Source organism: Paenibacillus sp. 276b, assembly GCF_900107875.1.
GTDB classification, from domain to species: Bacteria; Bacillota; Bacilli; order Paenibacillales; family Paenibacillaceae; genus Paenibacillus; species Paenibacillus marchantiae.
Window position 1 is genome coordinate 864,744 of sequence record NZ_FNRR01000002.1, and the last position, 115,343, is coordinate 980,086.

Consider the following 115,343-nt stretch of genomic DNA (forward strand, 5'->3'; position numbering starts at 1 on the left):
AATGTATGGGAGTGGTGCGCAGACAACTACGTTACGGATCACGAGAAGGCTGCGGATGCTGCCACGGAATTATCTCCTCATGAAGACCGCAAGGTGTTAAAAGGCGGTTCCTACCTATGCCACCGTTCCTACTGCAATCGCTATAGAGTGGCGGCCAGAATCCCCAACACGCCTGATACATCTACTGGGCATATTGGTTTCAGATGCGCAGCGGATGTATAGTCTGTTGGTTTGCTTGTTTGTAGGATAAGGCTATGGCTATTTCACCCGAATAAGTAATCCGAATAGACCCAGCACAGCAAAGGCCAGAAATGCTGTCGTGTTGGAGAACATCTCAATGGTGTACCCCGCTATCGATGAACCTATGAACTGCCCCGCACCGAGCGCGAGAAAAGCAAGGCTGATTCCGATGGACGTATTTGGACGAAATAACCTGGTCGCCCACACGATGAATACACTGGTCAGAAATATATAGGTACTGCCAAACATAACAGCTGAGACCAGGCTGGCGGCCATCGATGGAAGAAGGATAACGCCAAGTGAAACAGACAAGAGTAGAAGGCCTATCCGATAGGACCATCCAATTCCGATGCGTTCAATAATCCGTCCAGCACACCCACCGAGAATCCCCATAATCCCCATCACAATCCAGAACAGTACGGCTTCCGAATCGGAGGCCCCTTTTTCGTCCGTGAGGAAGTTTCGGGCAAAGGTCCAATAGATCGCAGAACTGATACCTGTCAGAAGGGAAGCCATGAGCAGAGCCACACCGGGTCTGGTCGGCTTCATGCATGCCCAGAGGGACTTGGTACAAGGCTCTGTTTTGCGTGGGGAAAGAACACGTCTATTCCATAACACTACTACAACACCCAGAACAGCAAAGAAGATGTAGGTAAAACGCCAATACTCGGTGAACAGCCAGTAGATCGGACCGGATACGATAATGCCAAAGCTGGTACCTGTGTTAATCCAGCTATTCCCCCTGGCTTGCTGCTCAGGTGCAAGCTCAGCGTAGACGGTGTTACCCAATGCAGGAGAGGCCAAGCCTGTACTTAATCCGGCAAGAAATACACCTAGTGTGAGAACAAACGCGTTTGGAGACAAGGCTATGCCCAATAAACCGAGCACAGCACTAACGCCCGCTATTTGAATGACATGATAGTGCCCAATGCGATTAATTAACAGTGGGGCACTAAGTAGAGACAGACAGTACGCAATGTAGGTTGCGGAATTGATTGCTCCGGATTGGGCATCGTCCAGTTGGAGTGCTTCCGAGATTTCCGGCATAAACAGCCCATAGCTGAATCTCCCGAATGCATAACATACAGCGATAAGGGCAATCCCTGGGAAAATAATTTTTTTCATCAAATCCACCGCCTTTTAGATAGAACGATCATTATATTTTCTTTGAAATAAAAAAGTGAGTTGAACTACTAACTCACCCGGTGTGGGACTACTTGAAACTATTCTGCGTCATGTCAATGAGTTCCCGGCAGACGCTATTTACATTTTCTGTCTCAGCGAGTGCAGTAGAACCCTCCAGCAACAGGTTAAATTGCAACACTGCACGGTCACTTGCGGCAGGATCAAGATTTTTAATCAAGGTCATCACATGTTTTTTATGTGCGTTGACAGTTTGTACAATGACGTTGTCTGGATCTCCGCCAAATTCCTCCTTGGCACGCAAAAACAAGCATCCTCTCGACTCATGCTCCATCAACCAGCGTGCATGTCCTTCCGCCAGATTGAGGAATACGGGTTGCGCTTTGTTGTCGGCATACTGCCGCAACTGTTCCAGATAGCGCTGTTCGCGCCGCCGAAGTACTTCAACAATGAGATCATCCTTGGAGTTGAAGTGATTATATAACGTCATGATGGCAATCCCGGCATCTGTGATGATTCGCTTCAAGCCGATAGAATGAAAGCCGTGCAGGTAGAATAATTCCTCAGCCACGTTCAACAGCATTTCCTTTTTGCTGCTCATAAGAAGTGATACGCTCCTTTCAGAATAAGATAGAACGATCATTATACTTCTAAAATATAGAAAATGGCTCACATTGTCAAATGCTGTGAACCATTTCGATTTCCATTTGGTGAAGAGCATCTATCCATTCTGTGGGACATCCAGAATCTGTGATCACCATGGATATTTGATTTATAGGTGCAATCTGGGCGAAGGTTGAACGTCCAAACTTGGTATGATCTGCTACCAAAATGGCTTCCTCCGCACGCTCCATCATTTTGCGGGAGATGAGTGCCTCTTCCAGCACATAATCTGTGATCCCATCCGTTAATGACACGCCACCTGCTGAGATGAATGCCTTATTGACTTTGAATTGACTGAGCAATTCATGAGCAATGGGTCCAGTAGAGGCTTGTACGACCGGGGTGACTTCTCCTCCAGCGAAAATGATTTTGCCTGCAAACTCCTCTAGCGCACAGGTAAGAATGGGGACGGAGTTGGTTATGACGGTCACCTGAGACCGATGTCGCAGCTGCCGCATAATCTCCAGCGTTGTTGTACCATTGTCCAGCATTATGGTCTCTCCATCCTCAATCAGAGAGGCGGCTGCCACGCCAATGGCCTGCTTTTCGTTCAGTTGAAGCTGCGCACGCTTTTGAAAAGGGGCTTCGATCATGCCTGAGCGTACACGTACAGCGCCTCCGTATACTTTGCGCAATTCGCCTTTCTTTTCAAGTCGGTCCAGATCCCGCCGAATCGTCTCCGTAGACACCTGAAACAGATCCGCCAGAAGCTGTACCTGAACCTTGCCCTGGGTAGCTAGCTGGTTAAGAATGGTGTGTCTGCGTTCTTCATACGTTAAAGACATGTTTGTGCCTCCTGAAGTTTCGATCTAAGTTCTACTTATTTTAGAGTTGTGAGATAGTGTGGATTGTTGTTGTTTTAATAGTTTAAGTTGGAGAGAAGACCTTGTCAATTTTGAAATGTAATGAGGAGTATAATGAGAAGTAAATTCTGTTCTTAATATGTATTGACAGCAATATGATGTGACGATAAGATCATATAAAACAACGTAAAACCACAATAAACAACATTGAAAACTTTAATCCATAGTACATGGATTATCAGGGAGGAAAAAGGGTGAAACGTCAGCTTGCTTTTCAAGCAAATGGAGCATTCAAAATCGTGCAGTTTACAGATCTACACTGGAAAGATGGGCGACCTGAAGATCTTCGGACCAGGCAATTAATGAAAACGGTCATTGAAGCGGAACAGCCCGATCTGGTTGTCTTTACAGGCGATGTCATCTACACGGGACCAGTCGATCCTGGCAATAAGGAATGTGAACACCCGGAGCAGGCATTGCGTGATGCTGTGTCTGTAGTGGAAGAGCGTGGTATTCCGTGGGCTTTTGTGTATGGCAACCATGATACAGAGAATCGGATTACCCCCGATGCATTAATGGATGTGATTCAGGAGCATGCGCATACCGTGACAGAACCTGGACCGCGTGAGATTGCGGGACTAGGCAATTACACATTGGAGATTGCCGGAGCGGATGGCTGTCCGGCAGCAGTGTTGTATTTACTCGATTCGGGGAACTATTCCCAGTTCGAGTCCATTCCCGGTTATGGCTGGATTCAGCCTAATCAGATCCAGTGGCTGATGTCTGAATCCACACGCGTTAATCCCGGCCGCAGCCGCGGGGAGAAGCTCCCAGCCTTGGCGTTTTTCCATATCCCGATTCCTGAATATCAGTCCATGTGGGACACACAGATCTGTTACGGCAGCAAATACGAACCTGTCTGCTCTGCCCAAGTGAACTCGGGTCTGTTCTCTGCACTGCTGGAGATGGGCGATGTGATGGGGACCTTTTGCGGACATGATCATGTGAATGATTTTCAGGGGACTTACCACGGCATTCGTCTCTGCTACGGGCGTTCGAGTGGACACAGTACATATGGAAGGGAAGGCATGCTGCGCGGAGGACGGGTCATTCAATTGCAGGCGGGACAACGCAGCTTTGATACCTGGATTCGTCTGGAAGACGGATCGGTCGTGAAGGAACAGCCAGAACATCAACCTGAGAGCACTTTGGCACATTAGAGAATATAGAAGAGCAAGGCATTAGAGAGGAACGTTTTGATTATGATTTTACCTATAGTTCTGGTGCTCGCTTCCGGGATGGCTCACGCTGTCTGGAGTATGTTCACCAAACGCAGTTTAAACAAAAGTGTGTTTTTATGGTCTATCATGATGATTCCAACCGTAATACTGCTGCCTGTGCTTATTGTGGAATTGGTACGGGAACCTTTATCCATGCCAGCCTATGCACTACTCGTGTTATCAATGGCGCTGCAAGCCTTGTATTCCTGGCTGCTATCGCAGACGTATGAATTGGGCGATTTGTCGCAGATTTATCCGATTATGCGGGGAACGAGCACCTTGTTAGTGCCATTGATCGGTGTTGCTTTTCTGGGGGAAACGTTGTCCATGTTCGGCTGGGTCGGTATTGCCTGCATGATTGTAGGATTTACGGTGCTGAGTGGTGTGGGAAGCAGAGTTGGCAAATCTGGCTCAAGTGTAACAGGATCAAAGCCGGTTCTGATGGCCTTATGTGTCGGGTTATGTACAACGAGTTATGTGTTCGTGGACAAATTAAATCTAGAGCATATTTCACCCCTGTCGTTACTTGAAGTGACGAACATTGGCTTTGTTGCCGGCTTGACTCCGGCGCTGCTCGCTTCCCGCCAACTGCGTCAGGAGTGGAAGAAGAACCGATCAACCATTATGCTGGGAGCGCTGCTGAATCCGGGCTCGTACTTGTTGTTTCTGTTTGCATTGCAGCAGGCGCCAATGGCTAGACTGGGCCCGCTTCGGGAAGTAGGAACGGTATTTGCGGCCTTCCTCGGTATTTTGTTATTGAAAGAACAGCAGGGGAAGAAGCGCATTCTCTGTTCCATCGTTATTTTTGGCGGCATATTGCTGATTGGTATGTGGGGTTAATGGAATTCCAGTATTTGGAGATATGGTGTATACTCATGGTTAATGAACCGCTCTCATGAGGAGGATGAACCATTGAACGTGCACCGTTTGGAAGATATTCATTTTCGTGATCCCTACATATTGGCTATACCATCGCGCAAGAAATATTATTTATATGGCTCTATCGGGCAAAATGTGTGGAACGGCCCAGCCATCGGTTTTGATGTCTATGAGAGTGAAGACCTGATCCATTGGAGTGGTCCTTCCCCATGCTTCCGTGCACCAGCGAACTTCTGGTCCGATCACCACTATTGGGCCCCGGAAGTCTATGAATGGGAAGGTCGCTTTTATATGTTTGCCAGCTTCAAGGCGGAAGGTGTTCCGCGGGTAACAGGTGTGTTGGTGGCTGATCAGCCAGAAGGGCCTTTTGAATTGTGGTGTCGCTCCCTGACGCCACCAGATTGGGAATGCCTGGACGGTACATTGTATGTGGACGATCAGGGTGATCCGTGGATGATCTTTTGCAAGGAATGGGTGCAGGTGGAGGATGGGGAGATGTACGCGGTACGTCTGAAACCGGATCTGAAAGGAACGATAGGCAAACCTGATCTGTTATTCAAAGCTTCCGAAGCGCCATGGTCTGTCGGAGGTGGAGAACAGCGAAACCGTTATGTCACGGACGGTCCGTTTCTGTATCGTATGCAAAATGATGAACTCGTCATGATGTGGTCCACATCCGGTCAAGACGGTTATACACTGGGGCTGGCCCGCTCGGTGTCCGGTAAACCGCAAGGTCCATGGAAGCAGGATGACAAGCCGTTGTTCGCCAATAATGGAGGACATGGGATGCTGTTTCGAACGTTCGAAGGACAACTGTGTCTCACCATTCATGCTCCGAACAATCATCCGAAGGAACGACCCGTTATTTTCCGCATGCAGGAGAAGCAAGGACAACTGACGCTATTGGATAATCCAACGTAAAATGTAGAAAATGCAGATCACGTATTCGGAAAAGCCACTGGCCTAATCGCTTTTTCAATCTTCTTCAATTCATCCCCTCAGGGTAAATGATCTTAAGGAACATCTGTTCAGATGAGCCTAGGATGACTGCCTGAGGGGATTTGTTTATTTTATCGCAGGTACTCAAACATGATATATTGGAAGGAGCAGCGTGTCGGTAATGTAAAAGCGAGCAATGATAGCTCTATAATGAAATGGACAGAGTGACGGGGAGAGACGTTATATGTTGCTTAAGGAAAAGTTGATCCAGGCGATTACGGAGCATGAACAGTTAATGCACGACCTGCGGCGGATTCGCAGTCTGGATCTGCCTCAGTGTTACATAGGTGCGGGGTATATTCGCAATTATATCTGGGATGTGCTTCATGGCTATCCTCTTCGCGAACTTCACAGCGATATTGATGTTATTTACTACGATACGGAAGATATGCGTGAGGAGCGGGACCTGATGCTGGAACAAGGGCTTCGCGAGCAGACAGGCAATTCCAAATGGTCGGTGAAAAATCAGGCGAGGATGCATCTGCGCAATGGAAACAAGCCCTATCAATCCACAGAAGATGCCCTTCGGTATTGGCCAGAAATCGTCACAGCCATAGGTGTGCGGTTAGATGAACAAGGTCAGGTGCGTATCTGTGCCCCGCATGGGCTGGAGGATCTGTATGCGTTAATCGTACGCCAAAGTCCGTTTTTCACCGATGCAGACTACTATAATCATCGTGTAGAGAAGAAATGCTGGCAACAACAGTGGCCCAAGCTCACGATCATAAAATCCTGAATCAAGGGCATATGACGGAAGTGAAGGCCCGAGAAGGAGTGTTACTGGATTTATGAAAAAGTTTATACGAGAAAAAGGCCTAATCCTTGATCTTATTTTCATTGCATGTTTTGTGTTCTTCCTTGTTTTCTGGGGCTGGAACTTCGCGGTGAAGTTTTTTGGCATGATCACTATAGCTTTTATCGTGTTGAGGCGGATTGATTATCAAAAGTATATCCTGCTAAAACGCATTCTGCTTACTGGCTTCGGGATCGCTGCGGTTTCATTTGTAATTATCGAAGCACTTGTGTTTACTCAGCTTAACGCGAATGATCCGGAAGAAGCGGACTATGTCATTATTCTCGGCTCGGGCATCAAGGGAACTGAATTGTCATTGACCTTGAAACAAAGGCTGGATGCCAGTCTGGACTATATCCGCAGTCATCCTCAGACACCAGTGATTGTATCCGGCGGGCAGGGGCCGGGAGAATCGATTCCGGAAGCACTCGCCATGAAAAACTACCTTGTTGATCAGGGGATCAGCCCCACACAAGTCATTATGGAAGATCGATCGACGAGCACCCAGGAGAATATGGCTTTTTCCAAAAAAATCATTGATGCATCTGGGCTGGAGCATCCCAAGATCATGATTGTCACAAGTGATTACCATATGTTCAGATCCAAGTATTTGGCCGCCAAGAACGGTTACGCTGCCGAATACGGCATTTCCGCTCCTTCACCGGGTTATCTGAAACCGATCAATATGATCCGGGAGTATTTTGCAGCGGTTAAAGCGTTTATCTAATGGATAATGCGCGAATTCAGAAATGGATTACAATCTTCAAGATATCACATCCAAAAAAGGCAACGATCAACTCTTAATCGAGTGAACGTTGCCTTTTTGTTATTTCTTATCATACGTTTTGAAAATTTCAGTGATCACATTGAGAGCCATAGCTATTTCATGTGGTTCATGGGTTCTCAGGATGGTAATTAGTTTCTGAATGTTATTATCTTCATAGGAGAGTGCCTCGTTTTCATTCACATATGTAAATAATTGATTAACGCCGACATCAAGAGCATCCGCGATTCTATCCAAATTTTTCAAAGAGATGTTACGCTCCGCGCGTTCAATGAATCCGATATAGCTTGTATTAAATCCTGCCTTTTCAGCTAAAGCCTCTTGAGATAGATCCTTGGATTTCCGAAGATCTCTTATTCTTGCACCAACTAACTCCAAAAGTTCTGACATGGGTACACCTCTCTTTAATTAGAAGTGTAGAGAAAGAATAGAGGTTGATTAACCAATACTTAATAAGTAATTTGATTAAAAAACTACTATATAGTAATATTTTATCTATATCTTGCCCAAAACTTAAAAAATACACACCAGTTTTTTGTACAGAGAGTAAAACGGATAAAGGGGTTGTTGGACTTGAATGAAATGCACTCCTTCATGAATCGGCAGATCGATAAACCTTTATTGTACTTAACTGATGAGATTTCCAATGTGAAAAGAGATGTGTTCGATTATCAAAAACTTGCTGGATATCATATGAAATTGGCTTTTATGATGCATAAGCATAGCCAAAGGAAAGTTTGCCTGATTCTCTGTGACTGGGCTTTGACTGCCATGATCAAGGCTTTGTACATTCATGAGCACCAAACAACGATCTTACCTGACAAATGGACGATGAACGAAATTCTTTCTTTTGTGCATACAGATAAGAATCCCGGATTGGATATTGTCTTATTCATCAGCACGATACAATATATATCTTCAATAGAAAACGGCCCAGACTCTTTTCTTGCAGAGCCAACCAACATTGACAAACTGCTTGAACGAACAGAACAAGTGTTGAGTGAACTATCCGCCCGAATTCTTAGTGAACCAAACACTCCACTTTTTTAATTGCTGAAAATATATAAAAAGTTTTGTTTGACTGCGACAGCTTCCGTATTCCAAATCGGCCTACACGGGGCTGTTTTTTTGTTGGAACACGCCATCAATCGAAAGAATTTTGTACAATGAGGTAGTTGGAAAATTGAAACATAAATAGGGGATAAACATGAGAGGATGCATTAGTTATCAAGATCATTTTATGTGAAATAGAAGAGCAGGATTAAAAGCATTTTATCCAGCTGCGGGATTCAAATGATGCTCACAACTTAATTTTTGAGAATGGCCCATGATCATCTGATCAAAAATAATCATCAGTATGCTTTAAAAATGTTTGCAGACTAATATGTATCGAGGGTAGAAGGACAAAAAGAAGGGGGCAGCTGATTTGAAAACATACATATTATTATTTGAAGGATACGTATCATTTGAGATTATGTTAGCCAGCTATTTTATGAAAACCCAAGGAGACATCATAACGGTAGCGTTGGAAAAAGGACCTTTACAGTCATATGAGGGATTTTCGGTTAATCCCTCTGTTCTACTAAATGAGATTGATCCGTCAGAAGTGGAACTTTTGATAATTCCCGGAGGAGATGTTACGGCAATGCTGCAACGTCCGGACTTGATGTACTTCATCAAAGCACTTAATGCGCGCAAGACGCCCATTGCAGCCATCTGTGCAGGAATATTATTGTTCGGTCAAGCGCAAATATTGGAGAGCAGATCATTTACGACTAATGCTGAATCCGAGATGAGAGCTATCACAGCCCAAGGGAAATATGTAAATGAAGGTGTTGTTGTTGATGGACATATCATTACAGCCAAGGCGAGTGCTTATGTGGATTTTGGAATCGAAATCGGTAAAGTTATGAATATCTATTCAGGTCCTGAAGATCTGGAAGAAACGATTCAAGTGTTCAAATATTTCAACGCCAAATCATGATATAATATACGTCATTAATAGAAGAACGATGTAGGAGTGAAGGATCATTACAGCATATATGTTACCTGCTCTCTATGAGCAAAAGAAAGTTTCAGCGCATGACATGGAAGAGATTGTGCGTTTGTTGGCACACGCACCATTACTATATGATGACGGGCTGTCAATTCAAGTTCAGGACTTCATGGAAGGGTTGGAAATCGAGCTTGAGCATGAGGTGCGGCGCGCAGTAATCGAGTTGTATGAATTGGCTGTGCAAGCTTGTCGTCCCTTCTCCGAGCTATCTGCTTATGAGCAGTTTCAGGATGCACTTGGATTACAGGCCGAACTATGGCAGGTAGAAGTGCTGACGCTTGTCGAATGGATGGAATGGTTGAAGCAGATCGGTAAAGGACAAAGAAAACTGCCTGAATACAATTTTACAGCCATGCTGGGGAATTTGCCTGAAGGGTTCATGATTCATGATTTCCATGATGAGCTTATGTATCAGTTGGAGCAAAACTCAGCGAACGCATGGGCGATTGAAGAACGCAATCGTTTATACGCAGCCTTGGGCATAAATTAAAATCAAACAAAACCGTCGCAGACAGTGTTAGTCCATATATAGCGTAGTTGCTTTACCCAGTATGGGGAAATGAGGGGATACCGTGAAAAAGGTTGTGTTGGCGGGTGGAACAGGGTTTGTTGGTCAGGATTTTGCCCAAAGATTCAAGGAGCTTGGTTATGAGGTGCTCATCATCTCACGTCAGCCCGGTCATATTGCCTGGGAGAACCAGGCTGGAATCATAGAGGCACTTGAAGGTGCAGAATTGCTGATTAACCTGGCCGGAAAATCCGTAAACTGCCGTTACACGGACGAGAACCGCAAAGTCATTTTGGAATCCAGAACACGCACAACCCGCATTTTGGGCGAGTCTGTTCTGGCTTGTAGCAACCCTCCTGAATTATGGATTAATTCGAGCACGGCCACCATATACAGACATGCAGAAGATCGTCCCATGACGGAGAAAGAGGGCGAGATTGGCTCCGGATTCTCGGTGGATGTCGCCAAGGCGTGGGAAAAGGCTTTTTTTGAATTCAGTCTGCCGTCTACACGTCAGATTGCATTACGGATTGCCATTGTGCTGGGAGAAGGCGGCGTCATGGAGCCACTCACCAATCTGGTCCGCTTTGGGCTGGGTGGATCACAAGGATCTGGAACCCAGCAGTTTAGCTGGATTCATTTAGAAGATTTGTTCCGCATGGTGATCTATGTTCAGCAGCATCCGCAATTGGAGGGTGTATTTAATGCATCCTCTCCCCATCCTGTCACGAACCGCCAGCTTATGGAGAGTCTGCGGCGGCAGATGGGAGTTCGTATTGGACTTCCTTCACCTCGCTGGATGCTGGAACTGGGGGCACGATTCATCCGGACCGAAACAGAGCTGGTTCTCAAAAGTCGCTGGGTTATTCCCGAGAGGCTGGAAAGAGAAGGATTTACATTCAAGTATGATACGCTCGATCTTGCACTGGCCGAGATTTTGAAGTAAGGAAATGAATCAACATGACTGAATAAAAAAATAACACAACGGGAGGGGCAGAGATATCTGCCCTTCTGCTGTATTTTCTGCACTTCGTCATGGCGTTTAGCCAGGCGGGGTGAAGTGTAATTTTCATTTAGATATGTTCGACTAAACATTTACACGATAACTGCGATAACAAGGTTGTTCTGTCATTGGAGTGTTAGTGTACATATTTATTAGTTGAACTTATATCGATCAGTCAGAAGAAGAGAAAGAGGTAGGTCATATGCAGCTTAGAAGAGTGAGAATTGTTGGAACAGGCAAGTATTTGCCTGAACAGGAAGTAACCGACGAGGAGTTGGATCGCCGTTTGCAGGTGCCTGCGGGCTGGGTCAGCAAAGCAACAGGTGTAGGTGTGCGTCATTACGTTTCTGGTGCAGAGACCTCTTCCTTCATGGGAGCGAGGGCTGCCGAAGCCGCACTTGTTGATGCGGGATTGACGTTCGCAGATATAGACTGTCTGGTGTGTACGAGCGGTACGAAGGAACAACCTTTACCCAGTACGGCGGTATTCATTCAGCAGGCGATGGGACAGCAGGATTCAGGTGTACCGGCTTTTGACATGGATGCGACCTGTTTAAGTTTCCTAAACGGGTTGGATGTTATCTCCTATATGGTGGATGCCGGGCGTTATAAAAGGGTGCTGCTTGTAGCTACGGAGATCGCCTCAAAGGGGTTAAATTGGTCGAACAAGGAGAGTGCTGCCCTGTTCGGTGATGGAGCTGCTGCTGTCATTATTGAACGCTCTGCTGAAGGAGAGTCTTCGCAGATTGTGCATGCCTCGCTGAAAACGTACAGCCGCGGCGCGCGGTTTTCGGAAATTGCCGGTGGGGGTACTCGTCTGCATGCCTCGAATTATGTGGCAGAGCAGCCGGACCCCTATCTTTTTCATATGGATGGACAGGCCATCTTCCGTATGGCTTCCAGGTTGCTGCCAGCATTTATTGACGATATGTTGCAAGCAACCGGTAATCAGATGAAGGATTTCCAATTGGTAATTCCGCATCAGGGAAGTGCCATGGCGATGAGGCTGATCCGCAAGAAGCTAGGAATCGAAGAGGACCGTTTTATGGACATTACACGAAATCACGGCAATACCATTGCCGCTTCCATTCCGATGGGGTTGCATGAAGCGATCAAGCAGCAGCGCATTCAGAGGGGAGATCGGGTGCTAATGATCGGAACAGCCGCCGGATTATCACTGGGAGGACTTATTTTTGACTACTAGATTCACGAAGAATGGACATCAAACATCAGAATCCTTAAATGTGCTGCTCACAGGCGGGCGGGCTCCGGTAACGCTCGATCTGGCGCGTATGCTTCATCGTGCGGGTCACCGGGTTTACGTCGCGGAGAGCGTGGTGCGTCATTTGTGCAGATTGTCCAGTGCGGTGGAGCAGTGCTTCATGGTTCCATCTCCACGTCATGAAACAGAGAATTACTTGTTAGAGATGGAGAGTCTGGTTCAAGCCTGGCAGATCGACTTGTTGATTCCGATGTGTGAAGAAGTTTTCTATATTGCTCAAGGGGCAGAGCGTCTGTGTGATCACTGCCGTGTACTTGTTTCGCCTATAGAGCAGTTGCATGAATTGCATCATAAATATCGCTTTATTCAGCTTGCAGAGTCGTTTGGCCTTTCGGTGCCGGATACCCGTCTGATCAACAGTCGGCAGGAATGGATGGAAGCGCAGGCTGATCTGGAAATAGAGGGGGAATGGGTATGGAAGCCCGTATACTCCCGTTTTGCTGCCAGAGTTCGTATGCCGCCGATATCCTCCACAACAGACTTTGATAGAGGCGCACCTGATCAGAAGATATACGAAGGTAAAATGAAGCAGCACCGTTTACAGAATGATCCTCCTGGTGACACGGAAATATCCTCGGCTTCCCCTTGGGTTGCACAGGCTTATGTTGCCGGGCAAATGTTATGTACATACAGCGTAGCTTATGAAGGGAAAATCGTTGCATATACAACCTACGACAGTCGCTATCGAACGGGCAGCGTAGGGGCGAGTGTTTTTTTTGAACATGTGGAGCATGAAGGAATTTACGAGTGGGTAAGGCAATTTGTACAGGCGACAGGGTTTAGCGGGCAGATTGGGTTTGATTTTATCGAAACAGAGGACGGACAAGTGTATGCCATTGAGTGTAATCCGAGGGCGACCAGTGGCATCCATTTGTTTCACCCTGGTGATGGCTTGGTACGTGCTTTAATTGCACCTGAAGAGCTGGTGAAAGCAGCAAAGGTGATCATCCCCAAGCAAGGAAGCAAAGCGATGTTGATGCTTCCGATGTTGGGAAGTGGATTGCAGCAACTCTGGGGGAAGGGCGGCCTGCGGACATGGATGACAGCCTGGCGGGGAACGAGGGATGTGGTGTATCTGAGATACGATATGAAACCTTTGTTTGAGCAATTTGCAATTGTACTCTCCGCCTGGCGGCTTGCAAGGAAACATAAGTTCTCGCTGACTGAAGCTTTGACTCACGACATAGAATGGAACGGTGAACAACGATGAATAGAGCATTGGTTACAGGAGCAACCGGATGTCTGGGCAGGCATCTGGCGATACGGCTTGCAGAGCAAGGCTGGGAAGTTACGGGTATGGGACGCCAGCCAAAGCACGGTGCACAGCTTGAGGCAGCAGGCATTCGATTTTATAACGGAGATATACGGGATCAGGCGGCGGTGAATGAGGTCTGTTCGGGTCAGGATGTTGTGTTTCACTGTGCGGCGTTATCGTCGCCATGGGGCAAATACCGGGATTTTTACAGCATCAATGTGGAGGGGACACAGCATTTGGTGGACCGTTGTATGAAAGTTGGCATAAAGCGCTTCATTCATGTATCAACGCCGAGCCTATATTTTAACTACAGTCCGCGATATGACATACATGAGAATGACCCCTTGCCATCCAAGCCAGCTAATCATTATGCAGCCACCAAGCGGCTCGCTGAGCAGGTGGTTTTGCAGGCTCATGCTAAGGGACTTCCATCGATCATGATTCGTCCGAGAGCTATTTTTGGTCCATATGACCAGACCCTTTTTCCCAGAATCGTTGCAGCAAATGCCAAATCGGGTGTACCTATGATCGGAGGCGGACAGGCACTCATTGACCTGACTTGTGTGGATAACGTGGTGGATGCACTGTTGTTATGTAGGGATGCCAAGACAGAAGTGCTGGGTCGTGCCTACAATATTTCCAATGGAGATCCGAGACCGTTCCGGGATTTGGTGAGCACGTTGTTTGGCATGCTGGAAATGCCTTTACGCCGTCGAAATATTCCCTACCGAGCAGCATACGGAGCAGCCGCAGTGCTGGAACGTGTACACCGCTTGATTCCTGCGTCAGGTGAACCTCAATTGACGCGGTATACGGTTGGTTCATTATCTATCCCGCAGACGCTGGATATTACGGATGCCCGTGAGAAGCTGGGATATGTGCCTCGGTTGTCCATTGATGAGGGGTTACAACAATTTGCAGACTGGTGGAGGGCTGAATCATGCTGACAACAACTTCGGTAAAGCTTCATCTTGGAGCAGCGGGTTATTGCACACATCCGGAGTTTCTGACGCTGCGTGGTGGAAGTTTGCGTCCGGTGGCCTTCCCGGCAGGCTTTGCGTGCATCATTCATCCTGTACATGGTCCGATTCTGCTGGACACGGGATATAGCTCCCGTTTTTTCAAGGAAACCGCTCATTTGCCAAATGCGTTGTACCGTCATATTACACCTGTGGTCTATCGTGAAGAAGACAGTGCGGTACACTTTCTGGCTCGTTTAGGGCTGAAAGCTTCGGATATTCGGTACATCATCCTCTCGCACTTTCATGGGGATCATATTGCAGGTGTGCGGGATTTCCCACAGGCGCAATTGATCTATCTGCCAAGAGCCTATGACGCGGTGCGTTCACTTGGCCCCATTGCGGCTGTAAAGGCAGGCTTTCTGTCCGGCCTGCTGCCAGAGGACTTTAATGCCCGATCAATGCTTGTTACGAAGCAGCCGGAGAGATGGGTGAGAGCGGGTGAGGATTTTCCTTTTCCCGAGGTATACGATATTTTCGGTGATGGCAGTCTGCTGGGTGTTGACGTATCGGGTCATGCGGAAGGCATGATGGGCATTTTGCTCAGTACGGAGTCACATGATTATTTTCTGTGCGCGGACGCGGTGTGGTCGAGTCGTGCTTTTCAGGAGCAACTCAGACCTCACGCACTCGCTGGAATCATTATGTCGGATCGTCAGGCGTATCGAAGGAATTTTGACAGACTCGTTCAGTTGCATCAGCAGTTTCCAGCGATTCGGATTGTGCCCAGTCATTGCCATGAAGCGCTGAATGCTTGGGGTACAGAGGGTGAGCACATATGAGCAGTACACTGCGTATTGTCTACCATTATGCACTTGCACGGGGATTGAGAAAATGGAAAACACGAGCGCATCTTGAACGCTGGCAGGAACGCCAGATCATTCGGCAAGTGGAACGGGTTCGTAAAAAGTCCGCTTTTTACCGGGAGTGGTGGGGTGATGTTGATGCATCCAACTGGAGAAGCTTTCCGCTGATTGACAAAACGATCATGATGCAGCATTTCGATCGGCTCAACACGGTGGGCATTTCCAAGGGCGAAGCGATGGCTCTCGCCGGGGAAAGTGAGGAAACGCGTGATTTCAAGCCATCCGTTCAGGGCGTGACGGTAGGCTTGTCCTCAGGCACATCGGGCAACCGGGGGTTGTTTCTGGTGAGTGATCGTGAGCAGGATGCGTGGACAGGGACTGTGTTGGCCAAGCTCCTGCCTGGCGGACTGTGGAAGCCTGCCAAGATCGCCTTTTTCCTCCGGGCCAACAGTAATCTGTATGAATCGGTGCAGCGGGGTAAGCTGCAATTTCAATATTTTGATCTGCTGGAGCGTGTCGATACCTTGGTTGAACGTATGGAAACATACCGACCCACCGTATGGGTAGCGCCGCCCTCCATGCTGAGAATGTTGGCTGAGGCTTATACGTCAGGCACATTGACCACTGTACCGGACAAAATCATTTCGGTTGCTGAAGTGCTGGACCCCCTGGATCGCAAGGTGCTGGAGAGTGTTTTTGGGCAAACCATTCATCAGGTTTACCAGTGTACTGAAGGATTTCTGGGCGCAACCTGTGGCTTCGGTACTTTGCATTTGAATGAAGATATCGTTCATATTGAAAAAGAGTTCATTGACCCCACGACCCGGAGGTTCGTGCCTGTAATCACGGATTTCTCCAGAACCTCACAGCCGATTATCCGGTATCGACTGAACGACATTTTGACCGAGGCAGCGGTTCCTTGTGCCTGTGGGTCTCCATTCACTGCCATTGAGCGGATCGAAGGCCGCTGTGATGACACGCTTTATTTTCCACATCGACAAACGGGCGAAGCCGTACCTGTATTCCCGGATTTTGTTACGCGTGCGGTGATTGCAGCCTCTCCAGTTATTGAGCATTATCGCGTCGTACAGCGAGGTAGCGGGATGTTGGAAGTATCGCTTCGGCTCGGAGGAGGAGAAGGGATGCAGCAGGTGGAATTTTGTGTGAAGCGGGAGCTGACGAAGCTGGGAGAGCGGCTGGAATGCACTATACCCGAGATCATATTCGTTCCTTATACGTTTGAACCGGGAATAACGAAGCTGCGCCGAGTGGAGAGACAGCACACTTGTAGTGAAGCGTTTGGATGATAAGGTAACGTGATAAATCGACTAAATCCATCGAGGGAAGAGGTGAAGCAGATGACAGAACAGAAGATACAGACAGAGGATGATCATATAAAGGGCGAAACAGGTTTAACCGTGGGGAAATCGAAAGAGTTCAACCCAAACGCCCCTGTGGCGTTAATCACGGGTACATCGAGTGGGTTCGGTATGCTTACGGCGGTTACGCTGGCTAAACAAGGATATCGTGTTGTGGCAACGATGCGAGATTTGAGTCGGAATGCGGAATTGCCAAGGTTGGCGGAGCAGGCGGGTATTTCGGATCGGTTACAGGTTATTCGCCTGGATGTAACGGATGGTGATTCGGTACAGGAGGCTGTTCAGACGGTACTTCAAAACAATGGGCGGATCGATATGCTGGTGAACAATGCAGGATTTGCGCTTGGCGGATTTATTGAAGAAGTATCCATGGATGATTGGCGTCGGCAAATGGAAACGAATCTGTTTGGCTTGATTGCCGTTACACGTGCGGTCCTGCCTGTCATGCGTGAGCAAAAGCAGGGATTGATCATCAACTTGTCCAGCGTCAGTGGATTGTCCGGTTTTCCAGGTTATGCGCCGTATGCTGCATCCAAATTCGCAGTGGAAGGTTTCACGGAAAGTTTGCGTCATGAGATGTCCTCGTTCGGCATCCGGGTTGTGCTGGTAGAGCCGGGTGCTTATCGTACACCCATATGGAGTAAAGGCTTGGGCGAAATTCACAGGAGCGACCATTCTCCCTATAAAGATAAGCTGGACGCGGTTCTTCGTTATTCCCAGAATGCTGGAGAGACTGCACCTGATCCGCAGGAAGTGGCCGATCTGATTGCTCGCATTGCACGGATGCGTGCACCAAGGCTTCGTTATGCGCTGGGCAAAGGCTCGCGTTTGCTTATCATCGGCAAGCTGCTGCTTCCCTGGAAATGGCTGGAGTGGATTATTGCGCGTGGATTGAAATAGAATCAGCTACGAAACTCAATCACGAAATAAAAAACACTGGAGGGCTTTCATATGAAAATCGCTTTTGTTTTGTTTGATGGTTTGACTTTCCTTGATTTTGCAGGATTCTATGATGTGATCAATCGGTTGAATTTCTTTGAACAAACCAAAGGCACAACGTGGGAAACATGTGCGATGACAGATCAGGTTAGAGACGAATCGGGTTTAACGTTGAAGGTGGACCGGGTGAAGCCTGATTTGGCGGAATATGATCTCGTTTTTGTGCCTGGTGGTATGGGAACACGCAAGCTTCGATTCGATGAGGCTTTTGTGGGCTGGCTGAGACAGGCAGAGAATGTTCCACTGAAGGTATCTGTGTGCACAGGCTCTCTGCTGATGGGGGCGGCGGGGTTTTTAACGGGTAAAAAAGCAACAACGCATCCCAATGTTTATGAACTGCTTGAGCCATATGTTGCTGAGGTGATTCAAACCCGGATTGTGAAAGACGGAAATGTGATTACGGCCGGAGGGGTAGCGACGTCCATTGATCTTGGGGTCTATGTTGTAGGTTTGCTTGCAGGCCATGAAGCCGCAGCGAATGTAAAGCTACAAATCGATTATCCTTATGACATGCAGGGAGTGGTTGAAGCATGAATGAAGGTCAGAAGGAGAACGTGTTCATCCTTCGCAATATACGCAGAGATGAGGCAGAGAAATATTGGCCTTTGCGGCTGGAAGCACTGAAAAATCATCCGGAAGCCTTCGGGGCTTCATTTGAAATGTCCATTCAGCTTCCCATGAGTGAAGTGCAGGAACGTATACATACCGAACCCGATAATTACATTCTGGGTGCATATACAGAAGAAGGCATCCTCACAGGGACAATGGGGTTCAAAAGAGAACAGGGACTAAAGCTGAGGCACAAAGGATACATCTGGGGAGTTTATGTCTCACCGTCTTATCGTGGATGTGGACTTGCTTCCCGATTGCTCCGCGAAGTGTTGGATCGGGGCAGGGAATTGGAAGGCATAGAGCAAATCAATCTCAGTGTGGTTACCACAAACGGGTCAGCAAGGCGATTGTATGAGCAGCATGGATTCGAAACCTATGGCATTGAGCGCAATGCACTGGTCGTTCAGGGAAAGGGTTACGATGAAGCGCATATGACGTACTTTTATGCTGAGCGTTTGAATGTGAGCGATGAGCATGTTGAAGAAGGTGGTGACTTATGACGGACACGGTTCAGCTTGAACTTGACGGCATTTCTTTTGAGTTAAAAGAACCTCATTCATTCGAATGGATCGCGCGCCTGGGTACTGTATTCCGTGTGTTTGATCAGCAGGATTCCGGCAATTTGTCCTTTGGTATTCTGGGTCTAGACGGAAAGCGGATATTCGTGAAATATGCTGGAGCATGCACGATACATGCGAACAGTATAAGTGCACCTGCCGAAGCGATTCATTATTTGAAATCATCCGTTTCCATATACGAAGATTTGGCACATGACACATTGATTCATTTAAAAGACCATTTTGCAATAGAACATGGCTACGCCTGTGTATTCGATTGGGTGGAAGGAGAATGTCTGCATTCCCATTGGGATTTTCCACCACCAGCTAAATATGAGGACCCTCGTTCCCCCTATTATCGATTCAGACAGCTTCCGGTAAAGACGCGTATTCAGGCGATGGAGCGTATTTTGGATTTTCACATCGAAGTGCAACGGAGAGGGTATGTGGCTGTTGATTTTTACGATGGCAGTCTGATCTATGATTTTGACAAACAAACGATGAAAATATGTGATATTGATTTGTATCGAAAGGGCTCTTTCACGAATACGATGGGACGGATGTGGGGATCATCCCGGTTTATGTCTCCTGAGGAATTTGAATTGGGTGCACCAATGGATGGAATTACGAATGTGTTCAACTTAGGAGCGATGGCTTTTTCCCTGCTGGGTGGAGAGTTGGATCGTTCATATGCCAGATGGGATGCGGGAGAAGCGTTGTACCAGGTGGTTATTCGAGCAGTAGACCCTGAGCGGGCAAGTCGTTATGCATCGGTTGCTGAATTGGGTGAAGCATGGAAAAAAGCCGTGCTGCAGGATCAATAAACGATATTGAATCACTGTCTAGATCTTAAAATTCTCTAATATATTACTCATACGCAATTGTGCACATTTGATTCGTATCTGCACGTGATATACCGTATAATGGAAATTAATGAGGGGGTATAGCCAATGTGCAAATATACGATATCAGGATTAATAACTGATTTTCTGAAGCAGCATGACGCTGGAAAAAGAAGTGTAGGCGAACCATTATTGCAGAGGTTCATTCCGTAATTATGAATCCCATTTCAAACCGTTCACCCATGGATATGATGAAAATTCAGGCAGATACATTGTATACGATGGACAATCAGAAGCGTCTGTTAAGTATTAACGAACCGGATGGTGGGCAGGCTCCAGCCTTATTTATTGGAATAACTTCTGTCGGGCAATGTTCCTACTATCATGAGCAGTTGCCGTTCACTCTGATTGAAGAGCTAGGCTGTGATGCTGAGCTTCCGCTCGATATTGCGAAGCTGATTCGGAGAGTGGAGACGTTTAAGCCAGTGAAGAGTGCATGGATGGGCCCGGCTTATACATTTCCCGAGAAGTGCGGCGAATGGCATCCAAATGTTCAGCTTATAGAGAGTCATCGTACTTTTCTGCTGGAAAAGCATTTTTCTGATTTAATAGAGCGTCTGCATGAAAAAATGCCCGTTATTGCTTATGTTATGGAGGATTCGGCTGTCGCTGTATGTTGTTCGGCCCGTGTATCCCAACAGGGTGCTGAGGCTAGTCTGTATACGGCGCCTAATTTCAGAGGACAGGGTTATGCAGCGGAGGCGGTAAAGTGCTGGCAGTATCATATTAAAGAGAGCGGGCGCATTCCAATCTATAGTACATCATGGGATAATATAGCTTCGCAAACTGTTGCCCGGAAGCTGGGACTAATCCAGTTTGGTGTGGATTTCAGCATCACGACCTCGTCATAAAAGATGCAATCATTTGTGTTAAATGAAGGGCATCAATCCGCTGGGTTGAAACTCTGGATCAAAAGTTGTTGTTGCAGCAATGATTAGGAATTTTGTACAAAAGAACCTGCAATAAGTCATTGTAGCGCATATCCGTATCTATCGGGATGAGTATAATTATGATCATAGCTTTGTCGAGTTTATTGAGAGTGCCGTTCATAAGTTTGAGCAGGGACAGGAGTGATTCCATGATTCGCAAACGTATTGCAAGCGGCACGGTGATGCTGTGTGCAGCATGGATGTTGGTAGCATGCTCGAATCAGGTGGAAAGTCATGACGTGAGCTGGAAAATTGATAGCAATCTTCAGCAAATCGTGAACGAACCTGAGATTCTGACCAGCAGTAATCCAGGTGATTATATTGCTGCTAATACAGAGGCGTATGCTCAGATTCTGGATACGGGTGAAGAGGGACTGAACGTCCTGATTCAGCAGCTGGAGTCCAGTTCGAATGATGGCCTTAAGGAATGGCTTATGGCTCAGGCTAGTAGTGAACTGCTCGGAGAGCGTAACCCCGTGGAACGCTGGCAAAGTGGCAAAGACTGGCTCAGACAGTATAAAATGAAGTTAGAATAATGGCTCTTCATTAGTGCATGACTTACAGCGAAGGTAGTGGAGGGAACGGAATCGATTCTGAAGAAGCGGTAGCGTTCGCCTTTGTCTCCAAATTTGGACATTTATAAAATATATCAAGAAAATTTGGAGACAACAGCGATCGAAAGAACGATCCGTAACCGAAACGATCACCGCAGGTCGTCAAACGTTAACGTCTGTGATGATCCGGAATAACATAACTCACCTCCCAGTCATCATGAGCAGGAATGAGAGGTTCCAGGAACCTGAAAGAATACGTTATAGAGGTGAAACCCTTGAAGAAGAAAATTGCATTTTTTGACTCGGGAATCGGTGGTTTAACCGTCTTGCATAAAGCATTGCATCAATTCCCTGAAGAAGCGTTTCTGTATTATGCCGATACATTGCATGTTCCTTATGGGACCAAGTCCGCCGATGAGGTTAGAGGACATATCTTCAATTGTGTGGAGGCTATTGTTCAGGAAAATGTGCAAGCGATTGTGATTGCCTGCAATACAGCGACCAGTCTGACCGTGAAGGATTTACGTGCCAAGTATGATATCCCCGTTATCGGGATGGAGCCTGCTGTGAAACCGGCAGTGGAAATGAATCGAAGAAGCGGCAAAAGAGTGCTTGTATTTGCTACAGCCCTAACCTTGAGTCAAACGAAATATCATGAATTGGTATCCCGAGTGGATGATCACCACAGTGTCGATTCCATTCCATTACCTGAACTTGTGGAGTGGTGTGAGCAGTTGGACTTTGATCCACAGAAGATTGCGGCGTATTTCCGCCTTAAACTGGCTGATCTTGATCTGAACTTATACGGTACAGTTGTACTTGGCTGCACGCATTACCCGTTTTACACATCGATTCTTCGTACGGTTCTACCAGATCATATTCAGATTATTGATGGCAGTACGGGAACGGTTAACCGCTTGAAGCAGCTTCTTGGGTTGGCAGACCAAAAGGGCGTGTGGACAGAGGAAAAGGTTACTTTTCTTAGTTCATCTGGCCGTTCGGAAGACCGGGAGAACATGCGAATTGCACTCAAATATCTGGAGAAGCATTGAATGTAATTTGAATCAACAGGAGTTGAAGGGCGATGCAGTCTATTTATCTCATTCGTCATGCCAAAGCTACAGGGCAAGAACCGGATGCCGAGCTTACGGATGAAGGACTTCGTCAGGCAGAAGAACTTGCTGAGATGTTGGCGGAGCACCCAATCCAATACATTGTGTCGAGTCCGTGGAAAAGGGCACTTCAAACCGCTGCCCCACTGGGCAAAACCGTCCTGCAACATATACATACGGATGAACGTCTTCAAGAAAGGGTGCTTAGTACCCTTCATCTGGATAACTGGATGGATGTGCTTGAACGTACATACATGGACGAAGACTGGACGGAAGAAGGTGGTGAATCTTCTCGTTTCGCGACAGCCAGGGGCCTTGAGGTGCTGGACGAGCTGTGGAGCCGGCCTGAGCATAGCGGGGCTGTGATTACACACGGTAATCTGTTATCTCTGCTCATTCGCAGCCATGATGCATCCTTTGGATTCGAGGAGTGGAAAAATCTATCTAATCCTGATGTATATGTCCTGGAAAAACAGCAGGGAGATAAAGTCACACACAGCATTCGCCGTATATGGCGAAGTTAAACATAAAGAGAGTGCTCCAGCGATTTTTTGAGATCGGCTAGAACACTCTTTTCAGTTTACGATGTTGGTTTTACAAAGCGGCGACTAATAACATTACCCAACCAGCTAAGAAAGCTACTCCGCCCAGAGGTGTGATCGCCCCCAGTTTTCGAACGCCAGTTACGCTTAGGACATACAGACTGCCCGAGAATAAGAGGATGCCGGCGAATAGCAGCCATCCAGCCAGCAACACAAGAGAAGGCTGCTCCAGTCGATCAGCGAACAGTCCGAGAAGGATGATTCCGAGTCCGTGAACAAGGTGATACTGAACGCCAGTCTCGTATATTTTGATCATGTCAGCAGACAATCTGCGTTTGAGCGCATGTGCACCGAATGCTCCAAGGGCAACAGCAAGAAACATCATGATACTTCCAAGTACAATCAAGGTCTGCATGTAGTCTTGTCTCCTTTTTAATGAGTATTAAGCAGAATGTTTCTGCTCATTATGACACTTACAGCTTACGCAATTGAATGCGCTGAATCGAATGGTCCGCTTCCTTTTTCAGAATCAGTCTGGCTCGTCCTTTAGTTGGCAGGATGTTTTCGTGCAGATTTTTGGCATTGATATCTTTCCATATCTGACTTGCCGTAAGAACAGCCTCATTTTCTTCCAGATTGGCAAAACGGCTGTGGAAGAAGGAATTCTCATTCTGAAACGCTGTATTGCGTAGCAACTTGAAACGCTCAATGTACCAGTGGCGGATATGCTCCTCTTCTGCATCGATATAGATGGAGAAGTCAAAAAAATCACTGACCAACAGTGGGGTTTCCTTTTTGACCTGGAGCACGTTAATTCCTTCAATAATGAGGATATCCGGCTGACATATGGCATTCTCTTCACCTGCAATGACGTCGTAGGCAAGATGGGAGTATACGGGAGCCATCACTTCGGGTTTGCCCGATTTGACATCACCCATGAACTGAATCAGTGACTTGATATCATAACTTTCAGGGAATCCCTTTCGGTTCATTATGCCTTTTTCTTGCAGCACGGCATTGGGATACAGGAAACCATCCGTAGTGACCAGATCCACCTTTGGATTTCCTTTGCCTCTGGCCAGCATAGCCTGAAGCAGGCGGGCAGTTGTACTTTTGCCCACGGCAACACTGCCCCCAATACCGATAATGTAGGGAGCGTGATGTGCTTCTTTTTTTAAAAAAGATGCCGTTAAGCGATTCAGCTCTCGTGAAGCTCCCGCATATAAGTCAATAAAGTGGGTAAGAGGTAGATAAATATCCTCAACTTCTTGAATGGATACCTCTTCATTTAATCCCTTTAGCTGTTCCAATTCCGCTGTCGTTAGTGGAAGAGTGGTCTGATATTTCTTCAAGTCAGCCCATTCCTTGCGGTTAAACTCGGTGTAAGGAGAGTATAAATTCATGAGATCCCGCTTTCTGTATGTAATGTTATGTTGGCACAATCATTAGTGTACCAAATTTCAGGGAACTGACAACACCTTTGCATTGATGGTCCCTTAGTATATTCCCTGAAAGTTGAATGAAAAGCAACTTATAGGAAATTGTAAACCAAATTATGTTAAAGTCAACGTATACCATGCGGGAGGGTGACAGCAAATGATCGTATATGAGAGAGAGCATGATTTTGTTTTGACCGCACAGCATGAGCATGGACTAGTAGCCGGAGAAATGGCTTCCCATTGGAAAACGGAATTATTAACTGATGAAGCGCATCGAGAAGATCTGATTTTTGCCGCAAAAGAGCATGATCGGGGATGGATTGAACTGGATTCTGCTCCATTCTGGAATGATTATAGTCAGATACCGTATTCGTTTCGTGATTTTCCGCTACGTCCACGATTTGTATTTTACCGTAAAGGTATTGAAGAGGTTCGGGAGAAAAACCTGTACGCCGGGTTGTTGTGCAGCATGATGTATACAGATTTGTTTCAAAAAAACCTGGGTGCTAACGCCAATGATGATGAAGATATCAGGGAGTATCTAAACGATGAACGGGAGCATCAGTTACGTTGGGAACAGCAGCTTGGTGCTGGTGAAGCGTTGAAGCTTAGGCTGAAACATGATTTAGAAATTATGCTATTTTGTGATCAGCTCAGCCTTTTTCTCTGTATGGAGGAACCCGGAACACCTGCTGCACGTTATGATTTTTTCGCTGATGGACTGGGCTCTACCTTCGATGCCTGTTCAAGGCAGCCCATTCAGGCCGAGTGGCTTTCCAATGAGAAAGTCGGATTGTCTTTTGTGCCGTTTGATGAGGACTTTACAGTCGTTATGCCTTACAAATCGGTACCGAAAGCAAGTATCCGCAAATTTGGTCTGCTGCAGGCTTATCGCCGTGCCGAGTGGAAAGAGCGCCGGGTGTTAATTACAGGCATGAGCTGAGTATCGCCTATTCGATATTCGGTTCAAAAACGAAACATTGCATACATCATAAAGAGGCGGGCCTCCGAAATTTCCGGTGTCCGTCTTTCGTATGCGTTTATATCGAAATTGACTTTGCAGATAATCAGGAAAGTGAAGAGGGATTCGGAATAGAGATTGAAGCAGGAGAATCTATCTATGTACCAGAAGTGTTAGAGTACAACGAAGTATATAAGCTTAATTCTATGTATGAATTGCAAGGGATTAGGTTTTGTATAAGGCAACTGGGAGGATAAACATGGACACTAGAACTGAGATTTTAACGATGTGTATGGTATGGGACAAACGGAATGATCAGGTGCTATTAATGAATCGTCCGAACCAAAAAGGATTTCCGGGATACATTGCTCCTGGAGGGAAAGTTGATTTTCCAGAAAGTATTGTGGATGGTGCCGTGCGAGAAGTTAAAGAGGAAACAGGACTTGTGGTGAAAGAGATTACATACAAAGGTCTTGATGAATTTTGTGATCCGGAGCAAGGATTGCGTTATATGGTCTTCAACTACGTGGCTACTTCTTATGAGGGAGAGCTATTGAACGAGCCGCCGGAAGGCGAACTGTTGTGGGTGTCTCTAGGACAGGCGCTTGAGCTGCCCATGCAGGATTGGTTTGCAGAACGTTTCCCGCGATTTTTTCAAGCAGGTACGTTTGAGCGGAGTGTGATCTGGGAGAAATCAACCGGACGTACACTGAAAGAGACGTTTATGGTGTATAGCGATTCGGTTCTTGAATAGAGTGAAGTTAAATAATTCAAAACGCTCAGGAGGAGGAAGCATTTATGGGATACCAGCATGCACTGGAAGGATACATTGCAGCAACCAATACACATGAGTTTGATGAGGTAAGCAAATGGTTATCACCGGCTGCCGTATATTGGTTTACGGGAACGTCTTGTACTACCCTTAATGAAATTCGGGTTTATTTTGAAAACGCTTGGGAGACAGTCAAGGATGAGGTATATCGTGCAGAAGATGTCACGTGGATTACGACTGGCGAAGAACAGGCGGTCTGTATTTATACGTATCACTGGAAAGGAATGTATCAAGGGGAGCCGGCTGCTGGAAAAGGTCGGGCTACCAATGTTTTTGTTGCAGGCATCAACGGAGAATGGAAATTAATCCACGAACATTTAAGTGCGGGTGTATAACGTGAGGAATAGAACGTTGCGTTGTTATAACAGTCTACATGAATAAAGCTAATAATTAAGGCTTCTATTTAAAGCATGTCTCTTATTTTATCAGCCAATTCTATATATTTATATCCAGATATTATGATATAATGAAGTTTACTTTTTTAAAAGGAGAGAACTTGCTATTATGGATATTACATTTCGTGAATCGCTGGAGGGAATAGGAATCGCCCAACTTAGCGGGGCTTTTTTCGAAGGTTGGCCAAACCCTCCATCTACGCCTACATTTCTGAAGTTGCTGGAACAATCCTATGCTGTCGAACTGGCTATTGATGAAGAAACCGGAAATGTGGTGGGCTTTATTCAAGCGATTTCAGATGGAGTTCTTAGCGCATATATTCCCTTACTGGAAGTGCTTCCGGAGTATCAGGGTAAAGGGATCGGAACAGATCTCATCAAGCGTATGTTTAATCGTCTAGGTGATCTCTATATGATTGATCTTCTGTGCGATAACGAACTCCAGGAGTTCTATGAGAAACAGGGCATGCAAAAAGCATCTGGCATGGTGATTCGTCATTATCAAAATCAGGCTGGAGCGGTAAATAGCTAATAGATTTGGTGAACTAGATGGTTAAAATAAAGTATAAAAATCGTTCCGGAGTAACCCGAAGTTATAAAAAGAGAAAAATATGAATTCAGACTAAAACATTTATATACGGAAGGTTGTTATATATTTGGTGACTAGCCATACATAGGCTTCTGCAAACGGGACGTAAATGAATATGTACGAGGAAAAGGTGGAGATTGGTGTGAAATTGTCGTTCCGGATTTTGGACTGGGAAGAAGAAAAACCTTATCAACTTTTATTAATGGCTGATCCGTCCAAAGCCATAGTTGACGAATATCTGAGTCGCGGTGTTTGTTTTATCGCTGAATATGAAGGGGAAATGGTAGGAGAGTTTGTCTTGCTGAAGACGCGTCCAGAGACGGTTGAGATTGTTAATATTGCCGTACAGGAAGAATTACAGGGACAGGGCGTTGGCAAACACATGATCAAGGAAGCGATAGAAGCAGCACGCAGGCTCGGTGGTCGAACGGTAGAAATTGGGACAGGCAACTCAAGTTTTCATCAGTTGAAGCTATATCAACGCTGTGGTTTTCGCATTGTAGGGGTTGATCGGGATTTCTTTGTGAAACATTATGAAGAAGAGATTATAGAAGATGGTATTCGCTGCGTCGATATGATTCGTTTGTCTCTGGATCTGGATACCGTGGCAGAGGAGAATAAGAAGTGAAGATATATCGTCTCAAACCAGAGGACCGACGTACCATCACCGCTTATGGCAGTGAGGGAGCAGAGATTACGCCGATACTCCGAAGCGCAACAGCCTGCCACGTAGCACAACTGAAACTGTCTGCAGGAGGAAGTGTAGGTTTGCATCCAGCAGTGGGTGAGCAGGTGTTTCTGGTGCTTGAAGGGGAAGGGTGGGTGGAAGGTGAGACAGGCGAACGGGTAGCGATACGATCAGGAGAAGCCGCGTATTGGACCAACGGGGAGAATCACCAATCTGGCTCGAACAAAGGGTTAACCGCATTGTTGATTGAGGGTGAAGAACTGATTGTTCGGTTATCGCTAGAGTCGGGAGATTCTTAAGATAGGGGCTGATGATTTGAGTGTTTGGGTCATTGTTATTATTATTGGAGTGATATTTACTCCATCGTTCTATCAGTTGAATAAGCGTATTCGTAGATTGGAAGAGCAAGTTAGGCATCTTTCAGACGAGAGGAAGAACCTTTAAGTGCATCGGTACACACATATGGGGGTATACGGTTTAGTCACTTGGGAGCAAAAAGTCCTGTTAATACATAAGGCGAGAGGGGCCTACATGGGGAAATGGGATTTGCCTGGAGGAAGGTTGGAGTTTGGTGAGCAACCGGAGACCGCCCTACACCGTGAGATCGAGGAAGAGACGGGTCTTTCCAATCTACAATTGGTGATTCGTTCTGCGGAATCGAACGTATTGGAGTGGGTTCACGAAGGCGAGCCGGAAGAGCTGCACCATATTGGAATTCTATACGATGTATATTTGACAAGCGAAAGTCGGCCTTATGAGATCAAAAGGGAACCGGATGGCGAAGATTCGCTGGGCGCACAATGGTTTACTCTGGAAGAGGTCGGAGCGTTGTCGTTGACGCCATTTGCAAAGTATATGATTAACAAAACTACTTGATTTGAATTTTAGGACTGGTCAAATGGAACAGAATCGTTTATTCTGTGATAGATAGATTACAATTTTTTCAAATGAATAGGACTGACACCTTAAAGCATAAGGCTATGAATCTGCGGATTCGTGGCCTTTTTTTGTGTTTTTAGGGGTGGATTGGGTCTTTGGAAGGGGAGGTTGCAGGCCTTGTAGTGATGGGGATTGCTGAAAAATAATACCAATAGCCTAGATTTGCATGGTAGAATATTGATGATTATTACAAATTTAGGTTTTGGCTTGAAGAGTAGTACGATTGCTGAAGAAGCAGAAGTTTGCCCCATACTAAGGTACATAGGAGAGTGAGTAGATTTGAAGAAGCAGATGAGATTAAACGGTAGTAAATCAAAAAGGAATGTGTTAATAGTCGGATTGTTGACGACGGCTTTGCTGGCAGGAACGCTGCTGACTACTGGAACCGTGGGTCTGGTGTCTACTGTGGATGCTGCTACAAGCACGAATGGAGCGGGCACAACGGCTTCTGCGCTCACGAAGTTCAAAGATATCAAAGGGCACTGGGCGCAAGCCACAATTGTCAAAGCCTATGATAAAAATCTGATCTCCGGCTATCAGGATGGTACGTTCCGCCCCAATGCCAAAATCACCCGTGGTGAGTATGCCACACTTCTCAGCCGTGCAACCAGCTTGGAAAAGGTACAAGACGAGAATCCTTTTGCTGATCTCAAGGGACACTGGTCTGAATCAGCTGTGACACAGTTGGTGGGCCAAGGCTTTATTAACGCTAATGATTATCCGAAAGGATTCAACCCCAATGCCGAGCTCACACGCTACGAGATGATGAAATGGATTGCAAACGGACTGATCAAGTCGGGAACCAGTTTCCAGGATGCTTTTGACGATAGCAAAAATACACTGCTACCTACCCCTGAAGTAAATCGGGGAACGATTCTTGCAGAGCAAATTCCTTATCTTGCACTTGTTCGCGGGACTGGCATTGTGGGTGGATTTGAGGATGGTTCCTTGAAGCCTGCTGATCCAACAACGCGAGCTGAAGTGTCTGCCATTTTGCTGCGTTATATGGATGTTGAGGGCACAGATGCAGAGAAGTACAGTGATCTGAATGAAATGCGTGAGGTAGGTACAACAGGAACGAATTTAACGACGATTAGTAATTACTTTTATACTAAAAATTCTGTTACGGTAAGTGATCTATCTAAGGGAGATATAACTCTCTCTAATAATTCCGGCATACTTCGACTGCATCGAATTATTGTAGTAGATGTTACGAAAGGCACGCCGAAAGGGGTTTACTCATCACTGTTTATTGGTCCCGATTCCATTCAGTTTCCAGGAAGCTACATGACATTTGCAGATATTTCGTTTACATCCAATATAGAAAAATCGAATCTCTTAGCTTTTAGCGGTGGTCTAGACAGTGCATTGTTAAGATTTAATCGTATGGATGTTAAACATGCCGAAAAAAATGGATTCATAACTATTCCAGAGATGTCTAGTAATCTTATAAAGAAAGATGTTAAAAAACGTTTTTGGACTTCCTCTGTGCTTGTGGCAAAAGGTGGCTCTTATTATTTAAAAGCTAACAACAATGATTTAGTTCAAATTCAGAACATGTAGTTTCTTCAAGGCGGTGAGTGAGTACTGAAACTCCATTATAAATTAATGTTAGTATTTAACGTTATGTTTTTAATTGTAGGTGCTATGGATACATTTTATCTTCCAATTCAAGCAGCTACCAATGATCCGTACGGTCCAAAATCAATGAAGAGTCCATCTGTCCTGACCGTAAAATCTGCACCAAGAGTTGCTAATCCAGGTGTTTATTGGTATCAGCTTGATGATGGAAGTTTTAAAGCTGATCATACTACTGGGCCTACTTTCTCTAGAAACTTGAATCCCTTGTCTTGTTCGTCTCCTTATCCTGACGAAAAAGATATACCCGATGAAGTTGACTTTTCCAATTGGCCTGCTACTCAATGGAATGAATATAATGGATATCCTATAACTTCATCAGTTCTTAAGTCTATAAGAATAAAAAGTGTTACTTATCAAACCAGATTACAGCAAACTTCTTATACAGGAATTGGTGAAACGGTAATACGAAGAGATAGTACCATTGTAAAAATCAACACAAAAACAGGAGGGAATCATTCAGTAAGTGATCGAACAGAGTTCGAAAATGGTGGTAAAACTAATCAAAATTGTGTGAAGCAAGTAGTAGCCTACCATACACCAATGGATATCATCTGGGAAGGGGATCTCGAAGAAGAAAAGCAAATCGACGTAACTCCAGACTCCACTCTAACGGTCGGAGAAACTAAACAGATGGTAGCCAAAGTTAAAACGAAAAACTATGGTGCAACTCAATTTAGTGAAGGCATCGACGTAAGTTCAGCCGTATCCGAGATGAGGTATGTACCGTTGTTCCAGATTGCACGCACAAAAGCAGTACCCGGCTTTTCAGCCTTCACCATTCCGGTTTTGGGTTCAATACTCACAATACTCGGATCGGATGACCACCAGGTGGTTTCAGCTTCGCTCCAATCCAGCAGTAGCGACCATAGGTGCAGATGGGAAAATGACGATCAAAGGTATCGTCGGAAGCACCACCATCACTGCCCGATTTGTGGACACTGCCCAGCAGTTGGATGAGCGAGGAACACAGGTGTTAGAGGTAAAGGACTGCACAGGCAACGGAGGAGACGGGGGAACTGATCCAGGTAACGGCGGTGTTGTGGGTTGCCCCGTGACCATCAGTCCTCCTAATAAAGGAGCGTTGATCGAATCGGCTGTCATGGACCCCTCCGTTTCGGGCGTGCTGAAAGCTGATGATCGGGGGTCTGAGAAGTTTGATGTCACCCGTGGCATCCCGACTTCTGAAGATCTCTATGCAAATGTCATGGCTAGAGGATACTTGTTCCAGCACCGTTGGGTGAACATGACGGGAACAGTGACTTATACGGTCAACGTAAAAAAGAAGTATCACAAAACATGGATGATTCCGGGCAGAGCCTCGACAGGGCCTAATGACCCAGGAACACCTCCACAACCTAAGGAACTAGACGTTCCTGTGGAAAAACCAATGCAGGTTACACGACAATATAGTTATTGGCAGATTGATAATTTGGAAGTCTATCAGCTAAATCAAGCTACGATATCCAATTATGCACTTGGTGGCTATGGTGGTACAGTAACGTTGACTCCAAACGGATATACACCCCCGACCTTACAATCGGCTAATGATGATGCGGTTACCGCACATGTGAAACCTGCACCTTGCAAGGAAATCGACCTTGGCACTGAAACAAAGTCAGGCGGTGACAGCGAGCCGCCTACACCTGATGAGACGTCATTATTCCAAACCAAAGCAGAAGCCGAGGTTAAAGAGAACACTGTAAATAATGACAAGGTAGTGTTTAACGGTACCACTGTGATGGATCCTGCTTCGATGGATAAGACTGCTCCGCGACCTGGGACAATTCCACAGCCTGGTATGATCGGCGACAACGTGCTGTACCAGAATCGTTTAACTATTCAGAATACACTGGTCAACAAGGCGGACCAACCGACAACGGGCGAGATCGCATATGGCTTGATTCCTGGAAACATTAAAGGCGGTCAGGATCAGAAGTTTTCTATTCAAGGAATCAATTCTGTCACGGTGCACACGCCTGTCGTTAACTACGCCTGGGTGTCTGATGATCAGCCCCATAACCAGAAAACAGTGCCTGATCCGACCAGTTCGGCGCTTATTCTGGAACGACCGTTTATCGTGCGCATCCCGACCTCAGGGCAGCATCTGGACGCAACCAGTTACCCGGGTTATGGCAATAGGGACTATGCTAAGTATTTTCGCATCAAGCAGATTCGTTTCCCATTTGACGTCTATAACGCCGATAGGAGTCAGTTCATTCCAGCCAAGACCTGGGTGGACATTCCGGTTAACCAACTGGATACCATTTTCTATCTTCCAGTATGGGTGGATGAAGGGCATTACCGAGTTGAATTTCGCAATATTGCGGAAAATGCTCCTTCGACATTCACCGAACAGCAGGATGCCAACACAAATCTGACCCATCATGTTGCGGCAGATACGGTCCCGGTGGAGGTTGTTGGGCGATTGTATGATTTTCACGTTACGGATATCGCCGATTATAATTGGGAGAACGTGTTCCGCAAGCAACTCGGGAGTTCGGAGCCGACAGGAGTGAGCTACTGGACAGGACTTAACAGTATTGATGGTGATCCGCGAGGGAATCTGGCACCATTCGTGTTACCTGTTCGCCCAGGCAGTCACCCTGTGCAAGGTTTTAGTAATATTGCGGTGAAAACGGGTTACCATATCAAGTTCGACCTGAAAACAAAAGGAAATATGTTTGGCAAACAGGATGGTGTTCGAATTACTCCAACATTCTACTTTGTGAGCAAAGACGGCTCTTCCAGACAAGAAGTCGATCTTTACTACCACCGCGGTCAAGAGCGACTTATCAGAATAGGATCGGCGCAGGATTTGGAGAAACGGTTTGTTGTCCTGAACTCGAGATTGCGTAATGTACCCGGTACGGAATTGGGGGATACGGCGCGTTATCAGTATACGTATGAACTGACAGCCGATGAACGTAACCAGAGATCGCTCGCCGATTATATGGTTACGCTTGTAGATCAAACCTCTCACCAGAAAACATGGGTAGGCCGCTATGACTGGATGATCCTACCCGCTTCCATTCGTACACTGATTGGACCCAAGACAGACATTCCTTCGGGTGTTAGTGTGGACCGAGCGAATGCGGCGATCCAGCGTTGGTACGGAGAATACAGCCTGCCTGCAGATGTATACGCCGTGCCAAAGGGAACCAATCTCGAATCGCTTGCCAGACAAAATCAACTGGATGAAAAGGCTTCTGTATTTCTGAAGGACGGATATATCGTGGTCAACTTTAATATCGAGACACTTCGAGATGGGAATACAGAGGCTCCACACCTGCAATACATTTATGCTCCGCTGATGAATCAGTGGAAGATGGAAGGTTTCAACAACAGTCCAGTAGACAGTCAAGGCAGAACTTGGCTCTTAAAGGATGGCGATGTGGTCTTTTACCATGCAGATCAGTCCAGCCGGAGCGATTTTCAGTCTCAGGTGCCACATTAAAAAAATAAAATGTCTGTCAGTTTAAATAAACTAAGTCCAAAAGAGCCGCCCGGATGCTTTTACGCATTACAGGCGGCTTTTGGTTTATACATTGAATTTCAAGAAATACCCATTTTCTTGTTGAATACCAAGCCAAATGGTTAATATTTATCTTGACGGTTTGTTTTTGGACATTATGGACCACAATTCTAAATAAGGAGGCTGCAAAACGGGTGAAACCTGAAAATGTGTAGAAACCATTGTAGGATAAGCGATTAACAACAAAACGCCATACAATCAGAGCACATTTGTGGGTCGGAAATGTTCCAATTATTCGATTCATCTAATTTATGCATCAATTGAACTAAAAATAGGAAATGCTCCTGAGCGTAAAAGTTTATAGAATAGATATTAGAACACGGACTTCACTTGAAAAAGTTGAGGAAGGTGTAACCCTCGAACGGATCAGGACAGTATTCGACATCTGTGCGACGGTATATACAATCATCAGTTTACTATGATTTTGAAAACGCAGACAAACCTTGACGGGAGCGTCGGAACAACGTTACTACCACCAACAGCACGATTATTGGACTTCATGAAAAATTTAGCTTAAAATGTTGAACGAACGCAAATTACGGCTTAGTCAATGATTTCCGTCAAAAACTTATGACTAAATCAAGACGGAGGGAACGTCGATGACGATCGAGGAAGGCAACAAGAAACCCTGGGAAAGTTACTATGGCCCGAATATGGGATACGTACAGGAACAATATGAATTATACTCCCAAGACCCGGGTGCAGTTACACCGGCTTATCGGGAATTATTTGAACAATGGGGTGCACCGCCGATGTCTGGCAGGGATGCACATTCAGTCTCGTATTCTGGCAACGCCCAAAAGGCTTCCGGAAGCGTGGATATTCAACTATTACAGAAAGCGGTTACAGCAGGGAAACTGGTAATGAATATTCGTACCTATGGTCACCTTGCGGCCGATATTGATCCCCTTGGAATCAGTGAAGATTCAGATACTTCTTTGCTTGAACCGAAGCATTTTGAATTGAATGAAGAAGATTTGAAAGCTCTGCCAGCTTCCCTGATCTGGGAAGGTGCAGATGGACAGACGGTAACAGGATTGGATGCCATCCAGCGCCTGCGGCAAATATATACTGGTCCTATCGCTTATGAATTCAGCCATGTGCATGAGGTTCATGAGCGGGAATGGCTGAACCGCCGTGCAGAATCTCGTACTTCGCCGGCACCGCTTAATCCAGAGGAGCGTAAAGCTTTACTGGAACGTTTGGTTGAAGTGGAGCAATTTGAAGATTTCCTCCACAAAACATTTGTTGGGCAAAAACGTTTTTCCATTGAAGGTAACGACGTGTTAGTCCCTATGCTGGATGAAGCAGTCCGAATTATGGCACACGCTGGTTCCAGCCATATTCTGATGGGGATGGCTCACCGTGGTCGATTGAACGTACTTGCTCATGTACTGGGCAAGCCGTATAGCAAAATTTTCTCTGAATTCCATCATTCTCCGAACAAGGATTTGGTTCCTTCCGAAGGGTCAACAGGAATCAATTACGGTTGGACAGGGGATGTCAAATATCATCTGGGCGCAAACCGTTATGTAAAAGACGGTGAAACAGTACAAGCGCGTCTTACGCTAGCCAATAACCCGAGTCACCTGGAATATGTAAATCCGGTTGTACAGGGCTTTGCACGTGCAGCACAGGATGATCGCCGTGATCCGGGATATCCGAAGCAGGATGTAACCAAAGCGGCAACTATTCTGATGCATGGTGATGCGGCTTTCCCTGGGGAAGGTATTGTAGCAGAAACGCTCAATTTCAAAGCATTGCCTGGTTACCAAAATGGCGGAACAATTCATATTATCGTGAACAACCGTCTTGGATTCACAACAGACAGTAGCGATTCACGCTCAACGTATTATGCGAGTGACCTTGCCAAAGGATATGAGATTCCGATTGTGCATGTCAATGCAGACAATCCGGATGCGTGTATCGCAGCTATTCGTATGGCAGCAGAATACCGTAACCTGTTCAAAAAGGACTTCCTGATTGACCTGATCGGTTACCGTCGTTATGGTCATAACGAAACGGATGATCCAGAAACAACACAGCCGACGGTGTATGACAAAGTAAAAGCTCATCCAACGGTTAGTCACTTGTATCAGGATCATCTGAAAGAGGAATCGGTTATCGACGATGCCTCCATCAACAGCATTCGTGAAGCTGTGACGAACCGCTTAAAAGAAGCATACGAGCAGATGAAGAACAATGAAGTACATGAATATTATCAACGTCAAATTAGCGAGCCAGAAGCCGTTTCGATTATTCCAACTGCGGTACCATTGGAAAATCTGCGGACAATTAACGCCGATTTGCTGAAATGGCCAGAGAATTTTAATGTGTATCCGAAGTTGCAGCGTATTTTGCAGCGCAGAAGCACATCTCTGAACGAAGGCGAGAAAGTAGACTGGAGTCTTGCAGAGACGCTTGCGTTTGCTACCATTCTTGCGGATGGCAAACCAATCCGGATCAGTGGACAGGATGCAGAGCGTGCAACGTTTGCCCATCGGAACTTGGTGTTGCATGACTCCGAGAATGGTGCGAAATTCTGCCCACTGCATCATCTGCCACAGGCAAGAGCATCTTTTGCCATCTACAACAGTCCGTTGTCTGAGGAGTCCGTTGTTGGTTTCGAATACGGATATAACGTCTATTCACCAGATACGCTTGTAATCTGGGAAGCACAATTCGGAGACTTTGCCAACTGTGCACAGGTTATTTTTGACCAATTCGTATCTGCCGGCCGTGCCAAATGGTCACAAAAATCCAGTCTGGTCATGCTGCTCCCGCATGCGAACGAAGGTCAGGGACCTGAGCATACAAGTGCTCGTCTGGAACGTTTCCTGCAGCTTTGTGCAGAAGACAATATGACCGTTGCGAATTTGACAAGTGCATCGCAATATTTCCATCTGTTGCGTCGTCAGGCTTCGTTGACTGAAACGGAAGATGCTCGTCCGCTCGTTATGATGTCGCCGAAAAGTCTCATTCGTAATCCTCGTGTCGCTTCACCTGCAGCAGAGTTCAGCGAAGGCAAGTTTGAGCCTGTGCTTGAGCAAGCAGGATTGGGCACGAAACCGGATCGCGTAGAGCGCATTGTTTTGTGCAGTGGTAAAATCGCCATCGATCTGGAAGATGCTTTTGAGAAAGATAAAGCAGATTGGTCTTGGCTTCACATTATTCGTGTCGAACAGCTGTATCCGTTCCCGGCGGAAGAAATCAAGCGTGTACTTGCACGTTTCAGCAAGCTGAAAGAGCTGGTGTGGGTACAGGAAGAAAACAAAAACATGGGTGCCTGGACATACATGGAGCCTCGTCTTCGTGAAATCGCGCCAGAAGGAACAACCGTTAAATACGAAGGTCGCCCGGAACATGCGAGTCCTTCCAGCGGTTATCAACTTGTGCATGGCATGGAACAGCAACAGATCATTACATCCGCATTGAAGCAAACGACGAAGAATAATATTCCACTGGGGAGGTAACAGCTGTGAGTGAAATTAAAGTACCTGCAATGGGTGAGTCGATAACGGAAGGAACCGTATCCAGATGGCTGGTCAAAGAAGGCGAAACCGTTAATCAGGGTGATGTTCTTCTGGAACTGGAAACGGATAAAGTAAATATTGAGATCAGTGCTGAAGAGAGCGGTGTTCTTGAGAAAATTGTTCGCCAGGAAGGCGAGACTGTAGAAATTGGTGAAACGATTGGAACACTTTCAGCTGGAACTGGAGGAGGAAGCGGCGCGTCCGCTTCCCAACCAGCAGCAACAGAGCAGAAACAATCAGCTCCTGCACCGGAAGCTCCAACTCCGCCACCAGCACCCGTTGCTGCAGCACCGGAATCTTCGGATAGCAGCTCGAAGACAGCTTCACCATCTGCTCGTAAACTTGCACGTGAGCGTGGTATTGAGCTCGATCAGGTACAGAGCAAGGATCCGATTGGCCGTGTTTATCAGGATGATGTGAAAACTCACAACACGCAGGCTGCCGCTCCTACAGCGCCTCCTGCTAAAGCTCCCGCTGCAGCACCTAGTGCTCCGGCAGCAGGTGGTTCCACGTATACCAAACCAGTGGAGCGTCAACGTATGTCCCGCCGTCGTGCTACCATTGCGAAACGCCTGGTAGAAGCACAGCAGACTGCAGCGATGTTGACTACGTTTAACGAAGTGGATATGACGGCAATCATGGATGTTCGTAAACGTCGTAAGGACAAGTTCAAAGAGAAACATGAAATCAATCTCGGCTTCATGTCCTTCTTCACCAAAGCAGTTGTAGGCGCACTGAAAAAGTTCCCAACCATTAACGCGGAGATTGATGGCGAAGATGTAGTTCTCAAAAAGTACTATGATATCGGTATTGCGGTATCTGCCAAAGAAGGTCTTGTCGTACCGGTTGTACGTGATGCAGATCGTCTTGGCTTTGCTGAGATCGAGAAAAGCATTGCTGACCTGGCATCCAAAGCCCGTTCCAACACGCTGGCTTTGTCTGATCTGCAAGGAGGAACCTTCACCATTACCAATGGCGGAACGTTTGGCTCCTTGTTGTCCACACCAATTTTGAATACACCTCAAGTAGGTATTCTGGGTATGCACAAAATCCAGCTTCGTCCGGTAGCGATTGATGCAGAGCGGATGGAGAACCGTCCGATGATGTATATCGCCCTGTCGTACGATCACCGTATCATTGATGGTAGCGAAGCCGTACGTTTCCTCGTGACGGTAAAAGAATTGCTTGAAGATCCAGAGTCTTTGCTGATCGAAGGGTAATCCATAACGATTAACATTAAATTGCCATCTTATAAATAAAAAAAGTAAAGCCCCTGAACGCGGAGCACAGTGTATGCTGTGCACCCGTTCAGGGGCTTTCGTCATTGTATAGGTAATTTGTGTCGCATTATATGGAATCGGCGGTTTCTGCATGTGCTGTGGAATGATAGGCACTGTAGTCGGACGTATGCCTCTCCAGCCACTCCACGACATGCCCGGCAACCTCAGTCCGATTCGTTTCATGCAGCATTTCGTGGCGCCCCCCCGGATAGAGGCGGTATTCAATATCCTCAAGCTCAAGCTCTCGATATTGGGAGACCAGGTTAAGCACTCCTTTGCCATGAAGTCCCACCGGATCTTGTTCACCCGAGAACAGATATACAGATTTATCCTTAGGAATACGTTTCATGTTGCGCGGCAAGTGAATGTCCAACAGCAGTTTGAAAAAGTCACGGAAAAAACCTGCAGAGCAGACGGCTCCACACAAAGGGTCATCCATAAACCGCTTGACCTCTTCGGAGTCCCGGGACAGCCAATCAAACGGCGTTGTTGCAGGACGGAAAGAACGGTTGAATCCGCCAAATACGAGCGCATTGAGCAGCATACTTGGATGACCCTTCCCCTGAATTCCACACTGCAAGAAAGCCAGTTTCTCTCCAATCCGAAGCAGACCGCGCTTGCCATTGGTGCCGGACAAAATAAATGCATGGTAACGCTCGTGGCCAGCATACATTAGATGCTGTACCAAAAACGACCCCATGCTATGCCCCATCAGAAAGAGGGGCATAGCAGGGTTTTCTTTGGCGGCAACTTCGCCCAGATTCATCATGTCACTCGCCATCCAGCGGAAAGCATCTACGCCGGCATTGCCCAACAAATCCGAGTTTTCGACCGTTTTACCATGACCACGATGGTCATTCGCATAGACCGCGTAGCCGTGCGTGGTGAGATGTTGGGCAAATTCAGCGTATCGGGCAGCAGTCTCGCTCATGCCATGTGCAATCTGGACCACACCTTTGATGTTGCACTCCGGATCGGGAAGCCAGCGGTACACATGAATACGGGTACCTTCATTGCCAACCAGGCTAAAGGTAGATTCCTGCATCTCGTGTAAATCCTCCTTCACAGGTCACATTAAAGCCAGTTCAAATCAGGGAATTCACCCTTGAATAGATAGTTGATTATTCAATTAAGGCAAATAAGAGCGAAGAACAGTAGTGTTGCCATCCAGCGTATAGGAGCCCAGGTTGGCAGGCAGTAAGTAACATTGTCCAGCTTTCAATTCGATTTTATCCGATTCCGCGTTATCCCACTCCAGCGTTCCGCTACCTTCACAGACCACAAGAATAGTGAAGCTTTCAGCAATGGTAGAGAGCTCCCAACGTCCTGTAACAATCCCTTTTTCCACTACAAAGTATGGACATTCCGCAAGCTTCAGCCACTCACCTGGAGTTGCGTTGTTGGTTTTCATCGTCGTGGCGCCAGCACCCTCATAAGCCGTTACATTCAATGAATCCTCAACATGCAGCTCACGTGGTTTGCCATCCAGGCCTGGACGATTATAATCGTAAATCCGGTATGTTGTATCCGAGTTTTGCTGGATCTCAGCAACAACGACACCTGAACATAAAGCGTGTACCGTTCCCGCAGGAATAAAGAACGTATCTCCAGCCTCTACAGGTACTTGGCGAAGGGTATCCATGACCGTACCATTTTCCAGCGCTTCCTTCAGTACTTCACGATCAACGCCTTCATTCAAGCCGTAGATGATATGAGCTCCTGGTTTGGCATCAAGCACATACCACATTTCCGTTTTGCCAAGCTCGCCAGGAGGGAGCGCTTCGTAATCATCTGTTGGATGAACTTGTACGGACAGATCATCGTTACAGTCAAGCAGTTTGATCAGAAGCGGGAATCGTCCGCCCTTTTCCGAAACTCCTTTGGTTCCAAGCCAAGCTGTGCCCAGTTGTTCACGGACTTCATCGAGGCCTTTTCCGGCAAGTGCTCCATTTAATACCTTGGTTGTACCATTGGGATGATCCGCAATCATCCAGCCTTCTCCTATATGTCCTTCAGGCGGCGTCAGGCCGAATTGCTCCAGCGCGCGACCTCCCCATACACGTTCTTTGAACTCTGGTTGAAATTGCAGTGGGTATGGCGTAGGCATTCCTAATCTCTCCTCTAGTATATGAAATGGTGGATCGCTTTAATCAATCATGACCGCGTAGTTGGCATGAATGTAACAGTGAATACGGTTGCACGTCTTTATGTAGTACACAAATCGCATAAATTAAACCCAAAGAGTGCTTTGTTGCGATTGTGTCTAGTTTATTGCATTTGTGGGACAAAGGAAATTATTTTTTCTCGATGCCAATCAGAAAAGGAGAGGCATCACGCTGCAATTGGCGATAAATCACCACTTGTGCCTGCTCTACAGGTAGAGCAGAGGACCACTCCAATACCGCATCCGCTTCCTGTGATCCTCCATCATGACCTGGATACAGCACAACGGTAATAATGCCGCGCGGCTTGAGCAATGCCAGTGCAGCCTGGAGAGCAGCAATAGTACTGTCTGTTTCCGTAATTATGGTGGAGTCCGCATCTTCCGAAGGCAGGTACCCCAGGTTGAACATTACAGCACCGACATTACCCTGCCATGTTTCAGGAACGGCCTCAGCCATTCGATCATGGCTTAATTGAAGCATGGAGATGGAGCCCAATTTGGCGCTATCCTCTTGTTTGCGAATACGGGCTTGTGCCAAGGTTAGTGCCTCGCTCTGAATATCGAAACCAATGACTTGACCACGTTTACCAACTTTTTGCGCCAGAAACAGAGTATCCGCCCCCGTTCCAACCGTTGCATCAATAGCTAAATCTCCAGGCTGTAGCCGGGAAGAAATCCATTGATGGGCACAACTTAAAACCGAAAGAAAGCCCATCTTAAGCACCCCTCCAGTATTTACCTTGCCAGGAATCCCGCTCACGCAGCTCACGATCAATCGAATTCAAAACTTCCCATTTGTTCATGGACCACATTGGCCCAATCAGCAAATCACGCGGTGCATCACCTGTAAGACGGTGTACAATCATTTCCGGTGGAAGCATCTCCAGCGTATCGACGATGAGTTTAATGTACTCGTCTTGTTCCAGAAAACGAAGGAGCCCGGCTTCATACTGCTTCACCATTGGCGTTTTGCGCATCAGATGAAGTAGATGAATTTTGATTCCCTGCACATCCATGTTGGCAACAGCCCGTCCGGTATCCAGCATCATTTCATGGGTTTCCTGAGGCAGTCCGTAAATAATATGTGTACACACCCGAATATTCCGTTTGCGTAACTTCGCAACGGCTTCCTCATAACACTGCGTATCATGCGCACGGTTAATTAGGGTTGACGTGGACTCGTGAATGGTTTGCAGACCCATCTCAACCCATAGGTAGGTGCGTTCATTCAATTCAGCCAAGTAATCAACGACGTCATCCGGTAAACAGTCAGGGCGAGTGGCGATGGACAGTCCCACGACACCGGGCTGCTTCAAAATTTCTTCAAAGTATTCACGCAGTTCTTCAACGGGTGCGTATGTGTTGGTATAGGCTTGGAAATAGCCAATGTAGTGAGCTGACGGCCATTTCAGATGCTGTTTATCCCGAATGGTATTAAATTGGGTGACCAAATCATCGCGTCTGCTACCGGCGAAATCACCCGATCCACGAGCGCTGCAAAATGTACAGCCTCCTTTGGCGATAGATCCATCTCGGTTTGGGCAGGTGAAACCTGCATCCAGCATCACTTTGAAAACCTTATTGTTAAATTCGTCTCTCATTTCGTAATTCCAGGTATGGAATCGTTTATCTCCCCACAGAAGAGGAGGTTGTATTGAAGGTGCATTCATCTTCAGGGTACTCCTTTGGCTTACCTAATGGCTTGCTTATTCTATTACCGAATTCGACTCTTTTTGAACTTTTACCATTGTATCAAAAAACTCAAAAAAAGGGGAATCTAGTCGCAAAAATAGGCCGTAGAAACGAGGTTTTATCCTTGCTATAGTTTACACATTATGTTATATTTAAACCAGCGTCAGACACCATCTAATGGGTACTATTCATCATAGCATTTGAATCAATGTTGACGTCATGGACCATACTATACCGTGAGGTGATATGAATGAATTCCCAAGTTAAAAATAATGATCTTCATCATGTTTCTGTAGAACTGACGGCAGAAGAAGCTCTGGCTTTGACAGGTGTTCGTTTCAATGGCAATCCGAAAGTGAAAGCGGCTGCAAGACAAAAAGTTCGCGATGCTTTCGAAAAGACATTTGATTTTTCACACCAAGATAAGGTAGACTATGAACTATTAAAGTAGTTGGACCCCAATTCCAAATAAATCGAAGAGGGAATCTTTGAGATTTGCCCCAAAGTGGCAGATCCGAAGATTCCTTTTTCATTGCTCTTTACAATTAGCCAGTTCTTCGGCAAAATGATTCTGAGACAAGTATGGATAAACGGAGGAATAAGATGCGTTTACGTGGCAGAAAAGGGATTCGTGAAAATTTGGAGCAACAAGTTGACCTCGTTGTTCTTGATCCCAAACAGTACAAAGGAAAATGGTCTGAACTGTTTGGCAATGACCATCCAATCTTTGTGGAATTTGGCATGGGTAAAGGTCAATTTATCAGCCAAATGAGTTATAAATATCCGGAATTTAATTTTATCGGTATTGATATGTATGATGAATTGGTGCGTCGTGCCAGCGAGAAGGCTCGGAAAGCATGGAGTCAGGCAGAAGTGGAGACACCACCCAACCTGAAGCTGGCGCTGGCTAATATCGAACAGATTGAGGAAGTATTTGAACAGGAAGAACTGGAACGGATTTATCTGAACTTCAGCGATCCTTGGCCGAAAGCCAAGCATGCACGTCGTCGTTTGACACATCCACGTTTCCTGAAGAAATATACGGAACTGCTTAACACCAAAGGACAGATTCATTTCAAAACAGATTCGGAAACATTGTTTGATTTCTCTCTCAATGCAATTGCCGACTTTGGTCTGCAAATGACCAATTTGTCTCTGAACCTGCACCGTGATGGATTGAATGAAGAGCATGTCATGACAGAGTATGAGCAGAAATTCATGGGCAAAGGCATGAACATTCACCGGGTTGAAGTCATCGTTGGTGAAGAGGCCTTGCGCGAGTATCAACAAATCCGCTTGGACAAGTATAAAGTTCGGGAAGCTGCGGACGAGACTGGCGAAGATCAAGAGTAATATTATAAAAAAAGCGTGATATGCATCTGGCTACCAGATCCTCATATCACGCTTTTTTTGCTGTTCTGATGGAACTAAATCTCATGACGTCACTTGTGGAAGTTCGTTTTACTTCTGCTAAAGCTCCGAATGAAGCTCCTTACGTCGATAATCGTTGGGAGTAACCCCGTTGAATTTCTTAAATATCCGATAGAAATAAGAACTGTTGGTGAACCCGGTTTGCTCAGCAATATCAGCTACAGAGTTTTCCGTCTCAATGAGCAGGAATTGCGCTTTGGCTATGCGGGTCTCGTTAATAACATCGGTTAGACCTTTTAACGTTAGTTGTTTATAGAGTCTGCTGACATAGATGGGTGACATGGCTAGTTCATCTGCAATCGAGGTCAGACAAAGATTGGTGTCTGCGTAATCTCGTTCAATAATGCAGTTAATTTTGCGAATGAGTTCCTCATGCTTAAGCGTTCTTTTCTCCTCAACTTTGGATCCAAGCTCGTCGAACATGCGATAGAAGTGGGCGTGAACTTCACTAAGATCCTCGGCATCATGAATCGGAAGTATTGAACGGTCGGAGATGGATTCAAGTGTAAGCTGGTTGTTCTTTTTGAGTGTGTTTCTCACATGATTCAGAGTCATGGTCAGATGGGACAGAGCCAGTTGAAATACGGTAAATGGATATGTTGCCGTTTCGCTCACGATGTCTGCATAGACCTGTTTGGCTTCGCCTGTCTTGCCTGTCATCAGGTAATCAATCAACTGTCTCTCTTTTCCAACAGGGAAAGCATATTCTTTGGAATGGTACGCCATGATGTCCGAGGTGTAAATCAGGCATCCAGGACCCATGAACAAACGATGAAGAGAAGCTTCTGCTGATCGAGTATAAGAAGCAATACTGTTTTCCAGTGAATCTTCCACTGGCCCGATGGTAAATGAAATGGAACATCTTAGATGTGTCATCACGGCAGCCTGCATCATGCGCAACAGGTCCTCAATGGGGCAATGCTCATCATCAGCTTCATCCTGAACTTTATCATTAAAGATAAGTGTGATCAGATCGCTGCCCATATCCACAGCTTCGGTGTGGTAGTAAAGGTCAGCAGTTTCCGTGCAAATGTTTATCATCGCGTATTTTATAAGTTGGACTTCATCCCTGTAGGTATCGCTGAAATCGGTAAAATAATCAATACGAAGCAGTACCAGTCTTGTTAGACGATGAACATCAACAGAAGAGCCGTAGAACTTCATTCTGTCCTCCAGCATGCCTCCCGATACCGTTTCACGTCCTTGCAAAGCCCCACGCAGAAAATCCTGTCGTAATAGGTGCAGACTGCCACGACGCTCCACTTCCATCACACGCATACGGACAAGCACTTTATCAATGGGATGATATAGCTTCCGGGACACGAGGTAGGATAAGAGCAATCCCGCAATTAATAGCCCAATACAAAACAGAACGGTGTGTGTCCGCATATTACGAATATCTGAGGTGATTAGGTCATAAGGCGTTATTCTTACATAGCGCCACCCCAGGTTATCAGGAGCAGTGTAGGTAATGAGTGACTTTATTCCATCAACCTCTGCCGTAAAATAGGCGGACTGCTCCGTGTTTTCTAGGATTGGCTGCATAAACGTTTCATTGGACAAATCTTTCATTAGCGCACGATTGCTGAAATCGGACAATAACTGTCCCTGTTCATTGATAATAAACGTTTTCCCTGGCTGATCAGCTGAGTTCATATTGGGACTGAGCCAGTCGTCCTTAATATTTACGACAACAGCATAATTCAGTGTAGCATTGTCATTGATCGTGTCGTAACAGAGGTACGTATAGCTGCTGACTTGGGTTTCCTCGGTGGAGCCAACTTGGTATGTACGCGGAATGGGTACAAAAGGTTTGTAATCATGGAAACGGTCGAGGATACTTGTAATCCCTTGATCGTCTATTTCAGAGATGGATTGTTGTCCATTTCGAACCTCATTTGAGCTGATAAAGAACTCATCATTTTTGGAGTTATATACATAGATGGATTCGATAAAAGGGAGGGACATGCGATAGTTGTCGAGTTGTTCCATCGCTGACGTAATTTCATAGATACTCGGATTTGAATAGAGCAGCAGGGCAGAGATGGTGTAATCCTGATAAATCTGATAAGACAGTGATTTGGCGGTCTCGGTCATCTTGGAGACTTCCCGACTGGTCTGGGTAAGACCGTTCATATCGGTTCGGTAGACCTGCCGAAGAGCAATACGATTATAGTTGACGTACAAAATGGTAGAAGCCACAAGCAAGGTGGCAACGGTGCTAACAATAATGCCGATGAGAATCCGTGCAAACACCTTCTGGCTGTCCTCTGAACGTTTGCGCATGACCTTTCCTCCCGTGGACCTCCTGTTTTGGATGAACAAAGTTAGACTTCATAGCGAAGGATGAGAATTCATAATATGGATGTGGTGAATCACGGATGTATTTCGAATTATATATTATGTATGCGTTTACATCAACGGTGGACAGCATGCTATGGCCGATTTCCGTAGTTAAAGTTCAACTTTCGCTTTATTGTTCACTAGGTTCAACCTATGCACGATATCAACTTTTGTGAACGCTCAGGCATTCATTTCAGTGTTCGTTCATATTGTTCATATTCTGTTTCGCAGAATCGTTCATGATCCGGCCGAATGATTCAGTATCCGGTAGCACTTAGGGCAACTACAATAAAAACAGAGCTCCACTGCGCGCCGCGCCGTAAGAAATTCGGGAGGGATCGAGCCATGCTCAAAGAATTGAACAAAAACAAAATCATGTTTCTCATGCTGCTGCCTACACTGATCTTTTTTCTGATTAACTCGTATTTTCCGATGGTCGGCATCTATTATGCGTTTACCCGCTATGATTTTGAAGGTGGATTGTTCGGCAGCCCATTTGTGGGCCTGGAGAACTTCAAGTTTCTGTGGCAATCCGGAATGCTGCTGAAGCTGACAACCAACACGGTGGGGTACAATCTGGCCTTCATTATATTAGGAAACGGGCTAGCGATCTTCTGTGCGATTTTGCTCAGTGAAATTCGGGGAAAAGTGTTTAAGAAAATTACGCAGTCGGTCATGTTTTTACCGTATTTTATCTCGTTTGTTCTATTAAGTGTAATCGCTTACAACATGTTCAATTATGAATCCGGTTTTGTGAACACGGTACTCAAACGTTTTGAGGCGGGGCCTGTTGATATTTACAACACACCCTGGATCTGGGTGTTTCTGATCATCATTTTTTATCTGTGGAAAAATCTCGGCTACAGCATGGTCATCTACCTTGCAGCCATTACAGGGATCAGCGATGAGTATTACGAGGCCGCCCGGATTGACGGGGCCAATATCTTTCAGCGCATTTGGTACATCACCGTACCGATGCTAAAACCGACCTTTGTCATCCTGTTGTTATTCTCGCTCGGGAGCATTATGAAGGGACAGTTTGATCTCTTTTACCAGCTCATTGGAAATAACGGTGTCTTATATAACGCTACAGATATCATCGATACGTATGTGTATCGTTCCCTGAAAGTGACGTTTGATATCGGAATGGCTACTGCGGCTGGTCTGTATCAATCGCTGTTCGGTTTTATCCTGATCATGACCGTCAACTATATCATCCGTAAAGTGAATGAGGACTACGCCTTGTTCTAAAACGCCTATAGGCAGAAGGGAGACCTACTATGCACACGCGTACCCGAGATACGGAATTCACCTTGTTGTTTCAAATCATCGCTTACAGCATGATCCTGATTCTTTCCTTAATCTGTATCATTCCATTTCTTTTGATTTTATCCGGCTCATTCAGCAGCAACGAATCGATTGTAAGAGACGGGTATCACCTCTTTCCCACCGATTTCTCCTTGGAAGGTTATAAGATGGTGTTCAAATTTCCGACCCAGGTGCTCAAAGCTTATGGCGTGACGGTATTTACAACCGTTGTGGGTACGGCCCTTGGACTATTTCTTATTACGATGGCGGGATTTGTACTGCAACGCAAAGATTTCAAGTACCGGAACGCTTTCTCATTTTTCATCTACTTTACAACCCTCTTTGGTGGGGGATTGGTTCCTTGGTACATCATGCTTGCAAATTATTTCAATCTTACGGACACGTATACGGTGTTGATTTTTCCGGGATTGATGACGCCTTTTCTCATTATCCTGATGAAAAACTTCATTCGTTCAGCCGTTCCGGATGAGCTGATTGAGTCAGCCAAAATCGATGGTGCGAATGATTTCCGCATTTACTTTAGCGTAGTACTGAAACTGGCGATGCCCGGCATTGCCACTGTAGGGTTATTTCTGGCACTGGGATACTGGAATGACTGGTTCACATCATCCTTGTTCATTAACAACCCGGATATGTACCAGCTGCAATTCTATTTGTATAACACCATGAACACGATTACCTTCATTGACCAGATGGCGATTGGTACCGGCATAACTCTTAGCCAGGATGTACCTACCGAATCGACCAAAATGGCGATGGCTATTGTGGTTACTGGACCCATTTTGTTCCTGTATCCATTTGTGCAGCGGTACTTTGTCAAGGGTCTTACCATTGGTGCGGTGAAAGGTTAGAACGTGCACGCGCTGTGGGTGCAGATGGCGGGATAGCTGTCTATCCGTCTGCGTCTGAATCATGGCGAGTCTGCGCTAACATATAAGGTTGACCACAAAAAGGGAGGATGCGTATGCGTAACAAAACAATTCGGCACCTGTCTATGGTACTTGCCCTGATGTTGTTTGCCGGGGTGCTTGCCGCATGTAATAACGGTTCGGGGGGATCTGCGCAAGGAAGTGAGCAGGGAGGTTCTTCTGAGAACAAAGGGGAGAAGGTAACACTGCAATTCTACATGCTTGGTGATGCCCCCAAGGATCTGCCTGTGATTGAGTCGGAAATCAACAAGCTGGCTGAGGCTGATCTGAACGTCAATGTGAAATTTAACTATACCTCCTGGACAGACTGGGACCAAAAATACAAATTGCTGCTGTCTTCCGGTCAACCGATTGATCTGATTTTTACCGCGGATTGGACGTTCTATCAGTCCTATGCGAAAAAAGGAGCGTTCCTGCCTCTGGATGAATTACTGCCTAAGGCAGCACCAACGCTCAAAGCTTATGTACCTGATGACATGTGGAACGCGGTAAAAGTCAATGAAAAGATCTATACTGTACCATCGACATGGACTGAATATGTTACTGAGGGTATTGCGTACCGTGAGGATTTGCGTGAGAAGTACAATCTGTCCAAACCGGAATCTCTGGAGACACTCGAAGCCTATCTGGAGGGTATCAAAGCCAATGAACCGAATATGATTCCAATCGCGGATAGCAATGCGAACCATACCCATGGTATTCGACAATTGACATCCAAGCTGGTGAATACGGCAGGTCAGCTCCCTTATGGTCTGGACATCATGTATGACACACCATCCAATATCACTTCCTATTGGGGGTCTGCACAGCATCTGGAGGACCTGAAAACGTACAAACGCTGGATGGACAAAGGCTTTTTTCCGAAAAACGTGCTGAATGTAAAGGATACGTCCAACTCATTGCTGCAAAATGGCAAATCGGCTGTTGTACTGTCGGGTGAGAACCCGAACAAATTTAATGCGGATGTGATCAAGGTCCAGTCCACTCACCCGGATTGGAAGCTCGGTTATTTCCCTTACCCGAATGCCAAAGGGTTTGCACAACCAGTTCACCCGATCCACAATGGTTTTGCAATTCCGCGCAGCAGCAAAAACCCGGAGAAAGCACTTGCATTCTATGAAAAAATGGTTACCGACAAACGTTACAACTGGCTTACCGAATATGGTGTGGAAGGCAAGAACTTTGAAGTTCAAGACGGTTATTATAAAATGGTGGGCGATGCCCAGACCAATGGATTTCCGCGCGAAGGCATGAATGGTTGGGCTTGGCGTAATCCGGAATTCATGCTCTATGATAAGAGCTTTGATGACGTACTGGCTATTTTCAAAGAGCTGGACAAAATGAAAAAGCCGGATATCTTTACTGGATTTGCTGAGGATTGGACGCCATACCAAGCTGAGAAAGCAGCACTGGAGCAGGTAGAGAAGCAGTATCTCTATCCGTTAAATGTGGGATTGGTGGAGGATGTAGAAGCGGGTCTGAATACATTTATGGAAAAAGCCAAACAGGCAGGCCTTGAGAAAATTCAGACCGAGTATACCAAGCAGTGGCAGGATTACTTGAAGTCGGCTGGTATTCAATAGTTTGTACTATTCTTCATATTAAAAAAAGGTGCCTTCGATTCGAAGGCACCTTTGCTGTGTACATGCAGGCTTGTTTGAAGCTGTTACAGTCTGGCTTGGTCTGCCGAGTAGGGACGCAGATCCAGAAGGTCGATAATACTTTGTGCGCTTTGCATTGGGTGATACTTGGCAATCTGCGCCATGTGGCGTTTGCGTTTGCGAACAATGTCAGGGTAGTTATGAAGCAGTTTATTCATCCATTTCACAACAACATCAAGGGAAGTAATGGGCTCCCCCAAACCTCGTGCGGTGAAATACTGAACATTTTCTTCTTCCTGACCCGGTATGGGATTATGGAACAGCATGGGGATTCCCTTTGCCAACCCTTCACTGCATGTCATTCCACCCGGCTTGGTGATCAGGAGATCAGATACTTCCATTAATTTGTCCACTTCATTGGTGTACCCGATGATATGGATATTATCTTTTTTATACAACGGATTTTGTTCCATGCTGATTCGGCTTTTGTCATTGCGGCCAAGGCAGAAAATAATCTGAACATCCTCATGCCAGCGTGTCAATAATTGGTTAACTACTTCATCACTAAGCATTCCCCAACCACCGCCCATCACAAGCACAGTAGGCATGTTCTTCAAATTGAATTTTCCTCGGATCTCGTCCCGCCCGGGATGTTCCCAGAAGTTGGGGTGGATCGGAATGCCGGTAACGCGAATTTTGTCTAAAGATACACCCCGCAGCATTAATTTGGACTTTACCTCATCTGTAGAAACAAGATACAGATCCACTTCAGGGCTAATCCACGTCCCGTGCGCGTCATAATCGGTAATGACTGTACAAAGTGGAACCTGCACACCCAGACGTTTCAGTCTGGATATGACAGCACTGGGAATAGGGTGGGTGCATACAATAACATTCGGACGAAGCTGACGGACAATACTGCGTGTATGGGTATAAAACAGTTTATGCAACGCGAGTGTAGTCAGCCGGTTCAAGGATTTTTTATATTGGTGCCTGTATACATACCCGATGAGCTTGGGCTGGTTAATGACCGTTTTTTTGTACGCTGTAATGATGAGTGGCGCAACTCTGGGGTTCAGAAAACTCCCCAACTCAAGCACTTTGGTTTGCACATTCGGCGAAAGTTTTCGCAAACTGCTGGACAGCGCATAAGCGGCTTGAGTATGACCAGCGCCAAAGCCTTCAGATAATAGTAATACTCTTTTTTTCTCCACGCTTGCTTCACCTGTTCCTGCTAGGTTTTCCTTAGTCTAACATATTCACATTATGTCCATAAAGCAACAGTTGCAAGTGCGACTAAAGTACCGATCGTAGCACCTGCGAGAACATCTGAGGGATAGTGTAATCCCAGGTAAATTCGTGAAAATCCGACAATTAATGCAACAGGGAGTAACAGCAGCAACAGGAACGGCTCCATCGTCATAAAAGGGACCGTAACCGAGAATACGGCAGTAGTATGCCCTGAAGGGAACGAATGGTCCGTCAGGGGATTGCGGAACGTAATCGTATCCGGTAGGGCCAGGTAAGGCCGAATGCGCGGATACAGTTTTTTGGCGATTGCTACGGGAATGTGGCTAACCGCTAGAGCGATGCATGCCTGAAGTCCTGTTGTACTCCAAGGAGCGGGAGCCAGCAGCCAGATTAGTAAGGATACTGCAATAGAAGAAGTTGCTCCGCCCAGATGGGTGAAATAATACAGCCAAAAGTTCATAAATCGATTATGAAGTCGACCATTAATCCACATAAATACATTTCGATCATACTCTTGAAACTTTACGAATAAACGGCTCATATTGGCCTCCTGCCAGTCAGGCCCCATGTTGGCGGCAGTATTTCCGGTAAATTGCTGTGTCCGGTTTCGTCCTGAATAGTATATAACCGTTTTTTCGTGAACTTGAGGTTATTTCAGGTATATGTTTATCATATTTTTAAATGTTGTCCTTTTCAAGAAGAACACATGTGAAGAAGGTAAAATTCATGTTAAAGAGTGGATATACACCCAACTTAACTTTTTGACTCGGACTATCTAAAAAAGATACAATGATTCAACATGGCTGAAATGCGGTTAAAAAAATGTAAGTTTAAGACTGAACTTTTTGAGGTCTGTTTACGTTATTTGATATAGAGCCTCTGTCGATATGTATCAGCCTGATGAAAAAAGCAGGGACTTTAGAAATAAAAATCAAGTAAACGGCTGAAAATAAGATATAACAGGCATGAATGCGAGGTTGGAGTATCACGAGGTGCCTATTCAGCGTTTAAAGTTCACATTTCTGCTTCAGGAAGTGGAATTGCGGTTTTGACAAATGGCTGAAAAGAATACAAAATCGATAAAGCAGCCAACTGGCATCAACCATGCTTGAAACATTGTCTGAAATATTTGCGTAGTAAACAAAAGAACAGGGTCATATTCTGCGCATCACAAAAAAATAAAAGTGCAGAATCCAGGAAGAGAAACATTTAAAGTAATCTGGTTTTGAAAAAAAGGGGGTAACAGAGAACGATGTTGGACGCTATATTCGTCACGATGCAGGTCCTTCTGGCACTGCTAGCCGTGTACCAATTCACGTTTTCGCTGTTCGGTCTGATTAAGAAAAAGAAAAAGAAACATTATCCGGCGACAAAATCATTCGCTGTACTCGTCGCAGCACACAATGAGGAACAAGTTATTGGTGCTTTGATGGAGAACTTGAAACAACTGGATTACCCGGAAGATCTGTACGATGTGTTTGTCATTTGTGACAACTGTACGGATGGAACGGCTCAAATTGTAAGACAGCATGGATTAAATGCTTGTGTACGTACGAATGCTGATCTCAGAGGTAAAGGGTATGCCATTGAATGGATGCTTAAATACTTGTGGAAATTGCCACGTCAGTATGACGCAGTTGTCATGTTTGACGCGGATAACCTGGTTGACCGTAACTTCTTGCTTGAGATGAATGACGACTTGTGCAATGGTTCGCGTGTAATTCAAGGATACATTGATACCAAGAATCCGGAGGATTCCTGGATCACTGCAGCATATGGTGTATCTTACTGGTACATCAACCGTCTGTGGCAGTTGTCCCGTCATAATTTGAATATGGCGAATTTCCTCGGAGGTACTGGAATGTGCTTCGAGACCAACCTGCTCAAGGAAATTGGCTGGGGCGCTACAAGTCTGGTTGAGGATTTGGAGTTTACGATGCGCAGTGTTCAGCGTAATGTATATCCTGTCTTTAACTATGATGCCAAAGTATTTGATGAGAAGCCGTTAACCTTTAAAGCTTCAGCAAGACAACGTCTTCGCTGGATGCAAGGTCACTTTACGGTTGCGCGTAGATATTTCTTCCCGCTGCTGTGGCAGAGTATCAAGGAAAGAAGCTTGGTGAAGTTTGACCTTGCTGTGTATGGAGCAAACGTGTACGTTGTTTTGCTTACGTTCCTGATGACTGCTGTCCTGTGGGTGGATACAGCGATATTCAGTGGTCCACATATCGCAAACATATACGGATACTTCCCGCTTTGGGTAGGGTTCGTAGCGATTGGTCTGAATGTCCTGACATTCTTGTTGTCCATGGCGCTGGAAAAGGTTACTTTTGCCAAAGTGTATCTGTACCTGATCTTGTTCCCGATTTACCTTCTTTCATGGTATCCAATTACGTTCTACGCGTTCTTCACGCAGAACAACAAACAATGGAGCCATACTCAACATACACGTGTTGTACGTTTGGATGAGGTGCAGAGTAAGCAGGGATAATGAATGATTGACTTGGATGAAAGCATGTCTGTAAAAAAAAATATTGTAGAGACGTTGACAATAGTTTTGCAGGATGTTATAGTATTCAAGTGCGTTAAATGAATAGCTATGGAATCACAAGTAGAAGTCCGACTTCTCACCTGATCAACAAACATGTTGGCTGGTCAACGATCCCAATAATTTATGAAGTGTTTACTCATGAAGAATTGTGTTGATTACAGGGATGTCGGTAGCTTAACCGGCATCCCTTTTATTTTTGTGTAACAGGATATTCAAAATGACCTGGAGGTGGACGGTTATTAGTAAAGATCACATGATTAATGATGAGATTCGGGCGAAGGAAGTACGCCTTGTCGGAGCTGAAGGAGAACAAATTGGGATCACGCCGATTCGGGAAGCACTGCAAATGGCGATTGACCTGAACTTGGACCTGGTCAATGTGGCACCACAGGCTAAACCGCCGGTATGCCGCATCATGGACTATGGCAAATTCCGCTATGAGCAACAAAAGAAAGACAAAGAAGCCCGTAAGAACCAGAAAATTGTTGACATTAAAGAAGTATGGTTCCGTTCCAATATTGAGGAGCATGATTATCAAACGAAGCTTCGTAATGTAGTTAAGTTCTTGAAAGAAGGCGACAAGGTAAAATGTTCCGTTCGTTACCGCGGACGTGAAATTGCGCATGCCGCCATTGGTCAACGGATTTTGGAACGCGTTAAGGTGGAGGTTGCAGAACTTTGCACCATCGAACGTCAACCAAAATTGGAAGGCCGCAGTATGATCATGATTCTGGCTCCTAAAGCCTGATAACATTGGAGGAGGAAACACAAAATGCCTAAAATGAAAACACACAGCAGTTTGAAAGGACGCTTCAAAATTACCGGTTCCGGTAAAGTCCTGCGTTACAAAGCTCACAAAAACCACTTGCTTTCCCACAAATCAAAACGTGCTAAGCGCGTTCTGAACGGCAACCCAGTAATGGCTGCCGGGGACGTAAGACGTTTGAAACAAGGTCTGGCTAACTTGAAATAGTAAATCCGTATGGGGGATCGGCTTAGGCCGTACACATACCACGGATACATTTAATATTTATTGGGAGGTTCTTTTAATATGGCAAGAGTAAAAGGCGGTTTTGTAGTACGTCGTCGTCATAAAAAGGTTTTGAAACTGGCAAGAGGTTATTTCGGTTCCAAACACCGTATTTTTAAAACAGCTAACGAGCAAGTAATGAAATCCCTGGTATACGCATACCGTGACCGTCGCAACACAAAACGTAACTTCCGCAGACTGTGGATCGTTCGTATCAATGCTGCAGCACGTATGAATGGTTTGTCTTACAACAAACTGATCCATGGATTGAAACTTGCTGGTGTAGACATGAACCGCAAAATGTTGGCTGATCTGGCCGTTAACGACATCAATGCGTTCAACTCTTTGGCTACTGTAGCTAAAGGCAAAATCAACGCTTAAAATTGTTTATGCAAGCCGCCGTACCTATGGCGGCTTTTTTTACGGCTTAAAGATTGATCTACTCCAAAGAGTCTGGTTATGCGCGACGAATATGCTGCAATCTGTAAGGGCACAATGAAAGCATATAACGGGTGAATAACAGGCTGTGATAATACATAAAATACGAACGGTGAAATAATGCAAACAAAAACAGGTGAATTCCACATCCTTCTAGGGAGTGTGATACGTTTTTGTTATATAACATCACATCGTTGTAACGTTAGTGTGTTAAATCGTTAAATTATTAAGCGCTTTCAATAAAAAAAGAGCAAAAATAAGTGAGATTTGGTGATGAAACATCTGGATTTTACCACGGGTTGAATGTATAATCACCTCTAGTAGGCTAGTCCTAAAATTTTCTCTTCAAGTCATAATGTTCGGTTTTTCGACAGGTGACACAATTGTTTAGTGGTAAGAATGCGCTTTTAATGTCGAAGAAACCATACATTCTGCATAAAAGCCATATTATCGATCTGTTGATCCGTTCCATTTTGGCCTGGACAGGAATTAGGTATATATCATTAAGGGGGAACAGAGAAATGAAAAAGATGCTCAGCTTGTCTTTGGTCATGTTGCTGGCAGTATCGGTTATGCTCGCAGGTTGCGGTAGCAAACCGAAAGAGGAAACAAATGCCGGAGGAACTGCAGGTGGAGAAAACACTGAAGCTAAATCCGATTTGAAAATCGGTATGGTTACTGACGTAGGTGGAGTTAACGACAAATCGTTTAACCAATCCGCTTGGGAAGCTCTGCAAGCAACTGAAACTGAAACAGGTGTAGCTGTTAAATACCTGCAAAGTAAATCCGATGAAGAGTACATTCCAAACCTGAACGAGTTCGTTAAAGGTGGATATGATCTGACTTGGGGTATCGGTTATCAGCTAGAAAAAGCCATTAAATCTGTGGCTGATCAAAATCCAGACTCCAAGCTTGCGATTATTGATAGTGTAGTTGATGCTCCTAACGTTAAATCAGTTACTTTTGCAGAAGAAGAAGGTTCTTTCCTTGTGGGAGTAGTTGCTGGCCTGACTACTAAAACTAATAAGATTGGTTTTGTAGGTGGAGCTGAGAGCACTCTTATTAAGAAATTTGAAGTAGGGTTCAGAGAAGGAGTAAAAGCAGTTAATCCTGACGCCCAATTTATTCCAAACTACGCAGGTGCTTTTGATAAACCTGACTTGGGTAAAGCCGCAGCTGCTACTATGTATAATCAAGGCGTAGACATTATCTTCCACGCATCTGGTGCTACAGGTAATGGTGTGTTCAACGAAGCGATCGCTCGTAAGAAACAAGGTCAAGATGTATGGGTTATTGGTGTGGATAAAGACCAATCCCTGGAGTTTGGTGACGAGGTAACACTGACTTCCATGATCAAAAAAGTTGACGAAGCTGTTAAGCGCGTAAACCAAGAAATCATTGATGGAACATTCAAAGGCGGAGCTGAAACTCTGACGTTGAAGGACAATGGTGTAGGTATTGCTGATACTTCAACTGCCAATGTATCTGCGGATATACTTGCAAAAGTGGACGAGTACAAAGAAAAAATCATCAACGGCGAAATCAAAATTCCTACAGAGTAATTTGATTCTGTTGTACAAATGAATAATCATCGAGGCCGGTCTTGACCGGCCTTATGATTGTCAGAGTAGGAAAATTTGCTCAGGTCATCATAACAATTGTACAAGCTACGCATTATGTGCTTGGGGATTATCCCACGGCAAAAGCAAAAAGACTTCGTATCAACGCTCCGGTAGGAGCTTTTCTTAAGATTATGGAATGCAGAAGTTTCGGTGAAACTGAAGGATTCGATGATCCTAAGAAAAAGTACCGCTAAAATGCGGTCATCTTCCTTGAATGAACGTCGTTAGACGTTTTTCTTACGTTTGCGGAACCACACTATATCAGGTATAAGGGTGATTACATGGGTGCAGCAACCCCCGTCGTTGAGTTGAAACAAATCACGAAGCGTTTCCCAGGCATTGTTGCCAACGACGCCATCAGCCTTCAGCTTCGTAAAGGCGAGATCCATGCTCTACTGGGCGAAAACGGCGCTGGTAAATCAACGTTGATGAATATTGTCTTTGGTCTCTATCAGCCGGATGAAGGTTCCATTGAAGTGAATGGCAAGCCTGTCATCATCGACAGCCCTAACAAAGCAATCGATCTTGGCATCGGCATGGTGCATCAGCACTTTAAGCTTGTACAGCCGTTCACGGTAACAGAGAACATTATTTTGGGATCTGAACCAAGGAAAGGTCTCAACATTAATTATAAAAAAGCTGCTGCTGAAGTGCAGCGTCTGTCTGAACAGTATGGACTCAAAGTGAATCCGCATGCCAAAATTCATGACATTTCCGTCGGAATGCAGCAACGTGTTGAAATTGTAAAAACGTTGTATCGTGGTGCAGACATTCTTATCTTTGACGAGCCTACTGCTGTATTAACACCTCAGGAAATCAAAGAACTGATGGTAATCATGAAAAAGTTGGTGGCCGAAGGCAAGTCCATTATTCTGATTACACACAAACTGAAAGAAATCATGGAAATCTCCGATACGGTGACGATTATTCGCCGTGGTAAAGTGATTGATTCAGTTATAACATCAGAAACGAATCCGAATGAGTTGGCAGAAAAAATGGTTGGTCGAAATGTCACATTTAAAGTGGACAAAAAAACGGCTACACCAGGAAAAAATGTGCTTGAAGTTAGCAAATTGACCGCCAAAAATAAAGAAGGTATCTCGGTTCTGAACGAACTCAACCTGAATGTACGTGCAGGAGAGATCGTAGGAATCGCAGGTGTCGATGGTAATGGACAGAGCGAACTGATTGAGGCTCTTACCGGACTGCGTAAAGTAGATAGCGGTTCGATTCGCCTTGAGGGTAAAGAACTGTCTAATCATTCTCCGCGCCATATTTCGGAGTCGGGTGTAGCCCATATTCCGGAAGACCGGCACAAGCATGGACTTGTTCTTGATTTTTCTGTGAGTGAAAATATCGTCCTGGAATCATATTATAAAGCTCCGTATACGCGTAAAGGATTCCTTAACTTTGATGCGATCAAGAAGCAAGCGAAGCGTCTTGTCGAGGCATTTGATGTGCGTACACCAAGCATTGAAACAAAAGCCCGCTCCTTATCGGGAGGGAACCAACAGAAAGCTATTATCGCACGTGAGGTTGATAAAAATCCTGAACTGCTTATTGCTGCCCAGCCAACTCGTGGTCTGGACGTAGGTGCTATTGAGTTTGTTCAAAAACAATTGATTGCACAACGTGATCAGGGCAAAGCGGTATTGCTGATCTCATTCGAGCTGGATGAAATTATCAACGTATCCGACCGAATTGCCGTCATCTATGAAGGACAGATCGTGGGCGAGGTGCTGCCGGAAGAAACCAATGACAGGGAGCTCGGCTTGATGATGGCGGGCAGCACCCAAAAGAGAGGTACTGTGCATGAATAACGTATTAAAATGGTTTACCCGTGATTCATTTATATTACCTGTTGTAGCCATCATTATGGGTTTGATCCTTGGTGGTATTGTCATGCTGATCGGCGGATACAACCCAATTGAAGCGTACAGTGCATTGTTTACGAAGGTTTTCGGAGACATGTACAATTTTGGTGAAGCTGTTCGGGAAATGACACCACTGATTATGACAGGACTTGCATTTGCATTTGCGGCACGTGCAGGACTGTTTAATATCGGGGGAGAAGGTCAATTCCTCGTCGGTATGACTGCGGCGACTTTTGTAGGCGTGAAGCTTACAGGTCTGCCAATCTACATTCATGCTCCACTGGCATTGATTGCTGGTGCGGTATTTGGTGGTTTGTGGGCAGCTATTGCCGGTTACCTGAAAGCAGCGCGTGGGGTTAACGAAGTTATCAGTAGTATCATGCTGAACTGGATTGGTCTGTATCTGGCCAACCTGATCGTTCGGCAATTTCTATTACTTCCAGGCGAGAACCGCTCAGCAGATATTAGTGATTCTGCTTCGATAAGCCTTACTTGGCTCTCCGAATTAATGGGAAACTCACGTGTTCATCTTGGAACTTTAATTGCTTTAGCTATAGCCGTGGTCTTCTATATTTACATGTGGAAAACGAAACAAGGTTATGAAATTCGAGCGGTTGGTCTTAACCCCAATGCGGCTGAGTATGCAGGTATGCATGTCAATCGCAATATCGTAAAAGCCATGTTTATTAGCGGTATGCTTGCAGGTGTTGGAGGGGCTTTTCAGGTGTTGGGGGTATTCCATTACCAAACACTAATGACAGGTTCACCTGGAACTGGATTTGATGGTATAGCCGTTGCACTTATAGGATTAAACCATCCGTTTGGTGTGCTGCTCGGCGCATTGCTGTTTGGTACGCTCACATATGGATCTGCGGGAATGAGCTTTGCTGCGGATGTACCGCCCGAGATTATTCGGATTGTTATCGGTTCGATTATCTTCTTCATTGCGGCACAAGGCATCGTGCGCTGGGTACTTAAACCGTTCTATTCCAAGCGCAAGAAAGAGAAGGTGTTGTAGATGGACTTGTTGACAATTGGGCAAATTATCAATACGACGCTTGTCTTTGCCACGGCATTGATTTTTGCATCCCTGGGTGGGATTTTCTCGGAAAAATCCGGTGTGACCAACCTTGGACTTGAAGGTTTCATGGTATTTGGGGCGTTTGCTGCGGGGATTGCTGCGCATTATGCACAAGAAGCTGGCATGGGTGGAACGACGTCTGCCTGGATGGGGATTTTGTTCGCAGTAGTACTTGGAGTGGTTGTATCGCTAATTCATGCGGTTGCCTCTATTACATTTAAGGCGGACCAAATTATCAGCGGTATTGTAATTAACTTTCTGGCGACAGGAAGTACACTATATTTGGTTAAGTTGTTGTTCGAGGGTGCGGGAGATTCCCCATTGGTACAAGGATTTAATAAGTTCAATGTGCCGGTGCTGGAGAATATACCTTTATTAGGGGAAGCATTCTTCAAAAATGTCTACCCAACAACATATCTGGCTATTCTTTTTGTTTTCCTTACGTATTACATCATGTTCAAAACGCCATTCGGGTTACGTCTTCGTTCTGTAGGTGAACATCCGAGTGCGGCAGATACCGTAGGTGTTAAAGTTCGTCGTTACCGTTATATTGCTGTTATGATCAGTGGCGCGCTTGCTGCTGTTGGCGGCGCGGCAATTACATTGACTACAACAGGGACGTTCTCGCATAATACTGTTTCTGGTCAAGGTTATATTGCAATTGCGGCGATGATTTTTGGTAAATGGAATCCAATCGGTGCTTTTGGCGCCGCTGTATTTTTCGGTTTTTCACAAGCCATTCGTAACTACGTACAGATGTTTGAATGGACCCAAAGTATTCCCCAGGAAATTATTTATATGTTGCCTTACTTATTAACACTTATCGTACTTGTAGCAGCTGTCGGACGTTCTTCTGCTCCGTCTGCACTCGGTGAAGCGTACGACCCTGGGAAAAGGTAACGACAGAATTATGATTTCCCGCATAATGCTTTACTAGAAAAGGTTCGCCTCGTGCGAACCTTTTTTTGTTTCACAAAGAAAAATATCAGATTACTAGTTTTTTAAACTGTTATAGAGAAAGGCACCCATATTTTCATTTAGGGACAAAGAAACAGGCGAAGCCGGCTCTGGACGAATACACTGTTTTGAACGATCCGAGGAGGAGGGGAAAGTATGAAACAACATGTTACGCGTGATGCAGCGATGAAATTAATAGGCAAAAATATTATCGCGATCAAAAAAGACGGTACTCGGGTAACCGGAAGACTGTTGAAAGTATCGGGTAATAAATTGGTGCTGAAACGTCACGTTGGCAAAAAAGTACACACCAAAGCTATTTTGCCATTGGTATTATTTGATTTACTCGCCATCGCTACGCTTCCTTATGCTTACGGCCCTGGCCCTGGATTCGGTTTTGGTCCAGGTGGTGGTCCTGGATATGGCCCGGGACCAAAACCAGGACCAGGGTATGGACCGGGATTTGGTGGTGGATATGGCCCAGGCCCAGGATATGGACCCTATGGATCACGGCCACCGGGCTTTTTCTAAACAGATTTATAATGTTTTTTCTAACTCGTAACAGCGGCTTAACATAATGTATCGAATGGTGCTATATCCATTTTTCTGGTAAAATCGAAGACCCTTGGTATTGCCTTCGTCCACCATCACTTTGGATCTTTTGCAACCACGAGATGCCGCAAAATTTTCCGCTTTGAGCAGCAAGGTCTGACCGCATTTCTTTCGCTGTTCTTTTGTGGCAACAGCCATCATATCCACATACAGCAGTTCACCGTGCATGAGAAAATGGATGAATGCGACGGCTTCGTTGTCAGGATTTTGTGAGACAACAAAGGTCATGCCCCTGTTCATTCGCAGGGGTATTTCTTTGCGTATTTTATTAATTTCACTTTCACTCATATGAGATAGAGGAACAAGTTGAGAGTCAATCAGCCTCATTATGGCGACATCATCCAGCTTGGATTTACGTTGCCGAATCACCATCGGAAGTCTCCTTTCAGGACCAGTCGTGCTGCTCGTATATCCTATGCCTGAGGCATGTTGAAAGGTGACTGAATGACGCGTTGGGAATGGGGTAACGTAAAAGATGGAGAGTGAAGGATTAGGGACGTTCTGAATTTTTATACAAAAGGGGTATTGACTTATCGGTTGGAGGAATCATATAATGTTCCTAACATTTAACGAGAATATTTCATCGGCTATGAAGAGGACGAAGTTTTAAGGGCTCTTTTGCTCAGAGAGTGGCTGGAATTGCTGAAACCACCACCATTACCCCTTATATACGAGCTCACCTCGGAGCTGTTTTCCTGAAAAGCATTGGATGTCACTCCATTGGATTATTAGGGAAAATCGTATGTCTGCGTTACAGACAACAGGTATGGAGAACGGGTATATCCGTTTGATCTATCGTTTTTTGTACCTGGTAAGGTCCGTTATTGCGAAATTTCGGACAAAGTTGGGTGGTACCACGGAAGCAACAGCCTTTCGTCCCTCGCAAGCATAAACTTGTTTGCAGGGATGGAAGGTTTTTTTTGTAACTTTAAATGTCAGAATGATGTAAATTCCGAGAGGAGGATGACTGATGGGAGCTCAAATTCCAGAAGTACGATCGACAGATGAATTACGTGAAAAATGGATGAAGCCGGAGGTCATTAGCGGTTCCGAAATTCTGTTGAGAAGCTTGTTGCTGGAAGGTGTAGAGTGTGTTTTTGGTTACCCGGGCGGCGCAGTGTTGTACATTTACGATGCGATGTATGGTTTCGAGGATTTCAAGCACGTGTTAACCCGTCACGAACAAGGCGCCATTCATGCAGCTGACGGATATGCACGGGCGAGCGGAAAAGTGGGTGTCTGTATCGCTACCTCCGGACCTGGAGCAACGAATTTAGTTACGGGTATTGCAACAGCGTATATGGATTCCGTACCACTCGTAGTCATTACGGGAAATGTAATTTCCAGCCTGATCGGCTCAGATGCTTTCCAGGAAGCGGACATCACCGGAATCACAATGCCAATCACCAAACACAGTTACCTGGTAAAAGACGTAGAAGATCTGCCACGTGTCATTCATGAGGCATTCCATATTGCGAATACAGGTCGTAAAGGTCCCGTATTGATCGACATTCCGAAGGATGTATCGGCAAACAAAACGTTGTTTGAACCGGTGACTGAACCTGTTACATTGAGAGGGTACAACCCACGGACAGTACCGAACAAACTTCAGGTTGATCGTCTGGCTCAGGCGATTCAGGAAGCGGAACGTCCGATGATTCTGGCAGGCGGCGGTGTAGTTTACTCCGGTGGACACGAAGCGCTGTTCGAATTTGTGGAGAAGACAGGCATTCCAATCACGACAACACTTCTCGGACTTGGAGCATTCCCGAGTGGTCACGAATTGTGGACCGGGATGCCGGGTATGCACGGAACATACACTTCCAATCAGGCGATACAAAAATCGGATTTGCTCATCAACATCGGCGCACGCTTCGATGACAGGGTAACAGGCAAGCTGGATGGATTCGCTCCACATGCCAAAATTGTGCACATTGATATTGATCCGGCTGAAATCGGCAAAAACATCGCAACCGACATTCCAATCGTTGGTGATGTGAAAACGGTTCTCGAAATAGCGAACAAAGAGGTTCAACGTGCTGAACGTGCGGATGCTTGGAGAGATCAGATCAAACAATGGAAACAAGAGAAACCTTACAGCTACACAGATTCAGATGAAGTATTAAAACCGCAATGGGTTGTGGAAATGCTCAATGATACAACCAAAGGCGAAGCAATCGTGACTACGGACGTTGGACAGCATCAAATGTGGGCTGCTCAGTATTACAAATTCAACCAACCACGTTCATGGGTAACCTCTGGTGGACTGGGAACGATGGGTTTTGGATTCCCTTCTGCAATCGGTGCTCAAATGGCCAACCCGGACAGACTCGTTATTTCCATCAACGGTGATGGCGGAATGCAGATGTGTTCTCAAGAACTCGCAATCTGTGCCATTAACAATATCCCGGTGAAAATTGTTATTATCAACAATCAGGTCCTTGGAATGGTACGTCAGTGGCAAGAGATCATCTATGAGAACCGTTACAGTCATATCGATCTGGCAGGCAGCCCTGATTTTGTAAAACTTGCTGAAGCTTATGGCGTAAAAGGATTGCGTGCAACCAACAAGGAAGAAGCCGAGCGTGCTTGGCAAGAAGCCCTGGATACACCAGGACCGGTCGTTGTTGAATTCGTAGTACGCAAGGAAGAAAACGTATATCCAATGGTTCCGCAAGGAGCGACAATCGATCAAATGCTGATGGGGGATGCTGAGGAATGATAAGACATACGATTTCGATATTGGTCAACGATCAGCCTGGCGTCCTGCAGCGGGTATCAGGGTTGTTCGGTCGACGGGGATTCAACATTGAGAGCATCACGGTAGGTCAGTCCGAGGAACCGGGTTTGTCCCGGATGGTCATTGTGACGATCGGTGATGACAAAACGTTGGAACAGATTGAAAAGCAACTCTACAAAATCATCGATGTCATCAAAGTGGTTGATTTCAGTCTGAAACCGATGGTTGCCCGTGAACTTGCATTGATCAAGGTAAAGGCAGAGCCATCTGAACGACCAGAAATTCTGGGTGTGGTGGAGACATTCCGCGCATCTGTTGTAGATGTTGGTCCAGGCAGCCTGATTGTACAGGTGGTCGGGGATACAGATAAAATTGATGCGATGATTGAACTGCTTAAGCCATACGGCATTCGCGAACTGTCACGTACAGGCATAACTGCATTGGTACGAGGCAACGTTTAAGCAATTATATTGAGAAAAAAAGCATGGTCTGATGCTTATCGACGGAACGACAATGATGTGTTAGCAGCATTAAGCTGAGAAATACCGTTCATCTTAGATGAGGTGCCAGTCCCGTACAAGTTGCAATTTAACATTTTAGTGATGTAACGCTTGACTATATAGCCACACACCCGCATTAATGGGCGGGTGTCTGAACGGATCGGATCAGACCAGAGACGCTAAAGCAGGAAAAGCGTGCCGGTCCCTTGAGACACCCGCTCATTAATGAAGGGTTCTTTACAATACAAAGGAGGACTTATAAACATGCCAGTAACTACTTATTATGAACAGGATGCAGAGCTTAACGTATTGAAAGGAAAAACGATTGCGGTCATCGGTTACGGTAGCCAGGGCCATGCCCAAGCTCAAAACCTGCGTGACAGTGGATTGAACGTAGTCATCGGACTTCGTGAAGGTAAATCTTTTGACACTGCAAAAAATGACGGATTTGAAGTTCTGTCCCCGGCTGAAGCTACTAGCCGTGCAGACGTAGTTCAAATTTTGCTGCCTGACGAAACACAAGCTTCTGTATACAAAAACGAAATCGAACCAAACCTGAAAAAAGGCGCTGCATTGCTCTTCTCCCACGGTTTCAATGTTCATTTCGGTCAAATCGTTGCTCCAAAAGACAGCGATGTATTGCTGGTAGCTCCTAAGTCCCCTGGTCACATGGTACGTCGTACCTACGTGGAAGGATTCGGTGTACCGGGCCTGATCGCAATTGAGCAAGATGCAACAGGTAAAGCAAAAGATATCGGTTTGGCTTATGCTAAAGGTATCGGTTGCACGCGTGCAGGGGTTATCGAAACTTCCTTCCGTGAAGAAACAGAAACAGACCTGTTCGGTGAGCAAGCTGTTCTGTGTGGCGGTGTAAGCGCCCTGGTAAAAGCTGGATTTGAAACATTGACAGAAGCGGGTTACGCTCCTGAAATGGCATACTTCGAGTGTCTGCACGAATTGAAATTGATCGTTGACCTGATGTATGAAGGTGGACTTGCAAGCATGCGTGATTCCATCAGTAACACAGCTGAGTACGGTGACTATGTAACTGGACCTCGCGTAGTAACTGAAGATACGAAGAAAGCAATGAAAGAAGTTCTGACAGATATCCAACAAGGTAAATTTGCACGTGACTTCATCCTGGAAAACCAATCCGGTCGTGCATTCCTGACAGCAACTCGTCGCAATGAAGCTGAACACCCAATCGAAGTGGTTGGCGGACAATTGCGTGAGATGATGCACTGGATCAAGAAGTAAGCATTCGTTTTAAGGTAATCTAGTAAACTTACAGCTTCAACCGGGAATAGCGGCCGTGCATATGCGTGTGCCGCTATTACTGGTTTAGAGGAACATAAAATACAAGTCTAGGAGGTGCGAGGCGTGCGTAAAATCTATGTATTTGACACAACGCTGCGTGATGGAGAACAATCCCCGGGGGTCAATCTGAATACTCGTGAAAAGGTTGAAATTGCGCACCAGCTCGAGCGGCTTGGTATTGACCGGATGGAAGCCGGTTTCCCCGCGGCCTCTCCAGGCGATTTGGCGGCAGTTAATGCAGTAGCCAAAGCGGTCAAAAACGTTACCGTCATTGGCTTGTCCCGCTCCAGAGAGCAGGATATCGATGCGGTGAAAGAGGCATTGAAGGGCGCTCAAGACCCGTGTATCCATATCTTTTTGGCAACTTCACCTATTCACCGTCAGCATAAATTGCGGATGGACAGAGCTCAGGTTCTCGATACAGCTCGTTCCGCAATTCGTTATGCGAAGAAAACTTTTTCGAAGCTTGAATTCTCGTTGGAGGACGCAGGTCGTACCGAGTATGATTTCCTCGTTGAGATGGTAAATATGGCAGTGGAAGAAGGGGCAGCTGTTGTAAATATCCCGGATACGGTGGGCTATCTGAGCCCATATGAGTACGGTAATATTTTCAAACATCTTAAGGAAAACGTACACAACATTGATAAGGTGCAGCTGAGTGCACACTGTCATAACGACCTGGGGATGGCAACTGCCAACACACTTGCAGCCATTCTGAATGGAGCCGATCAAATTGAGGGCACCATTAACGGCATTGGTGAACGTGCAGGTAATACCGCGATTGAAGAGATTGCCATGGCACTGGAGACACGTCAGGAATTTTTCCAGGCGAGAACTTCGCTGCAACTTTCTGAAATTGCTCGGACCAGCCGCCTCGTGAGTCGTTTGACGGGTATGGTTGTGCCTGGAAATAAAGCGATTGTTGGTGCGAATGCGTTTGCACACGAATCCGGAATTCACCAAGATGGCATGCTGAAAGAGAAAACAACATACGAAATTATGACGCCAGAGACCATCGGTCTGAAGGAAAGTAAGCTCGTACTGGGTAAACACTCGGGACGTCATGCCTTCCGTGAGCGCTTGATTGAGCTCGGTTATGAACTGGAAGATGAAGCATTGAACCGTGCTTTTGCCCAATTCAAAGATCTGGCTGATAAGAAAAAAGAAGTGACAGATGAGGATTTGCTGGCGGTCATCGAAGAGAAATTACAGGATGCACCTGAGGTGTTTAAACTGGAATCCATCTTTGTGACGTATGGTGATGAATCTACTCCAACGGCTAAAGTTCGTATTGCTACACTTGATGGTGATACGGTGGAACAACAAGCAGAAGGAAATGGATCAGTAGATGCGATCTATAATGCCATTGACCAAGTGAGCGGAGAAGAAGTAACGTTATCCGATTACTCGATCAAATCTGTTACGCATGGTAAGGATGCACTGGGTGAGGTACACGTCGTACTTACTCAAAATCAGATTTCTGTACAAGGACGTGGCGTAAGTACCGATATACTGGGTGCCAGTGCACGTGCTTATGTGGATGGATTGAACAAGTTGATTGAGAAACGCAAGACATATACGAATCGTGTTAATGTAAATCTCTAATTTATCGAAAAATTCAAAATGAGTCTCAAGTACTGTTTTTAAAAGAATATTTTTGTGCGAAGGTGATTATGTTCAGATAAACTAAAACTGAATGTAATCACCTTTTTTTGCTGAAAATAATTAAAATTGTATAATTCTTAATTAAGGTTCTTGAAGCTTTAATACAGGCGATAAAAAGCATTTGAGAAAATGAAAAACAGTATAAAATTACCAGCAGGTTTCCTAGTGAGATTTTTTTTGTGTTTTAAAATATAAATAGGACATTAGCCTTATGCACTTTTTGTTTTGAGTGTAAGTAAAAACATGTTATAAACTTTACATAATTTCTCAGTTGGTTTATAGTGAAGTCGTGATGAACAATCCCCAAAAAAATGAAGGAGTGATATTTAATGGGCAAATTGTACAAAACTGTTCTGTCTCTGGTGTTATCCTTTTCGTTTTTAGTAAGTGTTCAACCTAATTCGGCGGAAGCTTCGTCAAATAGTCTGCAAACCGAAAGCGTTAAAATGTTATTAACGACTATCGATATCCCTGTTGCGGAAGATCAAGAGCTTGTAAGACATGAAGAAGCAAATTCAGTCAAAGTTGAAGTTATTGACAAAAACACAGGCGAAGTTGCTGAAGTTTACAGTGAGAGTTTAGAAGCTAACTTACAAGCAAAAGCTCTAGGTTTAGCTAGCTCTAACATTCTCTCAACTTCTAAAACAAGAACGGATGGACCTGTTCAGACTCAATTATTAGTTAAAATGGTTGTATCAGGATCAGGAAGCTTTGCCCAAATAAATAGCATTGCTAGTCAAACGATGTCAATTATTAATTCGAATGGTTTTACACTGGAAGATAAAGATGTAGTTGCTATCCCGGTAAATAACACATTCCCGACTTACAAAATCGAAGCTAGTGGTAGTGGAGTATTAACATACTCGAGTACTAACGGCACCAGTTCTGGAATTAGCTTTGACATTTTGAAAGCTGCTAGTTTTAATATGAGTGGATCAAGTTCTTCTACTTGGTATGCTAGAAAGCCAATTAGCATGAACCTCACATATTCTGTTCAATAAATGTTAAACCGCGTTTAACTGAAATAAAAAAACAAGCACCCAATCCGGGTGCTTGTTTTTTGGCAGTTATAAGCCTAGCAGGTGCTTCCTTTCAGGATGGGCTGGCGAAGCTTACCCATAGCGAAGAGCATATGAAGGAAACATAAAACTAAAGCTTTCCCCTTCCTACTGGGAAGCGAACTAATCATTATGATAAAAATTCTATATGTCCATGCTAATTGCTAAAACTACCAAGCATAAGCGTTTGGAGCATGTCCTCCCGGACCTGGGAAGATTTCATCCAAACGTTTGAGGACAGCTTCATCCAAAGTAACATCCAAACATTTGAGCGCAGTTTCAAACTGCTCCAGCGTACGAGGCCCAATAATGGGTGCGGTAACTGCTGGATTGGCGGCAACCCAAGCCAAAGCTATGGTATCCTGTGGTTCGCCGAGTTCGCGGCAAAGTGCTGCGAATTGTTCCAACTGAGTTTGATGGGATTCAATCCGTTCAGCAATGCCTCCACTGCGTGTACCTTCCAGCTTCTGGAGGGCATTGCGTCCAAGTAAACCACCATCAAGCGGACTCCATGGAATAACGCCAAGGCCCAGTTCTTTCGCTGCGGGCAGCACTTCGAGCTCAGGCAAACGGCAGTTAAGACTGTATTTATGCTGCTCGGATACAAGACCGAGGAAATGGCGATTTTTGGCCTCGCTTTGGGCAACGGCAATCTGCCAACCAGCAAAGTTACTTGAACCTACATAACCAATTTTGCCTTGATGAACAGCGTTCTCAAATGCGCCCCAAAGCTCGTCCCACGAGATGGCGGGATCAACATGGTGCATCTGGTACAATTCAACATGATCGGTTTGCAGGCGGCGGAGGGAACCTTCCAGATGCCGTCTGATTTTGTAAGCGGAGAGACCTGCATCGTTGTTTGGACCGTCTGTATCGTCGTGCATAGAGCCATAGACTTTGGTCGCAAGAACAACTTTTTCACGTCTGCCGCCGCCCTGTTTAAACCAGCGCCCAATGATTTCTTCGGTGAGACCCGAATTTTCGCCCCAGCCGTAAATGTTAGCGGTATCAAAAAAGTTCACACCAGCATCGAGTGCCGCATCCATGATACGGAATGCCTCTTTTTCGTCTGTAGCAGGACCAAAGTTCATCGTGCCGAGACAGATCCGGCTGACTTTAAGACCTGATTTTCCCAAGTACGTGTATTGCATGATTGCAATCCCTCCTGAGTTACCTGAATTTGTCTTCAGGCTTTATTTTAACTCAGTCAGAGGTACAGAACAACCAATCTTAAACCGCTTATAGGTAAAAACTATTAAAGTCATAGATTGTATATCTTGGTCAAATGACCTCTGAATATGATACAAAGGAGAGAGTTAAAAATGACACGTTAATTATTGAAGTGAATAACCGAATGAATAGATATAAGGAGTGGACAACCCATGGCAGACGTGAAAAAAATTGCAGTTATCGCAGGTGACGGAATTGGTCCTGAAGTCGTAGCGGAGGCAGAGAAAGTTCTCAAACGTACGGAGGAAGTGTTCGGATACCGTTTTGAGACAGAGCATGCGCTGTTTGGTGGAATCGCTATTGATGAGAAAGGTACGCCGCTTCCTGAAGAAACACTGACAGTATGTAAGAGTGCAGATGCTGTGCTGCTCGGAGCCGTTGGTGGTCCAAAATGGGACAACAACAGCAAGGAATTACGTCCGGAAACAGGCTTGCTCGGCATTCGCAAAGCGCTCGGATTGTTCTCAAACTTGCGTCCGGCAGTGGTATTTGATTGCTTGAAGGATGCTTCCACCTTGAAACCGGAAGTGCTGGAAGGTACGGATCTGATGGTCGTGCGTGAGTTGACCGGGGGAATCTACTTTGGTGAAAAGTTCAGACGTGAAGGTGCACAAGGCGAAGAAGCAGTGGATACATGCGTATATAATGTAACTGAAGTGGAGCGCATCGTTCGTCAGGCTTTTGTAATTGCCCAAGGACGTAGCAAAAGATTGGCTTCGGTAGATAAAGCTAACGTGCTGGAAACTTCCCGTCTTTGGAGAGAAGTCGTTAACCGTGTAGCACCGGAATATCCGGATGTTGAAGTGGAACATGTGCTTGTAGACAACTGTGCAATGCAGTTGCTGCGTCGTCCATCCAGCTTTGACGTTATCGTGACTGAAAATATGTTCGGAGATATCCTTAGTGATGAAGCAGCGATGCTGACAGGTTCGATCGGCATGCTGGCATCTGCATCGCTGGGTGAAGGCAGCTTTGGTCTGTATGAGCCAGTACACGGTTCAGCACCGGATATCGCAGGTCAAGGACTGGCGAACCCGATCGCAACGATCCTTTCGCTGGCATTGATGTTCCGTACAACCTTTGGTTATGCAGAAGGTGCTGATGCAATTGAAGCAGCTGTGTCTGATGTGCTGAATGCGGGACATCGTACAAGCGATATCGCTGTAGACAAGAGCAAAGCGATCAGCACGACGGAAATGGGCGATCTGATCGTCGCGGCAATTCAGAAACAGGCTTAATAATAGTACGAACAGTACAGCCCTTTGCTCCGATCCGGAATTGCAGAGGGCTGTATCTTTATGATTTTTGCCACGAAAAATCCTTATTTATAATTATTATAATAAAACAACGATTATAATCTTGACTTTGAGAAGTCCGGATGATAACATTTTACTTGTACTTGTTATCAAGTAACAAACCCATTTTAATTACAGGAAAAGCGTTCTCGTTTTTCTTGATGATGAGCATTCAATATGAGTGCTTACATAATCCCAAAGGAGGAATTGTTAGTTATGGCAGAACGTTTGGTTGGTAGACCCGCACCGGATTTTGCAATGGAAACAGTATCGGGAGATGGACAAGACTTTGGTTCCGTAAAACTGTCCGATTATCGTGGCAAATGGCTCGTATTTTTCTTTTATCCTTTGGATTTCACTTTTGTGTGCCCAACTGAAATTACAGCTTTGAGTGATGCTGCTGAGCAATTCAAAGCTTTGGATACTGAAGTTCTTGGCGTGAGCGTTGACTCCGTACACAGCCACAAAGCTTGGATCAATACACCTAAAGACAGCAATGGTCTTGGTCAATTGAACTTCCCACTTGCTTCCGACATCACGAAACAAGTTGCTAAAGATTATGGCATTCTGATCGAAGAAGAAGGCGTTGCACTGCGCGGCTTGTTCATCATCGATCCAGAAGGCGAATTGAAATACCAAGTCGTTAACCACAATGATGTAGGCCGTAGTGTTGAAGAAACACTTCGTGTACTGCAAGCTCTGCAATCCGGTGGATTGTGTGCAATGAACTGGAAACCAGGCGACAACAACCTGTAAGCCTGATTGAACTTGAACGTTTATTGTTCAAGCCCTCATCCCTCATGGGATTGAGGGCTTTTTGCACCCTTTTGCGAGAATATAAAGCCTAAAGGAAGAAAAGTGTTTAAACAGGGACGTAAACGTGGTAATGATGTAATAGAAGAAAGCCTTCATTTTATCTCTGGAAAGAGGAATCGAAGGGCCTTAAGGCGAATAGGGTATGGAAACCCGGTAAATATTCCGGTGCTCTGCATTTATAATTTGTACATGAATGTGATACACTGATGGAACTATTCCTTTTTCGGAAGTGCTTGAAGTGTACGGGACTGCTATCCATTAAAAAGTCTCGGCACGTTATAAGGAGGGTGAACAAAAATGAGTTACTGTTGTGGGGCAAGTATGGTGGGAACAAAGGGCACGCTGAAGCATTACCGCACCCAGGTTCATAATGTTCCCCTGCTGTTTTGTCCGGTGTGTCACCGGGTAGAAGTGCATTATAAAGTGGAAAATGAATATGAAATTTTGGCTGAATATGCGCATGGAGATGGTGCGTCGGAGATTGATTTTCAAGATTACGTGACGGAAGACGAAGATGCGATTTTTGAAAATTGCGTGAATCGTGAAAGCGAGGATGCTATGGTCATTGTGCTGCGTCAGATCGACATGTCTCTGGATCTACTTCGTCTTGCCAAGGAAATGAAGGATGAGAAGTGGGAAAGTGAACTAAAGCGTCGCTTAGCCGTCATGAGTCAGCGCAGACTCAAAATTCAGCATAACAAGAGTGGACTATAGATTGAATTTAATTATTTAAAATTTAAACTATACAAACGGAGCTTATTCGCTAATCGAGCGAATAAGCTTCGTTTTTGTTGTATATAGAAACTAATTCACGGTTTTTCTTAAAATAATTTCCATTCGACACTTTCTCCGATTGACTCCCTTCTATAAACTTGTCTATGATAAAAACAGACTTGCAAAAGAGGCGGAGCAAAAAATGTTCGTGTTTGGGAATAGGAGAAGGTTAGAATGGAACAGACGTATAATGTTTTCCGGATCGACTCTTGGTTACCCGGAATAGACCAGCTTGGGTTCCGGACATGCCATCCATATTTTCGGCTCAGCCCCCTAATGAAAGGGCACCGGTAATGAAAAATAAAATCGGCCCTTCCTGTTTCTGTGATGATATGATGTCCGAATGGCAAGTTTATCATTTACGTGAAAAGGAGGAACCTGACATGATTAGTGAATTTCAGGATACAGTGCCTCGACCAACGAATGGATTCCCGCCTGTACATCTGGATAACAACAAGTATGAGAATGTCCTGGAACATCTGGATAGCGGTATAATGTTGTTTGACAGTAACGGTGTATTGACGTTTATTAACGTTCAAATGGCAAAATTGTTGGAGCTTCCTAGGAGTCTATTGAGCGGCTGCACCCTGATGCAAATGCTGCATCATCCACAGATGAGCCGATTCAAGAAAAAGAAAATTTTACGCATCTATCGGGAAACTATCTTTCATCGTAAGCGCTATCATGAATTGATTGACGAGTATGGCAGGCATTGGCTGGTTACAGTAACGTACGGGGATCAGATGGATGGGGACTTCCTCTTCAGTGTGAAGGATGTTTCCGATTATAAACAGATTGAGCAGACCGCTTATCAGAATGACAAACTTGCAATGTTGGGGCGGATTTCGGCATCGATTGCCCATGAGATTCGCAATCCTTTGACGGCTATCCGGGGATTTATCCAGTTGCTTCGTCCTCATTTGTTGCAATTGGGGAAAGACGAGTACGCTCGAATCATTCTAACGGAGATTGACAGGGCGAACGACATTATCTACGAATTTCTGAATTCCTCGAAACCGTCAGCTCCTCAGAAGACCATTATTTCTGTTAACTCTTTGCTCAAAGAGGTGGTCTTGCTGACAGAAAGCGAAGGATTGATGAAGGGGTGCGAGATCACCCTGGATGAAGCAGAAGTCCCGTTAAATGTGTCCATTGATGTCAAACAGATTAAGCAGGTAATTTTGAATATGGTTAAAAACGCAATGGATGCCATCGAGGATGTGGGCGAAGAGCATACTGGCTTGATTCAGATCTCTACGGGAACCGAGAACAAGTATGTGCAGATATCCATTGCTGATAATGGACAGGGAATGGACCACAACACCCTTGTGCGCCTGTTTGACCCGTTTTTCACCACCAAGGAGAGCGGAACAGGGCTGGGACTTTCCGTGAGTTACCGCATTATCAAAAATCACGGAGGCAATATTTCTGTGGATAGCAAAAAAGGGGAAGGCACCCGGTTCATCATTATGCTTCCCTTGGTGTAGAGGCAAGAGTTATGAAAACAGGAATTGGCCTACCCGCCGATTCCTGTTGTTTTTTGTTGGGACGATTAGGGTTATAGTTAGAATGAATGCGAATACATAGCTCAATTTACGGGAGGAAGAACCAATTATGAATATCCAGGGAATGGAACAAATGAACAAACAGCTAATGGACCATGTAGGGAAGATCATTGTGGGAAAAGACCATACGATTGAGCTTGTAATGACAGCCATCATTGCCTCAGGGCATGTTCTGTTGGAGGACGTACCCGGTACGGGGAAAACCATGTTGGCCAAATCTGTAGCCTCTTCACTGGATTGTACCTTCCAGCGTATTCAGTTCACACCGGATCTGTTGCCATCCGATTTGACAGGTATTCATTTTTTCAACCAAAAAGAAGGTGACTTTGAATTCAGACCTGGCCCCCTGTTTGCCAACTTGGTGCTGGCAGATGAGATTAACCGGGCTACACCGCGTACCCAATCCAGTTTGCTGGAGTGTATGGAGGAACGGCAGATCAGTATTGATGGTTCAACCAGACAGCTGGAACGACCATTTATCGTCATTGCCACACAAAACCCGGTAGATAACCAGGGAACTTTTCCATTACCCGAGGCACAGATGGATCGTTTCATGATGAAGATCCGAATGGGCTATCCAAGCAGTGAAGAAAGTGTAGAAATTCTGAGACGTACGGTAGCGAGCCTTTCTGTTGCCGATCTGTCCGCTATCATTAGTCGCGAGCAGCTGCTTGAGGCGCAGAGCACTTATACATCGGTCCAAATCGACGAAGATCTATTACGATATATTATCCGTCTGACAGAAGCGACTAGGCAGCATCCCGAGCTTTCACTGGGCGTAAGCCCACGAGGAGCTCAGGCGTTGCTCAAGGCAAGTCAGGCCTGGGCTGCTTTACATGGCAGAGACTTCGTTCTCCCTGATGATATTAAATTATTGGCGGAGCCCGTGTTAGCCCATCGGCTTGTATTCCGTAACCGGGTGAGACAACAAGAGGGCTTGGCGGAGCGTATTATTCAGGAACTTCTGAGCCAGATTGAAGTGCCGACGGAGAATCTTGCTACAGGCAGCGGGCGATAACATATGGCATTACTATGGCTTGTCGTTGTTGGAGGCATTGTTATTGGAGTACACGGCATATGGTTCGGCCGTCCGGCTTTACGCAAGCTGAAGTATACCAGACAGTTCAGCAAAATGCGTTGTTACGCCGGGGATGAGCTGGAGATGGTTGAGACGATTGCGAATGAAAAACGAATATCGGTTCCATGGCTCAGACTTGAAGCTATGATGCCAGTTTCATTTGTATTCCGTTCCGGCTCAGGCATGGATATCAGTCAGGGAGATATTTATCAGAATCATAAAAGTATCTTTACTTTGAAACCGTTTACCCGTATTACGCGCAAGCATCCTTTTGTATGCAGTAGACGTGGGATCTACACGTTAAACACCGTAACCATGACCGGAGGGGACTTGTTCGGCCTTTGGCGTACCTCGAAGCCTATTCCCGTTCATCTGTCCATGGTCGTCTATCCTTCACTTGTTCATGCGGAGGATCTGCCTGCGATTTATCAGGTATGGCAGGGTGAGGTTGAAGTATCCCGTTGGATTGTTGAAGATCCCTTTCTGATTCTCGGGGTACGACCGTATGGTGCGGGTGATCCGATGAACCGTATTCATTGGAAAGCGAGTGCACGCACAGGAGAATTGCAGGTTTATAAGCAGGGATGGACTGCGGACCCTCAATCCTGGATTGTGGTTAACATTCAGGAGTCAGCAGACATGTGGAGTGTCGTTACCCGCCCCGAGATGATCGAACGGGCACTCCGTTATGCGGCAACAGCCGCGGTAGATGCGATTGGAAGAGGGTTACCCGCAGGATTTGCTCATAATGGCTACCGTGTAAGTGGAGGGCGTGATCCATTACGTATTGAGCCCGATTACGGCAGTCCTCATCTGGAAATGTTACTGGAAGCTATGGCAGAGACGGAGCTGAAATGCATGGTTCCCATGGAGCAGTTCCTGAGTGATGAAGTCGAACGGAATGAAGAGGCTCAGCAGGTTCGCAGTTATCTCTTAATCACGTCCTATGTATCTCCAGCTATGGAACATGAAATTGCGCGTTTGCATGAGCAAGGCCACCGTGTGACCATACTCCCCGTAGAGGGCGGGAAAAGCGATTCCAAGGCGGTGAGTGCATGAATGAGTCCAACAGCAACAATACCAAGGAAAAAGTACTTTTATCCTTGTCGGCCGTTCTGTTGATTGGGGTATATTTCTATCCGCTATTAACGCTTACTTCTCTCTATGCAACGGGACATTTTCCATACACATTAATGGCTATCTTTGTTATTGCTGGCTGGTTAGGTCAGTGGGTACAACACAGGTTACCAACCATCAGTGAAAAAAACACGTTTATTCGATGGGGTGCAGCGTTGCTTATGGGGCTGTTGGTCTCGTTGGTTATCGCACTAGTGTGGGCGTTTCCTTTACCTGATTTGCTGACTGCAGTGATATGGGGTGTAATTTCAGCCTATATTGGGTTGAATTTTCAACCTGTTTTCCGTTCGATTTTGATTTGGCGCTTGCAGATTTGGGGTGTAGTCAGTGCAATTGTGCTTAGTGGGGCGGCCAATGGAATTGAATTCATGCAACCTCTTCGGGCTTACACCGGAACCATATATGCAGCGGGAGTAATCAGTTTTGTTGGCTGGTTGGTAGGCCAATACAGTGTGCAGCTGGATCGGGCGATATTAAATGATGGCTCAAAAAGGATTGTGTTACGTGAGTTTGCCCGGGCGAATCATCAGCGTCTGTTATGGATGCTGATTGTGATCGCAGGAATTGGTGCTTTTCCCAGTCTTGTTGCCTGGCTAGGACCACTGCGTGACCGTCTGCTTGCTTGGATCAGAGGTTTAATAGGTTCGAGTTCCAATCAGGAGCCACCTATTACGCCTACAGCTCCAAATGAACCGCCAATGATACCTGAAGGGATGGAATCGGCAGGGGAGCCCTCTATTTTCTGGGATATCCTGGGTTGGGTAGTCATGGGGGCTGTCGCAGTTGTGATCTTGTGGCTTATCCTACGTTTGGGACAGAAGGCGATAAACAAACTTATGGAGCGTTTCAAAGGGCTACTGCAGCCCGGTCAGAAGAAGGTAGAACCCCGGACGGAGTATGTGGACATTAGCGAAACGTTAGAGGTGCCTGCAAAAACGCGCAAATCCTGGTTCCGCAAGAAGGAGTCGCTGCCCTCACAGGAAGCTGAACGTGTTCGATATTATTATCGAAAGTGGATTGACAGAGCTGCACATCGGGGCGTGCATATACAGGGTGCACATACGCCACTGGAGGCTGCGGAGACGATTGTTCAGCATGGGGCCAGAGAAGATGATCAGAAGCTCTCTGCAATGCTACCAGATACCTATAACGTTGTGCGCTATGGGAAGAAATCTCCAGACGATTCCGAGATGAGTGAGATTGATCGGATATGGAAATCTTATCGAAGTAAATAAGTCGGGAATCCCTTTACTTTTCTTGTTACGTTCAAGTATCATGAGAGGAATACACAAGTTGGTCAGAAAAGGAGCAGACATTAATGAAGACAAATCATTGCAAAATAGTAGATTGTACAATCCGTGATGGCGGATTGGTAAATAACTGGGACTTTAGCGTGGACTTTGTTCAACAGCTCTATGCTGGATTGAATGAAGCGGGCGTTGATTATATGGAAATTGGATACAAAAACTCACCTAAGCTCTTGAAAGGTGCAGAAGAAGCAGGACCATGGCGTTTTCTGAATGATGATTTCCTGCGCAAAGTAATTCCGCAAAAAGGCAATACCAAATTGTCTGCACTCGTTGACGTTGGACGTGTGGACGAGAATGACATTCTACCGCGCAGCGAAAGCATGCTGGATCTGATCCGTGTAGCTTGTTACAGCAAAGATGTAGACAAGGCACTTGCTCTGGTTCAAACATTCCACGATCGTGGATATGAAACCACGCTGAACATTATGGCATTGTCTAATGTTATGGAAAATGAACTGCTGGAAGCTTTTGAACTGATCAAGGAAAGTTCTGTGGATGTTGTATACATAGTAGACTCCTATGGAAGCCTGGATCATAACGATGTGAAATATCTGGTGGAGAAGTTCAAAACTCATCTGCCGAACAAACGTCTTGGCGTTCACACACACAATAACATGCAACTGGCGTTCTCGAACTCGTTGGTAGCAGCTGAGCTTGGCGTTGAACTGCTGGATGCTTCCGTATACGGTATGGGACGTGCTGCAGGAAACTGTCCTACTGAACTGCTCGTTGCTCATTTGAAAGGCACAAAATACAACCTGCGTCCAGTACTGGGTGTATTGGAGCAATTGATGGTCCCTCTCCGTGAAAAAGAAGAATGGGGTTACATTTTGCCTTATATGATTACAGGTACATTGGACGAGCATCCTCGCTCGGCGATGGCACTGCGTTCGTCGGAAGACAAAGATAAGGTTGTTGATTTCTATGATAAATTGACAACACCAGAAGTGAATTTTGACAAATAAGCTTGTTGCATAATTCTTGAGATTGACTTCAAGTCAACAAGAGATGGATCTAATACGACTATAACTTTAGCGCATTAGCGTTTTAAGTCGAATGATGCACATGTGGCGAAAATTAGTCTAAAATACAGTTGCAAATCAAAAAAACATGGACTCCAATGAGGAGTTCATGTTTTTTTAGTTCTTATTGCCTTGTTTTTCTACATATCTATGAATAAATATTCCTAGGAGTGCTTATTTTTTTGTTCACGTCTGCGGAAATAAATGTTATTATGTACCAGATAGCATGTATTCGCATGTGAATTGAACGTTGGTAGATGTAAAAATGTCGAATATTGTAACAATGTAAATTTATATCGTTAAAGTTATTTCAGGATAGGTGATCCCGGGAAGGAAAACACGGCATGAAGGCTAATCAGCAAGATCAGAGAAAAATAGGTTGGGTCGCGATAGGCGGCTTATTGTGTTTCCTCGCAAGTCAATGGTTTCGTTCCTCTGCAAGCTCTGATCTGATCATATCGGGTTACCCGGTTTTGACACTCTTGGGTGGCTTCGCTGCAGCAGCGGCCTGTATCGGCATTTATAATCAAAGCTGGTTATTTCAGACTCAAAGACTGACCCTCCGAAGGGTCCTTATGACTACACTGTTTTTACTAATTGGTTTATTTGAACTGGTTCACATCGTTTCTTTTGCCGAAGAAATGCCGAATGGCGCAATGGTGGAATCAGAATTCTCGCTGAAGATGATGTCGCTGGGATCTCTTGTTTGTGCGGCAGGTTTGCTGTTCATATATGCAGTTAGCGAGAGGGAAATTGCGTTACCACGCAAATTTTTACTCTTCAGCGGAACACTCGGCATTTTTGTTGTTTTGTATACAGTGGCTATTCAGGAATGGGCTGTACTGCCGAACTTGCTGGTGGGCAATGTACTTGGAGGCATGTTTACCCGAATTCATTTTCTGATCGGAATCCTGTATGGCGTGACTGCTGTTGTGTTATTCGTTCAATGGAAAAAAGGCAAAGATGGTGATCTGCCTACCATCCTTTGTGCAATTCTCTGTTTCTTCTTTGGAGAATGTTACTTTGTCTCCGCTACGAAGATTAATGATCTCAATCTGTTGCTAGGTCTGTTAAGCGATTGTTTGGGTTATTTCTTCATCCAGAAGGGACTGTATTCGTCTGTGGTGGATACGCCTTTCCTCAAACAACAGGTGGCTGAAGCTAAAATGAACTTTATTGCTCACCATGATGATGTGACAGGGCTGCCGAATCGCCGTCGTCTTTCTCAGCGACTGAAAGTGATGATGAATGCAGCTATGGTAGAGGAGCAGCTTGTTGGAGTCTTGGTATTGAATATTAATCGGTTCAAAACGATTAATGATTCGTTGGGCCAACAAGCGGCAAACCGTGTACTTCGTCAGGTTGGACAGCGTTTGAATCATTCTTCGCTCCCGGGAGAGGAAGTGTTCGGACTGGGAAGAGATGAATTCGTACTGACAATGACAGACTTCTGCACAACAGATACGGCGTTGCGACGGACAAGATCGATCTTGCAACTGTTCGAAAAACCTGTAACGGTGGATGGAAACGAGTACCATCTCACGTTGGGTATTGGTATGGCGATATTTCCGCATGACGGAGACTCACCGGAAGAGATCATCCAAAATGCGGATACGGCGCTGCATAATGCCAAAGAGCAGGGAATAGAGCTAAACCGATATGCTCATGCGATGCAGATGAAAGCCCAAGAACGTTTGCAGCTTGAGAATGATTTGCGCAAAGCGTTGGATCGAGGGCAGTTCTATCTTGTGTATCAGCCGCAGGTTAATCTAGCTAGTGGTTTGATTGTGGGTATGGAGGCTTTGGTACGTTGGCAGCATCCGCTGAGAGGGTCAGTATCCCCTGGGGAATTTATTCCTCTTGCGGAGGAGAGTGGGCTGATCGTGCCACTTGGAGAATGGGTATTGCGTGAGGCCTGTGCACAGAACAAGCGCTGGCAAGAAGCAGGTTACCGCAAGCTGTGTGTATCGGTTAACCTGTCCATGAGACAATTCAGACATTCCCATCTGCTGGACAACATCAGCGGCATTCTCAAGGAAACAGGCTTGGAACCTGTGTGGCTTGAGCTCGAGATTACGGAGAGCATGACGTTTGACAAGGATCGTGCGTTTGAGCAGTTGCGCAAAATCAAGGAAATTGGTGTGCACATCAGTATTGATGATTTTGGTACCGGGTACAGTTCACTGCACTATTTGAAAGATTTGCCGATTGACCGCCTCAAGATTGACCGTTCCTTTGTCAATGAAGTGATGGAGGACAGCAATAACGCGGCAATTGTGTCGACCATTACGTCGATGGCTCATCACCTGCAGTTGAAAGTGACGGCTGAGGGCGTTGAAAATGAGGACCAGCTTTCATTTCTTCGTGATCAGCATTGTCATGAGGCTCAAGGGTACTTTTTCAGCAAACCCATTGTGGCAGCCGATTTTGAAAAAAAATTTTTGAGAGATGTAGATAAACCCACGGGGTAAGGATAGACAGGGGCGTGGACACGCTTCTGTCTTGTTTTGTTTCGAAAGATTAGGGGAGAAATGGTAAAAAGAAGTTGCAAGCATTGGATGATCATGGTATATTAATTTTGTAAAATTCATGTTAATGTTCCTCGGAACTTGACAGGACGTAGCTCAGCTTGGTAGAGCACCTGGTTTGGGACCAGGGGGTCGCATGTTCAAATCGTGTCGTCCCGATCGTCATTCGCGCGGGTGTAGTTCAATGGTAGAACTTTAGCCTTCCAAGCTAATAGCGTGGGTTCGATTCCCATCACCCGCTTAACTAATGCAACACCTGAAATCCTTGTGAAAACAAGGGTTTTTTCTTTTTCTAGAAGTTAGTTAGCGTATTTTAAGTCATGTTTGAATGGAGAATATCACTGACTCCAAATTCAAAACCTTTGCTTTTTCCCCATCATCTGGTACAATAACGGAGAAATCGATACTACACATGAATGAGAGGTAACCATACGTCCCATGAAGTAAAACACATGAATTGAACCCCAGTAACTGCAGAGAGTTTACGACGCAGTCAGCCAAAAAGCGGCTGAGCAATGAGGGGATTCGTGTGTCCAAATTCAGCTATGGGATCAGGTATGGAAACAGGCAGGCTGTTCTGGCTTTGCTTGTGTGTACCCTTTTAAGGGTTCTTTGTTCATACCGTGGAGTATCTTATGCTTGTTTTTTGACGCTTTATCCAATCCTGAATTGCCTACCGCCGGCTGATGCCAGCGGTTTTTTTATTTTGAATTGCAGGAAGGATGAGGCCTCATGATGACATTGGTACGCCTACATGAAGTATCGAAAGAGTGGAACGGGAATGAGTTGTTTGCAGGATTGAATCTCGAAATAAATGAAGGTGAGCGGCTCGCCATTCTAGGTCGCAACGGCTGTGGCAAGACCACCTTATTAAGCATCATACTTGGAGAAGAAGAGGGTGGTGGACGCATCGAACGTCACATTCCGCAGCAGGAGTGGGGTTTCATGCGCCAGCGCTCATTGATCAAGCCTGAGATGAATGTGCTTGATGCTGTCCGGCAGGAAAGTGGACGGATTTACGAGGTGAAGCGTGACCTGGAATTACTGGAACAACGGATGAGCAACAGTGGAGCGGCAGATGAGCAGCGGCTGCTCGAAGCTTATACGATAGCGATGGAGCAATATGAGCAATTGAACGGGTATATGTGGGAGACTGAGGTAGAGAAGGTACTGACTCGTCTGGGGTTATCGTCGGAACATTGGAGTCGGCCATATCATTCTTTGAGTGGTGGGCAAAAAACGAAGGCCCGTCTCGCAGGACTATTGGTCAGTAAACCCAAATTTCTGATTTTGGATGAACCGACGAATCATCTGGATGAAGAGAGCATGTGCTGGCTTGAAGAATGGCTTTCTGCCTATGCCGGAACATTGTTGTTTGTTTCTCATGACCGGACCTTTATTGATGAGGTTGCAACGGGTGTTATTGAATTTAGCCCGGATGCACTGACCAAATATAAAGGCGGTTACACTGATTACAAAGGCCATAAGGAACGCGAATTACGTGAGCAGGAAGCAACCTATCGCAAGCAGGAGCTGGAACGGAAAGCGCTAGAAGAGACGATCCGCAATTATCAGCAGTGGTTTCATCAGGCTCATAATTCAGCAAGCGATGTGGAAGTGAAAATAACTCAGAGCTTTTACAAAGCGAAAGCCAACAAGAACATTTCCCGCTACCATGCCAAGCAAAAGCAACTGGAGCGCCTGGAGAAGGAACGCGTGGATAAACCCCGCGAAGCTGCAAAATTGAACATGGAGCTGCAGGTGAACACGCTGGCTGCCCGCCAACTCCTTGCACTGGAAGACGTTAGCTTTGCTTATCCGGGGAGCCCGACATTGCTTCACAATCTCCGGATTGCAGTCGAACGTGGAGATCGTCTTGCCGTACGTGGTCCGAATGGCACAGGCAAGACGACACTGCTCAAACTGATGATTGGAGATCTGGAACCATCCCAGGGCAAAGTGACACGTCATCCACAACTGAAGATCGGTTATTTTTCGCAAGAGCTTGAGGGGTTACCGGAAAGAGAGACACTTCTGGACAGTTTGCTCTGTCTTCCATCCATGACACAAAGTGCTGCACGTACCATTCTCGGATGCTTTTTATTCTCAAGAGATGATGTGTTCAAGCGTATTGGGGATTTGAGTATGGGAGAGAAGTGCAGAGTTGCATTCCTGCGGTTGTACTTCGGGGGATCTAATGTACTGGTGTTAGATGAACCGACCAATTATCTGGATATTGACACACAGGAAGTGATGGAGAATATATTGAAGCAGGCATCCGGAGCACTGGTACTCGTATCCCATGACCGTATGTTGACCAAAGTACTCGCCAGCCGCTTGCTTGATTTAGAACCCGGTGGGAAGGCTACACTGTATGAAGGCGGAGTGGAGGACTGGGAGCAATCCATCAAACTGCGAGAGTCTGCCCTTGAGGTTCGGGAGTCAGATGATGAACGGCTGCGGCTTGAAATGCGTTTATCCGAATTGTTATCTCCCATGAACAGTGGGGGCAATGATGTGTTGACTAAGCCTGATGATGTAATTGAACGGGCGGCTGAAGTTGCCGAGGTTCGCGAAATTCAGCGTCGTTTGAAACAGTTGCACGAGCTGCGAAAACAGAAGTAATCGATTGACGAAGCTTATGCCGTTTTACTTTTTGGCTTAACGTTTGATCATGCGGCTTTACAGCTTGCTATTTCGGGCGATTTTGCATATAATAATGGACGATCATCAGTAAATTTGAAGGTTTATCTGACATGCAAACGTGATGATGGAGACAAGTAAGCAGTGCCTCTGTACAGGGAGGAAGCGCCGTAGATTGAGAGCGTTTCTGTAGAACAAGGCTGCTGAAATTCACTCCGGAGCGGTTCCCTGAACCATATCTTGCGATTCATCGCAGGAGTCAGTAGGGGGTAACGGTTAACGGTCGTTATTCCGTATAGAGTGAGGCAAACATGTTGCAGGCCGGAAGGGCCGGGCAGCAATGAATGTCTAACAAGGGTGGTACCACGGTCTTTTCGTCCCTTCAGGGGAGAGAAGGCCTTTTTTTGTTGCATTAAACCACATAAAGGGGGCATTTACACATGAAAGAACGTTTGGAGGCATTAAAGATCGAAGCGTTGGAGCAACTGTCTAGCGTGAACGATCCACAGACGCTGAGTGATCTGCGTGTAAAGTATTTGGGGAAAAAGGGTGCATTGACCGAGATTTTGCGCGGTATGGGTGCGCTTAGTGCAGAGGAACGTCCGGTGATTGGTCAGGTTGCCAATGATGTTCGCGGCGCGATTGAAGAAGTCATTGATAGCAAGCAGGAGCAGTTCCAGAAGGAAGAGACGGCTAAACGTCTGCAATCCGAAAAAATTGATGTGACCCTGCCAGGACGTCGCGGACGTCAAGGCGGACTGCATCCACTTACCAAAGTGGTACAGGAAATCGAAGATATTTTCATCGGTATGGGATACCGCGTAGCGGAAGGTCCTGAGGTTGAAATGGATTATTACAACTTCGAAGTACTGAATCTGCCGAAGAACCACCCGGCGCGTGATATGCAGGATTCTTTCTATGTAACAGAAGATCTGTTGATGCGTACGCATACGTCTCCGGTTCAGGTTCGTACGATGCAAAGCATGAAAGGTGAAGTTCCTGTTAAAGTCATCTGTCCGGGTAAAGTATACCGTCGTGACGATGACGATGCGACGCATTCGTTCCAGTTCAATCAGGTAGAAGGTTTGGTTATTAGCGAGAACATTCGCATGAGTGACCTGAAAGGTACCTTGCTGCAATTCGTACGCGAAATGTTCGGTTCACACACCGAAATTCGTCTCCGTCCAAGCTTCTTCCCGTTCACAGAGCCAAGTGCTGAAGTGGATGTGACTTGTGTGCAATGTGGTGGCAGTGGCTGTCGGGTATGTAAACAGACCGGTTGGCTTGAGATTTTGGGCGGCGGTATGGTTCACCCGAAAGTGCTCGAGATGGGCGGTTATGATCCGGAGAAATACAGTGGGTTTGCATTCGGAATGGGCGTAGAGCGTATCGCCATGCTGAAATATGGCATTGATGATATTCGTCATTTCTACAACAGTGATATGGCGTTCCTGAAACAATTCGGACGACTGTAATTACCGAAGTAGCATACAGGGCGAACGCCCTTCATTTGCAACACCAATTCATAGATTAGGAAGTGAACGTCCATGAGAGTATCGACAGATTGGCTGTCTGATTATATCGCGCTGGAAGGCGTGGCACCGCAGGAGTTGGCAGAGAAATTCACCCGTGCGGGGATTGAGATTGATGTAGTGGAGAACCGGAACCAGGGCGTGAACAAAGTGGTTGTTGGTTACGTGAAGAGTAAGGAGAAACACCCTGACGCTGATAAGCTGAATGTATGTGTGATTGATGCCGGACAGGAAGAAGATCTGCAGATCGTATGTGGTGCGAAAAATGTGGATGCCGGTCAAAAGGTAGTCGTTGCCCTGGTAGGAGCGAAGCTCCCTGGTGGACTCGATATCAAAAAAGCCAAGCTGCGCGGCGTTGTTTCCCTTGGCATGATCTGCTCTGCGAAAGAACTGGGCATGAACGACAAGTTGCTGCCGAAGGACCAACAGGAAGGCATTCTCGTATTGCCGGCACAAACGGAAATTGGCACACCAATCAGCCAAGTGCTTGGTCTTGACGATCATGTTCTTGAACTGGACCTGACACCGAACCGCTCCGACTGTTTGAGCATGCTGGGTGCAGCTTATGAAGTGGGTGCAATTCTTGGTCGTGAAGTGAAACTGCCTGATCCAACTCAAAAGTTGGTGGAAATCGGTGATGCGGCTGCGAATCATATCTCGGTTGAGATTACGGCTGGCGAACAATGCAGTCATTATGCAGCCCGCTATGTAACTGGAATCAAGCTGGGAGCTTCCCCACAGTGGATGCAAAACCGTTTGATGGCCGCTGGCATCCGTCCGATCAATAATATCGTTGACATCACGAACTATGTCATGCTGGAATACGGACAGCCGCTGCATGCTTTTGATGCAGATAAGCTGGAGAAGGGCCATATTGAAGTGCGGATGGCCAAAGAAGGCGAAACGATCGTGACGTTGGATAGCCAGGAGCGCAAGCTGGAGCCGCATATGCTGCTCATTACCGATGGCGTGAAACCGGTAGCCATCGCAGGTGTTATGGGTGGCGAAAATTCCGAGGTAACGGAAACCACAGTGAATCTGTTACTGGAATCCGCCAAGTTCGACGGCGGAACCGTTCGGAAAACGTCGCGCCAACTGGGGCTGCGTTCCGAAGCAAGCATGCGTTTTGAGAAAGAAGTCGATCCGGCTGCTGTCATTACGGCATTGAACCGTGCGGCTGAATTGATTCAGCGTTATGCGGAAGGCGAAGTTCATCAGGGGATCGTGGAAGCTGGAACAGCCGCAGCGGATAAACATATTGTGCAGCTGTCGCTGGATAAACTGAATCGCTATCTGGGAACCGAGTTGTCCCTGCTTGAAGTGAAAACCATCTTCGCTCGTTTGCACTTTGCATGTGGTGATGCGCAGCAGGGTCTGCTTGATGTTGAAGTGCCTAGCCGCAGAGGGGATATTACACTTGATGTGGATCTGTTTGAAGAGATTGCCCGTCTGTATGGATACGACAATATTCCAACCACGTTGATCGAAGGACCAACAACACCGGGTGCTTACACGCGTTCACAAGCAATGCGCCGTACCATTCGTGGTTTGTTTGCAGGTAGTGGCTGGCAGGAAATGATCAGCTATTCATTCGTACACCCGGATAAAGTATCCTTGTTCCCTTCTCTAACAGAAGGCAGTAAAGCCGTGAAGCTGGCTATGCCAATGAGTGAGGACCGCAGCGTGCTTCGTAAGAGCATCTTGCCGCAAATGCTGGATGCCACGGTGTATAACATGAACCGCAAACATGATTCACTGGCTGTATTCGAAGTAGGTAGTGTGTTCTTCACTGAAGAAGAAAAGCTGACGAAGCAACCGCATGAAATTCCGGTCCTGAGCTTGTTGCTCACTGGAAATCGTGCATCCCAGCAGTGGAATGTGGGAGTAGAGAAAGTGGACTTCTTCGATCTTAAAGGTGCACTTGAGAACCTGTTCGCCTATGTGGGCCTGGAGCAGCGCATTCGCCTGGTAGCAAACAGTCCAGAAGGCTTCCACCCTGGTCGTTCCGCATCGGTATACCTTGAAGCAAAAGATGGCGGAGAGGGCAAACTGATTGGTACGATGGGTCAATTGCATCCTGAACTGCAACAGCAATATGATTTGAACGATGTATATCTCGCAGAGATCGGGCTTGAAGCTATCTATAGTGAAGCGGATGCGGATATCCGTTATCGTGAGCTTCCACGATTCCCGGCAGTTGAGCGGGATATCGCAGTTGTTGTGAGTAAAGAAATCGAAGCTGGGGATATGCTGCGCTCAATTCGTGAATCTGCTGGCGAACTGTTGCAAACCGTACAGGTATTCGACGTGTTTACAGGCAGCAAGTTGGGTGAAGACAAGAAGAGCGTAGCGATGGCTCTCGTTTATCGCAACCGTGAACGCACATTGACAGATGAGGAAATTACCGAGGTTCATGCTCGTGTTGTTGCTCGTCTGGAGGAGCAATTTGGAGCCGAATTGCGTAAATAGAACATAAGTCAATTTTTTGAACAAAGATTAGCAGGAATTGCTTGAAGTCACATCGAATCCTTAGCATTAGAGGATCGATGTGACTTTTTTTGTTTTACAGCTTAGAATCAACATACAGACTTTAAGGAGGGCACAACTGTGACTATACCTGATCGTACACGCGTCACCGTAGAGATCTACGGGACTTCCTATAAACTGGTTGGCAGCAGTGCCGACTATATGAAACAAGTAGCTAACCTGGTGGATGAGCGAATGAGCGCCATCTCCAAACATAATTCCCGACTGGATACCCCGCGTATTGCAGTTCTGGCAGCTGTACATATGGCTGAGCAGTCTCTTCAGACTCAGGAAATTCGGAATGAGCTGAAAATGCTGACCGGTGAACGTACCGAAATGAGAAATGAACTCAATCGGCTGAATGCCATACAAAATGAACATCAGCAGGAACTGGAACGCCGTGACCAAGAACTCGCTGAAGCAATGAAGCTTAAATCTGAGGCGGAACAGGCCATCGCGAAGCTCCAGAAGGATCAGCAGGCAGAAGTAGCCAAGCTGAATACATTACTGGAGCAGGAACGCGCTCAGGCAGCAGGTCGCGAGCAAAAGCTTCAGGCTCAAACTGCGTCGCAACTGAAAGCGGCTGAGGAGAAGGCACAGGCGCGTCTCAAAGAAGCAGAAGAAAAAGCAGCGAATCAACTCAAGAATGCACAGACTCAGGCGGCAGCTCAGCTGAAAGAAGCACAGACACGTTCAGCAAATGAGTTGCAGCAAGCCCAAGCTAAAGCGGCTGCACAATACAAGGAGCTGCAGGATAAGACGGCAGCTCAACTGAAAGAAGCCGAAGCTCGGGCCGTGGCAGAACGTCAAAAAATTGAGGTGCAGGCTGCACAGCAAGTACAAACGGCGAAGGAGCAAGCAGAAGCGGCAATTTTGTCTGAATTGGAACAAGCCGAGTCTCAATTGCAAAAGGTTCAGGAAGAAGCCCAGCTTCAATACCGTGAACTTCAGTCCGAGATGGAGCAGCGTATACAGCAGGCAGAGCAAGCTGCCGTCAATCAAGCTCGAGAACTGACTGAGAAGGCAAAAGAAGAACAAGCCGCACTGCAGCAACAAGCAGAGCAGAAGCGATTGGATGAGATTGAACAGCTGAATGCAACGTTCAAGGAGTCATCCGAACTGGCGGAATTGGAATGGATGGAAAAAGAAGCATCTTATGAAGAACAGCTTCAGCAAATCCATGAAGCAGCCCAGACTCAGGCGAACGAAGCTGCGGCAACTGCTGAAGCTTTGCTACAAGAAGAGCAAGGCAAGCTGAAGCAGCAGTTGGAAGAAGAACGTAAACAGGCCAAATCGCGCTTAATCGATGTTGAAGGCCAATTAGCCGAGGTACGCAAGCAGCTCAAGAATGCTCAAGAGGTTGTTGTGGATCAGGAGCAACAGCTCCAACACGAGCGTAATCAAACTGAAATGTTGCGCAGTGAACAAGCCGTATACAAACAGGAGCAAGATGTTCAGCTTCGTCGAATTACGGAATTGGAGCAGCAGCTGGAACAACTAAAAGCGGATAGTGCTCTGCTGACTGAACAACTCCGCAACACAGAAGCTGAGGCCGAACATTTCCGGGAAGCGGAACAGCAATGGAAACAGCAGTATAACGAGACCGTTGAACGTGAATCTTCTCTGACAGCACAACTGCGAAAAGTACAGGATCAGCACGGTCAGCTTGAACAGGAAATCAAAAAACTCCGTGAAGCCGAAGTGAAGTCCGAGGATGAGCAGCGCAGGCTGCAAAAAGTGCTTGAGCAGGCCCATGCGGCAGTACGCACATTGCAACATGAACTTGGTGCACTGACGCAGAGCGAGCAGTCTTGGAAAGAGCAGGCTGAACAACGTCTGATCGAGATCGGCGAATTGGAGACTCAGGTACTTGAAGCTGCAGAACAGAATGAGACGTTAGAGTCTGGTGTACAGTCCCTTCATGATGAATTATCCGTTGTTAAAGAAGAAGCTCGTCACGCCAGCGAAGAAGCAGAACGTTATCTTGCGCAAGCTGGTCGTCTGGAGCTACAACATAAAGAGCTTGATGGTGAATTGAATGAAGCTCGTGAAGAACTGAACAAGCTGCAGGAAAATTATAAACAAATCCGTAAGGATTATGGTGATGCACTGCAGCGTGAAGAAGACTATACTCGCAAGCTGAATGAGATGAGCGAAGAAAAGAAAGAAATCGTGCGTGCGCTTGAAGAATCAAGACAGAATGCTAATCAGCTATCTGAGCGTATCGATGAACAAGCTAGCTTACTGACTCAGACAGAAGAAGAAGCACTTGAGTGGCAGATTAAGCATGAAGAATTGGCTGCCAAACAGGCAGAGCTCTCCTCTCGCTTGAAAGAGCTGACTGATCGGGAAGTTGAGCTAAGCTCAAGAGTAGAACAAGCAGAACAACAAGCGGAACAACAAGATCAGGTTTGGCAACGTCGTGCAGATGAATGGGCGGCTCAGGAACAGTCCTGGCAAGATCGATGGACTACACTGGAGAATGAATTGAATCTCTGGCAGAAAGAAAGTGCTGCCAGTGTGGAGAAGGTAGAAGAGCTGGAACACGAGCGGCAGCAGCTTGCCCAGCAGCGTGCGGAAGCAATCGAAGAAAAGCAGACGATGGAAAATGAACTGCTGGATATCGGTGAGCGGTATGAACTTGCGGCCAATCAGTTACGTTTGCTGCAGGTTGAACGTGAGATGGAGCAGGAGAAGGCGGAGCAACTGAATACAGATTACCGCCAATTGCGGGATGAATATACGAAATTGCAGACGGAATATAACGAATGGATTGAATTGATTGAGCAGGATCAGACCTAGCTGATGATTATGTCATAACTGGAATCCTGGACAGCGCACTCTTGTACAATTTGTTATAATGAAGAAAGAGCTCCCGTCGCTACGGGGGCTCCTTGTCTTGAACACTATTCTTCAACAATAATTTTGGAGATCATACTGCCGTGACCGCTTCCGCAATAGACGGAACAGGACATTTCAAATTCCCCTGCTGCGTCGGGAGTAATCACTTTGGAATTGTTCCTGGTATCCAGCCGAAGGTTCAGCTCAGGCACGAGAACACCATGGTTTCCGTTTGTATTTTCATAAACAATCTTAACCGGGACACCTTTTTTCAAATGGTATTCAGGTAGGTCAAATTCATAGTTGCTTGCTTTGATTACCAGTTCTTCGCTTGCAGTTGCACCCGAGTCGGACTCGCCGTTTGATTCTGCGGATTGTCCAGTTCCACCACATGCAGCAAGGACCAGAATCAACATACAGGCCGCAAGCCATGCCATGAATTTCTTCATCATATGCCTCCTCAAAAAGCGTGATATGGATAAAATTTGAATGATTTCTCCAGTCATCATACCGCAAATTGAAGATGCCTGTACATGCTGCCTATGTCGTTTTTTTGAACATCATCATGCTCACAACCTAAAAAAATAAACCTCATCAGGCGTTTAAGCCATCAGAGGTTTAGGGGAAGCCTATGGGGAGTAGGTACGTTGGAGCCTATGCGTGATCTTTGGATCTTCTTCCGGCATCAAAAGGGGTGGAAACCGGGATGAACAGATCAATAATCCCAATGACCAATGCAGCCAGAACGGCACCAAGCAGACTGACATGTACATGATCTACGACATATTGACCAATCCAGATCACCAGTGCGCTGACGATGAAGCCGACAATACCACGGCCAAAAGGATTAACCCTTTTCCCGAAGATTCCTTCGACAACCCAGCCAAGCAGAGCGATAACCAGAGCAAGCATCAGTGCGCTCCAGAAACCACCGACGGCGAATCCGGGCACGATCCAGCTGACGACCATCAATACAATTGCGGCGATGATAAATCGCACGACATGTCCCAGAAAATTCATGGTGTTATACCTCCTTTATTCAAATCGGATTGAGCATTGTACATCCTGTTCACTGGTGAGGTTGCACAATCCTGACACCTGTAGTTTGCGGCGCTATGTCGTAAGTTATGTGTGGAAGGATTCGTTAAATAGCGCTAGAAAGTTTCTTTCGTTATAATACAGTTATAGTTTGGAAGGAGTTGTACACTTGGACACGAAAATTTTAAAAACATTGGAATATCGCAAAATTTTAAATACATTGCAAAGCTTTGCCCAGACTACGATGGGAAAAAAGAAAGCGGAACAATTGGAGCCGATCAGTGAACTGGAAGAAGTGAAGAGACTGCTCCAGCAAACCGATGAAGCTTTTATGTTTGATCGTCTGAAAGGCTCTCCATCTTTTGGGGGAATTGTGGATATTACCGCTTCGATCAAACGCGCCGAAATAGGGGGCACGTTGAACCCGCATGAGTTACTGGGAATTTCCAACACCACTTTTGCAGCACGTCGATTGAAACGTCAGATCGCTGCACTCCACGATGATGAAAAGGTGGAATCGATTTTCTACATCAGTGATCAGTTATCTGAGCAAAAAACGCTTGAAGATGCAATTCGTATCTGTATTGACGACAATGCCGAAGTCTCAGATAGCGCGAGTGTAACACTGGCGCAGATTCGTCGTGAGCTGCGCGGCGGTGAAGCTCGCATCCGTGAGAAACTGGATTCGATGATCCGTTCTTCTACAGTATCCAAAATGCTGCAGGACCAGCTGATAACCATTCGGGGAGACCGTTTCGTGATTCCCGTGAAATCGGAATATCGCTCTTACTTTGGCGGGATTGTCCATGATCAATCCGGTTCAGGAGCAACGCTGTTTATTGAGCCAGAATCCATCGTTGCGATGAATAACAAATTGCGCGAGACCCGAATCCGGGAAGAACGCGAAATTGAAGTGATTTTGCAGAAATTAACGGCACTTGTCAGTGAACAGGCAGAGTGGTTATTGGTTGATGTTGACCTGCTGGGATCGCTGGATTTCATATTTGCCAAAGCACGTCTTGCCCGTGAATTGAAAGCCACATTGCCACGCATGAACGATCGCGGATTCATCAAGCTCAAAAAGGGACGCCATCCGCTGATCTCGATTGAAAATGTGGTGCCAACCGACATTGAACTCGGCAACGATTATACGTCCATTATCGTAACGGGTCCAAATACGGGTGGTAAGACAGTAACACTCAAAACGATTGGTTTACTGAGCCTCATGGCAATGTCAGGTTTGTTCGTTCCAGCGGAAGATGGCAGCCAGTTATGTGTTTTTGATGCGATTTACGCGGACATTGGTGACGAACAGAGCATTGAACAGAACCTGAGTACATTCTCCAGTCATATGACGAACATCATTCGGATACTGAAGAACATGACAACCAAAAGTCTGGTGTTGCTTGACGAACTTGGGGCAGGTACCGACCCGGCAGAAGGTTCTGCACTGGCGATCTCCATTCTGGAGCATATGCATCAGACCGGATGCCGCATGGTAGCAACAACGCATTACAGTGAGCTGAAAGCTTACGCTTATGAGCGAAAAGGTGTTATTAATGCCAGCATGGAATTCGACGTTAATACACTGAGCCCTACCTACCGACTACTCGTCGGTGTGCCGGGACGGAGTAACGCGTTTGCAATTGCGGAGCGGCTAGGTCTGCCAGGATACATTCTGGATTACGCGCGTGGCGAAGTGAAAGAAGAAGACCAGCGTGTAGAGCATATGATCGCTTCCCTGGAAGAGAACCGGCTTACTGCGGAGCAAGAACGTGAGAGTGCGGAACGTCTGCGCCAGGACATGGAGAAATTGCGCAGCCGTCATCAAGCCGAACTGGAGAAGCTGGAACAGCAGCGTGACCGACGCATTGAAAAAGCGGAAGAAGATGCCCGCAACATTGTGGACAAGGCCAGAGCGGAAGCTGAGAAGATTATAACTGATCTTCGTCAGCTCGCTATGGAAGAAGGCGCATCCGTGAAGGAGCACAAACTTATTGCTGCTCGCAAACAACTGGATGAAGCTGAACCTGAGAAACGCAAGAAGACGGCTAAGCGCACTTCAACGGCAACGAAGTCTCGGGCCATCGGACCGGGCGATGAAGTTCTTGTCTACAGTTTGAATCAAAAAGGTCATGTGGTGGAGATGTCAGGCACCAAGGATGCCATGGTTCAATTGGGGATCATGAAAATGAAAGTATCCCTGAATGACCTGGAATTACAGCAGTCTGCACCAGCAGAAGCCAAACCGAAGCAGAAACCGGTAACCGGCGTGAAACGAACTCGCGATGACAATGTGAAAAGTGAACTGGATTTGCGGGGGACGAATCTGGAAGAAGCCTTGATGGAGACAGATCGTTTTATCGATGAAGCTTTCCTTGCTAATCTGGGTCAGGTGTATATTATTCACGGTAAAGGAACAGGAATTTTGCGTTCCGGTATTCAGGATTACCTGCGTAAGCATAGACATATAAAAAGTTACCGGCTGGGCAATTACGGAGAAGGCGGAAACGGTGTGACCGTCGCAGAATTGGAATAGCCCGACCAGGAATCAAAGAAGTTCTGCCGCCTGAGTGAGTTCAGGCGGCAGAATGGGGAAGGGGAACGATGAGTGAAAGGGACGATTGACGAATTGCTGTCTCATCCCTTGGGGATGGTGCTCGGATTTTTCTCCGTAGCGATTATGGAGCTGCTTGTATTTCTTGCTTGCTTTGAACTGGTGACCAAGTACAAATGCTGGCATGAAATCAAGAAGGGCAATGTGGCGGTTGCGATGGCTACAGGAGGCAAGATCTTTGGAATCTGCAACGTGCTTCATTTCTGCATTCAGGCCAAATCATCGGTGTATGAAGCTATGACGTGGTCATTTGTAGGATTTGTCCTTCTGCTCATTGCCTATTTTCTATTCGAGTTTCTGACACCGGTGTTCTCCATTGACAAGGAGATTGAAGCGGATAACCGGGCCGTTGGATTGATATCCATGATTATTTCCGTCTCGTTGTCATTTGTTATTGGCGCGAGCATCATGTAGGGGGACCGTTCATGAAGATATTGATACGGATTCTGTTTGCTGCATCGATTGTATTTTTTGCCATAGGCATCATATATGTGTTAAACACATGATTATCTGAAAGAGAAAGGTTGATTTAATATGGAACCAACAGTATGTCCATGGTGCCACACCGAAATTGTATGGGATGAGGAGCTAGGTCCAGAAGAAGAATGCCCTTACTGTCATAATGAATTAAAGGGATATCGTACTCTAAACATCAATATCGGTGATGAAGAGAACAATGAAGCCGAGGAAGACATCTATGATATGGATGATGTTGAGGACGGTGAACAAACTACGGATCTCGCCAATTTGTGGGGAGATGAAGTAGAGCTGAAATTGCCGGAGCTTCGTACATTGACGAAATATGCGGATGAGGGCAATGATCTGATTCAATACGAAGAAGGCGTGGAGAAGCAGCTTGATTTGCAAGAAGAGGTTCCGGAATGCCCACACTGCCGTGAATTCATGATCCTCACGGGTACACAGAAGGCAACCAAGGATACGTTCAACCCTGTTGCCAACGCTGTCTCTGGTACGGATTCGTTGCTGGATGCGCCGTTCTCTGTACAAATGTATGTATGCTCAGGTTGCTTCCAGGTTCAATATAACCTGTCCGAAGATGACCGTCTGCGTCTGATCCAGAATTTGAGTGCACGGAAATAAGAGAGTAAGACGCTTCTGAAAATATAATAATCCGGGAATTTCATCATGTTTTCCTTCTGCTTGGGGTACGTTAACCCTTAGACCTTGCCTGTGAAGTGCTGACTTCAGGTGGAATAAGGAGGGAGCAGATGAAGATTTCTCTGGGCCGACAATCCATTCTGCTACTAGGCGTGAATGGATTGTTTGTGTTAGCCGGAGCTTTGTCGGGAACGTTTCTGAATGTGTATCTGTGGAAAAGTCGTCCCGACTACGCTATGCTGGGATGGTTTACGATCAGCCAGCAAATTGCACTTGGACTCACGTTTTGGCTTGCGGGAAAGTGGGTCAAGGAACATAACAAAATGAGTGCGTTGCGATTAGGAACGGCCTTGTCAGGTATTTTTTACATGCTTGTTTTATGGGCGGGACCAAAAGCGGTTGACTGGATATGGCCTCTGGGGATTTTGTTTGGATGTGCACTTGGATTGTTCTGGATTGCGTTCAATGTGGTTTATTTTGAGGTGACTGACCGGGAGAATAGGGACCTGTTCAATGGCTGGGTGGGTCTGCTGGGTTCCATGACAGGCATCATCGGTCCGTGGTTCTCAGGTCTTATTATTTCACGAATGGTTGATAATTCGGGTTATCGCCTTATTTTTACGGTGTCATTGGTCATATATGTGATTGCCGTTGTGTTCAGTTTTTTTCTGAAAAAAAGGGAGGTCAGCGGCACATACCGCTGGTCTGAACCGTGGCGACAGTTGTCTGCCAAGGATAGCGCATGGAGACCGCTTGGCATGGGACTGTTTGCACAAGGCGTGCGGGAAGGCGTATTTGCCTTTCTGATTGCATTGCTTGTCTATGTGGCAACTAAGCAGGAATATAAACTAGGGCAGTTCTCGCTAATTACTTCAGCCGTAGCACTGGTGAGTTACTGGGCCGCAGGAAAATGGTTTAAGCCGCAATACAGGTCCAGAGGGATGTTAGCCGGTGCGATATTGTTATTCATCGTGTTAATTCCGCTATTATGGAAGGTCAGCTATGGTACGCTTTTAATTATGGGAATTGGATCTGCCTTGTCGATGCCGTTGTATATTTTGCCAATGATTTCGGCAGGATTCGACCTGATGGGAGCGAGCGGCGAAAATGTAGAGAAAAGGGTTGAACTTGTCGTATTAAGGGAGCTTTGTTTGATGGTCGGTCGTTTATTTGGCCTTGCTGTATTTATTCTGACGGTCATGAATGGCCCTTCTTTACAAACATTAACCTGGCTTATTGTGGCGCTTGGGGCTTTCCCGCTTATTGGCTGGATATTCATGCGCAACTTGTTAGTACATCCGGATCAGCAAGAACCCTCAGCATAGGGAAAAGGGTACAGTCCAGGGAATAATCCTGAGCTGTACCCTTATTTATTTGAGGCGTTGCTTACACAGGAGAAGGTTTACTCGTTCTCGTTAATGAGAAAAGTTCCATATCGCCATTCTCAACTCCTGTAACAGCATCGGCCAAAATAGAAGCAGCGAACATGCTGTACACTGTACCGTTACCGCCATAACCCTCAAGAAAATAAGAATGCGGGTATTCAGGATGTGGGCCGATAAACGGAAGTCCGTCATTCGTATTGCCAAATACGGCACCCCAGGCATAATCAACTTCAAGACCCTCCAGTGGGAAATAAGAGCGAACTTCTTCCAGGAGTGTATCTCCCCGGTGTCTTGCCCGAATCTCACGCTGATCTTCCCTCGGTGTCTCTTCATCCAGACCGCCAGCAATGATCCGTCCGTCTGGTGTGGTTCTCATATACAGGTAAGGGCGTGCCGTCTCCCAGATCAGACTGTGCTCATACCATTCCTTAAGGTCAGGCAACGGTTTAGTAGCGATAGCATAGGTGGTTTGTAGGTAGGCTCCTTGATCCTTTTTGATGGCCTGCGTCTCATAACCGGCAGCAAAAATAACCTTGCTGGCGCGGATTTTCCCACCTGAAGTATGACACAGCACACCATCATCATCGAATTCACAATGAATCATCTCAGTCTGTCCATAGATTCGTGCTCCTCGTTTGCTTGCCGATTCAAACAAGGCATGAACAAAACGATACGGGTTCACTTCAGCATCCCCCAACGTATATAATGCGGCAGGTTTGCTGAAGGGGAAATGGGTGCTGATTTTGTCGGAATTCCACAGTTCAGCTTCAAAGCCATAATGCTTCAACGTTTGATATTCTTCCTCCAGCATGGCTACATCATCAATGCTGCTGGCAAAACAGAGACTGGTCCGTGGAATAAACCAGGGATCGGTATCCAGCCTGTCCGCAATTTGTGTGAGTTTCTGCATGGCTTCACGACATAGTTCATAGAAGCGCACGCCTGTCTTTTCACCAAAGGTATTGATACAGGAGGTCAGTGTTTTGTCGTTTGTGTACTGCAAAAGTCCTGTATTGGCTGAACTACTGCCATGCGCAATCTTTCTCTTATCAATAACAACCGTATTAACTCCACGCTCCGTAAGCAATTCGGAAGTCAGTGCCCCCCCCATACCACCACCTATGATCAAGCAGTCACAGGAGATGTCGGTTTGTAGCGAGGGATAGTTAGAATTTGGGTTGAAAGTGGAAGGCCAGAACGGTGTACCATAGACCAGATCCATTAGAAACATCTCCTTCATGATTACGTTTGTATACTTTTGAGTGACCGGGTTAACAATAATTGCGCATAAACTTTATGCCGAGGAGGTCAACGAAACATGCAGAATCAATCCATGCAAGCGCTGAGTCCGAAAGAATTGAATTATATTGCGGATTCAATAACCAATGAAGAACTGCTGATCAAGCAGTGCGCGGCTACAGCTTCTATCTCACATAATCCGCAAATTCAGCAGGCACTGAATCACTATGTTCGTTCCCATGAACAGCATCTGAACACACTCGTTAATGCTTTGCAACAACATCAATCTATTGCTCCAACACAAGCACAGTAATAGAAGCCGAATCTAACCGTATAGGAGGAAATCGTGTGTATTCTCAATCTTTATCATCTAGTGGATCTTTTATGCAGGAACAGGATTTGTTGAAGTCGATTCTTGCGGATTTAAGACGAACCGCGCGCGAATATACGACAGCAACAACCGAAGCTTCCTGTCCCATTACACGTCGGATGTTCACAGATTTGACCAATGATACACTCCGTTTGCAAGGTGAGCTGTTTAATGTGATGCAGCAGAACAACATGTATTCGGTAGGCTCGAAGGCATTGCGCCAGGATGTGGACAAGCAGATTCAATCGGCCCACCAGACCCAACAGAAATGCCAGCAGTTCATTCAGGAAAAGAATACGCAGGCCAGTGCTTACAACCAGGCGCCTAATGTACCCCAGCATCAACCGAATTACGGTAACCCTTATTACATGTAACCTTTGTAATTATGGTTTGAAGCAGGTACTGTTACAGACCATACCACCGCTTGCCCGAATTCAGGGCGGGCGGTTTTTGTCTTTGCATGATCGTTGAATTCATGTAATATAAGTATTAATTCATTTTCAGGAAGCTGGATGACGCTGGAGGGAAAGACATGAAGGATCTGAACGATCTGCAATTAAAAGTTCTGGATTTGTTGAAGGAAGACGCGAGAAGGACTCCCGCACTGCTGTCGACGCTGCTGGGGGAGTCGGAAGATAAGATCAAGAACGCCGTGGCCCAGCTTGAACAGGACCACGTGATTGTGAAATACGCAACCGTTGTGAACTGGAGCAAGATTGATGATGAGAAAGTAACGGCCTTGATTGAAGTACAGATTACGCCTGAGCGTGGTCGTGGCTTCGAAGGGATCGCTGAACGCATTTATCTGTATCCGCAAGTGAAATCGGTATATCTCATGTCAGGTGCATATGATCTGCTCGTAGAAGTAGAAGGTGGCAACCTGCGTGAAGTCGCTAATTTTGTATCGGAGAAATTGTCTCCGATTGACTCTGTACTTTCAACCAAAACGAATTTTATTCTTAAAAAATATAAGCAGGACGGGATTATTTTTGAAGACCATCAGGAAGACAACCGTCTCATGATCTCGCCGTAAAGGAAGATGCGTCATGATAGTGAATGAACAGACAACAGGAAACAACAAGAAAATGACTTCGTATTTGGCACCTTTGGTTCAACAGATACCGCCATCCGGCATACGCAAATTTTTTGATCTGGTTGGCGATAACAAGGATATCATCACACTGGGTGTAGGTGAACCGGACTTTGTAACACCGTGGCATATGCGTGAAGCTTGTGTATATTCACTCGAAAGAGGCATGACCAGTTACACTTCCAATGCGGGTATGCCGAAACTGAGGGAAGCCATCAGCGAGTATCTGGATACTCAATTTGATACCAAGTATGATCCAAAGGACGAAATTATCGTTACCGTTGGTGGCAGTGAAGCCATTGATCTGGCATTGCGTGCATTGATTGTACCCGGAGACGAAATTCTGATTCCAGAACCTTCGTATGTGGCATATTCTCCAATCGCTTCGATTGGTGGAGGTATACCGGTTGGTGTAGAAACGTATGCGAAGGATCAGTTTAAACTGACTGCCGAGGCGCTGGAAGCGGGAATTACGCCGAAGTCGAAGGTTCTTATCCTCTGTTATCCGAGCAATCCGACAGGTGCCATCATGACCTATGAAGAATGGTTGCCTATTGCTGAAGTGATCAAAAAGCATGATCTGATCGTCATTGCGGATGAGATTTATGCTGAGCTGACGTATACGCAAAAACATGTTAGTTTCGCTACGATTCCGGATATGAAGGAACGTACCATTTTGGTTAGTGGGTTTTCCAAGGCTTTTGCGATGACCGGCTGGCGAATTGGGTATATGTGCGGACATCCTGAACTGATTGCAGCCATGCTCAAAATTCATCAGTACACGGTGATGTGTGCACCTGCTATGGGACAGGTGGCCGCGCTTGAGGCATTGACGAACGGTTTGGGTGAGAAGGATAGAATGGTTGAATCCTATAATCAGCGCAGACGCCTTATCGTGCAGGGTTTTAGAGATATTGGACTGGACTGCCATGAACCCCAGGGAGCATTTTATGCATTTCCTAGTATCCAGAAGACGGGGCTGAGTTCGGATCTTTTTGCTGAGCGTTTGCTAACGGAAAATAAAGTGGCGGCTGTACCGGGGAATGTATTTGGTCCACAAGGTGAAGGATTTCTTCGTTGTTCCTATGCAACATCTGTGACCCAATTGAATGAAGCCTTGGAACGAATCGGAAACTTTGTTTACAAACTGCAAAAAGAGGGTTAATAGGGATTAGAAGCTTCTGATCGACATAAACTTTCTTCAAACTAGAAAAAAATAACTTTCTTTTACAAAATATTGTGATATAATTTCAATTTGAAATAAGTTTTTCTTGTATTTGGAAACTAATTTTTCCAAGGAGGGGTTGGCTTTGTTTTGTGTTGAATATGATTTACCGACTAATCGTGGGCATTATTTGGCAGAAGGCGATCATGGCGACCGATGGTCGGTGAAACCGGATCACGCATCTTTGCATAACGTTTCCTTGGAAGATGAGATCCATATGCTACGCCGCAAGATGGAACAGATATTCCTTGAAGAGAAATCATTCACATCCGATATTGTAATTGAAATTAGCAGTTTGCTAGATTTGAAGATTAATGAATACATGAAGGCTAATCCGATTAAAGGAAAGTAATTTTTCGTTGTATCGAAACGTTACGCATATTCGATTCGAAGAAGACCCGGAAAGGGTCTTTTTTTTGATCTATGAACAGATTGCTTTGGATAGGTAGGGTTATTTTTTTGCGTGGAACAATTGTGATATATTGTACATAGGAGACTAAAGGGGGAACTGGAATGAAGAGATTTTGGGGGTTTACCGCAATCATTTCTATGATTTTTCTGCTTGCTGGCTGTGGCGGTAAGGACGGTTTTACCATTTTTATCATTGATAACCAAGGAAATCCATCCGTGATCTCGGAGCAGTTGCAAGCTAATTTGCAGCAGAAGCTGGGCGAGGAGCCCAAGGTGGAGGTTATCACCAGTGCAATGTATGATGTTCAGAAAATTATGGTAGAATATGCGGCTGGTGGTCATGATATTTTCATTTTGCCTGAGGCTGATATGAAGCAGTACGGAAGTAACGGCTCCAATATTCCGCTGGATGATACATTTGATGCGGAGAAGTATAAGCGCGGTGTATTTGAAGGCGGGGTCCTGGTTGAAAAGGGTGAAGGAGATGACGGTTCAGATATCAAGACAGAATCACATCTCTATGGCATTCCCTTGGAAGACATGCAAATGTTCAAAGATGTAGATTATGCTGCGCAAAATCTGTTTGCTACCATTCCGGTGTCGGCGTCTAATGTCGAAGAGTCCAAGAAAGTGCTGAAGGCGCTGACAGAGTAAATGCAATCTAGTATGGCTACTGAAGGAGGGGAGCGGATTGCTAATTACGGTCACAGGCGGCATAGGCAGTGGTAAAACCCGATTTGCGCTTGGATACGCAGCCCGGATTAGCCGGGAGGGCATCTATTTATCCACTGGTGATCATGATCCCGTGATTCCCGAATTGCCATCCGCTCATTATCGTGCCATCCAGGCTGGGAACGGCCAGCACCTGACGGAGGTGCTTCACCAGATTAATCGAGAATCCAATCTCTTCCTGGCAGATCAGCGGATTGTCATTGTGGATAGTCTGACCGCATGGATGGCAGCCGGGTTCAGGGCAAGTGATGATCTGGATCAGCAGCGTTCAGAGACACAGCTGTTGCTGGACGCCCTTCTGTCTTACCAGGGAAAGCTGCTCGTGATTACCAATGAAATGCACGGTTCTTTATATCCTTCAGAGGAAGAACGAATTTTTGCAGCAAGAATGGCGTCAGTTAACCGGGCGTTGCAGGCGCATTCGGAACAGATGTATCTGTTGATATCTGGCTTGCCTGTTGATCTCAAAGATCGAGGGCTGCGATATGAAGATTAGTATTTCATAGTGTTAAACGATGGACGAGCCTAAAGAAGCCTCCGTTACCACAAATTGTGGTGCGGAGGCTTTATTTTATGACAAAAGCTATGCGTGTAAATTTCTTTATTTCCGAGTTTTATTGCGTCTGATCCACCAGATTATACAGCCAACAACAATAATCGCCAGAAGTACATATACGACCAGGGAGTACACGTCCATAAAGTGCAGAATACTCTCCCATGAAGCACCGAGAGCCGCACCAACCGAGACGAGAATAATATTCCAGGCCAGTGTTCCAATGGTTGTGAAGAGTAGGAATAAACCAAATTTCATGTTGGACATGCCGGCAGGAATTGAGATCAGGCTTCGAACAAGGGGAACCATGCGACAGAATAGTACGGTCCACATTCCATATTTGTCAAACCATGCATCGACACGGTGGATATCTTCTTTTTTGATCCGCAGAATATGACCCCAACGTTCTACAATCTTCTCCAGCCGATTGACATCAATCAGCAGTCCGATCCCATAGAGAATGACAGCCCCAAGCACAGAACCAATGGTAGCAGCAATAATAACACCGGGAAGGGTCAGGCTGGTGTAGGTGGTCATGAAGCCGCCAAAAGGTAATATGATTTCGGAGGGGATGGGGGGAAATACGTTTTCAAGCGCAATAATGAGTGCAATGCCTATGTAGCCGTATTGTTCCATGAAATCGGTTATCCAGTTTTGCATAATCGTCTCCTCTACTTTTGGTTTGCAAGGATTTGGCGTATACTCGGCAGAGTACACCAACTCATATATACGTGTGAAGGATCTCACTGGTTTCTGAAAATAATAGCATTCCCGTATTCATAGCAGGTCAAGTATACTGATTAAGTTAAACTCTAGAAGGGCAATGCATTTATATTTAACCCCAGCGTTCTACCATGCGAATGATATTAACAATAGGAGGGATTACAATGGGCATATATACACGAACAGGTGACGAGGGGCAGACCTCAGTCATTGGTGGACGGGTCATCAAGGACGATGACCGGGTTGAAGCTTACGGGACAATTGATGAGCTGAATTGTTTTGTTGGGCAGGCCATCAGTTTTATTGATCAAGCAAATGGGGAATTTGAGGATTTGCGTGAACACTTGCTCGAAATTCAGCAAGAATTGTTTGATTGCGGGTCCGATCTCGCCTTTGTAAAAATTAGCGAAACCAAATATAAAGTACGGGATGAGATGGTCACCCGGCTTGAGCAATGGATTGATCTGTATGATGCGGAAAATCCGAAGGTGGAACGGTTTATTTTGCCAGGGGGCAGTTTGCTCTCTTCCACATTACATGTCTGCCGTACAGTATGTCGTCGCGCTGAACGCCGCGCCGTAACACTCGGACAGCACACGGATATCAACCCTTCTGTACGACGTTATTTGAATCGTCTGTCTGATTATTTCTTCGTTGTAGCTCGGACTGCCAATGCGAGACAACAGGTAGCTGACATTGAGTATGTGCGGAGCAAAAAAGTATTCCGCCGCAAAGACAAAGAATGAGCGATTATTATTCACCACTTATTTACACGGTTCCCGAAAATGAAGATGGCTGGCTGCTGAAGACCGTGCTTCAGCGGCGCCTACAGGTTTCGCGCAAGCTCCTGTCGAGAATCAAACTTACAGAGCAGGGAATTATGTTGAATGGCGAGCGGGTATACATCAGCGTCAAAGTTAGCGCAGGTGACGTCCTGGAAGTCCGAATGGAACAGGAAGAGTCGGATGATATTTTACCTGAGCCGATTCCCTTTACGATACTGTATGAAGATGAGCACTTGCTTATCGTGAACAAAGATTCCGGTGTCATCGTACATCCAACACATGGGCATTACACAGGTACTTTGGCAAACGGGGTTGTCCATTATTGGAAGTCCAAAGGCGAGCGATTCCGCTTCAGGCCGATTCATCGACTGGATCAGGAAACATCGGGTGTGCTGGCAATCGCAAAAAATCCATATGTGCACCAGCATGTGTCTGAACAGATGATCGCAGGAACGGTGGATAAACAATATATTGCCTTAGTGCACGGTAGTCCTGCACAAGAAGAGGGGGCCATCGATGGCCCGATTGATCGTGATCCCGAAGAGCCGCATCGTCGAATCGTTACACCTGACGGGTATGCGGCAAGAACGTTATACACGACCGTTGTCCGATGGGCGGGCGGAAGTGCCAGTGCGGTGAATCTGAAGCTGGAGAGCGGCAGAACCCATCAAATAAGGGTACATATGACATCGATTGGCTGCCCGTTAATTGGGGATCGGATGTACAAGACCCTTCCTGTGCATGAGATCGATGGGCAGACCATGGCTGTTCGGGAGGAACGAGATACTTGGATTGCCCGTCAGGCATTGCACGCATGTGAGCTGGCGTTTGACCATCCCATTTTGCAAAGCCGTATGACGTTCCAAGCCCCGTTGCCCGCTGATATGGCTGCCCTGGAGGCTCGCCTGGATACGGAGGCATCACCTAGAGAAGTATTGTGAAATGCTGTCAAACGGCCTGTGATTTGCGCTGTGTGCGGACTTCAGTGCATGGTGCGTCCGCATATCAACTGGATGTAAGATAACCCATGTGAGGGATGCGATGTATCCGAACAATATGCCGTAGGCTAAGGTCTTGCGATTATAAGCTCTTTGGTTCTAGAGCTCTTAGGTCATAGTGTCTTGATCCTAAAATGATATAACCGAATGTATATTTTTCTCATTCGAAAAGAGGTTTAAAATTACAGTGCGATGGTATCGGTTTGGAGCGACTTTTGGATTTGCAAAGCAAACCAAGGGAAGCGAGAAGTCGAAACCGGAGCACCACCGGAGCACACATAGGAGGACAAGTAACGATGAGTAATCTAAAAGTATATCAATACGCCAAATGTGGCACGTGCCGCAAAGCCGTAAAATGGCTGGAAGCTCAGGGGCATGAGCTGGAATTAATCCCTATTTTCGACACACCTCCATCCGAAGCAGAATTAACGGAGTTGATTCAGAAGAGCGGACTTGAAGTGAAGAAGTTTTTTAATACGAGCGGGGAAGTGTACAAGGAGCAGCAATTGAAGGACAAGTTGCCAGGGTTGTCCACAGAAGAGCAGATTCGTTTGCTGGCTTCCAATGGTCGTCTGATTAAACGTCCAATCGTTACGGATGGTCACAAAGTGACCGTAGGATTCAAAGAAGACACGTATGAGCAGGAATGGAACAACGCGTAATTTATAGATGAATGATTTCATTGATTGTTAAATGAACCAAGGTGAAAAAGGCTCTGAATGTTCAAATTTCAGGGCTTTTTTGGCTGGTCGATCCTTGGCGGAACTATGCTATAATGATAGAATTAGTTCGATATTTTATTTGCTAGATACAGGACAGGAGAGAACAAATTCAAGTGAATCAACGTAATGAACCTACTTTGTTGCTGGTAGATGGTATGGCGGTGTTGTTCCGTGCATTCTATGCAACATCTGCAAGCGGATATATCAGACGTACAAAGGCAGGCGTGCCAACCAACGCAGTATACGGATTTATCCGTTATTTTTGGGATGCGGTTCAGACCTTTGGGCCAAGTCATGTCGTATGCTGTTGGGATATGGGGGGCAAGACGTTTCGCGGTGAAGAGTATGCAGCTTACAAGGGGAACCGTCCGGAAGCTCCGGATGATCTGATTCCTCAGTTTGCTCTGATTCGTGAAGTGATGGATAGTTTGAACATTCCGAATATTGGCGCTCAAGGATATGAGGCTGATGATTGCATCGGTACACTTGCCAAGTACTACACCGAGCAGACGGATATGAACGTGTTGGTACTTACGGGTGACCATGATATGCTGCAACTGATTGATGACCGCACAAGCATTATTATTATGAAAAAAGGTCATGGCAATTACATGGTGTATACGCCTGAATCTCTAATGACGGAGAAACAACTGACGCCTTGTCAAGTGATTGACATGAAAGGTCTGATGGGCGATGCCAGTGACAATTATCCTGGGGTACGGGGCATTGGGGAGAAGACGGCTTTGAAACTTGTGCAGGAGTTTGGCTCCATAGAAGGCATTTTGGACAATATGGATAAACTTACCCCTTCGGTACGTAACAAGATTGAGAATGATCTCGATATGCTTCATCTGTCTCGTAAACTGGCAGAGATTCACTGTGCTGTTCCGGTAGCTTGTGCACTGGATGTATGTGAATTGCGTCTTGATCCGGATATGGTGATGGACAAGTTCGAACAACTTGAGATGAAGAGCCTGGGCTCTTGGATGGGAGTGGCAATAGGGTGAGTAGTATGCAGACAAAAAGGACGGGCAAAAAGTGGTGGACAGGGGCTATGGCCCTCGTCCTTGCTTTCCCGGTAATCCTTTCAGGAGCGGTGAGTGCTCCACAGACAGCGGATGCCAAAGCGGCAATTAGCACCAAGGTACAGAAAGTAAAAGCAGCAGGACGCAGTTTTACCGTGCAGACGGTTAGTATTCCCAAGGGTACACCAGTTACCGTAGGATTGGCGAAGAAGCAGGTCGGTCAGACCGCAACATTACCTTCGATTGTTAAGGCATATGGCGCGCAAGCGGCCATTAACGGAGCGTTTTTTGAAGCTTATAACGGAGCTCCAGATCCATACGGCATGTTAATAGCAAACGGCAAAGTTATACATATTGGAAGATACGGAACAACGATCGGGTTTAAGGAAGACGGTTCAGCCATCATGGATTCGCTTCAAGTGAGTCTGACGGGTAAAGTAACAGATAAAGAAGGGAAATCACGCAGTTGGTATGCGACCTTTATTAACCGAACACCTTCCGCGAATGCGAGTATTACGATGTTATACACGCCAGAGCGGGGATCTACAGTCGGGTTCAAAGGAGGTACGGCGGTTGTGATGGAGAAAGGGATTGTCACCAAGAAAGTACCGAATACCGATGTAGCCATTCCGAAGAATGGCTCGGTGCTGGTCTTCACGGGAAATCAGAAATCTTCGTCGGATCGCTTCACCGTTGGATCAACTGTAGAGATGAATTATAAATACACCAATGCAGCAGGCAAAGAGATCCCTTGGCAAGATGTAGTCACCGCTGTGGGCGCAGGTCCGCGTCTGGTGAAAGACGGCAAAATTGCCGTAAATCCAACGAGTGAGGGCTTCAAGGATACCAAAATTCTCAATGCCTCCGGCGCAAGAAGCGGTATAGCCATAATGGCCGACGGTTCGGTTATGTTGGCTACCGTGTCAGGAGCGACGATCAAAGAATGGGCTGCTGTCATGCAGAAGCTTGGTGCCAAGGAGGCAATGAACCTGGATGGTGGTGCATCTTCTGGCATGTATGCTGGTGGCAAAATGCTTACTTCCCCGGGCCGCTTGTTAAGTAATACACTTGTTTTTGGTGGCTCTGTTCGTTAAAAGAAAGCTAATATGGGAGGTAGGATCAGATGACACTCACACATAACCGGAAGCCAGATGAAAGCAAAACGGCGGTATTAGCTGTAAACGTAGGGCAACTTCAGGCCTTGCCTGGCCAGAAGCGCGAAGTGATGAGCGGCATTGTGAAAAATCCCATATCCAGCCCGGTCTTCCTGTCATTCACCGGAATGACAGGGGATGCCCAGGCGGATCTCGAGCATCATGGTGGGCCTGATAAGGCAGTTTGTGTATACGATTACAGTCGTTATGCGGCGCTTGAACAACTGATGGATCGCAAGCTGGACTGGGGAGCTTGTGGAGAAAATCTGACAGTTGAAGGCTGTATGGAGGAAGAAGTCCGGATCGGTGATGTGTATGAATTGGGGGAAGCCACGGTACAGGTCAGCCAGCCAAGACAGCCTTGCTTCAAGCTTGGTGCACGGTATGATTACAAAGAGCTGCCTGTTTATTTTCAGGATAGCGGGCATACCGGATTTTATTTTCGGGTGTTGCAAGAGGGCGAGGTAACTCCTTCTGCAATATTCAGACGAATAAGCACGAACCCTGCATCAATGACCATTCTGGAAGCCAATCGAATTATGCATCAGGGGAAGCAGGATGCCGTTGCTATGCGTGCTTTGCTGGCCATTCCAACGTTAGCCGACAGCTGGAAGCAGACCTTATTGAAGCGATTGGTCAAGCTCGAAACTGCTGAACAGGATTAATTCATGCCCTCGTTTAGAGAACAGATTCGAAGATCCATTTTAATTTTAAACTACTTGGGAGAGTGACTAGCATGACGATTTTAGGCGCAATTGAAGCTGGAGGAACCAAATTTGTATGTGGTATCGGTACGGAAGAAGGAGAAGTTATTGAGCGCGTAAGCTTTCCAACGACGACACCGGAAGAGACGATGGCTCAAGTAATCGCTTTTTTTGAAGGTAAAGGTATTGAAGCTTTGGGTGTAGGTTCATTTGGTCCAATTGATCCGATTGAAGGAAGCCCGACCTATGGTTACATCACAACAACACCCAAACCGCATTGGGGTCAGTATAACCTGATTGGTAAGCTCAAGGAGCACTTTGATGTACCGATGACGTTCGACACGGATGTAAATGGTGCTGCACTTGGGGAAGCAACCTGGGGGGCTGCACAAGGCCTGGATAGCTGTCTGTATATTACTGTCGGAACGGGTATTGGTGCAGGCGCAGTTGTAGGTGGCAAAATGGTCCATGGATTGTCACATCCAGAGATGGGACACATCATTGTACGCAGACATCCTGAAGATACGTATGAAGGGTTCTGTCCGTATCATGGGGACTGTCTGGAAGGGCTTGCCGCAGGTCCTGCCATCAATAAACGTTGGGATCAACCGGCTTACGAACTGCCAGCCGATCACAAGGCCTGGGAGATTGAAGCACATTACCTGGCGCATGCTCTGATGAATTATGTATTGATCCTCACACCTCAGAAAATTGTAATGGGTGGCGGTGTGATGAAGCAGGAGCATCTGTTCCCAATGGTTCGCAGCAAACTGCAGGAATTGCTCGCTGGATACGTTCAGCATCCTGCACTTCAGTCCGAAATTGACCAGTATGTCGTTTCACCGGGACTTGGCGATAACGCAGGACTGTGTGGTTCGCTTGCGTTGGCCAAATTGGCTTTGAACAAGTAAATAGCTTTACAAACAAGCAGTTGACTAATTTTTCCATTGTGGTAATATTATGAGCAACAGCATAGCACGGTTAATGAGGAAGCACCTCTCTTGCATGGATTTTGCAGGAGAGGTGTTTTTTTGTTGCTTAATTTAGCACAAAACAGACTGTGTCGAGCTGAACTATTGAAGGAGGGACAAGAAATGGAAGTCATTTTCATGAACAGATTATCCAGAATGTCAGGTCAGAATGAAGAGCATGCGCAGTTGTGGATCGGTGAAGAAGAAGGAGCGTGGCATCTGGGATGGAGCCGATATGAGGAAGGAGATCGAACGGATGACATCTGGTATGCTGGCAGTTCGTGGGACGAGCTGTTACATGTTTATCGTCATCAGTTAGCCATACAGATGGGCGAAGGATATCGTCCGTTGCTGCAGGGTATGTTTCACGAAAATGATGATTTGAAGTCGCGCAGTTATGGCGGTCAACGTCTTCATTGTTACAGTGAATTATATGGCAATGAGGGGCTGTATATGGACCTATGCATATGGCGCAGGAAGAGAGCAGCGTCTGACAGGAAGGCTCCCTATTTTATTGCAACAAACCGGTTGTTACGCATGATCAGTGCATTTGTTCCACAAACCATCGATGAATTGATGCAACTGCCTGGCGTAGGAGAGAGCAAGGCTTCCGAGTACGGAGCTGAATGGTTGGAGCTTACGAATGGACTGGAACGTTCCACATCTTTTCCGCTAGAGTGGGTGTACTCGGTTCTGAAGGAACAAGAATATGAGAGCTGGTTGTACAAACAGAGAGAGCAGAAATACAAGCAGGAGCTAGACAGATTTACCACACGGAAGCAGGTACTTGAAGGGATGAAAGAAGGATATACGTTAGAGGAGATCGTGAATCGTTCCGGATTGTCCCGTCGGGAGCTAATTGAACTGTTAGAGGCACTGGATTTGGAGGGGTATGACACAGATTGTCTACTCGATGCGGAGCTTGCTGTCATGCCCGAAGATGAGCAAGAGGCGGTATGGAGCGCCTACGAGGAGCTGGGAGATACGTTTCTGAAGCCCGTGTTACATAAGGTGTATGGAGAAGAGAAGCCTGGCGGGAGCAATCTGGAGCAGGTCTACGAAAGACTGCGCATGATTCGCATCCGGTTTCGTCGTCACACAGAGACAGAGCAGAATGCAGGCTAGATTGGAAATAGAACGTTAGTTGTCATACAATAAACTAATTATAAAAAAGACGAAGCGTCTCCAAAAGTGGAGCGCTTCGTCTTTTGCTATTTCAAACCCAATCTTTTTTGCGGAAAATAAAGAACATGCTTAGGCCCAGCGTAACCATTAGGCCAATAACCACGAAATAACCATATTTCCAGTCCAACTCAGGCATGTTCGTGAAGTTCATCCCATAGATGCCAGTGATAACGGTCAGCGGCATGAACACCGTGGTAATGGCGGTGAACACACGCATGATTTCATTCGCCCGGTTGGCGATACTGGATTGGTAAGCTTCTCGTAAGTTCCCCATCAGGTCGCGATAAGTCTCAAAGGTTTCGGATATTTTCACAGCATTCTCATAAATGTCACTGAAATACTTTTGCAGTTGATCATCAATAAGACGCAGATCTTTTTTATTGAGTGTGTTAATGACCTCTTTCTGAGGTCCCAGCACTTTCTTCAGCCACAAAATCTCACTGCGCAACCCGATAATCTCATTCAGATGAGACTTCTTGGTGTGCATCAAAATGTCTTCTTCTAGCTTCTCGATACGCGCTTCAATTCGGTCACCTACGGTGAAATAATTATCAACAATCAAGTCAACCAGCAGATACAGCAGCTTATCCGGCGTACTAATTTCCTGTTCCCATAGGATCGGTTTCAATGTTCGCAATTCGCTAACTTTCTGTTTGGTCACACTGATAATAAAGTGTCTGCCAAGGAACAAGTTGACGGCACGTAAAAAAATCTCTTCATCATCAAAACGAATGCTATTAATAACAATAAAATAATGGCTCTCATAAATTTCAATCTTCGGACGTTGTTCTTCGTCACTCAAACAGTCTTCCACGGCCAGATCATGCATCATGAACAGCGGTTGAAGTACCGCCAAATCGTCTACGTCCGCATCAATCCAGTAAAACCCCTCCGCTGGTGGAGTCAGCGCCTGCTGAATGTCGTCCACCGGAATAAATACACCGTTATTTACCAACCGGATTTTCATTATTCATCTACTCCTTCTGCACCCGCCAAATGGGCGGATTTCATCAATATGGGCGCAAAAAGAACAGATCAGCCGGTCGGCAGCGGAGCCTGGAAGTCAGGACTGCGTTCGCTCTATAATCAAACGGAAGTAACGTCCCGCTGCCGGCATGCTGATATCAATTCTCTATGCAGTTTGTCGGAATTCGGCTGCCAGTCAGGCCTCGGGTCGCCATCCATTGAATATGTCACCTCTCACATAAGGGTTTATAACACTTGTCTAGTATACCGCTGGTACAGGGTCCTTTCAAGCGCAAAAATGTGTCGATTTCGCGCCCTGGAGCAGTGTATGACAACGGATGATGAACGGTTCCGATCCTGAGGAACAGACATTGAACTACACCTTGACGTGAGGGGATTAATGTCTTAAAGTAAAAGGTGAACCACACTAGTATTTACAATTGAATAAAGCGAAATCTTATCAAGAGTAGGTGGAGGGACTGGCCCGATGAAACCCGGCAACCGGCGGTATACCGCACGGTGCTAATTCTTGCAGCGACCAAGTGTCCAAGTGACACTGTTGTAACTGAGAGATGAGAGAGGCGCATATCTATTTACATATGACCTTTCTCGGAATCCGAGGAAGGTCTTTGTTATATGCACCGACTTCTCAGCAGTGATTTTCGCTAAGGAACTTGAGCTTGCCGCCAGCAATGTGGTTGCAATTCAGCGCCTGCAGGCAAGCTCATGGCAGCCTATAACTGTACGGATGCGAATCGTATCGATTCCGCAGTGGCTGCATCTATTTATGCACAAGGAGGAGTTAGAAACACCATGCCAATCAAAATTCCAGACACACTGCCTGCCAAGGAAGTACTTGCAGGAGAGAACATCTTTGTCATGGACGAGACATCTGCTTACCAGCAGGACATTCGTCCACTACGTATCGCTATATTAAACCTGATGCCCACAAAGGAAACGACAGAAACACAATTGCTTCGTCTGGTGGGTAACACACCAATTCAGGTAGATATCGTTCTGGTTCATCCGAAGTCTCATACGTCCAAGAATACTTCCCAGGAATATTTGGACTTGTTCTACAAAACCTTTGATGAGATTGAACACCGCCGTTTTGACGGCATGATCATTACAGGCGCTCCTGTAGAGCAAATGGATTTTGAAGACGTGAACTATTGGAAAGAAATCCAGGAGATCTTCGAATGGACCAAAACCAATGTGACTTCGACCATGCATATATGTTGGGCTTCCCAAGCGGGTTTATACCATCATTTTGGAGTTCCCAAAGTTCCATTGGATGAAAAATGTTTTGGCGTATTCTCACATACGATCAACAGATCCAATGTGCAGTTGCTGCGCGGATTTGATGAAGTATTCAACGTCCCTCATTCCCGCCATACGGAAGTGCGGCGTGAAGATATTGAAAAAAATGAAAACCTTGAAATATTGGCTGAATCTGAGGAAGCGGGTATTTTCCTGGTTGCTACCAAAGACGGCAAACAGATTTTTGCAACCGGACATGCTGAGTATGACCCTCTTTCATTGAAATGGGAATATGACCGTGATGCAGCTAAAGGCATGGACATTGCGCTGCCTAGACATTATTTCCCGAATGACGATCCTTCCCGTGTTCCCCCGGCCACTTGGCGGGCACATGCAAACTTATTATTCTCTAATTGGCTCAATTACTATGTGTATCAAGAGACACCTTACGATATTGGTCCGCAAATCTAATCGACATTACAGGAGGATGCTGCAATGGAAGACAATAAGTTGAAAATCGAAAGTCGATTGGCCCAAATTGGGTCTATCAATGAACCGGTAACGGGCGCCATTAATTTTCCGATCTATCAATCCACTGCGTTTCGCCACCCAAAGCTTGGACAAAGCACGGGATTTGATTATATTCGTACGACCAATCCAACTCGTAAAGTGTTGGAAGAAGCAGCGGCAGCGTTGGAATCCGGTGATGCAGGTTTTGCCTGTAGCTCCGGCATGGCTGCTTTGCAAACGATTTTCGCTTTATTTGGACAAGGGGATCATCTGATTGTATCGCTGGATCTGTACGGCGGAACGTATCGGTTGCTTGAACGCATCCTGTCTCGATTTGGTGTGACGGCAAGTTACGTAGATACCAATGACCTGGCAGCTCTGGAAAGTATTCGTCAGCCGAATACAAAAGCGGTATTTATTGAGACACCAACCAATCCACTAATGATGATTACGGATGTGGAAGCGGTATGCTCCTGGGCTAAGAGCCATAACTTGCTGACCATTGTGGATAATACACTACTGACTCCGTTCTTCCAGCGTCCAATTGAACTCGGTGCTGATATCATTATCCATAGTGCCACGAAGTATCTGGGTGGTCATAATGATGTACTTGCCGGATTAATTATTACCAAAGGGGAAGAATTGTCGGCCGAAATGGCATTCCTGCACAATTCTATTGGAGCAGTGTTGTCTCCAAGCGACTCCTATCAGCTGATGAAAGGCATGAAGACACTCGCTCTTCGCATGGAGCGGCATGAGTATAATGCTTTGACGATTGCCAAGTACCTTTTGGAGCACCCAGCCGTTAATGAAGTGTATCATCCTGGTTTGTCGGATCATCCCGGATTTGAAATACAGAATAAACAATCCAGTGGAAATACAGGCATTTTCTCTTTCAAAGTAAAGGATGCTCGTTATGTTGAACCGTTGCTTCGTCACATCAAACTGATTGCTTTTGCGGAAAGCCTCGGGGGTGTAGAGTCATTGATGACTTATCCTGCGGTACAGACCCATGCGGATATTCCGATTGAAATTCGTGACGCGGTAGGTGTAGATGACCGTCTGTTGCGCTTCTCTGTAGGGATCGAGCACGCCGAAGATCTGATTGCTGATCTGGGCAATGCACTCACAGCTGCACAGCAGGAGATAGA

109 protein-coding genes, 2 tRNA genes and 1 riboswitch (2 of these 112 cut by a window edge) are annotated in these 115,343 nt (G+C 46.0%); of the genes, 90 read left to right on the forward strand and 21 right to left on the reverse strand.

The features are described 5' to 3' along the window. Window positions 1-222, forward strand: partial view of a formylglycine-generating enzyme family protein gene (locus BLV50_RS14955; RefSeq protein WP_090808564.1) — the final stretch only. 813 nt of this gene lie to the left of the window's left edge; 222 of the gene's 1,035 nt are visible here — the last part of the coding sequence; its start codon lies off the left edge, out of view; it ends in the stop codon at window positions 220-222. A 36-nt stretch (window positions 223-258) separates the two neighbouring features. On the opposite strand, the gene BLV50_RS14960 is transcribed toward BLV50_RS14955, so the two are convergent. The 3 genes from BLV50_RS14960 to BLV50_RS14970 all read right to left on the reverse strand — a co-directional run bounded on the left by BLV50_RS14960 (window position 259) and on the right by BLV50_RS14970 (window position 2,831). Further along, a complete protein-coding gene (locus BLV50_RS14960) occupies window positions 259-1,365 on the reverse strand; it encodes an MFS transporter (protein WP_063564151.1) in 1,107 nt (368 codons plus the stop codon). 88 nt (window positions 1,366-1,453) lie between these two features. Next, a complete protein-coding gene (locus BLV50_RS14965; protein ID WP_090808566.1) occupies window positions 1,454-1,984 on the reverse strand; it encodes a TetR/AcrR family transcriptional regulator in 531 nt (176 codons plus the stop codon). Between the two features lie 76 nt (window positions 1,985-2,060). Beyond that, complete coding sequence (locus BLV50_RS14970) at window positions 2,061-2,831, reverse strand: DeoR/GlpR family DNA-binding transcription regulator (RefSeq protein WP_090808569.1); 771 nt, start codon at window positions 2,829-2,831, stop codon at window positions 2,061-2,063. 272 nt (window positions 2,832-3,103) lie between these two features. Here BLV50_RS14970 and BLV50_RS14975 point away from each other — a divergent pair, with 272 nt between their 5' ends. From BLV50_RS14975 to BLV50_RS14995, 5 genes are all read left to right on the forward strand, one after another. Beyond that, on the forward strand, window positions 3,104-4,069 hold the full coding sequence (locus BLV50_RS14975; protein WP_256337963.1) for a metallophosphoesterase family protein: 966 nt from the start codon (window positions 3,104-3,106) through the stop codon (window positions 4,067-4,069). Window positions 4,070-4,111: 42 nt separating this feature from the next. Then, window positions 4,112-4,969 (forward strand): DMT family transporter, encoded by an 858-nt coding sequence (locus BLV50_RS14980; protein ID WP_205524730.1) that lies wholly within the window; start codon window positions 4,112-4,114, stop codon window positions 4,967-4,969. A gap of 78 nt (window positions 4,970-5,047) precedes the next feature. Then, window positions 5,048-5,929: a glycoside hydrolase family 43 protein gene (locus BLV50_RS14985; protein ID WP_090808841.1), complete on the forward strand. Its 882-nt coding sequence runs from the start codon at window positions 5,048-5,050 to the stop codon at window positions 5,927-5,929. 262 nt (window positions 5,930-6,191) lie between these two features. Further along, the gene (locus BLV50_RS14990) at window positions 6,192-6,743 is read left to right on the forward strand and encodes a nucleotidyltransferase family protein (RefSeq protein ID WP_371129252.1); all 552 of its coding nucleotides are present in this window, start codon (window positions 6,192-6,194) and stop codon (window positions 6,741-6,743) included. 52 nt (window positions 6,744-6,795) lie between these two features. Beyond that, window positions 6,796-7,527: a YdcF family protein gene (locus tag BLV50_RS14995; protein WP_090808573.1), complete on the forward strand. Its 732-nt coding sequence runs from the start codon at window positions 6,796-6,798 to the stop codon at window positions 7,525-7,527. Between the two features lie 99 nt (window positions 7,528-7,626). Here BLV50_RS14995 and BLV50_RS15000 read toward each other — a convergent pair whose 3' ends face one another. Further along, on the reverse strand, window positions 7,627-7,974 hold the full coding sequence (locus tag BLV50_RS15000; protein ID WP_072734079.1) for a helix-turn-helix domain-containing protein: 348 nt from the start codon (window positions 7,972-7,974) through the stop codon (window positions 7,627-7,629). Between the two features lie 258 nt (window positions 7,975-8,232). Between BLV50_RS15000 and BLV50_RS15005 the strand changes: the two genes are divergently transcribed. The 17 genes from BLV50_RS15005 (at window position 8,233) to BLV50_RS15085 (ending at window position 23,081) form a co-directional block, all read left to right on the forward strand. Then, window positions 8,233-8,634 carry a hypothetical protein gene (locus BLV50_RS15005; protein WP_139295663.1) on the forward strand — a complete coding sequence of 134 codons (402 nt, stop codon included), beginning with the start codon at window positions 8,233-8,235 and terminating at the stop codon, window positions 8,632-8,634. Window positions 8,635-9,010: 376 nt separating this feature from the next. Beyond that, the gene (locus BLV50_RS15010) at window positions 9,011-9,568 is read left to right on the forward strand and encodes a DJ-1/PfpI family protein (RefSeq protein ID WP_072734078.1); all 558 of its coding nucleotides are present in this window, start codon (window positions 9,011-9,013) and stop codon (window positions 9,566-9,568) included. A 103-nt stretch (window positions 9,569-9,671) separates the two neighbouring features. Then, window positions 9,672-10,130 (forward strand): hypothetical protein, encoded by a 459-nt coding sequence (locus tag BLV50_RS15015; RefSeq protein WP_170867853.1) that lies wholly within the window; start codon window positions 9,672-9,674, stop codon window positions 10,128-10,130. Between the two features lie 82 nt (window positions 10,131-10,212). Beyond that, entirely contained in the window at window positions 10,213-11,094 is an 882-nt protein-coding gene (locus BLV50_RS15020; protein WP_090808575.1) for a TIGR01777 family oxidoreductase, read from the forward strand. 259 nt (window positions 11,095-11,353) lie between these two features. After that, window positions 11,354-12,355 (forward strand): beta-ketoacyl-ACP synthase III, encoded by a 1,002-nt coding sequence (locus BLV50_RS15025; protein WP_090808579.1) that lies wholly within the window; start codon window positions 11,354-11,356, stop codon window positions 12,353-12,355. Then, window positions 12,345-13,643, forward strand: a complete 1,299-nt coding sequence (locus tag BLV50_RS15030) for an ATP-grasp domain-containing protein (protein ID WP_090808581.1) — start codon at window positions 12,345-12,347, stop codon at window positions 13,641-13,643. Before BLV50_RS15025 ends, BLV50_RS15030 begins: the two co-directional genes overlap by 11 nt. Then, the gene (locus BLV50_RS15035) at window positions 13,640-14,635 is read left to right on the forward strand and encodes an NAD-dependent epimerase/dehydratase family protein (protein ID WP_090808583.1); all 996 of its coding nucleotides are present in this window, start codon (window positions 13,640-13,642) and stop codon (window positions 14,633-14,635) included. Before BLV50_RS15030 ends, BLV50_RS15035 begins: the two co-directional genes overlap by 4 nt. Then, complete coding sequence (locus BLV50_RS15040) at window positions 14,629-15,489, forward strand: MBL fold metallo-hydrolase (protein ID WP_090808584.1); 861 nt, start codon at window positions 14,629-14,631, stop codon at window positions 15,487-15,489. The genes BLV50_RS15035 and BLV50_RS15040 overlap by 7 nt, the downstream gene beginning before the upstream one ends. Continuing rightward, a complete protein-coding gene (locus tag BLV50_RS15045; protein WP_090808585.1) occupies window positions 15,486-16,820 on the forward strand; it encodes a F390 synthetase-related protein in 1,335 nt (444 codons plus the stop codon). Before BLV50_RS15040 ends, BLV50_RS15045 begins: the two co-directional genes overlap by 4 nt. A 51-nt stretch (window positions 16,821-16,871) precedes the next feature. Continuing rightward, window positions 16,872-17,792, forward strand: a complete 921-nt coding sequence (locus BLV50_RS15050) for an SDR family oxidoreductase (protein ID WP_090808587.1) — start codon at window positions 16,872-16,874, stop codon at window positions 17,790-17,792. A 51-nt stretch (window positions 17,793-17,843) separates the two neighbouring features. Then, the gene (locus BLV50_RS15055) at window positions 17,844-18,425 is read left to right on the forward strand and encodes a DJ-1/PfpI family protein (RefSeq protein WP_090808589.1); all 582 of its coding nucleotides are present in this window, start codon (window positions 17,844-17,846) and stop codon (window positions 18,423-18,425) included. Beyond that, the gene (locus tag BLV50_RS15060) at window positions 18,422-19,003 is read left to right on the forward strand and encodes a GNAT family N-acetyltransferase (protein WP_083584717.1); all 582 of its coding nucleotides are present in this window, start codon (window positions 18,422-18,424) and stop codon (window positions 19,001-19,003) included. The genes BLV50_RS15055 and BLV50_RS15060 overlap by 4 nt, the downstream gene beginning before the upstream one ends. Further along, window positions 19,000-19,884, forward strand: a complete 885-nt coding sequence (locus tag BLV50_RS15065) for a serine/threonine-protein kinase (RefSeq protein WP_063564162.1) — start codon at window positions 19,000-19,002, stop codon at window positions 19,882-19,884. The genes BLV50_RS15060 and BLV50_RS15065 overlap by 4 nt, the downstream gene beginning before the upstream one ends. Before the next feature lie 233 nt (window positions 19,885-20,117). Beyond that, window positions 20,118-20,813, forward strand: a complete 696-nt coding sequence (locus BLV50_RS15070; RefSeq protein WP_079696503.1) for a GNAT family N-acetyltransferase — start codon at window positions 20,118-20,120, stop codon at window positions 20,811-20,813. 227 nt (window positions 20,814-21,040) lie between these two features. Then, a complete protein-coding gene (locus BLV50_RS15075; protein ID WP_090808591.1) occupies window positions 21,041-21,427 on the forward strand; it encodes a hypothetical protein in 387 nt (128 codons plus the stop codon). 245 nt (window positions 21,428-21,672) lie between these two features. After that, window positions 21,673-22,497, forward strand: a complete 825-nt coding sequence (gene murI, locus BLV50_RS15080; RefSeq protein WP_090808593.1) for a glutamate racemase — start codon at window positions 21,673-21,675, stop codon at window positions 22,495-22,497. Between the two features lie 32 nt (window positions 22,498-22,529). Continuing rightward, window positions 22,530-23,081 carry a histidine phosphatase family protein gene (locus BLV50_RS15085; protein WP_090808595.1) on the forward strand — a complete coding sequence of 184 codons (552 nt, stop codon included), beginning with the start codon at window positions 22,530-22,532 and terminating at the stop codon, window positions 23,079-23,081. Window positions 23,082-23,151: 70 nt separating this feature from the next. On the opposite strand, the gene BLV50_RS15090 is transcribed toward BLV50_RS15085, so the two are convergent. Next, complete coding sequence (locus BLV50_RS15090; RefSeq protein ID WP_090808597.1) at window positions 23,152-23,514, reverse strand: DUF423 domain-containing protein; 363 nt, start codon at window positions 23,512-23,514, stop codon at window positions 23,152-23,154. 58 nt (window positions 23,515-23,572) lie between these two features. Beyond that, complete coding sequence (gene coaA, locus BLV50_RS15095) at window positions 23,573-24,502, reverse strand: type I pantothenate kinase (RefSeq protein WP_072734063.1); 930 nt, start codon at window positions 24,500-24,502, stop codon at window positions 23,573-23,575. 193 nt (window positions 24,503-24,695) lie between these two features. Between coaA and BLV50_RS15100 the strand changes: the two genes are divergently transcribed. The 8 genes from BLV50_RS15100 to BLV50_RS15135 all read left to right on the forward strand — a co-directional run bounded on the left by BLV50_RS15100 (window position 24,696) and on the right by BLV50_RS15135 (window position 30,505). Next, window positions 24,696-25,481: a DUF3891 family protein gene (locus BLV50_RS15100; protein WP_072734062.1), complete on the forward strand. Its 786-nt coding sequence runs from the start codon at window positions 24,696-24,698 to the stop codon at window positions 25,479-25,481. 277 nt (window positions 25,482-25,758) lie between these two features. Further along, window positions 25,759-26,253, forward strand: coding sequence for an 8-oxo-dGTP diphosphatase (locus tag BLV50_RS15105; RefSeq protein ID WP_063564170.1), 495 nt, complete (start codon window positions 25,759-25,761; stop codon window positions 26,251-26,253). A gap of 44 nt (window positions 26,254-26,297) precedes the next feature. Next, the gene (locus tag BLV50_RS15110; RefSeq protein ID WP_090808599.1) at window positions 26,298-26,666 is read left to right on the forward strand and encodes a YybH family protein; all 369 of its coding nucleotides are present in this window, start codon (window positions 26,298-26,300) and stop codon (window positions 26,664-26,666) included. A 169-nt stretch (window positions 26,667-26,835) separates the two neighbouring features. Further along, complete coding sequence (locus BLV50_RS15115) at window positions 26,836-27,258, forward strand: GNAT family N-acetyltransferase (protein WP_090808601.1); 423 nt, start codon at window positions 26,836-26,838, stop codon at window positions 27,256-27,258. Between the two features lie 166 nt (window positions 27,259-27,424). Next, the gene (locus BLV50_RS15120; RefSeq protein ID WP_072734060.1) at window positions 27,425-27,943 is read left to right on the forward strand and encodes a GNAT family N-acetyltransferase; all 519 of its coding nucleotides are present in this window, start codon (window positions 27,425-27,427) and stop codon (window positions 27,941-27,943) included. Continuing rightward, window positions 27,940-28,302, forward strand: coding sequence for a cupin domain-containing protein (locus tag BLV50_RS15125; protein ID WP_063564173.1), 363 nt, complete (start codon window positions 27,940-27,942; stop codon window positions 28,300-28,302). The genes BLV50_RS15120 and BLV50_RS15125 overlap by 4 nt, the downstream gene beginning before the upstream one ends. A gap of 163 nt (window positions 28,303-28,465) precedes the next feature. Next, a complete protein-coding gene (locus BLV50_RS15130; RefSeq protein WP_240321356.1) occupies window positions 28,466-28,879 on the forward strand; it encodes an NUDIX domain-containing protein in 414 nt (137 codons plus the stop codon). Between the two features lie 342 nt (window positions 28,880-29,221). After that, window positions 29,222-30,505: an S-layer homology domain-containing protein gene (locus tag BLV50_RS15135; protein ID WP_090808606.1), complete on the forward strand. Its 1,284-nt coding sequence runs from the start codon at window positions 29,222-29,224 to the stop codon at window positions 30,503-30,505. A 746-nt stretch (window positions 30,506-31,251) separates the two neighbouring features. On the opposite strand, the gene BLV50_RS33810 is transcribed toward BLV50_RS15135, so the two are convergent. After that, the gene (locus tag BLV50_RS33810; RefSeq protein ID WP_177031193.1) at window positions 31,252-31,386 is read right to left on the reverse strand and encodes a hypothetical protein; all 135 of its coding nucleotides are present in this window, start codon (window positions 31,384-31,386) and stop codon (window positions 31,252-31,254) included. Window positions 31,387-31,400: 14 nt separating this feature from the next. Between BLV50_RS33810 and BLV50_RS15145 the strand changes: the two genes are divergently transcribed. From BLV50_RS15145 to odhB, 3 genes are all read left to right on the forward strand, one after another. After that, the gene (locus BLV50_RS15145) at window positions 31,401-34,037 is read left to right on the forward strand and encodes a DUF5704 domain-containing protein (RefSeq protein ID WP_371129253.1); all 2,637 of its coding nucleotides are present in this window, start codon (window positions 31,401-31,403) and stop codon (window positions 34,035-34,037) included. Between the two features lie 677 nt (window positions 34,038-34,714). Then, window positions 34,715-37,588 carry a 2-oxoglutarate dehydrogenase E1 component gene (locus BLV50_RS15150; RefSeq protein WP_090808611.1) on the forward strand — a complete coding sequence of 958 codons (2,874 nt, stop codon included), beginning with the start codon at window positions 34,715-34,717 and terminating at the stop codon, window positions 37,586-37,588. Window positions 37,589-37,593: 5 nt separating this feature from the next. Further along, entirely contained in the window at window positions 37,594-38,868 is a 1,275-nt protein-coding gene (gene odhB, locus BLV50_RS15155; protein ID WP_090808613.1) for a 2-oxoglutarate dehydrogenase complex dihydrolipoyllysine-residue succinyltransferase, read from the forward strand. A gap of 127 nt (window positions 38,869-38,995) precedes the next feature. Here odhB and BLV50_RS15160 read toward each other — a convergent pair whose 3' ends face one another. The 4 genes from BLV50_RS15160 to BLV50_RS15175 all read right to left on the reverse strand — a co-directional run bounded on the left by BLV50_RS15160 (window position 38,996) and on the right by BLV50_RS15175 (window position 42,762). Then, window positions 38,996-39,973, reverse strand: coding sequence for an alpha/beta fold hydrolase (locus BLV50_RS15160; protein ID WP_090808615.1), 978 nt, complete (start codon window positions 39,971-39,973; stop codon window positions 38,996-38,998). Between the two features lie 84 nt (window positions 39,974-40,057). Then, a complete protein-coding gene (locus BLV50_RS15165) occupies window positions 40,058-41,035 on the reverse strand; it encodes a type I phosphomannose isomerase catalytic subunit (protein WP_090808617.1) in 978 nt (325 codons plus the stop codon). Window positions 41,036-41,222: 187 nt separating this feature from the next. Beyond that, window positions 41,223-41,807 carry a tRNA 5-(aminomethyl)-2-thiouridylate-methyltransferase MnmM gene (locus BLV50_RS15170; protein WP_072734055.1) on the reverse strand — a complete coding sequence of 195 codons (585 nt, stop codon included), beginning with the start codon at window positions 41,805-41,807 and terminating at the stop codon, window positions 41,223-41,225. A gap of 1 nt (window position 41,808) precedes the next feature. Further along, on the reverse strand, window positions 41,809-42,762 hold the full coding sequence (locus BLV50_RS15175; RefSeq protein ID WP_063564182.1) for a tRNA modification radical SAM protein MnmL/YtqA: 954 nt from the start codon (window positions 42,760-42,762) through the stop codon (window positions 41,809-41,811). Between the two features lie 272 nt (window positions 42,763-43,034). Between BLV50_RS15175 and BLV50_RS15180 the strand changes: the two genes are divergently transcribed. Further along, window positions 43,035-43,235 (forward strand): hypothetical protein, encoded by a 201-nt coding sequence (locus BLV50_RS15180; RefSeq protein ID WP_062320234.1) that lies wholly within the window; start codon window positions 43,035-43,037, stop codon window positions 43,233-43,235. Window positions 43,236-43,387: 152 nt separating this feature from the next. Next, the gene (gene trmB, locus BLV50_RS15185) at window positions 43,388-44,137 is read left to right on the forward strand and encodes a tRNA (guanosine(46)-N7)-methyltransferase TrmB (RefSeq protein WP_063564184.1); all 750 of its coding nucleotides are present in this window, start codon (window positions 43,388-43,390) and stop codon (window positions 44,135-44,137) included. A gap of 117 nt (window positions 44,138-44,254) precedes the next feature. On the opposite strand, the gene BLV50_RS15190 is transcribed toward trmB, so the two are convergent. Beyond that, window positions 44,255-46,501 carry an AraC family transcriptional regulator gene (locus BLV50_RS15190; RefSeq protein ID WP_090808619.1) on the reverse strand — a complete coding sequence of 749 codons (2,247 nt, stop codon included), beginning with the start codon at window positions 46,499-46,501 and terminating at the stop codon, window positions 44,255-44,257. 402 nt (window positions 46,502-46,903) lie between these two features. Between BLV50_RS15190 and BLV50_RS15195 the strand changes: the two genes are divergently transcribed. From BLV50_RS15195 to BLV50_RS15205, 3 genes are all read left to right on the forward strand, one after another. After that, a complete protein-coding gene (locus BLV50_RS15195; RefSeq protein ID WP_063564186.1) occupies window positions 46,904-47,809 on the forward strand; it encodes an ABC transporter permease in 906 nt (301 codons plus the stop codon). An 89-nt stretch (window positions 47,810-47,898) separates the two neighbouring features. Further along, window positions 47,899-48,738, forward strand: coding sequence for a carbohydrate ABC transporter permease (locus BLV50_RS15200; RefSeq protein WP_371121667.1), 840 nt, complete (start codon window positions 47,899-47,901; stop codon window positions 48,736-48,738). A gap of 107 nt (window positions 48,739-48,845) precedes the next feature. Then, window positions 48,846-50,399, forward strand: coding sequence for an ABC transporter substrate-binding protein (locus BLV50_RS15205; RefSeq protein WP_371129254.1), 1,554 nt, complete (start codon window positions 48,846-48,848; stop codon window positions 50,397-50,399). Between the two features lie 83 nt (window positions 50,400-50,482). On the opposite strand, the gene BLV50_RS15210 is transcribed toward BLV50_RS15205, so the two are convergent. Both BLV50_RS15210 and BLV50_RS15215 read right to left on the reverse strand, forming a co-directional pair. Continuing rightward, the gene (locus BLV50_RS15210) at window positions 50,483-51,631 is read right to left on the reverse strand and encodes an MGDG synthase family glycosyltransferase (RefSeq protein WP_063564189.1); all 1,149 of its coding nucleotides are present in this window, start codon (window positions 51,629-51,631) and stop codon (window positions 50,483-50,485) included. A 50-nt stretch (window positions 51,632-51,681) separates the two neighbouring features. Then, window positions 51,682-52,209, reverse strand: a complete 528-nt coding sequence (locus tag BLV50_RS15215) for a phosphatase PAP2 family protein (RefSeq protein WP_063564190.1) — start codon at window positions 52,207-52,209, stop codon at window positions 51,682-51,684. 711 nt (window positions 52,210-52,920) lie between these two features. Here BLV50_RS15215 and BLV50_RS15220 point away from each other — a divergent pair. The 10 genes from BLV50_RS15220 (at window position 52,921) to BLV50_RS15265 (ending at window position 61,752) form a co-directional block, all read left to right on the forward strand. Continuing rightward, a complete protein-coding gene (locus tag BLV50_RS15220; RefSeq protein ID WP_063564191.1) occupies window positions 52,921-54,159 on the forward strand; it encodes a glycosyltransferase family 2 protein in 1,239 nt (412 codons plus the stop codon). A gap of 313 nt (window positions 54,160-54,472) precedes the next feature. Further along, window positions 54,473-54,967 carry a translation initiation factor IF-3 gene (gene infC, locus BLV50_RS15225; RefSeq protein ID WP_024628309.1) on the forward strand — a complete coding sequence of 165 codons (495 nt, stop codon included), beginning with the start codon at window positions 54,473-54,475 and terminating at the stop codon, window positions 54,965-54,967. A 24-nt stretch (window positions 54,968-54,991) separates the two neighbouring features. Next, a complete protein-coding gene (gene rpmI, locus BLV50_RS15230) occupies window positions 54,992-55,192 on the forward strand; it encodes a 50S ribosomal protein L35 (protein WP_062320217.1) in 201 nt (66 codons plus the stop codon). 78 nt (window positions 55,193-55,270) lie between these two features. Next, window positions 55,271-55,630, forward strand: a complete 360-nt coding sequence (rplT, locus tag BLV50_RS15235; RefSeq protein WP_017689664.1) for a 50S ribosomal protein L20 — start codon at window positions 55,271-55,273, stop codon at window positions 55,628-55,630. Window positions 55,631-56,208: 578 nt separating this feature from the next. Next, on the forward strand, window positions 56,209-57,249 hold the full coding sequence (locus BLV50_RS15240) for a BMP family lipoprotein (RefSeq protein WP_090808623.1): 1,041 nt from the start codon (window positions 56,209-56,211) through the stop codon (window positions 57,247-57,249). A 53-nt stretch (window positions 57,250-57,302) separates the two neighbouring features. Beyond that, on the forward strand, window positions 57,303-57,503 hold the full coding sequence (locus tag BLV50_RS15245) for a hypothetical protein (RefSeq protein WP_218135399.1): 201 nt from the start codon (window positions 57,303-57,305) through the stop codon (window positions 57,501-57,503). 87 nt (window positions 57,504-57,590) lie between these two features. Continuing rightward, window positions 57,591-59,129, forward strand: coding sequence for an ABC transporter ATP-binding protein (locus BLV50_RS15250; protein ID WP_090808627.1), 1,539 nt, complete (start codon window positions 57,591-57,593; stop codon window positions 59,127-59,129). Beyond that, window positions 59,122-60,201, forward strand: coding sequence for an ABC transporter permease (locus BLV50_RS15255; RefSeq protein WP_090808629.1), 1,080 nt, complete (start codon window positions 59,122-59,124; stop codon window positions 60,199-60,201). The genes BLV50_RS15250 and BLV50_RS15255 overlap by 8 nt, the downstream gene beginning before the upstream one ends. Then, complete coding sequence (locus BLV50_RS15260; RefSeq protein ID WP_090808631.1) at window positions 60,202-61,164, forward strand: ABC transporter permease; 963 nt, start codon at window positions 60,202-60,204, stop codon at window positions 61,162-61,164. 213 nt (window positions 61,165-61,377) lie between these two features. Beyond that, a complete protein-coding gene (locus BLV50_RS15265; protein WP_090808633.1) occupies window positions 61,378-61,752 on the forward strand; it encodes a hypothetical protein in 375 nt (124 codons plus the stop codon). Between the two features lie 6 nt (window positions 61,753-61,758). Here the strand turns inward: BLV50_RS15265 and BLV50_RS15270 are convergent, their stop codons facing one another. Beyond that, on the reverse strand, window positions 61,759-62,202 hold the full coding sequence (locus BLV50_RS15270) for a GNAT family N-acetyltransferase (RefSeq protein WP_090808848.1): 444 nt from the start codon (window positions 62,200-62,202) through the stop codon (window positions 61,759-61,761). Between the two features lie 601 nt (window positions 62,203-62,803). On the opposite strand from BLV50_RS15270, the gene ilvB reads away from it, so the two are divergent. The 5 genes from ilvB (at window position 62,804) to BLV50_RS15295 (ending at window position 69,056) form a co-directional block, all read left to right on the forward strand. Beyond that, on the forward strand, window positions 62,804-64,555 hold the full coding sequence (ilvB, locus tag BLV50_RS15275; RefSeq protein WP_063564197.1) for a biosynthetic-type acetolactate synthase large subunit: 1,752 nt from the start codon (window positions 62,804-62,806) through the stop codon (window positions 64,553-64,555). Further along, window positions 64,552-65,034, forward strand: a complete 483-nt coding sequence (gene ilvN / locus BLV50_RS15280) for an acetolactate synthase small subunit (RefSeq protein ID WP_024628317.1) — start codon at window positions 64,552-64,554, stop codon at window positions 65,032-65,034. Before ilvB ends, ilvN begins: the two co-directional genes overlap by 4 nt. 303 nt (window positions 65,035-65,337) lie before the next feature. Next, the gene (gene ilvC / locus BLV50_RS15285) at window positions 65,338-66,330 is read left to right on the forward strand and encodes a ketol-acid reductoisomerase (protein ID WP_053780427.1); all 993 of its coding nucleotides are present in this window, start codon (window positions 65,338-65,340) and stop codon (window positions 66,328-66,330) included. 123 nt (window positions 66,331-66,453) lie between these two features. Then, complete coding sequence (locus BLV50_RS15290; protein ID WP_063564198.1) at window positions 66,454-67,995, forward strand: 2-isopropylmalate synthase; 1,542 nt, start codon at window positions 66,454-66,456, stop codon at window positions 67,993-67,995. A gap of 389 nt (window positions 67,996-68,384) precedes the next feature. Then, complete coding sequence (locus BLV50_RS15295) at window positions 68,385-69,056, forward strand: hypothetical protein (protein ID WP_090808635.1); 672 nt, start codon at window positions 68,385-68,387, stop codon at window positions 69,054-69,056. 227 nt (window positions 69,057-69,283) lie between these two features. Here BLV50_RS15295 and BLV50_RS15300 read toward each other — a convergent pair whose 3' ends face one another. Then, complete coding sequence (locus tag BLV50_RS15300) at window positions 69,284-70,264, reverse strand: aldo/keto reductase (protein ID WP_076289930.1); 981 nt, start codon at window positions 70,262-70,264, stop codon at window positions 69,284-69,286. 231 nt (window positions 70,265-70,495) lie between these two features. On the opposite strand from BLV50_RS15300, the gene leuB reads away from it, so the two are divergent. The 15 genes from leuB to BLV50_RS15375 all read left to right on the forward strand — a co-directional run bounded on the left by leuB (window position 70,496) and on the right by BLV50_RS15375 (window position 91,371). Next, a complete protein-coding gene (gene leuB, locus BLV50_RS15305) occupies window positions 70,496-71,581 on the forward strand; it encodes a 3-isopropylmalate dehydrogenase (protein WP_024628321.1) in 1,086 nt (361 codons plus the stop codon). A 273-nt stretch (window positions 71,582-71,854) separates the two neighbouring features. After that, window positions 71,855-72,394 carry a peroxiredoxin gene (locus tag BLV50_RS15310; protein ID WP_024628322.1) on the forward strand — a complete coding sequence of 180 codons (540 nt, stop codon included), beginning with the start codon at window positions 71,855-71,857 and terminating at the stop codon, window positions 72,392-72,394. Between the two features lie 357 nt (window positions 72,395-72,751). Then, complete coding sequence (locus BLV50_RS15315; RefSeq protein ID WP_090808637.1) at window positions 72,752-73,168, forward strand: hypothetical protein; 417 nt, start codon at window positions 72,752-72,754, stop codon at window positions 73,166-73,168. 443 nt (window positions 73,169-73,611) lie between these two features. Next, a complete protein-coding gene (locus BLV50_RS15320) occupies window positions 73,612-74,715 on the forward strand; it encodes an ATP-binding protein (protein WP_063564200.1) in 1,104 nt (367 codons plus the stop codon). A 127-nt stretch (window positions 74,716-74,842) separates the two neighbouring features. Then, a complete protein-coding gene (locus BLV50_RS15325) occupies window positions 74,843-75,811 on the forward strand; it encodes an AAA family ATPase (RefSeq protein WP_063564201.1) in 969 nt (322 codons plus the stop codon). A gap of 3 nt (window positions 75,812-75,814) precedes the next feature. After that, window positions 75,815-76,930, forward strand: coding sequence for a DUF58 domain-containing protein (locus BLV50_RS15330; RefSeq protein ID WP_090808639.1), 1,116 nt, complete (start codon window positions 75,815-75,817; stop codon window positions 76,928-76,930). Then, window positions 76,927-78,243: a hypothetical protein gene (locus BLV50_RS15335; protein WP_090808641.1), complete on the forward strand. Its 1,317-nt coding sequence runs from the start codon at window positions 76,927-76,929 to the stop codon at window positions 78,241-78,243. The genes BLV50_RS15330 and BLV50_RS15335 overlap by 4 nt, the downstream gene beginning before the upstream one ends. Window positions 78,244-78,326: 83 nt before the next feature. Next, the gene (locus BLV50_RS15340) at window positions 78,327-79,283 is read left to right on the forward strand and encodes an aldolase catalytic domain-containing protein (protein WP_063564204.1); all 957 of its coding nucleotides are present in this window, start codon (window positions 78,327-78,329) and stop codon (window positions 79,281-79,283) included. Between the two features lie 401 nt (window positions 79,284-79,684). Beyond that, window positions 79,685-81,811: a bifunctional diguanylate cyclase/phosphodiesterase gene (locus tag BLV50_RS15345; RefSeq protein ID WP_090808643.1), complete on the forward strand. Its 2,127-nt coding sequence runs from the start codon at window positions 79,685-79,687 to the stop codon at window positions 81,809-81,811. Between the two features lie 142 nt (window positions 81,812-81,953). Beyond that, window positions 81,954-82,027: transfer RNA gene (locus BLV50_RS15350), tRNA-Pro, on the forward strand. Between the two features lie 11 nt (window positions 82,028-82,038). Then, window positions 82,039-82,109: transfer RNA gene (locus BLV50_RS15355), tRNA-Gly, on the forward strand. A gap of 491 nt (window positions 82,110-82,600) precedes the next feature. Further along, window positions 82,601-84,493: a ribosomal protection-like ABC-F family protein gene (abc-f, locus tag BLV50_RS15360; protein ID WP_090808645.1), complete on the forward strand. Its 1,893-nt coding sequence runs from the start codon at window positions 82,601-82,603 to the stop codon at window positions 84,491-84,493. Window positions 84,494-84,951: 458 nt separating this feature from the next. Next, complete coding sequence (gene pheS, locus BLV50_RS15365; protein WP_090808647.1) at window positions 84,952-85,986, forward strand: phenylalanine--tRNA ligase subunit alpha; 1,035 nt, start codon at window positions 84,952-84,954, stop codon at window positions 85,984-85,986. A gap of 72 nt (window positions 85,987-86,058) precedes the next feature. After that, complete coding sequence (gene pheT / locus BLV50_RS15370; protein ID WP_090808650.1) at window positions 86,059-88,512, forward strand: phenylalanine--tRNA ligase subunit beta; 2,454 nt, start codon at window positions 86,059-86,061, stop codon at window positions 88,510-88,512. Between the two features lie 138 nt (window positions 88,513-88,650). Beyond that, window positions 88,651-91,371 carry a cell division protein ZapA gene (locus BLV50_RS15375; protein ID WP_090808652.1) on the forward strand — a complete coding sequence of 907 codons (2,721 nt, stop codon included), beginning with the start codon at window positions 88,651-88,653 and terminating at the stop codon, window positions 91,369-91,371. A 104-nt stretch (window positions 91,372-91,475) separates the two neighbouring features. On the opposite strand, the gene BLV50_RS15380 is transcribed toward BLV50_RS15375, so the two are convergent. Together BLV50_RS15380 and BLV50_RS15385 are read right to left on the reverse strand one after the other, a co-directional pair. Continuing rightward, on the reverse strand, window positions 91,476-91,859 hold the full coding sequence (locus BLV50_RS15380; protein ID WP_090808654.1) for a cupredoxin domain-containing protein: 384 nt from the start codon (window positions 91,857-91,859) through the stop codon (window positions 91,476-91,478). Window positions 91,860-92,064: 205 nt separating this feature from the next. Then, a complete protein-coding gene (locus BLV50_RS15385; protein WP_053780442.1) occupies window positions 92,065-92,430 on the reverse strand; it encodes a phage holin family protein in 366 nt (121 codons plus the stop codon). Window positions 92,431-92,617: 187 nt separating this feature from the next. Between BLV50_RS15385 and BLV50_RS15390 the strand changes: the two genes are divergently transcribed. From BLV50_RS15390 to BLV50_RS15405, 4 genes are all read left to right on the forward strand, one after another. Beyond that, window positions 92,618-94,987, forward strand: coding sequence for an endonuclease MutS2 (locus tag BLV50_RS15390; protein ID WP_063564211.1), 2,370 nt, complete (start codon window positions 92,618-92,620; stop codon window positions 94,985-94,987). Between the two features lie 114 nt (window positions 94,988-95,101). Further along, window positions 95,102-95,479 carry a DUF350 domain-containing protein gene (locus BLV50_RS15395; protein ID WP_053780553.1) on the forward strand — a complete coding sequence of 126 codons (378 nt, stop codon included), beginning with the start codon at window positions 95,102-95,104 and terminating at the stop codon, window positions 95,477-95,479. Window positions 95,480-95,599: 120 nt separating this feature from the next. Then, window positions 95,600-96,166 carry a hypothetical protein gene (locus tag BLV50_RS15400; protein ID WP_090808656.1) on the forward strand — a complete coding sequence of 189 codons (567 nt, stop codon included), beginning with the start codon at window positions 95,600-95,602 and terminating at the stop codon, window positions 96,164-96,166. A gap of 128 nt (window positions 96,167-96,294) precedes the next feature. Then, window positions 96,295-97,509, forward strand: a complete 1,215-nt coding sequence (locus BLV50_RS15405) for an MFS transporter (RefSeq protein WP_072734041.1) — start codon at window positions 96,295-96,297, stop codon at window positions 97,507-97,509. Between the two features lie 61 nt (window positions 97,510-97,570). Here the strand turns inward: BLV50_RS15405 and BLV50_RS15410 are convergent, their stop codons facing one another. Continuing rightward, window positions 97,571-98,791, reverse strand: coding sequence for an NAD(P)/FAD-dependent oxidoreductase (locus BLV50_RS15410; protein WP_090808658.1), 1,221 nt, complete (start codon window positions 98,789-98,791; stop codon window positions 97,571-97,573). 96 nt (window positions 98,792-98,887) lie between these two features. Between BLV50_RS15410 and BLV50_RS15415 the strand changes: the two genes are divergently transcribed. The 7 genes from BLV50_RS15415 (at window position 98,888) to BLV50_RS15445 (ending at window position 103,132) form a co-directional block, all read left to right on the forward strand. After that, a complete protein-coding gene (locus tag BLV50_RS15415; protein WP_063564215.1) occupies window positions 98,888-99,121 on the forward strand; it encodes a hypothetical protein in 234 nt (77 codons plus the stop codon). Between the two features lie 35 nt (window positions 99,122-99,156). After that, window positions 99,157-99,552 (forward strand): spore coat protein, encoded by a 396-nt coding sequence (locus BLV50_RS15420; RefSeq protein WP_063564216.1) that lies wholly within the window; start codon window positions 99,157-99,159, stop codon window positions 99,550-99,552. A gap of 158 nt (window positions 99,553-99,710) precedes the next feature. Next, a complete protein-coding gene (locus BLV50_RS15425) occupies window positions 99,711-100,211 on the forward strand; it encodes an Lrp/AsnC family transcriptional regulator (RefSeq protein ID WP_024628343.1) in 501 nt (166 codons plus the stop codon). A 13-nt stretch (window positions 100,212-100,224) separates the two neighbouring features. Then, entirely contained in the window at window positions 100,225-101,433 is a 1,209-nt protein-coding gene (locus BLV50_RS15430; protein WP_063564217.1) for an aminotransferase class I/II-fold pyridoxal phosphate-dependent enzyme, read from the forward strand. Window positions 101,434-101,623: 190 nt separating this feature from the next. Next, window positions 101,624-101,845, forward strand: coding sequence for an aspartyl-phosphate phosphatase Spo0E family protein (locus BLV50_RS15435; RefSeq protein ID WP_323374397.1), 222 nt, complete (start codon window positions 101,624-101,626; stop codon window positions 101,843-101,845). A 161-nt stretch (window positions 101,846-102,006) separates the two neighbouring features. Then, window positions 102,007-102,558 carry a type 2 periplasmic-binding domain-containing protein gene (locus BLV50_RS15440; protein ID WP_090808659.1) on the forward strand — a complete coding sequence of 184 codons (552 nt, stop codon included), beginning with the start codon at window positions 102,007-102,009 and terminating at the stop codon, window positions 102,556-102,558. Between the two features lie 37 nt (window positions 102,559-102,595). After that, window positions 102,596-103,132: a bifunctional adenosylcobinamide kinase/adenosylcobinamide-phosphate guanylyltransferase gene (locus tag BLV50_RS15445; protein ID WP_072734039.1), complete on the forward strand. Its 537-nt coding sequence runs from the start codon at window positions 102,596-102,598 to the stop codon at window positions 103,130-103,132. 105 nt (window positions 103,133-103,237) lie between these two features. On the opposite strand, the gene BLV50_RS15450 is transcribed toward BLV50_RS15445, so the two are convergent. Then, complete coding sequence (locus tag BLV50_RS15450) at window positions 103,238-103,849, reverse strand: DedA family protein (protein ID WP_024628348.1); 612 nt, start codon at window positions 103,847-103,849, stop codon at window positions 103,238-103,240. 227 nt (window positions 103,850-104,076) lie between these two features. On the opposite strand from BLV50_RS15450, the gene BLV50_RS15455 reads away from it, so the two are divergent. From BLV50_RS15455 to BLV50_RS15490, 8 genes are all read left to right on the forward strand, one after another. After that, window positions 104,077-104,658 carry a cob(I)yrinic acid a,c-diamide adenosyltransferase gene (locus tag BLV50_RS15455; RefSeq protein ID WP_063564220.1) on the forward strand — a complete coding sequence of 194 codons (582 nt, stop codon included), beginning with the start codon at window positions 104,077-104,079 and terminating at the stop codon, window positions 104,656-104,658. Beyond that, window positions 104,655-105,638 carry an RluA family pseudouridine synthase gene (locus tag BLV50_RS15460; RefSeq protein ID WP_090808661.1) on the forward strand — a complete coding sequence of 328 codons (984 nt, stop codon included), beginning with the start codon at window positions 104,655-104,657 and terminating at the stop codon, window positions 105,636-105,638. The genes BLV50_RS15455 and BLV50_RS15460 overlap by 4 nt, the downstream gene beginning before the upstream one ends. A gap of 353 nt (window positions 105,639-105,991) precedes the next feature. After that, a complete protein-coding gene (locus tag BLV50_RS15465) occupies window positions 105,992-106,357 on the forward strand; it encodes an arsenate reductase family protein (protein ID WP_090808663.1) in 366 nt (121 codons plus the stop codon). Between the two features lie 173 nt (window positions 106,358-106,530). Then, window positions 106,531-107,424, forward strand: coding sequence for a 5'-3' exonuclease (locus BLV50_RS15470; RefSeq protein WP_090808665.1), 894 nt, complete (start codon window positions 106,531-106,533; stop codon window positions 107,422-107,424). Window positions 107,425-107,429: 5 nt separating this feature from the next. Further along, on the forward strand, window positions 107,430-108,536 hold the full coding sequence (locus BLV50_RS15475) for a phosphodiester glycosidase family protein (protein WP_256337966.1): 1,107 nt from the start codon (window positions 107,430-107,432) through the stop codon (window positions 108,534-108,536). Between the two features lie 29 nt (window positions 108,537-108,565). Further along, on the forward strand, window positions 108,566-109,261 hold the full coding sequence (locus tag BLV50_RS15480; protein WP_090808669.1) for an MOSC domain-containing protein: 696 nt from the start codon (window positions 108,566-108,568) through the stop codon (window positions 109,259-109,261). A gap of 71 nt (window positions 109,262-109,332) precedes the next feature. Continuing rightward, window positions 109,333-110,211: an ROK family protein gene (locus BLV50_RS15485; RefSeq protein WP_090808671.1), complete on the forward strand. Its 879-nt coding sequence runs from the start codon at window positions 109,333-109,335 to the stop codon at window positions 110,209-110,211. A 183-nt stretch (window positions 110,212-110,394) separates the two neighbouring features. Beyond that, a complete protein-coding gene (locus BLV50_RS15490) occupies window positions 110,395-111,396 on the forward strand; it encodes an HRDC domain-containing protein (RefSeq protein WP_090808673.1) in 1,002 nt (333 codons plus the stop codon). 91 nt (window positions 111,397-111,487) lie between these two features. Here the strand turns inward: BLV50_RS15490 and corA are convergent, their stop codons facing one another. Then, on the reverse strand, window positions 111,488-112,423 hold the full coding sequence (gene corA / locus BLV50_RS15495; protein ID WP_053780458.1) for a magnesium/cobalt transporter CorA: 936 nt from the start codon (window positions 112,421-112,423) through the stop codon (window positions 111,488-111,490). 453 nt (window positions 112,424-112,876) lie between these two features. Then, a riboswitch (SAM riboswitch) is annotated at window positions 112,877-113,001 on the forward strand. Between the two features lie 234 nt (window positions 113,002-113,235). Between corA and metA the strand changes: the two genes are divergently transcribed. Together metA and BLV50_RS15505 are read left to right on the forward strand one after the other, a co-directional pair. Next, window positions 113,236-114,153, forward strand: a complete 918-nt coding sequence (gene metA / locus BLV50_RS15500) for a homoserine O-acetyltransferase MetA (protein ID WP_063564335.1) — start codon at window positions 113,236-113,238, stop codon at window positions 114,151-114,153. Between the two features lie 24 nt (window positions 114,154-114,177). Next, window positions 114,178-115,343, forward strand: partial view of an aminotransferase class I/II-fold pyridoxal phosphate-dependent enzyme gene (locus tag BLV50_RS15505; protein ID WP_053780460.1) — the 5' portion only. Its footprint extends 22 nt past the window's final position; only the first 1,166 of its 1,188 coding nucleotides appear in the window; it begins with the start codon at window positions 114,178-114,180; the stop codon falls past the right edge of the window.

Bases quoted from the DNA above. Each gene is read 5' to 3' on its own strand.
- BLV50_RS15450 (WP_024628348.1), bottom strand. From the start codon at position 103,849: ATGCAAAACTGGATAACCGATTTCATGGAACAATACGGCTACATAGGC.
- corA (WP_053780458.1), bottom strand. From the start codon at position 112,423: ATGAAAATCCGGTTGGTAAATAACGGTGTATTTATTCCGGTGGACGAC.
- BLV50_RS15380 (WP_090808654.1), bottom strand. From the start codon at position 91,859: ATGAAGAAATTCATGGCATGGCTTGCGGCCTGTATGTTGATTCTGGTC.
- BLV50_RS15330 (WP_090808639.1), top strand. From the start codon at position 75,815: ATGGCATTACTATGGCTTGTCGTTGTTGGAGGCATTGTTATTGGAGTA.
- BLV50_RS15295 (WP_090808635.1), top strand. From the start codon at position 68,385: ATGGGCAAATTGTACAAAACTGTTCTGTCTCTGGTGTTATCCTTTTCG.
- leuB (WP_024628321.1), top strand. From the start codon at position 70,496: ATGGCAGACGTGAAAAAAATTGCAGTTATCGCAGGTGACGGAATTGGT.
- ilvN (WP_024628317.1), top strand. From the start codon at position 64,552: ATGATAAGACATACGATTTCGATATTGGTCAACGATCAGCCTGGCGTC.
- BLV50_RS15385 (WP_053780442.1), bottom strand. From the start codon at position 92,430: ATGAATTTTCTGGGACATGTCGTGCGATTTATCATCGCCGCAATTGTA.
- BLV50_RS15050 (WP_090808587.1), top strand. From the start codon at position 16,872: ATGACAGAACAGAAGATACAGACAGAGGATGATCATATAAAGGGCGAA.
- BLV50_RS15345 (WP_090808643.1), top strand. From the start codon at position 79,685: ATGAAGGCTAATCAGCAAGATCAGAGAAAAATAGGTTGGGTCGCGATA.
- BLV50_RS14995 (WP_090808573.1), top strand. From the start codon at position 6,796: ATGAAAAAGTTTATACGAGAAAAAGGCCTAATCCTTGATCTTATTTTC.
- BLV50_RS15245 (WP_218135399.1), top strand. From the start codon at position 57,303: ATGATTGTCAGAGTAGGAAAATTTGCTCAGGTCATCATAACAATTGTA.
- BLV50_RS15260 (WP_090808631.1), top strand. From the start codon at position 60,202: ATGGACTTGTTGACAATTGGGCAAATTATCAATACGACGCTTGTCTTT.
- BLV50_RS15015 (WP_170867853.1), top strand. From the start codon at position 9,672: ATGGAAGAGATTGTGCGTTTGTTGGCACACGCACCATTACTATATGAT.
- BLV50_RS15060 (WP_083584717.1), top strand. From the start codon at position 18,422: ATGAATGAAGGTCAGAAGGAGAACGTGTTCATCCTTCGCAATATACGC.
- BLV50_RS15455 (WP_063564220.1), top strand. From the start codon at position 104,077: ATGGGCATATATACACGAACAGGTGACGAGGGGCAGACCTCAGTCATT.
- BLV50_RS14965 (WP_090808566.1), bottom strand. From the start codon at position 1,984: ATGAGCAGCAAAAAGGAAATGCTGTTGAACGTGGCTGAGGAATTATTC.
- BLV50_RS15265 (WP_090808633.1), top strand. From the start codon at position 61,378: ATGAAACAACATGTTACGCGTGATGCAGCGATGAAATTAATAGGCAAA.
- BLV50_RS15325 (WP_063564201.1), top strand. From the start codon at position 74,843: ATGAATATCCAGGGAATGGAACAAATGAACAAACAGCTAATGGACCAT.
- BLV50_RS15240 (WP_090808623.1), top strand. From the start codon at position 56,209: ATGAAAAAGATGCTCAGCTTGTCTTTGGTCATGTTGCTGGCAGTATCG.
- BLV50_RS15425 (WP_024628343.1), top strand. From the start codon at position 99,711: ATGAAGGATCTGAACGATCTGCAATTAAAAGTTCTGGATTTGTTGAAG.
- BLV50_RS15090 (WP_090808597.1), bottom strand. From the start codon at position 23,514: ATGCAGACCTTGATTGTACTTGGAAGTATCATGATGTTTCTTGCTGTT.
- abc-f (WP_090808645.1), top strand. From the start codon at position 82,601: ATGATGACATTGGTACGCCTACATGAAGTATCGAAAGAGTGGAACGGG.
- BLV50_RS15145 (WP_371129253.1), top strand. From the start codon at position 31,401: ATGACCACCAGGTGGTTTCAGCTTCGCTCCAATCCAGCAGTAGCGACC.
- rplT (WP_017689664.1), top strand. From the start codon at position 55,271: ATGGCAAGAGTAAAAGGCGGTTTTGTAGTACGTCGTCGTCATAAAAAG.
- BLV50_RS15160 (WP_090808615.1), bottom strand. From the start codon at position 39,973: ATGCAGGAATCTACCTTTAGCCTGGTTGGCAATGAAGGTACCCGTATT.
- BLV50_RS15220 (WP_063564191.1), top strand. From the start codon at position 52,921: ATGTTGGACGCTATATTCGTCACGATGCAGGTCCTTCTGGCACTGCTA.
- BLV50_RS15405 (WP_072734041.1), top strand. From the start codon at position 96,295: ATGAAGATTTCTCTGGGCCGACAATCCATTCTGCTACTAGGCGTGAAT.
- BLV50_RS15000 (WP_072734079.1), bottom strand. From the start codon at position 7,974: ATGTCAGAACTTTTGGAGTTAGTTGGTGCAAGAATAAGAGATCTTCGG.
- BLV50_RS15400 (WP_090808656.1), top strand. From the start codon at position 95,600: ATGGAACCAACAGTATGTCCATGGTGCCACACCGAAATTGTATGGGAT.
- BLV50_RS15430 (WP_063564217.1), top strand. From the start codon at position 100,225: ATGATAGTGAATGAACAGACAACAGGAAACAACAAGAAAATGACTTCG.
- BLV50_RS15340 (WP_063564204.1), top strand. From the start codon at position 78,327: ATGAAGACAAATCATTGCAAAATAGTAGATTGTACAATCCGTGATGGC.
- BLV50_RS15200 (WP_371121667.1), top strand. From the start codon at position 47,899: ATGATCCTGATTCTTTCCTTAATCTGTATCATTCCATTTCTTTTGATT.
- BLV50_RS15120 (WP_072734060.1), top strand. From the start codon at position 27,425: ATGAATATGTACGAGGAAAAGGTGGAGATTGGTGTGAAATTGTCGTTC.
- BLV50_RS15075 (WP_090808591.1), top strand. From the start codon at position 21,041: ATGATTCGCAAACGTATTGCAAGCGGCACGGTGATGCTGTGTGCAGCA.
- BLV50_RS15415 (WP_063564215.1), top strand. From the start codon at position 98,888: ATGCAGAATCAATCCATGCAAGCGCTGAGTCCGAAAGAATTGAATTAT.
- BLV50_RS14980 (WP_205524730.1), top strand. From the start codon at position 4,112: ATGATTTTACCTATAGTTCTGGTGCTCGCTTCCGGGATGGCTCACGCT.
- BLV50_RS15085 (WP_090808595.1), top strand. From the start codon at position 22,530: ATGCAGTCTATTTATCTCATTCGTCATGCCAAAGCTACAGGGCAAGAA.
- BLV50_RS15170 (WP_072734055.1), bottom strand. From the start codon at position 41,807: ATGGGCTTTCTTTCGGTTTTAAGTTGTGCCCATCAATGGATTTCTTCC.
- BLV50_RS15335 (WP_090808641.1), top strand. From the start codon at position 76,927: ATGAATGAGTCCAACAGCAACAATACCAAGGAAAAAGTACTTTTATCC.
- BLV50_RS15025 (WP_090808579.1), top strand. From the start codon at position 11,354: ATGCAGCTTAGAAGAGTGAGAATTGTTGGAACAGGCAAGTATTTGCCT.
- metA (WP_063564335.1), top strand. From the start codon at position 113,236: ATGCCAATCAAAATTCCAGACACACTGCCTGCCAAGGAAGTACTTGCA.
- BLV50_RS15065 (WP_063564162.1), top strand. From the start codon at position 19,000: ATGACGGACACGGTTCAGCTTGAACTTGACGGCATTTCTTTTGAGTTA.
- BLV50_RS15130 (WP_240321356.1), top strand. From the start codon at position 28,466: ATGGGGGTATACGGTTTAGTCACTTGGGAGCAAAAAGTCCTGTTAATA.
- BLV50_RS15395 (WP_053780553.1), top strand. From the start codon at position 95,102: ATGGTGCTCGGATTTTTCTCCGTAGCGATTATGGAGCTGCTTGTATTT.
- BLV50_RS15300 (WP_076289930.1), bottom strand. From the start codon at position 70,264: ATGCAATACACGTACTTGGGAAAATCAGGTCTTAAAGTCAGCCGGATC.
- BLV50_RS15165 (WP_090808617.1), bottom strand. From the start codon at position 41,035: ATGCCTACGCCATACCCACTGCAATTTCAACCAGAGTTCAAAGAACGT.
- ilvC (WP_053780427.1), top strand. From the start codon at position 65,338: ATGCCAGTAACTACTTATTATGAACAGGATGCAGAGCTTAACGTATTG.
- BLV50_RS14960 (WP_063564151.1), bottom strand. From the start codon at position 1,365: ATGAAAAAAATTATTTTCCCAGGGATTGCCCTTATCGCTGTATGTTAT.
- BLV50_RS15110 (WP_090808599.1), top strand. From the start codon at position 26,298: ATGGGATACCAGCATGCACTGGAAGGATACATTGCAGCAACCAATACA.
- BLV50_RS15475 (WP_256337966.1), top strand. From the start codon at position 107,430: ATGCAGACAAAAAGGACGGGCAAAAAGTGGTGGACAGGGGCTATGGCC.
- BLV50_RS15485 (WP_090808671.1), top strand. From the start codon at position 109,333: ATGACGATTTTAGGCGCAATTGAAGCTGGAGGAACCAAATTTGTATGT.
- coaA (WP_072734063.1), bottom strand. From the start codon at position 24,502: ATGAATTTATACTCTCCTTACACCGAGTTTAACCGCAAGGAATGGGCT.
- BLV50_RS15070 (WP_079696503.1), top strand. From the start codon at position 20,118: ATGAATCCCATTTCAAACCGTTCACCCATGGATATGATGAAAATTCAG.
- BLV50_RS14970 (WP_090808569.1), bottom strand. From the start codon at position 2,831: ATGTCTTTAACGTATGAAGAACGCAGACACACCATTCTTAACCAGCTA.
- BLV50_RS15315 (WP_090808637.1), top strand. From the start codon at position 72,752: ATGAGTTACTGTTGTGGGGCAAGTATGGTGGGAACAAAGGGCACGCTG.
- BLV50_RS15255 (WP_090808629.1), top strand. From the start codon at position 59,122: ATGAATAACGTATTAAAATGGTTTACCCGTGATTCATTTATATTACCT.
- BLV50_RS15180 (WP_062320234.1), top strand. From the start codon at position 43,035: ATGAATTCCCAAGTTAAAAATAATGATCTTCATCATGTTTCTGTAGAA.
- murI (WP_090808593.1), top strand. From the start codon at position 21,673: ATGAGAGGTTCCAGGAACCTGAAAGAATACGTTATAGAGGTGAAACCC.
- BLV50_RS15440 (WP_090808659.1), top strand. From the start codon at position 102,007: ATGAAGAGATTTTGGGGGTTTACCGCAATCATTTCTATGATTTTTCTG.
- BLV50_RS15205 (WP_371129254.1), top strand. From the start codon at position 48,846: ATGCGTATGCGTAACAAAACAATTCGGCACCTGTCTATGGTACTTGCC.
- infC (WP_024628309.1), top strand. From the start codon at position 54,473: ATGATTAATGATGAGATTCGGGCGAAGGAAGTACGCCTTGTCGGAGCT.
- trmB (WP_063564184.1), top strand. From the start codon at position 43,388: ATGCGTTTACGTGGCAGAAAAGGGATTCGTGAAAATTTGGAGCAACAA.
- rpmI (WP_062320217.1), top strand. From the start codon at position 54,992: ATGCCTAAAATGAAAACACACAGCAGTTTGAAAGGACGCTTCAAAATT.
- BLV50_RS15460 (WP_090808661.1), top strand. From the start codon at position 104,655: ATGAGCGATTATTATTCACCACTTATTTACACGGTTCCCGAAAATGAA.
- BLV50_RS15040 (WP_090808584.1), top strand. From the start codon at position 14,629: ATGCTGACAACAACTTCGGTAAAGCTTCATCTTGGAGCAGCGGGTTAT.
- BLV50_RS15175 (WP_063564182.1), bottom strand. From the start codon at position 42,762: ATGAATGCACCTTCAATACAACCTCCTCTTCTGTGGGGAGATAAACGA.
- pheT (WP_090808650.1), top strand. From the start codon at position 86,059: ATGAGAGTATCGACAGATTGGCTGTCTGATTATATCGCGCTGGAAGGC.
- BLV50_RS15410 (WP_090808658.1), bottom strand. From the start codon at position 98,791: ATGGATCTGGTCTATGGTACACCGTTCTGGCCTTCCACTTTCAACCCA.
- BLV50_RS15195 (WP_063564186.1), top strand. From the start codon at position 46,904: ATGCTCAAAGAATTGAACAAAAACAAAATCATGTTTCTCATGCTGCTG.
- BLV50_RS15250 (WP_090808627.1), top strand. From the start codon at position 57,591: ATGGGTGCAGCAACCCCCGTCGTTGAGTTGAAACAAATCACGAAGCGT.
- BLV50_RS15310 (WP_024628322.1), top strand. From the start codon at position 71,855: ATGGCAGAACGTTTGGTTGGTAGACCCGCACCGGATTTTGCAATGGAA.
- BLV50_RS15215 (WP_063564190.1), bottom strand. From the start codon at position 52,209: ATGAGCCGTTTATTCGTAAAGTTTCAAGAGTATGATCGAAATGTATTT.
- BLV50_RS15100 (WP_072734062.1), top strand. From the start codon at position 24,696: ATGATCGTATATGAGAGAGAGCATGATTTTGTTTTGACCGCACAGCAT.
- BLV50_RS15480 (WP_090808669.1), top strand. From the start codon at position 108,566: ATGACACTCACACATAACCGGAAGCCAGATGAAAGCAAAACGGCGGTA.
- BLV50_RS15320 (WP_063564200.1), top strand. From the start codon at position 73,612: ATGATTAGTGAATTTCAGGATACAGTGCCTCGACCAACGAATGGATTC.
- BLV50_RS15055 (WP_090808589.1), top strand. From the start codon at position 17,844: ATGAAAATCGCTTTTGTTTTGTTTGATGGTTTGACTTTCCTTGATTTT.
- BLV50_RS15115 (WP_090808601.1), top strand. From the start codon at position 26,836: ATGGATATTACATTTCGTGAATCGCTGGAGGGAATAGGAATCGCCCAA.
- BLV50_RS15190 (WP_090808619.1), bottom strand. From the start codon at position 46,501: ATGCGCAAACGTTCAGAGGACAGCCAGAAGGTGTTTGCACGGATTCTC.
- BLV50_RS15150 (WP_090808611.1), top strand. From the start codon at position 34,715: ATGACGATCGAGGAAGGCAACAAGAAACCCTGGGAAAGTTACTATGGC.
- BLV50_RS15045 (WP_090808585.1), top strand. From the start codon at position 15,486: ATGAGCAGTACACTGCGTATTGTCTACCATTATGCACTTGCACGGGGA.
- BLV50_RS15490 (WP_090808673.1), top strand. From the start codon at position 110,395: ATGGAAGTCATTTTCATGAACAGATTATCCAGAATGTCAGGTCAGAAT.
- pheS (WP_090808647.1), top strand. From the start codon at position 84,952: ATGAAAGAACGTTTGGAGGCATTAAAGATCGAAGCGTTGGAGCAACTG.
- BLV50_RS15105 (WP_063564170.1), top strand. From the start codon at position 25,759: ATGGACACTAGAACTGAGATTTTAACGATGTGTATGGTATGGGACAAA.
- ilvB (WP_063564197.1), top strand. From the start codon at position 62,804: ATGGGAGCTCAAATTCCAGAAGTACGATCGACAGATGAATTACGTGAA.
- BLV50_RS14990 (WP_371129252.1), top strand. From the start codon at position 6,192: ATGTTGCTTAAGGAAAAGTTGATCCAGGCGATTACGGAGCATGAACAG.
- BLV50_RS15465 (WP_090808663.1), top strand. From the start codon at position 105,992: ATGAGTAATCTAAAAGTATATCAATACGCCAAATGTGGCACGTGCCGC.
- BLV50_RS15035 (WP_090808583.1), top strand. From the start codon at position 13,640: ATGAATAGAGCATTGGTTACAGGAGCAACCGGATGTCTGGGCAGGCAT.